We start from the raw sequence: 82,703 nt of genomic DNA, 5'->3' as shown, positions 1-82,703 counted from the left end.
GTCTTGCCGTGGTCAACGTGGCCAATCGTGCCGATGTTGACGTGCGGTTTTGTACGCTCAAACTTTTCCTTTGCCATTCCTCAGGCGCCCTTTTGCGATTTGGGGGACCCTTGGTCCCGTGGTTACATCTGCGCGCGCGAGATATTTGGTTCAAAGGGGAAAATCAAGCACATCCTGAGGGAAATGCGCCGATCACGTTGGATTTTGCGTGACCTCGACAGATTCCAGAGGCTGGATCAGGTCCGGTCGCCGGTCGAACCAGCCATTTTCCTTGTGCTCTTCAGCCAGCCATTCCTCGACCCGGTCGGCAATTTTGAGGGCCAGACCGCTCATCTGTTCTTCTTTTGTGCGCTCATGCCCCGATCCTTTGAGGGCACTTCCGCCGGTGGTGTCTTCCAGCACTTGGAATTGCTTACCCTTGGCCAGAAACTCTTTTTTCTTCACGTCATATACGTTGACCAACACAATCGCAGTGCTTTTGGGGTTGTAGATCACAGGGATCCCCGGCGGGGCCAGCATGTAACCCTCAAGGCTGATGCCAAGGTCATATTCCTGTGTGCCTTCGTAACGCCCTAAACGAATATCAACCGCGTTCTGGATCGCCTTCGTCCATTCGTCAGGTGTGGCGTCCCGCGATACAGGTCCCTGAACGGCCTTGTCCGCAAAGGCATAATTCACACGAAGCTTGAATTCTCCTAGGGATTCAGGCGGCTCATACACCTGTGTCTGTGTGCAAGCGGCCATCAGGGCCAGTCCGGTGATCAGCGTCAGAATGCGCAACATGTCTCGTCTCGATAGGCCTGTTTTTTGTTGATCTAGCGCACCGATACGGGTTGTGCAAAGCCGTATCGGCGGAAATTCACCCGCTAAGCAGCGCGATCACGAAAACTTATAGTCGCGCGGGAAGCCATAGGGCGGTTTTTTCCCGACACTGGCTCGTTTTGCCAGCCATTGCGTCATATCCGCCTCATGTCGGGTCTTGTCGCCGCCCATGGACCATTTCAGGCCCTCTTCCCAGTTGAAAGTCGTCACATCCGACAATCCGCCATCCAGCTCGAGCGTTCCCTGCCGGCCGCGTGCCATATTGTACTTTTGCAAACGCACGCCTTTTCCGCGCGTCATCTCAGGCAGCTCTTGGGTTGGGAAAACCAGGAACTTGCCGTTTTGTGACACCACGGCGACGTGGTCTCCGTCAACCGGCTTGCAGATCATCGCGGTCTCGTCACCCTTGACGTTCAGCACCTGTTTGCCGTTGCGCGTCTGCGCCAGCACGTCATCCTCGGGCACCATAAAGCCGTTGCCCGCATCCGAGGCCACCAGCAGCTTGCGCCCCGGCTTGTGGATCAGAATGTCGATGATCTGCGCCTCGTTCGGCAGATCCACCATCAGGCGCAAAGGCTCGCCCATGCCGCGCCCGCCGGGCAGGTTGGCTGCGCTGACGGTATAGAATCGGCCATTCGAGGCAAAGACCAGCAACCGGTCGGTCGTTTCCGCGTGGAAGATGAAACGCGGGCCGTCGCCGTCCTTGAACTTCAACTCGCGCTTCAGGTCGATATGGCCGGTCATGGCGCGAATCCAGCCCATCTGCGAGCAGACGACCGTAATCGGTTCCTTGTCGATCATCGCCTCAAGCGGCACTTCCTCGACCTGCCCCGCCTCGGCAAATCTGGTGCGGCGTGCACCGCCTTCGTAGTCTTTGCCAAAGGTCTTCTTGGTTTCTTTCAATTGCTCGGCAATCTTGGCCCATTGCAGGGCGGGATCGGCCAGCAGATCTTCGAGATTGGCGCGCTCTTCCATCAGCGCGTCACGTTCGCGAACCAGCTCCATCTCTTCCAGACGACGCAAGGAGCGCAGGCGCATATTGAGGATGGCGTCGACCTGAACTTCTGACAGCTCGCCCTCGCCCGGCTTGGGTGTGACGTAGTCAGATTCATCGGTGGCGCGAACGTGGTCGATGCCCCAGTCCTCGCGCATCAGCGCGGCCTTGGGGTCGTCGTCATAACGGATGATGTCGATTACACGGTCGAGGTTCAGGAAGGCGACGATAAAGCCTTCGAGCACTTCCAACCGGTGGTCGATCTTGGCCATGCGGTGACGCGAGCGGCGCAGCAGCACCTCTTGCCGGTGATCGAGGAAGGCGCGCAACACTTCCTTCATCGAACAGACCTTGGGTGTCACCCCATCGATCAATACGTTCATGTTCAGGCTGAACCGCACCTCGAGGTCCGAGTTGCGGTATAACATGCCCATCAGCACCTCGGGGTCCACGTTCTTGGAGCGTGGCTCGAGGATCAGACGGATATCGTCGGCGGATTCATCGCGCACATCTGCGAGGATCGGGATTTTCTTGGTCTGGATCAGTTCCGCGATCTTTTCGATCAGTTTGGATTTCTGAACCTGATAGGGAATCTCGGTGACCACGATCTGCCACTGGCCGCGCCCCAGATCCTCGACCTCGAACTTGCAACGCAGTCGGAACGAGCCGCGCCCGGTGCGATAGGCTTGCGCGATGTTCTCGGGCGGTTCGACGATCACGCCACCGGTCGGAAAATCCGGGCCGGGGACATATTTCAGCAACGTGTCGTCCCGCGCGTCCGGTGTTTTGATCAGGTGCAGGCAGGCGTCACAAAGCTCCGAGATGTTGTGCGGCGGGATGTTCGTGGCCATGCCGACGGCGATACCGCTGGCGCCGTTGGCCAAAAGATTCGGAAACTGCGCAGGCAGCACCACCGGTTCAGTCAGCGTGCCATCATAGTTGTCGCGGAAATCGACGGCGTCTTCGTTCAGACCTTCCAGCAGCGCCTCGGCCACGATGGTCATCCGCGCCTCGGTATATCGCGAGGCCGCCGGATTGTCGCCGTCGATATTCCCGAAATTCCCCTGCCCGTCGACCAGCGGGTAACGCACGTTGAAGTCCTGCGCCAGGCGCGCCATTGCGTCGTAAATCGCGGCGTCGCCATGCGGGTGGTAATTGCCCATCACGTCGCCGGAAATCTTGGCGGACTTGCGAAAACCTCCGGTTGCACTGAGTCGCAGCTCTCTCATCGCATAGAGGATTCGCCGGTGCACCGGCTTCAATCCGTCCCGCGCGTCCGGCAGGGCGCGGTGCATGATGGTGGACAGCGCATAGGTCAGGTAACGCTCGCCTATCGCGCGGCGCAGCGGTTCTGCAACCTCACCCCCGTGGTTGGGGGCCTCCATGTTGGGGTCGTCGATCGTATCGTTCATATATGATGTGATACGACGCAAGAACGCCTTGGTAAAGCAAGCAACGCGTATTTTACTGGGGACAAGTCGGGCTTTTTGCAACAGGGGGAGGCAAGTCGGTGTTTTCCCCGAATTTTCGACTCTGCCCTTCTATTATGCTACCATTCCAACAATTGAATGATTGCTGCCTATTTTGTTGTTACGATTGAATTGGGGGATGCGCCATGACGCGCCTTGTACTTGTTACTTTCGCCGCACTCGGCTGGACTTTTTACGTGATGAGCGGAGGTCCTGACTTTGAGCCGCGAGGTGTCCGCACAGCGGAGCCCGAGCGTGTTGCCATTGCCCCGAAACCTTCAAGGCCGGCTATCGAATCCGCGCCCGCCGAAACTCTGGTCGCGCGTGCTGCGGTAAAGCCTCCGGCGCCAGTCGCTCCGGTCACTGAACCCGTCGCCGAACTGGACGAAGCAGAAACCAAGGCGCTGTTGTCGCAAGTCGCAGCTGGCCTGAAAGCAAACCCCTCACTGTTCGCTGACGAAAACGTCACTCTGACCCTTGCGTCGCTGGAACAGGGTCTGGCCTCTCTCGAACAGGTCACCACCGACGCCGAGCTGCCAACGGTTGAACTGCCCGCCCCTGTCGAGGCCGCCAAGGATATCCGTGAAATTTCGGGAACCCGCGTGAACCTGCGTGATGGGCCGGGGACGATCTATCCGATCATCGGCAAAGCCAGGATCGGCCAGCAGGTTGAGGTATTCGGGGATTCAGGTACCGGCTGGTTGCGCCTGCGCGTGTTGCCGGGGCAACAGGTTGGGTGGATTTCGGCATCACTCGTCCGGAAAACAACGAACTGACATCGAAGTGTCATTGCCCTGCCGCAAACCCCGCCATAGCTATGGGCGGGGATCAGGCTCGGAAGGCATATGCAGAAATCGATTCTTATCACGGGATGCTCGTCAGGCATCGGTCTGGACGCGGCACACGGTATGCGTGCAAGAGGCTGGCGCGTTTTTGCATCCTGCCGCCAGCAACGCGACTGTGATCGCCTACGCGCACAAGGCTTTGAAAGCCCCAGAATCGACTACACTGATGCAGACAGCATTACATCGGGTTTGTCCCACGTTCTCGAGGCTACAGGCGGCTCGCTGGATGCCCTTTTCAACAATGGCGCACATGGCTTGCCCGGCGCGGTTGAGGATGTTCCGACGGATGGCCTGCGCCATATATTTGAGACCAATGTCTTTGGTTGGCACGAGCTGACCCGACAGGTCATTCCCGTCATGCGGGAACAGGGTCATGGCCGGATTGTGCAGTGTTCCTCGGTTCTGGGGCTTGTCGCCTTCCCGTGGCGCGGCGCGTATGTCGCCACAAAATACGCGATCGAAGGGCTGACCGACACGCTGCGGCTGGAACTTCGGGATACCGACATCCACGTCGTCCTGATCGAGCCCGGCCCCATCACCTCTAAACTCCGGGAAAAGGCGATCCCATTGTTCGAGAAATATATCGACTGGGAAAACTCGGCCATTCGGGAGAAGTACGAAGACTCGTTGCTGAAGCGCCTTTATGAAAGCAGTGGGCCAGACCGATTTGAACTGCCCGCCTCTGCCGTCACGGACAAGCTGGCCCATGCGGTCGAGGCCCGACGCCCCAAACCACGTTACTATGTGACCACTCCGACATATATCGCCGGGATACTGCGCCGCATTCTGCCTACAAACGCCTCTGATCGAATCCTTTCGGATATCTGAGACGATATTTCCCGTTCGCTTTTCGACGCCCTGACGCTAGATGGGTGGTAATCGAAAAAAACCGGACGGTGACTTCAAATGGACCTTGTGATGGTCATTCTGCTTCTGGCTATGGCGGCAGTTGTCGTAGTGCTGGCCTTAGGCATCGCGAATTTTGGCAAAGGCGGCATGGAAGCGGCCAAGAAAAGCAACAAGATGATGCGCCTGCGCATTCTATTTCAGTTCATCGCCGTGTTGCTGATCGTGCTTTTCGTGTATCTGCGCGGACAGGGAGTTCAATAAATGGTCGTACTCAACAAAATCTACACACGCACTGGCGATGACGGGAAAACCGCCCTAGGCAACGGAGAGCGCGTGGCAAAATATTCGGGCCGCGTCGCAGCCTATGGCACCGTGGACGAACTGAACGCTTTTGTCGGCGTGGCACGGACCGAGGCCGAAGGTGATGTCGAAACCGCGCTGTCGCGCATTCAAAATGACCTGTTCGATCTGGGTGCCGACTTCTGTCGCCCCGACATGGAAAAAGACGCCGAGGCCGATTATCCCCCCCTACGCATCGTGCCTGCCCAGATCGACCGGCTGGAAGCCGAGATCGACGCAATGAACGAGACGCTGGAACCGCTGCGCAGCTTCATCCTGCCCGGTGGCTCGCGCCTTGCAGCACATCTGCACGTCTGCCGGACCGTCTCGCGTCGGGCGGAACGGCTTGCGGTCGAGCTGACGAATATGGAGCCCGTCAACGACGTGGCGGTCAAATACCTCAACCGTCTCAGCGATTGGTTCTTTGTTGCAGCACGCTGCGCAAACGCAAACGGCAAAGACGACGTGTTGTGGGTTCCGGGCGCGAACCGCTGATCGCGAAATACAGAGTCGCGGGTAATATTCTTTCGCCTCTTGGCAAAAAAATTGCAAAACGCGACGTCCCGACGCCATGACGTGACGATTTTGCTCTGTTGTGCCACTGCGGCAGGCGCTATCTAGTCGGTCGAGAGCATTGGTGGAGTCGCCTGCGCGGCTTACCGTTTTTTTGAGGAGAAAGCGCTACAATGAAGGTACTGGTGCCTGTCAAACGCGTGATTGACTACAATGTGAAGGTCCGCGTGAAAGCGGACGGTAGCGGTGTTGATCTCGCCAATGTCAAAATGTCGATGAACCCGTTCGACGAAATTGCAGTAGAGGAAGCGATCCGCCTGAAAGAAGCCGGCAAGGCCGACGAAGTCGTTGCTGTTTCGATCGGCGTAAAGCAGGCGCAGGAAACCTTGCGCACCGCGCTGGCCATGGGTGCCGACCGCGCAATCCTGGTTGTGGCGGCTGACGATGTACACACCGATATCGAGCCTCTGGCCGTTGCCAAGATCCTGGCCAAAGTGGTCGAGGAAGAGCAGCCTGGCATTGTTCTGGCAGGTAAGCAGGCGATCGACAACGACATGAACGCCACCGGCCAGATGCTGTCGGCCCTACTGGGTTGGTCCCAGGGCACCTTTGCGTCCGAGCTGGACATCGAAGGTGACACCGCCAAGGTCACCCGCGAGGTCGATGGCGGGTTGCAGACCATCAGCGTCAAGATGCCGGCCATCATTACCGTGGACCTGCGCCTGAACGAGCCGCGCTATGCCTCGCTGCCCAACATCATGAAGGCGAAGAAAAAGCCGCTGGATGAAAAATCCGCCGCCGATTATGGCGTCGACGTCACCCCGCGTCTGGAAATCGTCAAGACCGAAGAGCCGCCGGCACGCGCGGCAGGCATCATCGTGGGCTCGGTTGACGAGCTGGTCGAGAAACTCAAAGAAGCGGGGGCTGTGTAATGGCTGTACTTCTGCTTGCCGAAGTGAACAACGGCGAACTTGCGATGGATGCGACCGCAAAGGCCGTGACCGCCGCGAAAGTGCTGGGTGACGTAACCGTTCTGGCCGCAGGCGGGTCTGCCGCTGCTGCCGGTGAGGCCGCAGCCAAGATCAACGGTGTCTCCAAGGTGCTGGTCGCCGAAGACCCGTCGCTGGGCCACCGCCTGGCGGAATCGACCGCAGCCCTGATCGTGGGCCTGGCCGATGGCTACGAGCACATCGTGGCACCGGCCACCACCGACGCCAAGAACGTGATGCCCCGCGTTGCAGCCCTGCTGGACGTGATGGTGATCTCGGATGCTTCCGGCGTTGTTGACGGCTCGACCTTCGAGCGTCCTATCTATGCGGGCAACGCGATCCAGACCGTCAAGTCGAACGACGCCAAGAAGGTCGTCACCATCCGGACCGCCAGCTTTGACGCCGCCGGCGAAGGCGGCTCGGCCGCGGTTGAGACCGTGTCGGTCGGCGAAAACCCCGGCCTGTCCGAATGGGTCGAGGACAAGGTGGCGGAAAGCGACCGTCCAGAGCTGACCTCGGCTGGCGTCGTTGTTTCGGGCGGCCGTGGTGTCGGCTCAGAAGAGGACTTCAAACTGATCGAAACGCTGGCCGACAAGCTGGGTGCCGCGGTTGGTGCGTCGCGTGCGGCCGTTGACTCGGGCTATGCACCGAACGACTGGCAGGTGGGTCAGACCGGCAAGGTTGTTGCCCCGGATCTGTATGTCGCCGTCGGTATTTCGGGCGCGATCCAGCACCTGGCCGGCATGAAGGACTCGAAGGTCATCGTGGCGATAAACAAAGACGAAGAGGCGCCGATCTTTCAGGTCGCCGATTTCGGCCTGGTCGCAGACCTGTTCCAGGCCGTGCCGGAACTGACCGACAAGCTCGGCTGAACCGGATATCCGGATTGATCCGCATAGGCCCGCCAACAGGCGGGCCTTTTTCAGTTCAGGTTCCGCAAGGCGATCAGCAGGTGTTCGGCAATTTCTCGATGCGCGGACGGGCCGATCATATGTTCCGCAATCGGCTGCTGAAGCGTTCCGAACATAACATCTTCGAGAGAATCTGATCGAGCGGATACAGGCACCGAAACCTCGACGACATCATCGCATAGCGGGCGCAGTTGTTCGATCAAGTCGGCATCGGGCACGATATGGTCGACATGCGATCCGGTTTGCCGCTGCACATGCAGCCAAAGCAGTACCACGCCGGGTTCGATCCGTTCTATCAAGTCCCTGGTGGAGCGTATCCAGACCTCTCGCAGTTCCTGCGCTACGACTTCGAAACGGGCGTCTTCTGTTGCGCTCAGCTGCTCCAACAAATGGCGCACAAAATGGATTTCCGTGAAGTCAACATCCGGGTACAGCCCCAGCAAGTCCGCGGTGGGTTCAAGGAACCGATCGTTGCGGCGCGGGTGTACGCGGTAAAACCGGTTCGATTGGCGCAGAAGATCGGGCACCTGCAACACGCATAGGTCTGACTGATTGACCAGATTCAGCACCCCCGGATCAGTGGACAACGCTTCGACTCCGCAAAACAGGCTGCCGAAGTTGACGCATGGCTTTCCCAATCGCTTCTCAAGCACGGCAGGAAACGGGTTATCGACGAATCTGCCGAAAGTTTCCTCTCCTCCCAGACAGGCCACATAGGGCTGATCCAACGTGCCGGGTGGACCCCGGAACCAAAGTTTCGAATTGGCATATTGGCAGGCGGACTCCCTACCGCTGTTTGTCTGATGAAAGCTCATATCAAGCCCCCCGTTTTCTCACCCGGTGCCATCTTGTGGTCATAGATATTGAGATTTTCCTAATGCGCGCATTTGAAGCGAAATTGACCGCCTTGATCCTCTTGCCGCCTGCCCCGGTCTGCCGATACTGTCGCGGTATCCTACAGGGCAAAGGCAGCTGAACATGGAAGTTAAATCGGTCGGGGTGATTGGCGCGGGGCAAATGGGCAACGGCATTGCCCATGTTATGGCGTTGGCGGGATACGACGTCTTGCTGAACGATGTCAGCCAGGATGCTCTGGAAAACGCCATTGCCACGATCGAAGGTAACCTGGCGCGGCAGGCGTCGCGTGGCAAAATCACCGACGAGGCGATGAAGGCTGCGCTGAAACGGATTACGACCACTCTTGATCTGCCGAAACTGGGTCAAACCGATCTGGTTATCGAGGCAGCAACCGAGCGGGAAACGATCAAGCAGGCGATTTTCGAGGACCTGCAACCGCACCTGCTGCCGCATACGATTCTGACGTCAAATACATCCTCGATTTCCATCACCCGCCTGGCAAGCCGCACGGATCGGCCCGAACGGTTCATGGGTTTTCATTTCATGAACCCCGTCCCTGTTATGCAATTGGTGGAATTGATCCGCGGCATCGCCACGGATGAAGAAACTTTCAACGCCTGCAAAGCGGTGGTGGATCGGTTGGGCAAAACGGCGGCCAGCGCCGAGGACTTCCCGGCCTTTATCGTGAACCGGATCCTGATGCCCATGATCAACGAGGCGGTCTACACACTCTATGAAGGTGTGGGGAATGTTCAATCCATCGACCAGTCCATGAAACTTGGGGCGAATCATCCCATGGGCCCGCTGGAGCTGGCGGACTTCATCGGGTTGGATACCTGTCTGGCGATCATGAACGTGCTGCATGACGGGTTGGCCGATACCAAATATCGTCCCTGCCCTCTCCTGACGAAATATGTCGAGGCCGGGTGGCTGGGGCGCAAGACCGAGCGCGGTTTTTATGATTATCGTGGGGAAGTTCCGGTACCGACACGCTGAAGGGGGCCAGCCCCCCTCGCCCGGAATATTTTTGGCCAGATGAAGACGCGGATCAGGTCTGTTCCGACCTACCCAGAGACATGGTGTGATTTCTGAGCCAGGCCATGAAACCGCGCGGATCGCGCTCCAGCAACTCCATATCGTGGTCCGAAATCGGTTCGCCGATCACCGGCGACTGGGGTTTGTTGCAGGATCGGACGATCTCATGCAGCAACAATCCCTGCCGTAGAATTGCAGAGACACGGTTGGCGATCTGATACCAGCGTGAATTGCAGCCCGGAAAGAAAATCGGCACCACGCGCGCGCCCGAACGGCGGATCATCTTGGCGGTGAACACGTTCCATTCCCGCTCGATCGCAGGTCCGAACCAATCATCCGAGGACATCACAACACCGGATGGGAACAGCGCCACAACGCCGCCGTTTTTGAGATGCTCCATGGCTTTGCCGCGCATTTCCAGCATCTTGGCCTGCGCCTCGGGGTCATGTGGGAACGGAACCGGGATCATGAATGACGTGGCCGCTTCGTCCAGCCCTGTCAGGACCGAACGGGTCAGGATGCGGTAATCGCTGCGTACCCGGCCGATCAGTTCCGCCAGAATCATGCCATCGACCATACCGTGCGGGTGGTTGGCGACGACGACAACCGGGCCGGTCTTGGGAATGCGGTCAATCTGCTCCTGCGGTGTGGTCAGGTCGATTCCCATAGTCTTGAGGGCACCGCCCCAGAACCGCTGGCCGCGATAGTATTCGTTCTTTTTTTCGAACTTGTTGACCATGCGCAAAATGGTCAGCTTGCCTGTGCACCACTCGATGGCCCGAATGGCGGTCGCTGTCCAGGCATCGTCGAATGAATTCGCATAGGTCAGCGTTCTACGGTCGTAGATCTCACCCTGATCTGTGGTCCCATCCACCACCGGGTTTGTCTTGGTCTCGTGCGTCGTTTCCGCCAATTCCTGGTCTTCCCGTTCTTCCTGTCCCGGCGGGGTGGCTTAGAACCCCTCTCCGAACTTGTCGTTCACAAGCGTTTCCAGAGCTTCTGCCAATGCCTCAGCATCCGGCCCGGACGTCTCGACGTCAATAGTTGTTCCGCGCGATGCTGCCAACATCAAAAGGCCCATGATGCTGTCGCCTGATGCAGAAAGTCCGTCTTTTGACACCTCAGCATGTGCATCGAACCCCTCTACAACCTCAACCAGCTTTGCCGAGGCGCGTGCATGCAGGCCCTTTTCATTGATAATTTTCAGGCTTCGGCTCGTCATATTCAATAATCCGTTTTTAATCCAATGTCACATTCTGAGCATTGATGTACTTCCGTCCAGCCTCCATTGCCTGACGGACGGCATCACCAATGGGCAAGTGGCGACTTTTGGCCAATTTGATCAGCATCGGCAGGTTTGCCCCATACAGAATACGCCGGTCCTGAGGCGCGCAGGCACGCAGGCTGAGATTCGAGGGGCTTCCGCCAAAGAGGTCGGTGACAACAACGACACCATCGCCGGTGTCCACTTCGTCAGCGGCACGGCAGATTTCGGCCTGTTTTTCGTCCCGGTCATGGTCAGCCTCAATCGCGACCGCCACGAGGCTGGCCTGTGGTCCGACCACGTGTTGTGTGGCGGCCAGGTATTCCTGAGCCAACCCACCATGTGCAACGATCACAATTCCGATCAATCCGACCTCACATTCAACGACCGACGTTCCATCTCGCGATGCCTAATTGCCACCTGCTGCCCATCTTCCGCAAGGGCCTTTGCAACGGCCTCTGCCAGGGCAACTGATCTGTGCTGGCCCCCTGTGCACCCAAACGCCACGGAAAGATGCGCTTTGCCCTCGGCCCGAAAGGCCGGCAGCAACAGGGTCAGCAAGTCCAGCACACGTTCAAAAAACGGTAAGTAGTTAGCGTCTGATTGCACATAGTGCGCAACGTCAGGGTTTCGACCATCCGCTGCGCGAAATTCCGGGCGCCAGTATGGATTCGCTAGAAATCTGCAATCGAACACCATGTCCAATCCGCGCGGCAGACCGCGTTTGTAAGAAAAGGATTCGATGGAAACCGCCAGATGCCGCCCGCCTTGCGGGGCGAACCAGTGCTCGACCTCTTCCCGCAGCTGATGCACGTTCAGAAGGCTGGTGTCGATCAGCGTATCCGCAATCTCACGTATCGGCGCCAGCAGCTCTTTTTCGCGCTGAACGCCGGTTTCCGGGCTGGCATTCTTGGCGACGGGATGCCGCCTTCGGGTTTCTGAAAACCTGCGCACCAGAACATCATCACTGCAATCCAGATACAGAACCGTCAGATCGACCTGCGCCAAGCGGCCCAGCTTTTCAGCCAATTCTATGAAACCGATCGTCGAGAAATCCCGGTTGCGGGCATCTATACCCAATGCCATCGGACGGTCGCTGTCAGCGCTGTCGAGCAAGCGCGACAAAAGACCCATCGGCAGATTGTCGATGGCTTCAAAGCCTAGATCTTCCAGCACATGAATGGCCGTGGATCTTCCTGCCCCGGAGGGCCCCGTGACAAGTACGATCCGCCTTGGCGATGTCATGTAATCGGCCATTCCGGGTTTACGCGCTCATTTCCTAGAAGCTGCATCATCGCTACAGCCAAGTTGGGCACGCCCGCGCCCCGAAGCAAGGGAACAGTTTGCCTCAGCACGGAAACCGTCAAAGGGTCGGGCAGACGCTCGGGCTCTGGCTGATCCAGATCCACAACGTAACCCAGCGGAACCGGACCACTGGGTTCGGCTTTGACCAGGCCAATTTGGCGCGCCTCGATCAAGCCGCGTATCTGCGATACGGCCGAGGCGATCACCCGATTCTGCCGCATCTCTAGATTGACGCGGTCATCAGCGACCAATTTCGCGCCGAACGCCATCATTTGCAACGCCAGCCCGGACTTCCCTGTGCCGGACGCACCGATGATCAAAAGCCCGCGTCCGGCAACCGAAACGCAGGAGGCATGAACACAGGCGCTGTCCTGATCTTTCGCGAGTGACAACGAATCAATATGCATGGATTTAGACGGGCAACCCCACGACAAAGCGGGCACCCAGCGGATCCGATGTGATATCGGCCTCTGTCGGGCGGATGTTCTCAGCCCAGATCACCCCGCCATGGGCTTCGACAATCTGCTTGGAGATCGCCAAGCCGAGGCCAGAATTATTGCCGAAATGTTCCGCCGGACGCTGCGAGTAGAAACGCTTGAACACTTTGGTAAGCGCCTGTTCGGGAATCCCCGGGCCGGTGTCTTCGACAACAACCAGCACGCGGTTGTCCCGCTGCCGGACCCAGACGCGAATTGCGTCATTTTCCTCGCAGAACGAAATGGCGTTGGTGATCAGATTGACAAAGACCTGCGCAAGACGCGCTTCCAGCCCGTTGATCACAATTGGCTCAGAGGGCAGATCCGTAATGTAATCGATGCCCTTGGAGCGTGCATCTTCACCCAGATACTGGCCGAGATTGCCCAGCAGCTTGAGCAGGTCAAAGGGCTGCTCTTCTTCCTTGACCAGTTCCGCATCCAGACGCGACGCATTTGATATGTCGCTGACCAGCCGGTCCAGACGCCGTACGTCATGCTCGATCACGTCCAGCAGCTTGTCGCGCTGATCCTCGCGCTTGACCATCCGCAGCGTTCCCACGGCGGATTGCAGGCTGGCCAGCGGGTTTTTGATTTCATGGGCGACATCGGCGGCAAACTGTTCGTTTGCGTCGATCCGGTTGTAGAGCGCGGTCACCATACCCCGCAAAGCGCGGCTGAGGCGTCCGATTTCATCAGGACGGGCGCTGAGGTCGGGAATGCGAATGCGCCCGGGATTGACACCCGTGCCCCGGTCTTTGCCCATCTCTGCCGCGGATGCCAGATCGGCCAGCGGGTTGGCAATGGTCGAGGCCAGGACAAGGCTGAGGCCCACGGAAACCAGCAGCGCCACGACAAACATCTGAAGAATGCGCTCCTGCTCGCGGCGGGCAAGCGCGTCGATTTCACCAGCCGGGCCGGTAATCGCCACCGCGCCGGCGGGTACATCCTGATAAAGAATTGGTGCGGCAGCCACGATGACCGTCTCACCCGCGCCATCCTGTACCGCCTGCACCTGACTTTGACCGGCAATCGCTTGTGGAATAATGGTCTGAACACGCTGCGCCAACGTCGGTGCCTCGGTTTCAGTCGACCAGTTGAGCAGGTTTGACAAACCCGTCCAGACGGCATTCAGCGTGTCGCTGATCACCGTACTGCCGGTCTGCATCTCGGCCTCGGATTGCAGAAGAACCGGCATGTCAGAGGCTTGCGGGGCACCACGTGTCCAGCCGATCAGCGTGCCACTGGCGTCATAAACAAAAACCTCGCCCCCTTCGGGCAAGGTGAGGCCAGACAAGGTATCCTTGACGTCCAGGTTCCCGGCATTCTGCCCGGTTTGCTGTACGCCCTGACGCAACTGGGTTTCAAAAACGTTGCTGACAAGTTGCGCATCGCCCAGCAGATTGCGGGCGGTCTGCTGAACCTTCTCTTTTCGCGAGTCGTCCAGATACAGCAACCCAGTGACCAGAATCACCAGAGCGATCAAGTTGAACGTGATGATTTTGCGCGCCAGAGGTGAACCACGCAGAGAAAACAGGTTCCTCCGGGATCGCTTTTCCCTCAGCTCCGCTGACTCGGGGTCTTGGGGAATGACCCAGTCATCCCCAAGAACGACGTCACCGTCGCGCAATTCGCTGGCTTGTTCGGTGTCGCGCACGAGACCCCATTACCTCTTGCAGGCGGCCGCGCCTATTCTTCGTTGTACCGGTAACCGATACCATACAAGGTCTCAATCGCCGAGAACTCGGGATCAGCCGCGCGCATCTTTTTCCGCAGACGCTTTATGTGGCTGTCGATCGTCCGGTCATCCACATAGACCTGATCATCATAGGCGACATCCATCAACTGGTCGCGGCTTTTGACGAATCCCGGACGTTGGGCCAGGGCCTGAAGCAGCAGGAACTCGGTCACGGTCAGGGACACATCATTGCCTTTCCAGCTGACCGCATGGCGCAGCGGATCCATTCTCAGGTCGCCGCGTTCCATGACTTTGGTGTCATTGCTGTTGGATGCGACCGCATCGCCGCTTGTCGCCTCTTGGCGGCGCAGCAAGGCCCGAATGCGCTCGACCAGCAAACGCTGCGAAAAAGGCTTCTTTACATAGTCATCCGCGCCCATGCGCAGGCCCAGTACCTCGTCGATCTCATCGTCTTTCGAGGTCAGGAAGATCACCGGCATCTGCGTCTTCTGACGCAGCCGTTGCAACAGATCCATGCCGTCCATCCGCGGCATCTTAATATCCAGAACAGCCATGTCCGGCAGTTTCTTGTTGAACGCATCCAACGCGGCCTGGCCATCATTATATGTTTCAACCTCGAAACCTTCGGCTTCGAGGGTCATGGATACAGACGTAAGAATGTTTCTATCGTCATCCACAAGTGCAATCTTTGACATCGGGCTCACCCCTATTCCTGCTCACTCGCGCAATAATTCGCTTATTTGTAAGGCATTGTTGGCGGTTTTAAGACGCCGAATCAATCCGTAACTGCGAATCATGCCTTTGTTGCGGCAGGTCTGCGGCAAATTTGCCTTGATGCCCGCAAAAATCTGCCCGCTTTTCTGACATTGAATTTCTGATGGCGCTAAACCCGAACTTGGTTGCGCTAACTGTGTCAAACCCGCCTGTTCATGCCATGAACGACCGTGATAAGACGCGCTCAGCCGCCGGTTTTCCCGGCTCACTGCCCCAAAGGCGCAACGGCCAACGACCTTCGCGCCGCCACAGGAGAAGACACACATGACATCTGGACGGGTTAACCCGCAATTCCGCCTCGAAGATCAGGGCATCGAGGGTCTGGGCAATGTCTATTACAACTTCATGGAACCGGCGCTGATCGAAGAGGCGCTGAAGCGCGGCGAAGGCACACTTGGCAATGGTGGAGCGTTCCTGGTTACCACAGGAAAGTTCACCGGCCGGTCGCCCAAGGACAAACACGTGGTCAAGACCGACAGCGTTGCCGACACCATTTGGTGGGAAAACAATGCCGAAATGAGCCCCGAGGGCTTTGACGCACTGTACGAAGACATGCTGGCCCACATGAAGGGCCGCGATTATTTTGTGCAGGACCTCGTCGGTGGCGCGGACCCGGCTTACGCAATCAATGTACGAATGATTACCGAACTGGCATGGCACAACTTGTTCATCCGCCACCTGCTTCGTCGCCCGGACCGCGAAGACCTGGATGAGTTCACGGCCGATTTCACCGTCATCAACTGCCCCAGCTTTCAGGCCGACCCGGCAAAGCATGGCTGCCGCAGCGAGACTGTGATTGCAATGAATTTCGACCGCAAACTGATTCTGATCGGCGGCACTGAATATGCCGGTGAAAACAAAAAGTCCGTTTTCACCCTGCTGAACTACATGCTTCCTGAAAAAGGCGTGATGCCGATGCACTGTTCGGCAAACCATGCTGTTGGCAACCCGGTCGATACGGCCGTGTTCTTTGGCCTGTCCGGCACCGGAAAGACCACCTTGTCCGCAGATCCTTCGCGCATACTGATCGGGGATGACGAGCACGGCTGGTCCGATCGCGGTACCTTCAACTTCGAAGGCGGTTGCTATGCCAAGACCATTAACCTGAATGCCGAGGCAGAGCCGGAAATCTATGCCACCACTTCGAAGTTCGGAACCGTGATCGAAAACATGGTCTTTGATCCCGAAACCAAGGAACTGGATTTCGACGATGACTCGCTGACCGCCAACATGCGCTGCGCCTATCCGCTCGAGTATATCTCGAACGCATCCAAAAGCGCATTGGGTGGTCACCCGAAGAATATCATCATGCTGACCTGCGATGCATTTGGCGTTCTGCCACCGATCGCGCGGCTGACGCCGGCCCAGGCCATGTATCACTTCCTGTCGGGTTTCACGTCAAAAGTGGCCGGGACCGAACGCGGCATCACCGAGCCGCAGCCGACATTCTCGACCTGTTTCGGCGCGCCGTTCATGCCCCGTCGCCCTGAGGAATACGGCAACCTGTTGCGGGACAAGATCGCCCAGCACGGCGCGACCTGCTGGCTTGTGAACACCGGCTGGACCGGCGGCGCCTATGGCGTGGGCAGCCGGATGCCGATCCGTGCGACACGCGCCTTGCTGACCGCCGCTCTGGAAGGGTCTCTGCGCGACGCCGAGTTCCGCAAGGATGCCAATTTCGGCTTTGACGTTCCAGTCTCTGTCCCGGGGGTTGCCGAAGTTCTGCTGGACCCGCGCCGTACCTGGGACGATCAGGCAGCCTTCGACAAACAGGCCGAAAAACTGGTGCAGATGTTTGCCGAGAACTTTGAACAATATCTGCCCTTCATCGACGACGACATCAAAGCCGTCGCAATCGGATAAGACAGGAAGAGGGGCCACAGCGCCCCTTTTTTATTTCACCCACTGTACTTCTTGCTAAGGTTGTTTGTCGCAAAAAGCACATACAATTGCGTTGTTTCAAAATGCAATTTGCGCTAGCCCTGATAATCGCTAAGACGAAAAAAACCCGGCACTTTTGCGCCGGGTACTGACTGAAATTAGATTGGGAGTCGCTCATGTGCGCACACTCACAACGCTGGATTGAGCAATCCTAATCAGTCACCTAGTCTAAGCGAGAGGGGATGAGTGTCAATACGAGACTTGCTGACTTGCGCGTCATTCTGCATGGCTCAAACAGTCGCAATTAGGCGGCAAATGACACGGCAAACGATAGGTAACATTATGACTGAGATCTCGAAACTCACCGAACTGCGCAAGCTGATGCAAAGCATGGAGCGTACATTAGGCTTGGAGAAACTATCTCCGGTTGAACGCGACATCTACTATGCCGCCGAAGAGCTTTCCAAGTCCGATCAGGAAGTGCGCACATTCGGTTTGATCGAGCACACGTTGGTTCAAAGTGTTTCGCGCCCAACATTCTTTCGCGCGCTGAAATCGCTGGTCGAAAAAGGCTATCTTTCTCAAAGCGGCAGCGCCAACCGGGGACGGTACGTCGTTCATGCACCCAAATGATGCGATCCACCCGCGCAAGAGGCCGTGATTACTTTGCGCGGGTGGGCTACTGAAACGCTTTTGGCCTCTTTGGCCTATGTGCTGGCGTCGTTCCTTACATTCGCCGTCCTGATGCCGTTGCAGAACGTGTTTTTCCCGGAATACCCAAGCCGCGCGAGCCTGTTGTTTCTGCCGCATGGCGTGCGGGTTCTGACAGCCTGGCTGTTGGGGTGGCGCGCCGTTTTCGCATTATTGCCCGGCGTGTTCATCGTTTTTGCCTATTTGGGTGGAACGGATGTGTTCGAGCCCAGCCGCCTGATGGCCATGGCGATTGCGGTTCTGACGGTCCCGACCGTGTTTTTTCTTCTGAAGGCAATCGGGTGGGATCTGTTTCCCCGTCCGGATCGCAAACCCTGTTGGATATGTGTGATGGGCGTCGGAATCGTAACGTCCTTCCTTGTCTCCGGGTTGACCAACCTGGCTTTTGGCAGCGCGACGGTGGAATATATCGCATTCCTGATCGGCGATATCTCGGGTTTGTTCTTCCTGATGCTAGGCCTGTATTTTGCTTTTCGGCTCGCCGACAAGCGGCCGAGTTGACGCGTTACCCCACCAAACCGCGTCGAAGCAGGTTCAGGCCCGCAATCAGCAAAACGAACAAGGTCGCTTTGCGAAAACTTGCCTGATCAATACGGTCCTGCAGCTTCATGCCTATCCACATCCCGGCCAGGGCCGGAACGATCAGGGCTGCCGAAAACCCAAGTGTTTCTGCGTACAGAATGCCTGATCCAAGATGTGCGACCAGCAACAAAACCGCCCCCAAACCGTAGATTACGCCCTGAATTCGAATCTGTTCGGTCTTGGGGGTGTTCAGCGCCGTCAGATAGGCAACTGTCGGAGGCCCCCAAACTCCTGACATGCCGCCGACAAACCCCGCCACGCCACCTACCACAGCCTCGACTGCGGTCGAGGGTTGGTTCAGCGCCATTCTGAACCCCAGAACCTGTAACAGCGCAAAAACTGTCACAAAGCCGCCCATCAGAACCAGAAAGACAGACCCCGGGATCAATGCGACCAACTGCGCGCTGAGCAGCAGAAGAAGACAGCCAACAACAAGGAAAACCCGAAAGCGCCGAATCGAGGCGATCGCGGCGACACGGCCACCGCGTAGGGCCTGCAGCCCATTGGTCACCAGCGTCGGCAGAATAAGTCCCGCCAGGGTCAGATCCGGCGGCAGAAATGAATTCAACCCCGACACCAAAATCATGGGCATCGCGAAACCAACCATGCCTTTGACCCATCCAGAGGCAAACGCGATTGCCATAGCCAACAGCAGTTCCTGCGGGGAAAGAATGGAAAACAGGGTCATGTCCCCTAGATATCATCTGGATTTTCTTCTGCATTGCAAAAATGTTGGGGTAATATTTGAACTTTTTCGTAGCGTAATAAGTATTTTTGTTGCGCTGCACGTGCAGCATGATATGACCAGACGACCGAGGAAAGGACGCGATTTATGGCCCACGACGGACAGGATATGACCGAGATGACAACTGCTGCAGTTTTGCCCGATCTTCTGAACTTGACCCGGGCTGCCGTACCCGCGGTAGCAGCCGTTTTTGAAAAAGCCCGCGAATCCGTGCGCGGCATGGTCTCGGCGGATGGCCGTATCTCTGGTGCTTTGATCGAGGCAAACCAGACCGCCGCGCATGGACTGGCATGGCTGGCCACGTACAACCAGTCGCTGCAACAGATGCAGCGCTGGGCCGAAGCACTTCAGGCCGAAGGCAAGTTCGGCGAACTCGAGCAGTTGCTTCACCAGATAGCCTTTGGCGAGTACCTGCATCAGGTCGCTGGTGGCATCCCGATGAACCAGGGCGAAGTCGTGCGCCTTCAGGATATGGGCCTCGGCTGGGATGCACTGTCGGGCTTTCAGTCGTCCGAAGTACAGACCTTGATGGCGCAGGCGAATTCACAAGCCGCGCGCAGCCGTTTGGTCGAGCTGATGCAGGATCGGGCCGGCGCCACAATGTTCGGCGCGTCGGGCCTGGACGAAGAACTTGAAATGATCCGCGACCAGTTCCGCCGCTATGCGCAGGAAAAGGTCGAACCGTACGCCCATGAATGGCACCTCAAGGATGAGCTGATCCCGCTGGAAATCATCGAAGAACTGGCGGAAATGGGCGTTTTCGGGCTGACCATCCCGGAAGAGTTTGGCGGTTTCGGACTGTCCAAAGCATCCATGTGCGTCGTTTCCGAAGAACTGTCGCGTGGCTATATCGGCGTGGGCTCGCTGGGCACCCGTTCGGAAATCGCGGCCGAGTTGATCATCGCCGGCGGCACGGACGAGCAAAAGGCCAACTGGCTGCCAAAACTGGCCAGCGCCGAAATTCTGCCGACGGCTGTCTTCACTGAACCCAACACCGGCTCGGATCTTGGTAGCCTGCGGACCCGTGCCGTGAAGGACGAGAACGGTGATTACCGGATCACCGGCAACAAGACCTGGATCACCCACGCCGCGCGGACCCATGTCATGACTTTGCTGGCGCGGACCGATCCCGACAGCACCGATCACCGCGGCCTGTCCATGTTCCTGGCGGAAAAGACGCCCGGCACGGACGACAATCCCTTCCCCACCCCCGGCATGACCGGGGGTGAGATCGAGGTTCTGGGCTATCGCGGCATGAAGGAATACGAGCTGGGCTTTGACGGCTTCCACGTCAAGGGTGAAAACCTGCTGGGCGGTGAAGAAGGCAAGGGTTTCAAACAGCTGATGGAAACCTTTGAAAGTGCCCGCATCCAGACCGCCGCGCGCGCCATCGGCGTGGCGCAAAGCGCGCTGGATATCGCCATGCAATATGCCATCGACCGCAAGCAATTCGGCAAATCGCTGATCAACTTCCCGCGTGTCTCGGGCAAGCTGGCAATGATGGCGGTCGAGATCATGATCGCGCGCCAGCTGACCTATTTCAGCGCGTGGGAAAAAGACCACGGCCAACGCTGTGATCTTGAGGCGGGCATGGCCAAACTGCTGGGCGCCCGTGTGGCCTGGGCAGCCGCCGATAACGGGCTGCAAATCCACGGCGGGAACGGCTTTGCACTGGAATACAAGATCAGCCGCGTTCTGTGCGACGCGCGCATTCTCAACATTTTCGAAGGTGCGGCCGAGATTCAGGCACAGGTCATCGCACGACGTCTGCTCGGGTGACCGGAACCGGCGCCCGTTTCCCCAACTGACCCGGCCATTGCGCCGGGTCTTTTTCTTGGTTTTTGAGGTTTTGTACGCCTCCTACCCACGGACCTTCCGTTTTGTACGGAGCATTTTTGCATCTCTGACCGGCAGGGCAACGGCGAACCGTGTCCGCAGCAATCCAAACTTCCCCTTTGATCCCGGCCCATTCGCCGTTAGAGCGTCAGATTGACCCGACCGAAACCCGATCAGCACCTGGTACATCGCATGACCCGATCCTTCTTTGCACTTTGCGCCACTCTGGCGGTGCTCGTTCTTGCGGGCTGCACCACCCCTGCGCCAACGGCCGATCAGAGCGATGTCGAAGCGCTTGCCCAGTCGATCCGAATGCTCGGGCCGGATGTCGATCCGGCCGAGGCTCAGAGAGCGGCCACCATCGCCTATTCCTACTCGCAGCAGTTGGCGCGGGATTGGAATGTCACCGACCCCGCCATCATCCACAACGCCAAGGTCATCAACGGGTTCCGCGAAAAGGGGCTGTGCAACGATTGGGCAGAAGCCATGACCAAGCGGCTGCGGCAGGAAAACTTCCGAACATTGGATCTGCACTGGGCCACGTCGCCACCGACGTCTTTTCGCATCATCCACCATTCGGCATTGATCAGTGCCAAGGGGGATTCGATGTATGACGGCATCATCCTTGACCCCTGGCGCAACAGTGGCGCGTTGTTCTGGGCGCCGGTGCGTGAAGATACGCGCTATAACTGGAAACCCCGGCAGGAAGTGCGTGCACTACTGCTGAACGGGTCTCTTCCCTACTGATCCGGTTCCAACGACATCCCCTATGCGCTAAGACCCAGCCATGACACGCCTGATCCTGAGCCTGCCCTTGATGGCACTGTTCCAATGCGACAAGGACGAAACCGTCGCCGCCTATGGTGCGGCGGACCAGACCTGGGTTCTGAGGGAGATCGATGGTCAGCCCTATGAGGCGAGCGCTCTGCTGCGGTTTCCGGAAGAAGGCGGGATTGCCGGAAACGCTCCGTGTAACAGCTATGACGGAACACTCAACGCGCCCTACCCGTGGTTTGAGGTTCAGAACCTCAACGCGACGCGCGCCGCCTGCGCGGGGCTCGAAGCTGAAGGGTTCTACTTTGCCGCCCTCATGGCCATGACCCAATCCGAGGTGTCAGGCAATGTGCTGATCCTGCGCAATGAGGACGGGCACGAGATGGTGTTCACAGCCGCCGAGTGACCTGATCCACGAACCGGGCCCGCGCTTCGGGCAGCGGATTATGCCCCAAAGACGGAGCAACGCGGTGCTCCAGAAAATATCCGGTCGTGCGCAGGGCCTCTGCGACCTCGACATCGGGCGCAGCGCCTTCACCTCGCAGACAAGGCGGCAGGGGCAACAGCTTGTCCGCCCATTCCCCGGCGCCATTGGCGCTGACGGAACGGCCTGTTTTGGGGGATACATAGATCAATCCTTCGGTCACACCGGTCACGGCGCAGGCTGTCAGATCAAGGCCAAAGCCAAGTTCGTCAAGCAACGCGAGCTCCCATCGCAGATAGGCCAGAGGCCAGACTTCATCCTGCCCCAACAGATCCATCAACTGTTCCGTCCGGGAATAAAGCGCGGGGTGTGGTTCCCGTTCGGGAAGACAAAAGGACAACAGCGAAACGACCGCGTTCAGCCCGGACAGTGCCAGCCGCCCTGAAAACGCGGCTGCCGCGCGGGACCGCAGGGGTTCGACCTGAAAGGTGCCGATATGTTCTTCCAGCCGCGCGCGCCACAGCACGTCCAGTTGCGCCCCAGGTTGCAGGATCGGCGCGATCTTGCGGCTGGTCCCGCCACGCACCACACCGGCGTGGCGCCCGTGGCCTTCGGTAAAGACCTCGATGATCGCCGCTGTTTCACCATGGCGGCGTAATGTCAGGAGTATTCCGTGATCGCGCCAGTCCAAAACCTGACCCTGTTGCTGGTTTGGTTGGTTCGCAGAAAATCCCAAGCGACGTTGGCGCGCAAGAGCGGAAGTGCTTCAACCCCTTTTCAGCGCGTGTTCTTTTCCGAAGCCGCCATAGTTTTGTGACTTCGCGCCACCCGGCTTGTACGCGTTTTTACGACCCCCAACTGCGCTTCAACAGAAGGGGCCGCACCATGATCGATGACGAACCGAAACCCGCCACATACTACGACGAACGCGAAATCTGGACACCGGACCCAACGGCGGCCGACATGCAGGTCTATGAGACATTTGCGTCGACCGTCGTCGAACTTGTGCAGGTGCTGGATGACAACAAGCCGATGTTGTCGAGGGATGTCTACGCACGCTTTTCTGCGTCTCTGCTGCACCTGTCCAGGGTGTTGGGCGAGTACGAAGACGGGTGGAACGGCGGACATGGCGCGTGATCCCAAGACATGCAAAGACTGAAGGGCAGAGCATCGGCTTTTCATTGCAACGGTCCGGCACGATATAGCGACCAGACCTGACCACGGTGGATTCCGTTGTGCCTCAACATGAACCCGCCGCCATTCTTCAGATCACCAATGTGCCCCGCCAGAACGCGCCTGCTGCCCCTTGGCCGATGGAAACCCCGTCTGTCGTCCGGGGTATCGCCAACTGCGGGCAAAAGAATGCGTTGCTTTAATCCCGTTCAGGCCATAATGTTCTTCTTATGTTCTAAAGTGGGATTCCCAAAATGTCTCTTAATTACGTCATGATCGGTTCCAACGACGTTGCCAAGGCACGCAGCTATTACGACGCGGTTATGCCCCGGATCGGCGGAAAGGTCGTCGCCGAGTATATGCCGCATGCTGTATGCTATGAGCTGCGCGGTGGCGGATGCATATGGGTCGCGACACCGTTCGACAAAAAAGACGCGACAATCGGCAACGGAAACATGGTTGGCCTGTTGTGCCAAAGCACAGAGGAAGTGCGTGATGCGCACGCGGCCGCGCTTGCAAATGGCGGAACAAACGAAGGTGATCCGGGGGACCGCCCCCAATATGGCCCAAACTTTTTTGGTGCCTACGCACGCGACCCTGACGGGAACAAGATGAGCTTTGTCTATTTTGGCGACGCGGATTGATGGACCCGAGCATCGTCTGCGACCGCGAACAAGAAAGACCCAAGCCAGCGTGAAGTTCAGAACGTCACACCCGCATGAACCAGAATTCCTATGACCATCAGCAGGTTCAGCACCATCGAGATACCGTTGCCCACATAGATGGGCAACTTGCCCACCACCAGACCATACGCAAACCACAGGAAGGACAGCCCGGCATAAAGCGACCAGGACAGAAGCGACTGACCAGTAGCGTGTTCTGAATGGGTAAAGTAGAGCTTGACCAGTTGCGGAAGCGTGGCAAAAGGACCAACAACCCCGACAAAGACCATGAAGCTTTCGAACCGCTGCATCCAGTGGCCGAGTTCCGATTTTTCCAGTTTCTCAGCAAGCGTTTCAGCCACGAAAGCACCTCTTGGTTGCGCCTGTCCACAGGGCAAGCCAGCCCTGCCAGTGTAATTGCCGGGGTAAAATAGTCATTTTGGTCTCTGCGTCAAAGACCCTTCAGTACTGGTCACTCAAGCCCTTCTTCGCCCAGCAGGTGCCGCCCCTGACGGTCTTCTACCTCAATCACCCAGAGGTCGGGGTCAAAGCTGCGTTGGCGCTGGATGGCCTGGTCCACGTCACCTTCAAGGCCGGACGAGAGTTCGACCCATTTCCGTTCGCCACTCATCAGATCAAAGCTGCGTTGGAAGGCAACGGCCTGCCCGTCCAGTGTGTTCAGCTTGACCAGAACTGCGCCTGCGGTGTCATCGCCATGGGCCACCACATAGGCCGGGATATCCTGAAATCGCAGCCGCGCCAGATAGGCGTGAACCCAGAATTCCGCCGTCAGCCGCGTCATGCGTTTCCGTCTTTGAAATCCAGCCCCATTTCCGAATACCGCTCGGATTCTTCCAGCCAATTGGGCCGGACCTTCACTTGCAGGAACAGGTGGATCCTGCGGTCGAGGAACTCTTCCAGCTCGGCGCGCGCGGCCTGGCTGACGGCTTTGATCGTCTCACCCTTTTTGCCCAGAACGATGCCTTTGTGGCCGTCGCGCATGACATAGATGACCTGATCAATCTTGGCAGAGCCGTCTTTGCGCTCTTCCCAGTTTTCGGTCTCAACGGTCAGTTGATAGGGCAGTTCCTGATGCAGGCGCAGGGTCAGCTTCTCGCGCGTCATTTCGGCGGCGATCATGCGCAGGGGCAGATCGGCGATCTGGTCTTCGGGATACAACCACGGGCCTTCAGGCAGTTCAGAGGCCAGCCACTTGCGCAGGTCCTCGACGCCGTGTCCCTTTTCAGCAGAGATCATGAAGGTTTCGGCAAACGGATAGCGTGCGTTCAGGTCACTGGTCAGCGCCAGCAGCTTCTCGGACGGCACCTTGTCGATCTTGTTGATGGCCAACGCGATGGTGCGGCCCTGTCCGATTTCTTCCAGACCTTCGAGGATGCGCTCGACCCCTTCGGTGATACCGCGATGCGCCTCGACCATAAGCACAACGACGTCCGCATCTGCGGCCCCGCCCCATGCAGCAGCGACCATGGCGCGATCCAGGCGGCGGCGGGGTTTGAACAGCCCCGGCGTGTCGACGAAAACCAGCTGCGCGTCGCCTTCCATCGCCACGCCGCGGATACGCGCGCGGGTGGTCTGCACCTTATGCGTCACGATGGAAACCTTGGCCCCGACCATGCGGTTCAGCAGGGTTGACTTGCCCGCATTGGGCTCTCCGATCAGGGCGATAAATCCGGCGCGTGTGGTCATGAGTCTGGCGATCCTGTTTGCAAGTGCGCACCCCTATAGCAGAAAGCTTCGACGGGCCAGAGGGATTTGTCGCATTGCGGCCATGCGTTTGAGGTGTCAGATGGACGCGGACGCCCAGCCAATCCCAGCCCGGCATCAGATCCGTACAGTGAGGTTTTCATGAAACGTCGCGAGTTTCTTCTTGGAAGCAGCGCCGCTGCCGGTGCTCTGGGTTTGGGAGGGTTGTCTCTGGCGGCCAGCGATCCCGTGCCCGAACTGGTGGTGCAACCTGCCAGCTATCGGTTGCGCGGTCAGCGGACCACGGGGATGGTCAGCCTGTCACCGGATGCGCCGCCGCCGGTTCTTTACGGGCGCCAGGGCGAAACACTGCGTCTGACGGTGCGCAATACCTTGCCCGATTATACTGCGATGCATTGGCACGGGCTGCGTATCCGCAACGAAATGGACGGTGTGCCCTATCTGACCCAGATGCCCATCGGCGAGAACGAGAGCTTTACCTATGAACTCACGCCGCCGGATGCGGGCACGTATTGGTATCATCCCCATTGCATGACGATGGACCAGATGGCCCGTGGGCTGACCGGTGTGATGGTGATTGCCGAACCGGAAGACCCGGGATTCGACAGCGAACAGGTGATCAATCTGCGGGATTTCCGGCTGGACGAAGACGACGCGTTTCTGCCGGCCTATACCGCCCGCGGCGCGGCGCGGGCCGGCACGTTCGGCAACGTGCAGACCGCCAATTGGCAGAGCGAGGCAGTATATGACCACGCCGCGGGCAGCCTGGTGCGCGTACGGGTGGTCAACACGGACACGACCCGTATCTACAACTTGCATCCCGAAGGGGCCCAGACCCGTATCATCGCATGGGACGGACATCCGGTAGAAACAGACGTGACACGGCCCACAGCAGCCCAGCCGCTCTTGCTGGCCCCGGGTCAACGGGTGGATTTGGCCGTTCGGATGCCGGACGACGAAGGGCAATCAGCCCTGCTGATGGCAAAGTTTCCCGGGCAGAAACACCGCGCCATGGTCCGGTTGCGGGCCACGGGACACTCCATTGCGCGTGATCTGCGAGAGCTGCGCCCATTGCAGGCAAACCCTGTCGCGCGCCCTGATCTTGATCAGGCCGAGTTGCATGAGTTCGTGTTCGGCTGGACCCCGGAAGGCGGCGCCCCGAATGACGGGTTCTGCGGGTCTTTGGGCTATAGTTTCTGGTCGATCAACCGCACGCCCTGGCCGGGCGATGCGGCGCAGGGAACCGGGCCGCTGGCTGTACTGCAACGGGGCAAGAGCTATGTTCTGCGACTGCGCAATGAATCGCCCAATCTGCACCCGATCCACCTGCACGGGCTGGCCTTCGTTCCGCTGACGTCGAACCTGCGCAAACTGCCACCGTTGCTGTCCGATACCATGCTTTTGCTGAAAGACGAGACCGTCGACATCGCGCTGGTCGCGGACAATCCCGGCGACTGGGCGTTTCATTGCCACGTGATCGAACACCAGAAAACCGGGCTGACCGGGTTCATCCGGGTGATTTGACGCTAGCCCTGAGGTGGCAGGTTCAACGCGAGAACGTGGTTCGGATAGGCTTGGTTCGCGATACGGAAATCCGTGACGCCGACCTGACGGAAACCTTTGGACAGGTAGAAATCGATGGCCGGAGCGTTTTCGGAATTGGTCGTCAGCCAAATTTCGGTGCGGCCTTTGTTGCGGCAATGGTCGATGGCCACCCGCAACAAAGCTGACCCGATGCCCTTTCCGTGGTGATGCGGCTGCACGTAAAAGGTCACGATCTCAAGATCGGACAGCCCGTCTATCGGGGCGGGACGGCCCTCTGCCAACCGAATGTACCCATCTATGCCATCGCGGTTTTCCGAAACAATCAGAAGGTCCTTGCCTTCTTCAAGCAGCGCTTCGAACAGTGCAGTGGTGAACTCGGACAGTGCAAACTCGGCCAAGAAGGCGCTCACGCCATGGCGCAGGTAGGTGCTGATCCAGACTTCGATCGACAGCGCCGCCAGGCTGGCGGCGTCCGATTTCCGGGCTGGTCTGAGCCGCATGTACCTAGGAAGACCCGGTCGGGCTGAGCTGTTCCAGCAGAGCTTTCGCCGCCGCCTGTTCGGCCTGACGTTTGGATCCTGCGGTGGCCTGCGCCTCGGTGCCGTCCTGAAGACGGGCCGCGATGGTGAAGATCGGGGCGTGGTCTGGGCCACTGCGTTTAACTTCGACGTATGAGGGCGGCTTTTGCCCACGCGCCTGCGCCCATTCCTGCAAAGAGGTCTTGGCGTCACGCGCATCTGCCTCGACCTGGTGGATGCGGTCCCCCCAAAGCGCCAGGATGACATCGCGGGCAGCCTCGAACCCGGCATCCCGATAGATGGCGGCGATCACGGCCTCCATCGCGTCGCCCAGCAGCGCTTGCTTGCGACGGCCACCGGACAGCATCTCGGACCGGCCGAGTTTCAACACCGCGCCCAGATCAATCTGACGGGCCACATCTGCGCAGGCCTCTTTGCGGACCAGTGCATTGAACCGTGGGGCCAACTGACCCTCGGACGCCTTTTTGTCGGCCTCAAGCAGCGCAGTGGCCATGACCAGGCCCAGAACGCGGTCTCCCAGAAACTCCAGCCGCTGATTGTCGGGTCGGGTGGACGAAGACACCGAGCCATGGGTCAGCGCGCGCACCAGCAGTTCGGGTTTTTTGAACTCATACCCCAATCGCCGCTGGAACGCCTTTATTTCAGCCGAGAGCTTCAATTGACCGCCTTGAAGAACCGATCACTGCGCCATGTCCAGAAGAACAGCATCGAACGGCCCGCGGACGAGAACATGATCCGGTCGGCACGACCGATCAGGTTTTCGTAAGGCACGTATCCGACACCACCGGCAGATTGCGGCAGACGGCTGTCGCTGGAATTGTCACGGTTGTCACCCATGAAGAAATAATGGCCCTCGGGCACGGTATAGATGCCGGTATTGTCCGATGCCTGGTTGCCGATGTTGAGCACGTCATAGGACACACCGTTGGGCAGGGTTTCGATCAGGCGCGACTTTTCACAGGTGCCGCCTATTCCAACAGGGCCGTTTTCACAGCGGGGGCGCAGGCGCTGCGGGCCTTGCGGTTCGGCAATTTCGGTAAACACGCCGTCGGGCTGCTGAGGAACCGGAGTGCCATTGAGGATGATCTGGCCATTGCGGACTTGGATCCGGTCGCCCGGCAACCCAATCAAGCGCTTGATATAATCACGTCCGGTGACCGGATGGCGAAAGACGATGACATCGCCACGTTCGGGATCACCGCCCCAGATACGGGTATTGTCTTCGCCCTGCATCCAGCCACAGATATCTTCGGCATCCACGTTCAGGCCGACGCTTGGGATGATCAGGCTGGGGCAGGATGCGTAGGAATAGCCATAGGCCATCTTGTTGACGAAGAGGAAATCACCGATCAGCAGCGTCTGCTTCATCGAGCCCGAGGGGATCCAGAACGGTTGAAAGAAGAGGGTGCGGAACACGCCGGCAATCAGCAGCGCGTAGACGATGGTCTTGATCGTCTCCCAGACGGGATTTCCGGTTTTGGCGTCCTCGGCCATTCTGCTCGCTCCAGTTCTTTGCTTGGCTTCGCTGCTACATGCGGGGGGGATGGGGGCAAGTCAAGGCTGCGCGGCCTGATCTTGAACCGGACGCGCCTCGATCACCACAAAAGCCTGCGCCCAGGGGTGATCATCGGTCAGGGTGACGTGGATGATCGCCTCGTGCCCTTCGGGGGTCATTTCATTCAGGCGTTCGGCGGCCCAGCCTGTCACATGCATCACGGGCTGGCCGGTACGCAGATTGGTGACGGCCATGTCCTTCCACCCGATGCCCATGCGCAGACCGGTGCCCAGCGCCTTGGAACACGCCTCTTTCGCGGCCCAGCGCTTGGCATAGGTTCCGGCCGTATCGGCACGGCGTTCGGCCTTGCGCTGTTCGGTGTCGGTGAAGACACGATTGCGGAAGCGGTCGCCGAACCGGTCGAGCGTACCCTGGATGCGGTCGATGTTTGCGAGGTCTGTGCCGATGCCGAGGATCATGACAACCGCACCGTCAAAATCTTGTAACTCGCCACGCCAAAGAACCCGGCAAAGGCGAAATCGAACCAGCGGCGGGCGCGGCGGTAGGTTCGGACCATGCGCTCGGATGAAAACAGAAACGCATAGCCGATAAAGATCATCAACGATCCGGCATAGAGCATGGCGAAATAACCCAGCAGCGTCGACAGGCTGGCATCGCTGGGGGCGACGATGGCATAGATCGAGCCCCAGCTGAGGATCGCCTTGGGGTTTGTCAGGTGGATGGCGGCACCTTTGGCGAAGATCGTCGGCAGCGAACCTGTGGCCGGTTTGCCCAAAGCGACCTCATCCGCTGTCATCGCGCGGCGCAGGGCCTTGAGGGACAGCCAACCCAGATAGGCCACGCCGATATAGCGGATCACCTCGAAGACCCAGACATTGGCCAGCATGATCGCCGACAAGCCAAGCGCTGCGGCAATGCCCCAGGCGGCGGACCCGGCACAGATGCCCAGCGCAAAGACCAGACCGGCGCGGCGGCCTTCGTTCATGGCGGTTCCTGCAATGCCCATCGTGGCAGGCCCCGGAGAGCCGCCAGCCATCAGCCAGGCCAGCCAGATGGCGACAAAGCCGGGCGTGATCACGCGCGCGCCTCGTCGATCAGGCGACGCATTTCCTGAATGGCCGGCGTCAGGCCCAAAAAAATCGCCTCGCCAATCAGGAAATGACCGATATTCAGCTCTTTGACTTCTGGGAAGGCGGCAACCGGTTTTACGGTGTCATAGGTCAGGCCATGGCCCGCATGAACCTCGAGCCCAAGCGAATGGGCGAAGGCGGACATCTGGCGCAGCGATTCAAGCTCGCGTTCGGCATCTTCCATGCGACCTTCGGCATGGGCGTCGCAATAGGCGCCGGTGTGCAGCTCGATCACTTCGGCACCGATGCGGTGGGCGGCTTCGATCTGACGCTGATCGGCAGCAATGAAGATCGACACGCGGCAGCCGGCCTCACGCAGAGGCGCGATGAAATGCGCCAGCTTGTTTTCCTCGCGCGCGACTTCAAGCCCGCCTTCGGTGGTGCGCTCTTCGCGCTTTTCGGGCACGATGCAGACCGCGTGAGGCTTGTGGCGCAGGGCGATCTTCTGCATCTCGGGCGTTGCGGCCATCTCAAAATTCAGCGGCACCGAAAGAACCTCCATCAGCCCGTCGATATCGACGTCCGATATATGGCGCCGATCTTCGCGCAGGTGCGCGGTGATGCCATCCGCCCCCGCTTCTTCCGCCAGTTTGGCAGCGCGCAGCGGATCTGGATAATCCCCACCCCGCGCATTGCGCACGGTGGCCACGTGATCGATGTTCACACCCAGACGCAGATGGTTCTCAGACATCACTCGATTCCTTTTGCATGTTCTTGCCCGAGCCTAGAGGCTCTGCCGAAGAAACGGCAGCCGAATCTTCGGCCAAACGCTTGATTTCCTCGAACTTCGCCTTGATCTTGGCGCGGCGGCGCTGCTGATACGTCAAGATCAGCGGCAGGCTGAGGTAATAGCAGATCACCCCCGCAACGACGCCCGGAATGATCCCACCGATCATGTAGGGATAGAAGACGTCATCGTAGAACTGCGACAGCCCGTGCCAGTCGGCCACGCGATCCGTAAACAACGCCAGAAAATTGTTCTTGAGATCCCCTATGGCGCTGGCGAATTTGCCCATCAGCCCTTGTGTGTCGCCTTCTTCGTATTCGGTGCCCAGCAGGAAATGCCCGGTCTGAAGGCAGATCACCCCGATCGGAACATAAGTGAGCGGGTTGCCGAAAAACGTGCCGCTGAGCGCGGCCAGAATGTTTCCCTTGATCAGCCGGGCACCGATGGCGGCGACAAGAAAATGCAACCCGTAAAACGGCGTAAAGGCGGCAAACACCCCTGCCCCGATGCCGCGCGCGATCCGGTCAGGGGTATCCGGCAAGCGCCGGACGCGGTGTTTCACGTAATGGAAGGCGCGGGTCCATCCGCCACGCGGATAGACGAAATCCGATGCGATCTGGACTGGAGAGCGTCGGTCTCGGCGCTTGAATACCACCCGTGATCACCCCTTCTCAGCCAGCCGCAACCGAAGTTTTGACCTGATCCCGATACCGTTCGACCGCAGCAACATCGCTTTCCGCCTCCAGCATCAGCATGAGTGAATGAAGCTGTTCAAGGTCGCGCAGTTCGACATTGATCAGAAGGCGGTAAAAATCCGGTTTGCGGTCAACAAACTCGAGGTTCGAGATATTGGCCTTTTTCTCGCCGATCAATGTGCAAATACGCCCCAGAACCCCGGCATCGTTGCCAATGGTCAGATCCAGCGTCGCGCCATAGACGGCCGGGTGCGTGCCTGAATGCCAGTGCAGATCGACCCACCGGTCAGGTTCGCCTTCGAACTCGCTGAGCCGATCGCAATCGATGGCATGCACGACCACGCCCTTGCCCCGATAGGTGATACCGACGATACGTTCCCCCGGCAGCGGCTGACAGCAGGGGGCCCGGTCGAACTTCTGCCCCGGCTCCAGGCCAATCACCGCACGGCGCAGCGGAATGGCGTCGCCGTCGTCCTTGGCAAGTTCGGGATAGACGGCCTGAACCACCTCATGCGCAGTCAGTTCGGCACTGCCAAGGCGGGCCAGCAGCTCGTGCCGATCTTTCAGGCGTAGGTGTTTTGCCGCGGTATCCAGCGCCTTGTCGGTCGCCTTGCGGCCCACATGCTCGAACCCGGAACGGGCCAGTTCCTTGCCCAGCTTGATGAATCGTTCCCGATCCACTTCGCGCAGGGCGCGGCGAATGGCGGTACGGGCCTTGCCGGTGACTGCAATCTCCAGCCACGTGACCTGTGGCGTCTGACCATCGGCGGTGATGATGTCCACGGACTGGCCATTTTTGAGCCGCGTCCAGAGCGGAACGCGGATACCATCAACCTTGGCCCCGACACAGGCATGACCGATCCGGGTGTGAATGGCATAGGCAAAATCGATCGGCGTCGCGCCACGCGGCAGCTTCACCACGTCGCCCTTGGGGGTGAAACAGAACACCTGGTCCGAATACATCTCGAGCTTGACGGCCTCGAGGAAGTCTTCGTGATCTTCCTCGTTGTCGAACTGCTCGGTCAGATTGGAAATCCATTTGGCCGGGTCGACGGCGAACGGGTTCTCGGTGCGCACACCGTCGCGATAGGACCAATGCGCCGCAACCCCGGTTTCGGCCACGTCGTGCATCTGGCGGGTGCGGATCTGGACCTCGACCCGTTTACCGTCCCGGCCCGACACCGTGGTGTGGATCGAGCGGTAACCGTTCGATTTGGGCTGGCTGATATAGTCCTTGAAGCGCCCCGGCACCGCGCGCCAGCGCTGGTGGATGGCCCCCAGGGTTCGATAGCAGTCTTCTTCGGTCTGCGTGATGATGCGGAACCCATAGATGTCTGACAGGCGCGAGAAGCCCTGATCCTTTTCCTGCATCTTGCGCCAGATCGAATAGGGTTTCTTGGCGCGGCCGAACACCTCGGCCTCGATCCCGGCCTTTTCCAACTCGTGCCGCATGTCGCCGGTGATGCGATGGATCACGTCGCCGGTTTCGCGTTGCAGGGTGATAAAGCGACGGATGATCGACTGGCGGCCTTCAGGGTTGAGGACACGGAAAGCCAGGTCTTCAAGTTCCTCACGCATCCACTGCATACCCATCCGGCCCGCAAGCGGTGCGTAGATATCCATCGTCTCGCGGGCCTTGACGATCTGTTTTTCGGGACGCATCGCCTTGATCGTGCGCATGTTGTGCAAACGGTCGGCCAGCTTGACCAGAATCACGCGCAGGTCCTTGGACATGGCCATGAACAGCTTGCGGAAGTTCTCGGCCTGCTTGGTCTCGCGGCTGGACAGTTGCAGATTGGTCAGCTTGGTGACGCCGTCGACCAGTTTGGCGACTTCATCCCCAAAAAGTTCAGCCACCTTGCCATAGTTGGCCTTGGTGTCTTCGATCGTGTCGTGAAGCAGCGCCGTGATGATGGTCGCATCATCCAGACGCTGTTCGGTCAGGATGGCGGCAACGGCAACGGGATGGGTGAAATAGGGCTCGCCGGAATGGCGGAACTGCCCCTCGTGCATCTGCTGGCCAAATTCATAGGCCAGCGCAATGCGGTCAGCATTCGTCTTGGGATTGTAGTTGCGGACCAGCGCAATCAGATCGTCAGCAGAAATCATCCGGTCCGCACCTTCGTCTTCAGGGCTTACCCCTGCCCTTGAGCCTCCATCAGAGCGCGCAGGAGCTTCTCTTCCGACATGTCGTCCATGGCGGGTTTGTCCGTTTCGGCACCCATCAGCAGCGCCATCTGATCTTCTTCGGGCTCGTCAACTTCGATCTGGGTTTGGTTGGCCTCGATCAGGCGCTCGCGCAGTTCGTCCGCGCTTTGGGTTTCGTCGGCGATCTCACGCAGAGACACGACAGGGTTCTTGTCGTTGTCGCGGTCAACGGTAATCGCTGCACCGGCGGAAATCTCACGCGCCCGATGGGCGGCGAGCATCACCAGCTCGAACCGGTTTGGAACCTTGTCTACGCAATCTTCAACCGTCACGCGGGCCATTGGGCGCTCTCCGTTTCTGAATCCATGTCAGGAAGGGGTTTATCTAAGCGCGAATCCGCGCCTTGACAAGCAGGAAATGCTGCATTTGCACGGATCACAACGCCGTGACCGCCGCAACCTCTGCCGCGGGAAGGGTCTGGATCATCTCGCAGACCGTGCGACCCAGAACCGGATGGCGCCAGTCGGGCACGATATCGGCCATCGGCACGAGGACAAAGGCGCGATCCTGAAGGCGCGGATGCGGCAAGATCAACTGATCCGGTGCCTCTTGCCTTTGCGCGTCGGTCGGCAGGGTCAGCCAGCGATCAAACGTGGCGCGATCCGGCAGGACCTGATCTTCGAAACAGACCAGATCCAGATCCAGCGTCCGCATCCCCCAGCGCTGCACCCGTTCGCGCCCGAATTCCTGCTCCACCTCGTGCAGCACCTGCAACAGCTGCGAAGGAGACCTCTCGGTTGCAATCAGCGCCGCGGCATTCACATAGTCCGGGCCGGCCCCGGCGGGAAAGCACGGCGTTGCAAAAAAACGACTGACGGAGCGAATCACCACATCGTGACGCGATAACGCGTCAAGCGCGTTCTGAAGTGTTACAGCGGGACCATTTCCTCTCAAATCGAGATTTGCGCCCAGCGCAACAACGGCATTTGGCATTGATTTGCTCATGTGATACCCTACATTCGACCCATTGCATACTTGCGATAATCGACAGAAGTTCTAATTATGGCGTACCAGAGCGCGTCATTTTATCACTCACTCACTCACGTAACGCGGCACGCACTGGATTATACCGGAAGGGAACATTTATGTTTTATAAAGACGAACGGCTAGCGCTGTTCATCGACGGCTCGAATCTTTATGCCGCGGCAAAAGCACTCGGTTTCGACATTGACTACAAACTTCTGCGGCAGGAATTCATGCGCCGCGGCAAGCTTCTTCGGGCCTTCTACTATACAGCGCTGCTGGAAAACGACGAGTATTCGCCGATCCGTCCATTGGTTGACTGGCTGCATTACAACGGCTTCACCATGGTCACGAAACCGGCCAAGGAATACACCGACAGCATGGGGCGTCGGAAAGTCAAAGGAAATATGGATATCGAACTTACCGTCGATGCCATGGAACTGGCGCCGCGCGTCGATCATATCGTGCTGTTCTCGGGTGATGGGGATTTCCGCCCGTTGATCGCCAGCCTGCAACGGCAGGGCGTGCGCGTATCGGTGGTGTCGACCATTCGCAGCCAACCGCCGATGATCTCGGACGAACTGCGCCGCCAGGCCGACAATTTCATCGAGCTGGAGGATTTGCGCGATGTCATCGGTCGCCCGCCGCGTGAAATGCCGACGGAGCATCGCAGCGTCGCTGTTGCCAGCAACAGCTGACAAGACGATAGGCCTGTCATGATGGGGAAAAATCGCGCGGTCAGGACATCGGTCCTGGCCGCGCTTCTTTAACAAGGTACAGGTGCTTAAACATCACCCGATTAGCAACGATTCGTGTCAGATGAATGACGATGTCCTGTCTGGACCAAGGCCGGGAAAAGACTTACCTGTGCCACAAGGAGACAGCCTGATGAAAAAGCCGCCACTGACACTTTACCTTGCCGCCCCACGCGGGTTCTGCGCCGGTGTGGACCGTGCCATCAAAATCGTTGAGATGGCTTTGCAGAAATGGGGCCCACCGGTCTATGTGCGCCACGAGATCGTGCACAACAAATTCGTGGTCGACGGCCTTCGCGCCAAAGGGGCCGTTTTCGTCGAGGAATTGCAGGAATGCCCCGATGACCGCCCGGTGATCTTTTCCGCCCACGGGGTGCCAAAATCCGTTCCCGCCGAGGCTGCCCAGCGCGAGATGATCTATGTTGACGCCACCTGTCCTCTGGTTTCCAAGGTGCATGTCGAGGCGCAGCGCCACGCGGACGCGGGGTTGCAGATGATCATGATCGGCCACAAAGGCCATCCCGAAACCGTGGGCACCATGGGGCAGCTGCCCGAGGGCGATGTGCTGCTGGTCGAGACCGTGGACGACGTGGCCACGGTGCAGGTGCGTGACCCGGAAAAGCTGGCCTTTGTCACCCAAACCACCCTTTCGGTCGATGACACCAAGGATATCATCGCCGCCCTTCAGGCCCGATTCCCGGCCATTGTCGGACCGCACAAGGAAGATATCTGTTATGCCACCACTAACCGGCAGGAAGCGGTGAAAGCCGTGGCCCCCAAGGCGGATGCCTTGCTGGTTGTGGGCGCGCCGAACTCATCGAACTCGCGCCGCCTTGTCGAGGTTGCCTCGCGCGCGGGGTGTCAGTACGCGCAGCTGGTCCAGCGCGCCACCGAGATTGACTGGCGCGCGTTCGAGGGTATCTCGACCGTGGCTGTCACCGCAGGCGCGTCGGCCCCGGAGGTTCTGGTAAACGAGGTGATCGAAGCGTTCAGCGCGCATTATGATGTCACCGTCGAGCCGGTCGAAACCGCCGTTGAAAACGTCGAGTTCAAAGTCCCCCGCGTGTTGAGGCAACCGGCGTGAACGGAGTGCCGAAAGCGCCTCTCTATCTGGGGCTGGCGGGACTGATCCCGTTTGTCTGGGGCGCCCTGACCTATCTGAACAGCGACCTGAATGCCTGGGGCGCGCAAACCTTTGGCCCACGTTTCGTGGGGCCTTATGTGCAACTGTTCTATGGATCGGTCATCCTCAGCTTCATGTCCGGTGTTCTCTGGGGTTTTGCCACCAAGACATCGGGCAGCAAAGCGGCCCTGTGTTATCTGTTGTCGGTTCTGCCCGCGCTTTGGGCCTTTGCCATGACAGGCGGCGGGCCGGTCAATGCGGGCACCAATCTGATGTATGGGTTCGCTGGTTTGTTGTTGCTGGATGCCCTGTTTTCCTACTGGCGCCTGACACCGGTCTGGTGGATGCGGTTGCGCATCCTGCTGACCGCGGTCGTATTGGCCAGTCTTGCAGTCGGAGTGTACCTGTGACCGATGAACGCACGATCAACGCCTATACAAACAAGGTGGCCGAATATCTGAAAATCCCCCTGCCGCCCGAGCAGCTTGAGGCCCGTCAGGCTTTTGCCGATGCGGTCGGCGCAGGCGGCTATGTACTGGATTTGGGGTCCGGGCCGGGGTCAGACAGCGGGTTCCTGATGCGTCAAGGGCTGAAGGTTCGCGCGCTGGATGCCACGCCAGCCTTTGTCGAACATGCGCGGGAAAACGGTGTGGATGCTTATCTGGGTACGTTCGATGACGTCACCGAGACGGCCGAATATGACGGTGTTTACGCCAGCTTTTCCCTGCTGCACGCGCCGCGCGCTGATTTCCAGCGGCATCTGAATACGATCCACAGGGCTCTGAAACCCGGTGGACAGCTGTTTCTGGGGATGAAGCTAGGCACTGGTGAACACCGGGATGATCTGGATCGTTTTTATTCCTATTACACAGAGGCCGAGATCGAGAACGCCTTGAACAAGGCAGGGTTCACGATTGACCGCGCAGTCCATGGCATGGGCAAAGGCCTGGCCGGATCGTATGACGGATATATTCTGGTGTTCGCCCATGCCTGAATTGTTTGCCTATACGGATGGTGCCTGTTCCGGAAACCCCGGCCCCGGAGGCTGGGGTGTGCTGTTGCGCGCGATGGACGGGGACAGCGTTCTGAAAGAGCGTGAGCTGAATGGGGGCGAAGCCGAGACGACCAACAACCGGATGGAGTTGCTGGCCGCCATCAGCGCCCTTGAAGCGCTGGAGCGACCGTCGAAGATAACCGTCGTCACCGACAGCGCCTATGTGAAGAACGGCGTCACCGGCTGGATTTTCGGTTGGAAACGCAACGGATGGAAAACCTCGAACAAGAAACCGGTCAAAAATGTCGATCTTTGGCAGCGTCTGGATGAGGCGCAGGAACGGCATGATGTGACATGGGAATGGGTCAAGGGCCACGCAGGCCACCCCGAGAATGAAAAAGCTGATGAGCTGGCCCGGGCCGGAATGGCGCCGTTCAAACCGAAGAAGGCACAGGCGTGACCGCGCTGACGCTGCTGGACTATGCCTCGGTTCTGATCTTCGCGTTGACAGGGGCACTGGTGGCCAGCCGTGCCCAGCTGGATCTGGTGGGATTTGCTTTCATGGCCTGCCTGACGGCCGTAGGTGGCGGCACTGTACGAGACCTTTTGCTGGACCGTCACCCGATCTTTTGGGTCGGGCAGCCGGATTACATCCTGATCGCAGTCGCGGCATCGGTCCTGGTGTTCTTTACCGCACATCTGGTGGAAAGCCGCTATAACTGGCTGGTCTGGCTGGACAGTTTTGCACTGTCAGTGGCTGTCGCGGCCGGAACCGGCGCGGCGTTGTCGCTGGATCAATCCGGGGTCATTGTCGTTTTGATGGGTGTGACGACCGGATGCCTGGGCGGGTTGATGCGCGATGTGGTCTGCAACGAAGTGCCGCTGGTGCTGAAACAAGGCGAGCTTTATGTGTCCTGCGCCTTTACAGGTGCCCTAACGGCAGTTCTGGCTGCCAGATTGGGGGCAGAGCCTGCGTTTTCTCTGGCTCTCTGCGCCTTGGTGTGCTGGGCATTGCGCGCCGGGTCGTTGATGCTTGGCTGGCAATTGCCGGTCTACAAAAGCCGTCCGCCGCGCAACTGAGCCTGACAGTGGACGCCAAAGCGGCATGCTGTTACCCCTTTTGAAAGCACAGCCCGGAGGCCAACGTGACATTCAGACTTGCATCCATCACAGCCTGCCTGGCCCTGCTCGCCTCATGCGGCGCGTATTATACCCCTGTCAGTTTTGTTGCGCAGGGCGACCAGATCATCGCCTCGGGCACGATTGACGAGACAACGCTGTCTGCCTTTGAGGAAGTGACAGCCCAAAACCCCGAAGCCCGCACTCTGGTTCTGCAATACATTGAAGGATCGGTTGATGATGACGCCAATGTCATCTTCGCCCGCGAAGTGCACAGGGCCGGGTTCGATACCGTTGTTCCATCGAACGGGCTGGTGGCCAGCGGTGGCACCGACTTGTTCCTGGCCGGAAACCGCCGCGTGCTGCAACCGGGGGCCTGTGTCGGTGTCCACAGCTGGGCCGGGTCGGGTCTGGTGGCGACCGACTTGCCCGAGGACGATCCAGAACATGACCGATACCTGGACTATTTCAAGGATATAGGCGTGGACGAGGAGTTTTACTGGTACACCCTGTTCGCAGCCCCGGCCGACAGTATGCACTGGATGACCACTGCCGAGGCGAACCGGTTCGATTTGTCCACCAGGGGTGCTCCGGCACTTGGGTCTGCGACGGTGTGCGACGAACGGTAAGTCAGCCGTTCAGCAAGCGCGCGCCGATTTCCTTGACGAATTTCGCGGCCACCATCGCCGTCATGCCATAGGGGTCGCGATGCGGGTTGAGCTCGACGATATCCGCCCCAACCAGCTGACCTTTGAACCGGTGGATCAGGTCGATAACCTCGCGCGTGCTCAGCCCACCGGGTTCATGGTGCGAGACGCCCGGCGCAAAGGCCGGGTCCAGCGCATCCAGATCAAGGGACAGGTAGACCGGGCCATCGAATGAAATCTGCAAGTCGGGGCGCCAGTTGCGCATGTCGATCACCTCGACCCCGAACTTATCGGCCTGTTCGCGCTGATGGGCGTTCATGGTGCGGATGCCGACCTGCACCAGACGCTTGACCGGGCAGGTCTCCATCACCCGGGCAAAGGGGCAGCCATGGCCGAGCGGTCCGATATCCTGCGTGTCGTACAGATCAGGGTGGCTGTCGATATGCAGGATGTTCAGCCCTTCGTACCGATCCGCATGGGCCTTGATCAGCGGATAGGCCACCGAATGGTCGCCGCCCAGAGACAACAGGCGCGCGCCGGTTGCGATCCGTTTCGCCGCTTCGGCCTCGATCCGGTCAATCGGTTCCTGCCCGCGCATTTCGAACACATCCAGATCGCCGGTATCCCTGAATTTGGCGCTTGCACCCAGATCGGTGCCATCCTCGGCCGTCAGGTTGGCGGCACCGGAATGCAGCGCCTCGCGGATGCGTCCGGGGGCGAAGGCCGGCCCTTGCAGGAACGAGGAATGCAGATCCAAAGGAACGCCCATCAGAGCGACATCACCCGGCTTCAAATCATGCGGCATCATCATTCCCCTTTTTCGTTGAAGGCGATCTGGACGGAGGAAAGACGCCGGGTCAAGGGGTTAACGGCGCAGGTAGGTCTGCCAGATCCAAATCACCAGCAACGCACCCAGAACCGCCCCGACAAAACCAGACAGCCACCCCATAACGGTTACAAGAAACCGCAACAGCATCCCTCCGATCAGGGCGCCTGCGATACCGATCAGCATGGTCGTCGGGATATCCGCCTCGATCCGCATCAGGCGGGTGGCCAGAAACCCTGCCGCTGCACCGATGATGATCAGGGCGACGATTGGCATGTCACTTCCTCCAGTGGGTCGGCACGATGATCAAGGCACCAACAGAGGAAATCACCGCATCCAGCCCCGGAGGACCAAAGCTGATACCGAACATGATACGGACGAAATAGAACAGGAACGCCCCGCCCACACAGATGATGATGGATTGCAAATAGCCGTTATGGGTGAAACCGGTCTGTTCGGACAGATACCCGACGATCCCGGCAATCACGACAGTGCCCATCATCACCATGAACATATGGCTTTACTCCGAAGACATCCGGGTGCCGATCGGGATTGGCCAGCCCCGCAGGAACGTTTCCTTATCCTGCGCGCCTTTGCCCGCCCTTTGCAAGCGCAGCAGTTCTATGGCGCCCTGCCCGCAAGCCACATACAGATCGTCATTCAGAACTTCGCCCGGCGCGCCCTGCCCTTCGGCCAGACGCGAAGCGAGGAGTTTTACCCGGTTGCCGTCGATCTCGGTCCAGGCCCCGGGAAAGGGCGACAGGCCGCGGATCTGCCGATCGACCTCGACCGCGGGGCCCGACCAGTCCACGCGGGCCTCGGACTTGTCGATCTTGGCGGCATAGGTGACACCAATCTCGGGCTGCGGATCAGGGGTCAGGCCGGGCAGCTTTGCCAACGCCTCGACAATCAAAGCCGCGCCCATCGCCGAGAGCCGGTCATGCAGTTCCGCAGTGGTTTCCTCGGGCCCGATATCGGTGGCCTGTCGCAACAGAACGGGGCCGGTATCAAGGCCCGCCTCCATTTGCATGATACAGACGCCGGTTTGCGCATCGCCCGCCATGATCGCGCGGTGGATCGGAGCCGCCCCGCGCCAGCACGGCAAGAGGCTGGCATGAATGTTCAGGCAGCCATGAGCCGGCGCATCGAGGATGGGCTGGGGCAGGATCAGCCCATAAGCCACAACCACCGCCACATCCGCGTTCAGTGCCGCAAAACTGTCCTGCTCCTCGGCCGGTTTCAGCGAGGTTGGGTGACGCACGTCCAGACCCAGCGCCTGGGCACGCGCGTGAACCGGTGTCGGGCGATCCTTCTTGCCCCGCCCCGCCGGGCGCGGGGGCTGGCAATAGACGGCGGCAATCTCATGCCCGGCCTCGACCAGCGCATCCAGAACCGGCACCGAGAAGTCTGGGGTTCCCATGAAAACAACGCGCATCTTTACCCCTGTTTCTTGGCTTTGCGCAGCAGCATGTCGCGTTTGACCTTGCTGAGCCGGTCAAAATACATCCGGCCATTCAGATGGTCGATCTGGTGCTGGACACTGGTGGCCTCGATGCCGACAAAATCGCGACGGTCCACCACGCCCTGCTCGTTCAGGAATTTGACAGTCACCGCGCGTGGGCGTTTTACCTTGGCCGACACGCCCGGCAGGTTCGGACTGGCCTCTTCATGTTCACGCAGTTCGATCGAGCTGTGCAGGATTTCCGGGTTCGCCAGACGCACGGCCTTGCCCCGCTCGGCCGACCCATCGACCACGGCCAGACGCAACATCACTCCGATCTGCGGCGCGGCCAGACCGACACCGGGCATGGCCTCCATCGTGTCGATCATGTCCTGCCAAATCCGGCGAATGTCATCGGTGATTTCAGTCACCTCATCCGCCTTTGTGCGCAAGCGTTTGTCAGGCCAGGGCAGACAGGTGCGGACGGTCATGCGCGCGCCCGTTCACGTTTGAGCTTTTGCATCTTGCGGGTAATCATCTGCCGTTTCAGCGGTTTTAGGTAATCAATGAACAGCTTGCCGTTCAGATGGTCGATTTCATGCTGCACGCAAGTGGCCCAAAGCCCGTCGAAAGTGTCTTGTCGCAGGTTTCCCTTCTCGTCCATCCAGGTGACATCGACCACCTTGGGACGGGTCACTTCGGCATATTGATCCGGGATCGACAGGCATCCTTCCTCGTATACATTGGTTTCCTCGGAAGAGGCGATGACCTGAGGGTTGAACATGATCAGCGGGCGCGGGGTCTCGCCTTCTTCCTTGATGCAATCCAGCACGATCAACCGTTCCAGCACACCGATCTGCGGCGCGGCAAGGCCAATCCCGGGCGCGTCATACATGGTTTCCAGCATGTCGTCAGCCAGCGTGCGCAGCTCGTCCGTCAGGTCGGATACGGGCGCGCAGACCTTTTTCAGGCGGGGATCGGGATGGATCAGGATATTGCGTTTCATGAGGCTGATTTAGGCCATCCCGCCCCGCGCCGCAACGCCCCCCTTGCACCTGCCCGATTTGCGGTTAGCTTTCGGTCGAGAAAATGGAGCAGACATGACTTTCAACGACCTGATCGACCGCCGGGGCACCAACAGTTCAAAATGGGACAAGATGGAGATGCTGTATGGCGTCTCGCCCGAGGACGGTCTGGCCATGTGGACGGCCGATTCCGATTACCAGACGGCACCCTGCGTGATCGAGGCCGTGCGCAAAGCCGCAGATCACGGCGTGTTCGGCTATTCATGGATGCACCCGGACTATCTGGCCTCGGTTCAATGGTGGATGAAAACCCGCCATGATTGGGAAATCGACACGGATTGGATTCTGACGACCCAGGGCTTGGGCAATGCAATCGCCCTGTCGCTGGATGTCTGGACCGATCCCGGTGATGGCATCGTGATCTTCACCCCCGTTTACCATGAGTTTGCCCACAAGGTGAACAAATCGGGCCGCCGGGTCGTGGAATGCCCTTTGGTGCGGGACGGGGAAAGTTACGGCCTGGATCTGGACGACGCCCAGTCCCGGTTGGACGGGTCCGAGAAGATGCTGCTGTGGTGTTCGCCGCAAAACCCGTCGGGTCGTGTCTGGACGCCCGACGAGTTGCAGGCCGTTGCTGCGTTTGCCGAACGGAACGGTTTAATACTGGTGTCGGACGAGATTCACCACGATCTGGTCTATCCCGGCGCCAAATTTGTGCCGATGGACGTGGCAGCCCCGGATGCACGTCCGTGGACCGTGACGCTGACTGCGGCGTCGAAGACCTTCAACATCGCCGGGCAGCGGACCGGCAACATGATCATACCCGATCCCAAACTTCGCGCGGCCATGAAGCAACGGCTGCAAACATTAGACTACGATCCCGGCGCGTTGGGCGTGGCGATGATCACCGCCGCGTACAGCCCCGAAGGGGCCGAATGGGTAGATGCCCAGATCGCGCATCTGGAGGGAAACAGGCGTCTGTTCGATCAGACCATCACCGAGATTCCGGGGCTCTGGTCGATGCCCTTGCAGGCGACCTATTTGGCCTGGGTCGATTTCTCGGGCACCGGCATGGATCACGCTGAATTTGTCCGCCGGTTGCGCGAGGACGCGCGGATCGCGACATCGTCAGGTCCGGGTTTCGGCACTGGAGGAGAAACGTTTGAACGGTTCAACCTCGCCACGCAACGGGCGCGGGTCGAGGATGCTTGCCTGCGGCTGAAACGTGCTTTCGGGGATCTGCAATAAGTACGTGCCGGCCGGGGCTTGCAAACCCTGCCCTGTTTTCACAGGTGCCGGTTGCCTTGGTTGAGGCCGCTTAGGGCCGCGCGTGCCTGCCATTAGGCTGGCACCGCTGGCCTTTGGCATCGACCAAACCCTGACCGAAACCGGAACTCCGGTTGAAATTCGCCCTCAGTCGTCATGCCCCAGCAGGGCGATCGGCGCATCGGGCGCGCGGTAAAAGTCAAGCGGCGCGCTGTCATGGGCCGCCGTGCTGCGTTTGAATTCATACCGCATCTCACCGCCCTCATCCTCATCCGCGACGATGAGACACTGATAGAGGTGGTTGGCCCCGTCAAAGATATCGACAAGCCCGCGCAGGCGCGGCGTGGTTTCCGCCTCAACCGTAAAACCGTCTTTCCACAATTTGAGTATTTTGTAGGTATTGTCGCCCATCTCCACCCGTAAACGGCTGGCTTTTTTCAATGTCGCGATTCGGGCCGCGTCCAACTCGGCGCGTATTTCCTTTGAAACATAGGTACTCATAAATCCGTTCCCCCGTGAATGACTTCTATTGTGCGGGAAAAGTTGTAAAAATCCAGTGAACCACGTCACAGACTGCGATCTGGCGGAGCTTTGTTGCACAGAAATCCCGGCCTCGACTGTGCGCGAATGCAGGGCATTTGCGCGGGCACTCGCATAGGAAGACGCCGGGTCCGGGCCTATCTTTGGCGAAACGCGCATGCGGAGGAAAAGATATGGGCCTGCTGGTCGAAGGAAAATGGCACGACACCTGGTATGACACCAAATCCACGGGCGGTGCATTCAAGCGCAGCGCCGCGCAGTTTCGCAACTGGTTGACAGCTGACGGCGACGCGGGGCCATCAGGCAAAGGCGGGTTCAAGGCGGAACCCGGGCGCTATCACCTTTATGTCAGCTATGCCTGCCCCTGGGCGCATCGCACGCTGATTTTTCGCGAGTTGAAAGGGCTGAGCGATCTGATCTCAGTCTCGGTCGTGCATCCGGACATGCTGGACCAGGGTTGGACCTTTGAGACAGACGGCCATGGCGCGACGGGCGACGATCTCTATGGGCTGAGCTTTGCGCACCAGATCTATACGAAAGCCGATCCAGCCTATTCAGGCCGCGTGACCGTGCCGATCCTGTGGGACAAGCGGCAGGAAACCATCGTGTCGAACGAAAGCTCGGAAATCATCCGCATGTTCAATTCGGCCTTCGACGGGATCACCGGCAATACCGATGATTACTGGCCCGAAACGATGCGCGATGAAATCGAAGAGGTCAACGCGCGCATCTATTCAGATGTCAACAACGGCGTGTACAAGTCCGGCTTTGCCACCTCGCAAGCGGCCTACGACGCCGCCGTGGGCCCGTTGTTCGACACGCTGGACTGGCTGGAAGATCGTCTGACCCGGAACCGTTACCTGATGGGGGGTCGGATCACCGAGGCTGACTGGCGGCTGTTTACGACGCTGATCCGCTTTGATCCGGTCTATCACCTGCACTTCAAATGCAACAAGCGGCGACTGATCGATTACCCGAACCTATGGTCCTATACGCGTGAACTGTACCAGTGGCCCGGCGTGGCCCCCACCGTGAACATGACACATATCGTGCGCCACTATCACTACAGCCATGACAGCATCAATCCATACCGGATCATTCCGGTGAACCCGGTGCTGGATTATGCAGAACCGCACCGCCGCGATCAGCGCCCCGCTGCGTAATGCTCGACCATCGCCGCCAGATCCTCTGGCGGCGTTTCGCTTTGCACATAAGCACAGGCATTCGGACTGTGGGCAAATATCGATCCATCCGAAAAGAAGGTGGTGTTGGTGACAAAGATCACCCGCGCCTGGGGGCGGCGATAGCTGGCAAAATCGGCCACGGCCAGAGCACTTCCGGTTTCCAGAACCAGATCCAGCACGATGATTTCGAAATCCGTGCCGTACAGCGCCAGAATGGCGGCTTCCTGCGTCTCGACCAGCGTGACGTCGGCGCCCTGCCGTTCCAGATGCCTTTTCCATACCCGACCAAGGTCGGGATTACTCTCAACAATCAGAACTTTCATTTGCAACAACCTCGGCACTTGATATGGTGAGTGGTGCCGACCCCCGTGGTCCGTGATCTCGTTATTTCCTTAACAAAGTGTTAACAGCGGCCCTACAGGTCCGTGAACAGGCGGATTTGCTTGTATTAGAGGCGAAAATCCGCTTGAAGCAGGCCAAAAGCGGTATTTTCTCGCAGAGAGAGCAGATGAACACACCGGATCAAGACTTGGATCCACGCACGGTTCGCGACCACGGCGGTGGGCTGGACAGGGCGATTGCACAATATGGTGGACAACGCACCGACTGGATCGATCTGTCCACCGGCATCAATCCTCATGCCTACCCCGTGTCCGGGCTGACTGCGGGGGATTGGGCTGAATTGCCGGATCACGGGGCGTTTGAACGGCTCAGCGGTGCCGCGCGCGGGTTCTGGAACGTGCCGCAGCGTGCAGCGATCCTGCCCGCGCCCGGAGCGTCGGCGATCATCGCGCGCCTTCCCGCGCTAACCGCGGCGGGTACGGTACAGATCACGCCGCCCACCTATAACGAACACGCCGCCGCCTTTTCGGCGCAGGGATGGAAGGTACGGCAAGACGGTCCGTGTGACGCCCGCGTGATCGTCCATCCGAACAACCCGGACGGGCGTATCTGGCAGGAAGGCGACGTATCGGCACCACTTACCGTGATTGACGAAAGCTTTTGCGACGTCATGCCGGACAAGTCCTTGATCCACCTGGCAGACCGCCCCGGCGTGATCGTGCTGAAGAGTTTTGGCAAATTCTGGGGGCTGGCCGGGGTAAGACTGGGGTTCGCCATCGGACGACCGGATATGATCAGCCGGTTGAACGATCTGACCGGCCCTTGGTCTGTATCAGGCCCTGCCTTGCGGATCGGCACACGGGCCCTTGCAGATACGGATTGGGCAAGCGCCACGCGTAAGCGACTGGCAGACGAGGCCGCTCGGCTGGATGTTCTGTTGACGGCCAGGGGGGCCAAGGTCGCTGGCGGCACAAGCCTGTTCCGATTGTACAAGGTCGATGATGCCTCCCGCTGGCAGGAACAGCTGGCACAGAACCATATCTGGAGCCGCATCTTCCCCTATTCCGACACCTATCTGCGCCTTGGGTTGTCACCTGCGAACGAGTGGGACCGGCTGGAGGCCGCGCTGTGAGCCTTGGCCTGATGCTGGTCTGTGCCATGTGCCTGGACGCAGCGCTGGGAGAACCCGACTGGCTCTGGTCGCGTATCAAGCATCCGGCGGTAGTGATCGGAAACCTGATTGGCTGGCTGGATAAACGTCTGAATCACGGGGCCGCACGTCGGGCAAAAGGGGTGGGTGTGCTTGTCCTGCTGGTTTGCGGCGCATGGGGGCTTGGATGGGCTTTGTCCCTGCTGGGGCCAGTTGTCGAAATCCTGATCTGCGCGATCCTGCTGGCGCAAAAATCGCTGGTCGCGCATGTTCGCGCGGTGGGTGAAGGGCTGATGGCCTCGCTGGCAGAGGGACGGGCGCAAGTGGCCATGATCGTCTCGCGCGATACACGGGACATGACCGAGGCGCAGGTGGCACGCTCGGCCATCGAAAGCGCCGCAGAAAACCTCAGCGACGGTGTCATCGCGCCTGCGTTCTGGTTTCTGGTCGCGGGGTTGCCGGGGCTGCTGGCCTATAAGGCGGTAAATACCGCCGACAGCATGATCGGGTATCGCAATGAAAAGTACCGCGCGTTTGGCTGGGCCTCGGCCCGGTTCGACGACCTGCTGAACCTGATCCCGGCCCGCCTGACCTGCGTGATGATCGTGGCGCTGTCGGGCCAGCGGTCGCGCTGGCGCGAAATCTTGGCAGATGCGCACCGTCACATCTCGCCCAATGCGGGCTGGCCCGAGGCCGCCATGGCCCGCGCGCTGAACGTCGCCCTAGCCGGGCCGCGCAGCTATGACGGCAAGGTGCGGGATCTGGCATGGGTCAATGGCAACGCTCAGCGCGAGATCGGAGCTTTGGACATTTTCCGCGCATGTCGCATGTTGTGGCGTGTTTGGGGGCTTGCGCTTGGGCTCGTGTCGGTGTCGGTTGGGATCGACCTGATTTACTGACGGACATTTGTCATGCGTTTTCTTTCCGGCCTGATCGCCGCCACCTTGTTTGCCCAACCTGCCCTGGCCCAATGTGGTGGTGGCTTCAATTCCTTTGTCAAAGGGCTAAAGGCCGAGGCCGTGCAGCAAGGCTTTGACAAATCCACCGTGAACGCATTTTTCAAAGGCGTGCAGCAGGACAGCGCCGTGCTGAAGGCCGATCGGGCGCAGGGGGTGTTTCAGAAACCCTTTATCGAGTTTTCCCGGCGGCTGATCTCGGCCAATCGGATCGAACGCGGGCAGGCGATGTCGCGCAAATATGACGCGGTGTTTGACCGGATCGAAAAGCAATACGGCATCTCACGCGGGGTGTTGCTGGCCTTCTGGGCGTTCGAGACCGACTACGGATCCTTTCAGGGCGACTTCAACACCCGCAATGCACTGGTGACTTTGGCCCATGACTGCCGTCGCCCCGACCTGTTCCGCCCTCAAATCTTCGCGGCCATCGAACTTTATCAGAATGGTGATTTCGACCCGGCCCGCACAACGGGCGCGTGGGCCGGGGAAATCGGTATGGTCCAGATGCTGCCGCGGGACATTCTGGAAAACGGTGTCGATGGTGACGGCGACGGGCATGTCCGCCTGAAAACCTCGGCCCCCGATGCGCTGATGTCCGGGGCCAAGATGCTGTCGCATCTGGGCTGGCGCGCAGGCGAACCGTGGCTGCAAGAGGTCGCGGTGCCCGCGCAGATGGACTGGTCTCTGTCCGGCCCCGGCAAGCCCCGGTCGGTGGCCGATTGGCAGGCCATGGGCGTTCAGGCACGCAGCGGGTCGCTGGCAAACCTGCCTGCCTCGCTGATCCTGCCCCAGGGGCACAAGGGCCCGGCCTTTCTGGCCTATCCGAATTTCGACGTCTATTTCGAATGGAACCAGAGCTTTGTCTATGTATTGACTGCCGCCTATTTCGGGACACGTCTGGAAGGGGCACAAATTTATGATGCTGGCAACCCCACGCCGGGCCTGAGCGGCGCGCATATGAAGCAATTGCAAACCAAGCTGCAAGCCAAAGGATATGATGTGGGCAAGATCGACGGGATTCTGGGTGCCGGTACCCGCGCCGCAGTGCGGGCCGAACAGGTGAGATTGGGATTGCCTGCGGATGCATGGCCGACGGTGGAGTTGCTAGGACAATTATAGTGTCTTACTAAGTCTTGCATTTAGCAGAAGTCTTCAACTTGCGGTCATGATGCCAAAGCTCTCCAGCAATCGCTCAAAATTTCGACGCGCTACCGTGATTTCAATTGTATTGCTTCTTATTGTCCCTTTCATCTTGCCATTGCGCAAGATCGACAAACCAGAACAAGGCAACTCTGACAGGCCCTCAACTGAGACAGTTTGTGGAGAAGGCTATTTACCATTGATTTCAAGAGAGACAGCTGTGTGCTTTGTGGTCTCCCCCGCTTGGTCAGACGATAAGATTGCCTGGCTATCCGAGGATGCAACCTCAGTCTATTGGCGACACCAAGATCTAGAAGCACTAGAAATTCATGTGCCCGAAGGGACGCTTGGCATATCATTGCGAGCCATATTGAATCCAAACTACTCCCCACTCAAAAACCCGCAAACCGTGTCTCGTCTTTATTCACAAGTAGATTTTATCGGCCAAGAAGACGACGATAAAGCTTTGCTATGTCGTGAATCGCTGAACCCGCTGGCCGCTGAGTTAGGTGGAAAAGGCTGCGACTTACTTCTATACGTTTCTGACGATATATTCGCAGAGATCAGACTTGTAACCATCAATCATCATGGCTCAGTCTATGATTGGCCTGACGTTGATCCTAAGAATATTAAAGCTTGGCGGCGGAACATACTTATCGTTCAAAGTGCCGTTTCCGAACTTGTCCGTCCTCTCGCGGCGAAGAAAGAACACTAATCATGGTACGCACTACTCCGGCCGCACCGGATAGCGGTCGCCCTTCTCGTCTATCAGGATCAGTCGCCCCCCGCTACGCACGTACAGATCACAGCGGCTGAACCCATTGCGGTACGCGATGCACACGCTGCCATCATCGGCAATCGCGTAAGTTCCAAAGGCAGAATCTCCGCTTGCGTATGTGTAGGAATAGGCGCCCCCGGCCGAGAATTTGGCCTGTCCGTCGTCGTAAAAGGTCAGTGTCTGCCCCGCCAAAGCATCAAGCTCTGCGGCTGTAAGGGGCGTATCCCCGGTTTTGACGGGCCAGTCGGCTGCAAATACAGGGCCGGCGGCGATGAGGGCGGGGATCAGGAAGCGCGTCATGCGCTCACGTTAGCGCGATAGAGCCGCAACCGTCATAAACTTCCAGTGAGCGGTCAGGCGACCATCTGTTCGGCCTTCTTCAGATCGACCGAAACCAGTTGGCTGACTCCCTGTTCCTGCATTGTGACACCGAAAAGGCGATCCATGCGCGCCATCGTCACCGCATGGTGGGTGATGATCAGGAACCGCGTGTCAGTCTGGCGGCACATCTCGTCCAGCAGATCACAGAAACGCGTCACGTTTGCATCATCCAAAGGCGCATCAACCTCGTCCAGCACGCAGATCGGAGCTGGATTGGCAAGGAAGACGCCGAAAATCAGCGCGGTCGCCGTCAGGGTCTGTTCTCCGCCCGACAGCAGGCTGAGAGTCGACAGTTTCTTGCCAGGCGGCTGGCACATGATCTCAAGGCCCGCATCCAGCGGGTCGTCACTTTCGACCATCACAAGATTGGCCTCGCCGCCCCCAAAGAGATGCTTGAACAACATGGCAAAGTTCGAATTCACCTGTTCAAACGCGGTCAGCAACCGCTCGCGCCCTTCGCGGTTGAGGCTGGCGATCCCGCTGCGCAGCGCCTTGATTGCCTCTTCCAGATCGGCTTTTTCGCTGCTGAGCGTATCGAATTCTTCCTGAACTTCCTTGCTGTCTTCCTCGGCCCTCAGGTTCACGGCCCCCATCGCGTCGCGCTGACGTTTGTGACGGTTCACTTCGGATTCCAGAACGTCCGCAGCTGGCATCTGGTCGGGGTTCACGTCCAACTGGTTCAGCAATTGGTTCGGGGTCAGTTGCTGATCCTCGGCGATCCGTTCGGCCGCCGCGACAACACTTTCCTTGGCCGCGTCACAGCGCGCCTCGGCCGCGGCACGGCTTTCGCGCGCTTCTGATGCCAGACGCTCGGCCTCCCGTTCGGCCAGAACGATTTCACGGTGCATAGCCTCGGCTTCGGCCAATTTGTCGGCGGCTTCGGCGCGCCGTGCTTCGGCGGCTTCGATCTGTTCGTTCAGCTCCTCACGCGCCTCGGCGATTTCGCCGGGCACGGCCATGGCCTCCGTCAGCTCTTCTTCCGAGCTTTCCTTGCGCTCGGCAAGTTCGGAAATCCGCTTTTCAGCCGTTTCCAAACGGTGGCGCCACCCGCTGAGATCTTTCGCGACCTCCTGGGTACGACGCGTGCGAGCGTCCCCCTCACGGCGCAGCTCGTCATGAGTCGAACGGTGGGTCAGCATGGTGATCCGCGCCGCCTCGACCGTCTGCTTGATGTCTTCGACCTGTGCGCGGGCACTGTCGAGATCACCCAGACCGGCCAAAGCCGCTTCGGCGTCGCGCAGTTGCGCGCGGGCGGCCGTGGCGTCGTCCTTGTGGCGGTCAACGGCGAGGGTCAGAGTTTCCAGCTTGCCCTGGGCCAGATTGCGGTCGGCCTCGGCCCGCGACAGTGCGCGCGCGGTTTCGGCCATGCGCTGATCAGCAGCACGGCGGGCCTCACGCGCGCGCCGGTCTGCCTCGGTCACATCCGCCAATTGCTGAGACAGCGCCTCATGCGCGGCACGGGCACCGTCAGCCTGTGCTTCGGCACGGGCAAGGTCCTGTTTCAGTGCTTCCAGCTTGTTGAGCTGCTCCAACCGCAGAGCAGCAGCGCTTGGCGCGTCTTCGGCCCAGGCACGGAACCCGTCCCAGCGCCAAAGGTCGCCCGAGCGGGACACCAGACGCTGGCCGGGTTTCAGCGATGCCTGCAACCGTGCGCCCTGATCCGCATCCACCAACCCGATTTGCGCAATGCGTCGGCTGAGACGATCGGGGCCCGATACATGAAGCGCCAGAGGCTCGGCCCCTTCAGGCAATGGCTGGTCGCTGTCATATCCAGCCACCTGCACCCAGCCGGATGGCCCGTCACCCTCGACCAGCGGCGCGCGAAGATCGTCGGCCAGAGCAGCACCCAAAGCCTTTTCATAACCGGGTTCGACGCGCAGCAGGTCCAGCACCTGACCGCCTTCCGCCGTGTCGCGTTCCACCAGCTTGGCCAGCGCCGTGGTTTCGGCCCGGATCGCGCCCAGCTCGCCTTCTGCCTCGGACCGTCTCGCCCGAGCCTCGGCTTCGCGCGCTTGCGTTTCGTTGCGCAGTTCATCCGCCGCGGCAAGCGCCTCTTCGGCGGCTTCCACCGCTTCACGGGCTTCTTCTTCGCCCGATTGGGCGTCTTCAAACGCCTCGCTGGCGCGGATCAGGGCCGTCTTGGCCTCGTCCACGGCTTTCCGGGCTTCTTCCTCTTCACTTTCGGATCGGGCCAGTGTCTTGCGGCTGTCTTCGACCAGACGCTGGGCGGACTGGTGCCGGGCGACAAGACGGGCCATATCTTCGGTTTGCTGCGACAGGTAGTCTTCGCGTTCCTGTAGGATCGAGGCTGCCTCGCGGGCGATTTCCGCCGCTTCGGCCACTTTCTCATCGTGACCTTCTGCCGCTTTGGCCAGTTCGCGCGCTTCCCATTCCAGCCGCTCAATCATTTGTCCCGCATCGCGGTTCAATCCGGCTTCGCGTTCGATATCGTTGGCCAGCTGCTGGATTCGGTTGGTCAGCGTCTCGATCGCTTGACGGGCGCGGGTTTCCTGATCGGACAATTGATCGCGCTGCACCTGCTGGCGTTGCAGCACGGCGGCGGCAATGGCCTCCTCCTCGCGCAGCGGCGGCAGGGTTTCCTCGATCTCGGCACGTTTTGCGGCGGCAGCGCGGGCTTCAGCCTCGGCACGGGAGGCTTCGGTGATCCGCTCACGCAGTTTTTCTTCGGCCTGCTGGCGGGCCATGTCGGCCTCTTTCCAGCGTCGATACAGCAGCATCCCCTCGGCCTGACGCAGCTGTTCGCCAATTTCACGATAGCGGGCCGCCTGACGGGCCTGACGCGCAAGCTGGGCCAGTTGTCCGCCCAACTGCTCCAGCACGTCATCGACGCGGGTCAGGTTGGCTTCGGTGCCTTTCAGCTTGAGCTCGGCCTCATGGCGACGCTGATACAGGCCCGAGATCCCGGCGGCCTCTTCCAGAATGCGGCGCCGGGCGCGCGGCTTGGCGTTGATCAACTCGGCAATGCGGTTCTGTCCGACCAACGCGGGCGAATGCGCACCGGTCGAAGCATCGGCAAACAGCATCTGCACATCGCGCGCACGAACGTCTTTGCCATTGGTCTTGTAGGCACTGCCCACATCGCGGGTGATGCGGCGAACGATTTCCAGTTGATCGCTGTCGTTGAACCCCGACGGCGCCAGACGTTCCGAGTTGTCCATGGTCAGGACAACTTCGGCAAAGTTGCGCGCGGGTCGCGTGGCGGCCCCGGCAAAGATCACGTCTTCCATCGCGCCACCGCGCATGGATTTGGGGCGGTTTTCACCCATCACCCAACGCAAAGCTTCCAGAAGGTTGGATTTGCCGCAACCATTCGGGCCCACCACACCGGTCAACCCGTCCGCGATGATCAAATCGGTCGGATCAACAAAGCTTTTGAAGCCGGTCAGTTTGAGCTTGTTGAAACGCAATGGCTGCGTGTCCCATGATTCCTGTGCGTTGGAAGTTTGCGCAAGGGATGGGGTCTGAGTCAACGGAGTTGCGCAGGATATGGGATATCAGCCCGAGTTATCCACAACATCTTGCCGAAATACGCAAGAACGCGCGCATCTCAATACGGCGTGCATTCAAAGACCTGATACCCGTTTTCCCCACCGACGTTTTCATAAAGACCAAAGTCGATGCATTCGTAATTGGGGGTCGAGACGGCCGTCAGCAAAAGCCGCTCACCCGCATCGCGGTCACACCCCAAAACCCCAACGGTCACGGCTGCATCCCCAAGCACGTCCAGAATTGGACATCCCGAAACCTGTGCCATCGCTAAAGCGGCGCGATCCCGGACCGGGCCCAGCCGAGGGGCGTATTGCGCGTTGATCCGCACAGCCTCGGCCAGGTCGCCGCGCACACGCACATCAAAGACACTGCCATTCACAGCCACGCGCGTGGCTGGAACGTCGCGGAAATGCGGAGTGCCGGCGGCGCAGGCGGCCAGCAACAGAGGTGCGAGAAACCGGATCATGCCGCAGAGTTGCAGCATTTTGGTTAACAGAGCCTTACCGGACGTCAGGCCCGCAGCACCTCTCCCAGTCGGCGAATGCCTTCGCGTATTGTCGCCTCGTCAGAATTTGAAAAACTGAGACGAATGGTATTTGTCCCGCTGCCATCCGGGAAGAACGCCTGCCCCGGAACAAATGCTACTTTGACGGTGTCCAGCGCACGCGCCAGCAGGTCAGAGCCAACCATCCCCTCGGGCAACGTGACCCAGATGAACATTCCCCCCTCGGGACGTGTCCATTCCACCCCGTCAGGCATATGCTGGTCCATGGCGTTCAGCATCACATCACGACGGGCGCGATAGACATTTCGTACTTTCGGAATATGGGTGTCGAAACAGGCCTGCGCCACCTGATGCACAGCCATCTGGTTGATGGTCGCGGAATGAAGGTCAGCTGCCTGTTTCAACAGCACCATTTGGGAAATGACTGGCTTGGACGCAACGACCCATCCCATACGCAAACCCGGCGACAGCGTTTTCGAGAAACTGCCGCAATAGATCGTCCGACAGTCCTCGATTGACCCTTTGCGGGCCTGCTCCAATGACAGTATGGGGGGGATAGGATCCCCGTCATAGCGCAGAGCCTGATAGGCTCCGTCCTCTATCAACGCGCAATCCAGTTCCTCGGCCAGATCCAGCAGAGCCTCTCTGCCCTGCAAGTCCACGGTTTCTCCTGTCGGGTTCGCAAAATCCGCCGACAGATAGGCAAATTTCACTGCGCCTGCGCCCGCTGCGGCCTTGTATTCCTTGGCCCCCTGATTGCCATTGAGCCGGTCAAAGCGTGGCTCGTAGGCGTTGAATGCAGCCAGCGCGCCCAGATAAGTGGGCCACCCGACCAGGGCCGTGTCACCGGGGGACAGGAACAGCTTGCCCAGATAGTCCAGCGCCTGCTGTGACCCCGAGGTGATCAGGATGTTGTCGATGTCACAGGCCACCCCGATTTCGCGCATGTGCTGCGCCAGCCACTGCCGCAATGGGACATAGCCTTCGCTGACCGAATACTGCAGCGCCTGCGCTTGCAAATCCGGCCCCAGGGCCTGCTGAAACGCCTGTGCAAACGCATCGGCGGGAAACAGTGCGGGATCAGGAATCCCACCGGCAAAGGAAATGATGCCGGGTTGGTCAAGCAGCTTCAGCAATTCGCGAATCTCTGACGCTTTCATTCGCGAGGCCCGGGTGGCAAACAAAGGGTGTTGGGACATGAGGCTCCTCCGATCTCAATTCGGCGCAGCCTAAGCTCTCCACTATTAAAGTCAATATTACTGACCTAATTATTCAATGGATGCGACCGGGGATTCTTGAACAGCACCGACGTCCATGGTCAAATGAATTGACCAATTTCGGAAGAAGAGATGCCATTTCACAAAGTTCAGACGGAAAAGCTGTCGCTCGCAGTCGTTCGCCAGATCGAGCTTTTGATCCTGCGAGGCATCCTGCGCCCCGGCGAGCGCCTGCCATCCGAGCGGGAGTTGGCAGAGCGCATGGGCGTTTCGCGCCCGTCCCTGCGAGATGCGATTGCCGACCTTCAGGAACAGGGCCTTTTGACCGCGAAAGCCGGATCCGGGATCTATGTGGCCGAGGTTCTGGGCTCTGCCTTTTCACCGGCACTGATCCGCCTGTTTGGCAGCCATGAAGAAGCCGTATTCGATTACCTGTCCTTTCGCCGTGACATGGAAGGGCTGGCGGCGGAACGGGCGGCGCGCCTGGGGTCAGACAGCGACCTAAAGGTCGTTCAGGCGATCTTTGACAAGATGCAGGCGGCCCACAACCGAAACGCCGCGAATGACGAGGCGCAGCTGGACGCCGAGTTCCACATGGCCATCATCGAAGCCAGCCACAATGTGGTGATGCTGCACATGATGCGGTCGATGTATGACCTCCTGGTGCAGGGGGTGTTCTACAACCGTCAGACCATGTTCCGTCAGCGCGCCACCCGCGAGGCCATCCTGGATCAGCACCGCGCCATCAATGCGGCGCTGCAAGAGCGTGATCCTCTGGCCGCCCGAAATGCAATCGAACGCCATTTGGATTTTGTGGAACGCTGCATGGCGGACCAGCAAAAGGCCGATCGGAACGAAGCTATTGCGCAACAAAGGCTGCAACACGAAACCGGGCGGGGCTGAGCGCGGTCCGGATTTTGCAGACTTGGCAGGGCAAGGCCGGGACTAGGCAGCGCCTGACGCGGCTGGCAGCAGATGTCGGGGGAACGGCGCGCCGCTGCCTTCTCCCAGACGGTTCTCCGCGGCCAGTGTCGTCAGCGCCGGGTCGATGAACAGCCTTGCGCCGCGATCTCTCAGACGTTTGTGCAGCATTACATGTTCGCACACCTGTTGGCCTTTTTCGTCCCGGCAAGTATAGCGCAACCCTCGCAGCGCGCGGGATTTATACAACCCGGCACCGCCGAATGCGCTGTCGACCGGGATCAGGGGCGTATCGGCAGGAATGTGAAACTGGCGGTCAAAAACAGCGGACTTCATGACAGACCGGCGCCACTTGCGACGCCCGAACAGCGGCCGGCGCGTGCTTTGAATGCGTTGCCACACGTCTTCATCACACCAACCCGAACAACGCAAAGCGTAGATATCGTCATATGCTGGTTTTGGGTTGGCGAAAACACCCTCCCACAACGGGGCGACCCGCTGCGCTGCTGTCAGAACCGCCTGGGCATCCAGGCAGGTATTCGGACCATCCAGATCCAACACCAGCGTCAACTCCAGGTCCGTGTCCTGATCCTCGAGTTTTTTGAGAACTGCATTTCTGGCCGCCGTGATACGCTCGACCCGGTTTGGCAATTCTGACGCAAGACCATCCAGTCGCATGATATCGACATGCCTGCTTTGGTCCGCATAGTCGGACAACACTTGATCCGTGCCATCCGTGTTGTCGTTCGTGGCAATGGTGACGGTGAACCGATGCAACTGCGCAGACAGGTTTTCGATCCTGTTGATCGTGTCGATCAGCGCCGACCCGCCATTTCGGACGACACCGACAATATTCATCGAAACTGCGTTGCCTGACACCGCCTGTCTTTCCCTGTAAATGTCACGCCCCCATCAGGGCGCTCCTATCAACCTGATCCCCGGCAGGTCGTAGGATTCGGAGTGTTTGAAACAACAGAAACAGAAGCACGACAAAAACAAAAGACCCGACAGCCAAAAGCTCTCGGGTCGTCTGTATCACTTGTCTGTCGGGGTCACCCGTCAGTGCAGCTTGGCATCCACGTCTGCAATCGATGCATCGATCAGCTTGTTGGCCTGCGCTGCGGTCATTTGCTTTGCCAGAACCGAGCTGGCCGCCGAAACCGCAACCGAAACGGCCTGATCACGCACTTCCTTCAGTGCAGACGCTTCGGCCGAAGCGATCTGGTCCTGAGCTGCGGCAAGACGACGCTCGATCGACTTTTCCAAGTCAGCTTTCGCCTGTTCTGCCGCTAGGGCTGCGTCTTCCTTCGCTGCCGCGACAATCGCATCGGCCTGCCCCTGAACTTCACGCTGCTTGCGCTCGTACGAGGCCAGCAAACTGCGTGCTTCTTCATGCAGAGCACGGGCTTCGTCCAGTTCGGATTTGATGCCTTCGGCACGGTTGTCCAGCGCACCGCCGATCATACCGGGGACCTTGAAGTAGAACAGGACCGCGATGAAGACGATGAAGCCCAGCAGGACGACAAAGTCGGTATTGCCAAGCGAAAAGAACGGGCCGCTTGCCGCCAGCGCGGGGCTGGCTGCACCAACGGTCAGGATAAGGGCAAGAGTGTTCCGCATGTCACTTATCCTTTCGTCTGTGCGTCTACGGCACTGTTGATGGCTTTGGCATCTGCCTCGCCGCCCAGTGCGGTGACCAGTTCAGCCGCCGTATCCTTGGCAACCACTTGAATGCTTTCCAGCGCACCGGCACGGATTTCGGCGATTGCCTTTTCCGATTCAGCCGCCTTGGCAGCGATTTCCGCGTCCGCCTTGGCAATCGCGTCATCCAGTCCAGCCTGAATTTCAGCGCGTGCTTCGGCAGCGATCCGCTGCGCTTCGGCACGGGCATCGGCCAGCGCCTTGTTATAGGCCTCTTCGGCCTCGACCGCCTTGGCCTTCAGATCTTCGGCCGCAGCCAGGTCATTTGTAATGGTCCCCTGACGCTCAGCCAGGATTGCCGCGATGCGCGGCAGGGCCACGCGGGACAGGACCAGAAAGATGACGACCAGCGTAATGACCAGCCAGAAAATCTGGTTGGGGAACCAATCGAAGCAGAGCTGCGGCATCCCGATGGCAGAGCCATGCGAGTCGACGCACGAGCCAACCACTTCTTCGCTAATGGGTTCAGTCGCCATGATGTCCTCCGTCGGAACGTTGTCTTTACAACAGGTGGGCCGCTATGGCTTGGGCCCACCTGCGCGTAAGGATCAGGTTCCGTAGATCAGACGGCGAACATCAGCAGCAGCGAGACCAGGAATGCGAAGATGCCCAGCGCTTCTGCGAATGCGATACCGATGAACAGGGTCGCGGTCTGCGAAGCAGCCGCCGAAGGGTTGCGCAGGGCGCCGGCCAGGAAGTTGCCTGCTACGTTGCCCACCCCGATTGCGGCTGCGCCGGAACCGATTGCTGCCAGGCCTGCGCCGATGTGTGCGAGATCGCCTTCCATGATGTATCTCCTTACGAATTGGAAGTTTCGATGTTGGGGTATCGGACCTTAGTGCGAAGGATGCAGCGCATCTTTCAGATAAACACAGGTCAGAATGGTGAATACGTAGGCCTGAATGAAGGCCACCAGGACCTCAAGGCCGTACATTGCGGTGATCGCCAGAACCGACACGGGCGAGATCACGGCAATCGCGGCGAAGCCTGCGAAAACCTTGATAACCGCGTGGCCTGCCATGACGTTGCCGGCAAGACGAATGGAGTGGCTGACCGGCCGCACGAAGTACGAGATCAGCTCGATGATCGCCAGAATCGGACGCAGCGCCAGCGGCGCGCTGGACACCCAGAACAGACCCAGGAACGCGGCGCCGTTCTTGACGAAACCCAGAATGGTCACGGTCAGGAACACGGCCAGTGCCAGGGGGATGGTCACGGCGAAATGCGATGTGGTGGTGAACGAGGTCGGGATCAGACCCAGGAAGTTCGCCACGACAATGAACATGAACAGGGTCATGACATAAGGGAAGTACTTGACGCCTTCCTTGCCGCAGATGTCTTCCAGCATCTTGTAGATGAAGCCATAGGCCAGCTCGGCCACCGACTGCATACGCGTCGGCACAATGGCACGTTTGGATGTGGGCAGAACCAGCAGAGCTGTTACGGCCAGCACCGCAAAGAACAACCACAGAGTCACGTTGGTGACCGTGAACATGCCTACCGCACCGTCGCCGAACAGCGGCTTGACGATGAACTGATCCATCGGGTGGAATACCAGGCTGCTGCCTTCTGCTGCGGTGGTCTCAGTTGCCACGTTCAGTCCCTCTCGTCCTTCTCGGCAGCCGATGCCGCCGTTTGTTTATCTTGAGCCTCTTTCGCGCTGCGGAGCATAACCTTCACGCCCGCGACAAGGCCCAGCAGTGTGAACAGCACCAGAAAGATCGGGATCGTCCCGAGCAGGCTGTCCAGCCCGTATCCGATGCCAAATCCGATCCCAAGACCGGAAACCATTTCGATGACCATCCGCCAGGCAAGCTCGCCCCCGGACACGTCAGCGTCCGCACGAGGTTTTGGCGCCTTGGCCTTTTTCGCCGCCTCGATCTTGGCCTCCAGCTGCGCCATACGCTGCTTTTGGTCATCATCGGTCACGGGCGTTTCCCTCGTACAGTCTTGGGCATGGTGCTAAGGCGCGGCGCGCGCAGAGTCAACGACCTTGAATGCCCTCGTTGACGCAGTCTAAAATATTGAATTTGTTATGATTTTCACAAGACCCAAGACGCGCCATTCGTTTCGATGACCGCCGTTGCACCGCCAAAGCCCTGAATCCGCATATTCAACCAAATGGTTGACCAATCCCGACGGCTATGGTTGAGCGGTCACATGTCCAACGATCTCGACACAGTCTTTGCGGCCCTCGCCGACCCCACCCGCCGCGCCATTCTGGCGATGCTGCTGGAGGATGACATGGCGGTGACGGATGTGGCCGAACCGTTCGAGATGTCGCTGGCCGCGATCTCCAAACACCTGGTCATCCTGACCAAGGCCGGTCTGATCAGTCAGGAAAAACGCGGGCGGGTAAAATGGTGCAAGCTGGAACCTGACGCCTTGCGCGCCGCCTCGGTCTGGATGCAGGGGTTCGGACAATTCGAGCCCGTCAATCTGGACGCGTTCGAGCGGTTTCTGGAAGCTGAACTGCCAAAGTCGGGCGAGGCCTAGCGCACCACAAAAACCGACATGCTGGCGTGTTTCGCCAAATACCCGGCGTGGCTGGAAAAAATGTAGTCGGTGATCCGGGGTGCGTGGGTACCGACAATGACCAGATCTGCGCCAATCTCCTCGGCAGCGCGGGTCAGATCACTGTCCACTTCCGCAGCAACGTCGACCGAATGGATTTTGCGCATGGAAACGTCGGATCCACTTTCTGCGGCCAACTGTTCGGTGAACTCTGCCAGTTCCTTGTCAATCTCGGCTTCGGTTTCCGAGGATTCACCCATATGGGCCCCGGTGACGCTGACCAGAGTGATTTTGGCCCCCTGCCATTTTGCAACTTGCGCAGCGACATCGGCCGCTTTGCGAACCTCGGGCGGTAGATGCCGGTCAACCGGCAACATGATGTGTTTGAACATGATCTCCTCCTTTAGCCTGCTGACGAAGCTAATGGAGGTGCCGCAGGGGCGCCTTGATCTGGCTCAACAAATTCCACCTCTGGAATGCATCTTGGATCTGCCATGTATTTCCAGCGCAGATGTGGCTTATTCCATGGCGCGACGAACTGGAACTGAGGGCGGGACTTCCTCTTTCAACAACATCAGCAGGGCGATGATTGTCAGCGCCACACCACCCAGGATCAAACCGGTTGGCACGCCTTTGCCCAGCGCAATCTCCCACAGAATGACCCAGCTGGGTACCAGATAGGTATAGGCCATGACCTTGGCCGACGGCAGCCGGAGTGAGGAAAACTGCACCAGCACAAAACTGGCTGCCGTTGCAAAGAACGAAATATAGAACAGGCCGATCCAGACAATAGCCGGAAGCGCAGCCCAATCGGTGGCCATCAGGTCGGACCAGCCGAACACGACCAACAACAGGCACCCGGCGACCAGCGTTCCGAAGGTGAACACCACGGCGGGCTCTCCTCGGTTCAGTTTGCGGATCATGGGCGTGTAGATCGCATGGGCGACGCAGCCCCAGAAATAGATGATTTCTCCGCCACCGATTTCAAAGGCACGGAACATCTGCCAGTCGGCCCGAAAGATCACCCATAGCGCGCCCACAGCGCCAATGCTCAGGGCCAGCGCCATGCGCGGCGTGGTGATCTGACGCAACAAGACCCACCCCGCCATGGCAGAGACAACTGGTGTCAGGGTGAACACCGCCGCCGCACTGACAGGTGGGGCGGTTTGCAACCCATAGAACATCAGGACGAAATAGGTGGCGAACAAAGCCCCGAGCACCAGATAGCGCCAAGGGGCCTGCGCGGCGCTGCGCGGCAGGCCGGTTGTCGCCAGTGCGGCCAAACCAATCACGGCAGCCGCAATCGCAAAGCGAACCGCATTCAGGGCGGCTGGCGCGATTTCGTTGGCGATCATGGACCCCAACGAAAAGCTGCCTGCCACAAGGGCTGAAAAGGCAAGCATGGCCAGATGGCCACGCATCTGCGGGCTCATGGCTGCCAGCCTTTGGCTTCTTCTTTCAGAAAGCTCAGAAAGGCCTGTACCTTGGTGGTGCGGTGCAAGTCCACGTGGGTCACCAGCCACAGATTGCCGAACCATTCCGGCAGCGGATCAATCACCTCGACCAGATTGTCGTGGCGGGCAGCCTCCCAACGGGCCATGAAGCCAATGCCGGCACCGGCCAGAACGGCCTCGCGCATGCAGAAGTTGTTGGTACAGCGGAAGGTGATGCGATCGGCGGGTACCGTCGCGCGCAACCAGCGTGTGAACGGCGCGCGGCTGGTCTCATCATCGGAACTGACGAAGTGATGGCGTGCAAAATCTTCGATTCCGGATGGCTTGCCGAACCGTTCGATGTACGAGGCGCTGGCATAAAGACCAACTTCCTCTTGCCGGAAAGGCTGGACGACATTGTCGGGTTGATCAGGGGCCGATCCGGCGCGGATCGCCACATGCGCCTCACCGTATTCCAGCCGGAACAGCCGGTCGCCCGTCAGGTATCGCACGATCAGGTCCGGATGCATCTTTTGAAACGCGGTGAGCGTCGGCACCACCAACGGGGCAAGAGACCCCAGGGAAGTCACGACCAATTCACCCGAGACATCGTCTCCGCGTCCCTTCATCCGGCCGACAAGCTGGTTGAACTGATCTTCGGTCGCCTGGGCCACACGCAACAGATCGTCGCCTGCTTCGGTCGGCGTATACCCACGGGCATGGCGCTGGAACAGTTTGACACCCAATCGCGCCTCGATCGCATCAATGTGACGGATCACGGTGGCGTGGTGAACGCCCAGAACCTCTGCCGCGCCGCTGACCGTCCCCATGCGTGCCACCTGATAGGCGGTTCTCACCTCATCCCAATTATCCATGGCAATGTCGTCACTGTGCAATTTCCAACAATAACTGTTGATGTATCCGAGTTTTGTTCATCAACGCAACAATCATATTGGGCGCAGGACAAGATTCCCCTGACCAAAAGGACTAAGACAATGACCAAAACGATCCTTCACATCGACTCATCCGCCCGCCGCGTGAACTCGACCACGCGCGATCTGTCTGACCGTGTGGTCAAGCAACTGGGCGCAGACCGCATCATCCGCCGCGATCTGGCCACCCCCCTGCCCCTGCTGACAGAAGACTGGATCGCCGCCAATTTCACCCCCGCCGAGCAGCGCGACGATCTACAGCGCGACCGGCTGGCCCTGTCGGACGAACTGGTTACCGAACTGCAAGAGGCCGACACCATCGTCATCGGCCTGCCGATCTACAACTTTTCGGTGCCTGCCGCATTCAAGGCCTGGGTCGACCTCGTGGCGCGCGCGGGCCTGACCTTTTCCTACACGGAAAACGGACCCAAAGGCCTGCTGGAAGGGAAACGTGCCATTCTGGCCATCGCATCGGGCGGTGTTCCTGTCGGATCCGAAGCTGATTTCGCCACCAATTACGCGCGCCACGTTCTGGGCTTCATCGGCATTCATGACGTCGACGTCATCGCCGCGGATCAGATGGCCGTGAACCCGGATGCGGCGCTGGAAAGTGCCCACAAGGCGGTTGCGGAGCTTGCAGCCTGATCGCCTCTGGCCAACGAGCGTGGAAACGTCCAGTCTGCATGCGAGCAAACAGGCAGACTGGATGGGCCACATGAAGAAAATCGGCATTCTGGGCGGTGTGGGCTGGGCCTCGACCGTCGATTACTACCGGGCGATTGCCGAAGGGGCCGGGCGTTATCACGCGGAACGCGGCCATGGTTCGCCTTTGCCGATCCCACCGATGACCATCGAATCCGTTACGCAGGCCAGAACGCGCGCCCTGCGCGGAGTCGCCGGTGATGAGGCAAGCTGGGCGGATTTTGACGCGGTGTTCCGCGATGCCCTGCTGACTCTCGAACGCGCCGGGTGCGATTTTGGCATTATCGCGTCCAACACCCCCCATGCGCGGCTTCACGCGATACGGCAGGGTGTCTCGATGCCGATCCTCAGCATCTTTGACGCAACCGCCGAGGCGACGGCAGGTACCGGCGCATCACGGGCTCTGGTCCTGGGAACAACCGTGACGATGCAGGCCACCAACTATTCGGATCGACTGGCCGCCGAAGGCATTGCCGCGAATGAACGGTTGCCCGAACCCGAGATTTCCCAGATGCAGGCCATGATCGACAGTGATTTCTATGGTGGTGCGTCTGACATGGCCCGCGCCCGACTGCTGGCGTTTTGCGACAAGCACGCCAGCCCCGGAACCGCCATCCTGCTGGCCTGTACCGAGCTTCCACTGGCTTTTCCCAACCACCTGGACGATCCGGTGTTCGAAGCTGACGGGCATCTGTTCGTCAACCCGTCAGCCGCGCATGTTGCCGCCGCATTGAAAGAGGCGCTGATGTAATCAGGGCAACCACGTAACCGCGCAGCCGATGCGCTCGAAAAAGGCCAGCATGTCGGCCCGCGTCAGGACCACAGTACGGTCGTTGACAAGGGGGTGCATGTAAATCACCTCGGCCTGCTGCGCCGCCGCATCCATGAAGAACCTGACATCATTCTGAACACCGTTGATCATCGCCAGCGGACTGACCGCGCCGGGGCGTATGCCGAGATTCTGAAACAGCCGGTCCGCCGAGCCGAAGGACAGGTTGCCTACGCCCAACTCGGCCCCCAAAGCTTTGAGATCAATCTCGCGACTTTGTTCCAAGGTCACCAGATAGTTGCGCTTTTTCTTGTCGCGCAGATACAGGTTCTTGACCCTCAGCGCGTTCTCTCCGGGTGTCATGAACTGGTCTTCCACCGCCTTTGCATCCTCGACCGTACGCAATGGCACATGGGTATGCAGGCGATAGGTCAGCCCCCAATCTTCCATCTGCGCAAGCAATGCGTCCGAACTCAGCGGCAAAGTGTCCTGATAGGTGGATGAAGCGTCCATGAAGCCCTCGCTTTTTTGGGGATTGCTCATCGCGCAACAAAGCTTGGAATTCAAGCGCGAGAGATACAATTGCGTGGGTGATACCCGCCCGAATGAAAATCGCGCGCATCACAGGCGCAGTCAGCGTCTGGCTTGCCGAACCTCGCCTTGACCCCGCCAACCGCACTGCCTGAGATCAAGGACGGTGCTGCCCTGGCCCTGCGCGTTTCAGCCTGATTTCACGCAAGACGGTGATGAAACAAACTGGAACAGCGTGTTGGAACGGTGCTAGCGTACCGCCATGAAAGTGACCCGAGACACCCCGAACCAACTGATCATCGCCAATACGCCCTGGTTCATCGGTATCACGTTGGTCATTTTCATTCTGGCCTTTGTCGGACCCGGTATTTTTCTGATGAGCACGGGCGGCGAAGGCATCTGGTTCGGCCTGATCTTTGCCCTTGGCGGAGGCGGTCTTGGGTTTGGTGCGTTTTGCGCTTTCGTAAGACGGGTTCAGATCATTCTGGATCGGCACAAAGACAGTATCCTGATTCGCCGCCAATCGGTTTTTGGTTATGAAGCGGTTGAACACAAACTGTCCAACCTGTCCCACGCAGAAATCGAAAGCACGACATCCCGAGGCAAAAACGGCACCTCGACGCTGTATCGCCCGGTCCTTGTTCTTGAGAAAGGCATGAGCGCGGGTCGCCATCCAATTGTCGAAGCGTTTTCCGGCGGCTCCGGCTCTCACCGGTTGGCCGAGGCGGTGAATGACTGGCTTCCATCTAAGCCCGGCCAAGACCGTCGCGCAGTCGGGACGAATTAAGAGGCCAGGCCGCGTTCCAGCCACAAGCGTTCTTCGGCTGAGACCAGCCGGGAAATGCAGGCGTCATATTGCGCCATGTCCTGCTCGGTCAGTTTGCCTTCCCACTTGTTGCTTGTGCCCGAAAAGAAGAACTGCGCAAAGTCGTGAAACCCGCTGGTGAATCCGGGGGTTTGCTCCAGACGTATGGCATTGTTTTTCATCGATCCGAAACTGCCGGCCTCGGCTATGTGCTTGACCAGATCCGAGTTAATTTCGATGTCCATGATCCGTGCAAGCCGCGCGACCTGTCCCGGAAGATCCCGGCTGAGCTCGGCATAGTGCAGAAAATGAATGTTGGGCAGGTCGCGATACATCCAAAAGGAATGGAAGTGATGAATGATCGATCTGAGGGTCAGGTTATCTGTGCCCTTGGATGACGCGGGCCGGTTCAAAAACATGTCGAAAGCTTCCGACAGATCGTCGGGGAACAGGTAATCAAGCCAGTCATGTTTCATATTCTCGACATGGCGGCGCATTGAAAAATGAACGTCAACCGGATGGCGGTGAACAACCAGATATTGCGCATTTGGCGAGAACACGATGCCATCAAGCGGGGTATGTGTCTTGATACAGCGCCGATGTCTTTGCGCGCTCAGTTCATCCGCCTGCGCGACCCGATCGCGAAAACCGCAATCAAGCCACGGTGAGACCCTGTTGTCGTACACGCTGGGGTCGGCCGTTTCGGTGATGAGCATGCGCACCAGTGTTTGCGTCCAAGTGGTGCCGCATTTGGGCGGTGTGCACACAAAGACGTCGCTGGGCCGAATCTCGAATCCGGACCATATATCGGTGTTGGTAACTTCGCCGACATAGTCGGTCGTCTTTCGCGGCAGACCATTCTTCATCGCCCCCTCCCTCAGCTTCAATCACGCAGAATAGCCCGCAATGTGACACTCACATAGCTTATCTTGACTCGCACGGCCCAGAGGCGTAGATGACGCCCCAACATCCGGAAGCCTTTCGATCTTCCGGTCCCTTGAGTCATTCAGGGATCGCCCCCCACCAGCGAGTTTCGCCCGTGGGGGCGTTTGTGCATTGACCCGTCTGCCCTTATCTATGGGGCGCCAAATCAGAACCGGCTAAGGAGGCCGCAGGCATGTTTGAAAATCTATCCGAACGCCTCTCTGGCGTCTTCGACCGGTTGACCAAACAGGGCGCCCTGTCCGAAGAAGACGTCAAAACCGCCCTGCGCGAGGTCCGCGTTGCCTTGCTTGAGGCCGACGTCTCGCTGCCGGTTGCAAGGGAATTCGTCAAGAAAGTTCAAAGCCAGGCCACCGGTCAGGCAGTCACCAAGTCGATCACCCCCGGCCAGCAGGTCGTCAAGATCGTGCATGACGCTTTGGTTGACACCCTGCGTGGCGAGGAAGACCCCGGTGCGCTGAAGATCGACAACCCGCCCGCGCCGATCCTGATGGTCGGCTTGCAGGGTTCGGGTAAGACGACGACCACCGGCAAGCTGGCGAAACGTCTGAAAGAGAAAGAGGGCAAGAAGGTCCTGATGGCCTCGCTGGACGTCTATCGTCCGGCAGCGATGGATCAGCTGGCGGTGCTGGGCACTCAGGTCGGCGTCGATACGCTGCCGATCGTTCCCGGCCAGAAACCCGTCGATATTGCCAAGCGCGCCAAGCAGCAGGCGACGCTGGGTGGTTACGACGTGTACATGCTCGACACTGCGGGTCGTCTGCACATCGACGAAGTCCTGATGGATGAGGTCGAACAGGTGCGCAACGTGGTTGACCCGCGCGAGACGCTGCTGGTCGTCGACGGGCTGACCGGGCAGGTTGCCGTTGAGGTCGCTGAAGAGTTCGACGCCAAGGTCGGTATCTCGGGCGTGGTCCTGACACGGATGGACGGCGACGGGCGCGGCGGTGCTGCCCTGTCGATGCGCGCCGTGACCGGCAAGCCGATCCGCTTTGTCGGTCTGGGCGAGAAGATGGACGCGCTCGAAACATTCGAGCCGGACCGGATCGCCGGTCGAATTCTGGGCATGGGTGACATCGTTGCCCTGGTCGAAAAGGCCCAGGAAACGATGGAGATGGAACAGACCGAGCGCATGATGAAGCGCATGGTCAAGGGTCAGTTCAACATGAACGACCTGAAGATGCAGCTGGAACAGATGATCCAGATGGGCGGCATGCAGGGCATGATGGGCATGATGCCGGGCATGGGCAAGATGGCCAAGCAGATGGATCAGGCCGGTCTGGACGACAGGATCCTGCGCCAGCAGATCGCCATGATCCAGTCGATGACCAAGCGCGAACGCGCCAACCCGCAGATCCTTCAGGCCAGCCGCAAGAAACGCATCGCGGCGGGGTCCGGGATGGAGGTCAGCGACCTCAACAAGCTGCTCAAGATGCACCGGCAGATGTCGGACATGATGAAGAAGATGGGCAAGATGGGCAAAGGCAAGATGCTAAAACAGGCCATGAAAGGCATGTTCGGCAAAGGCGGCCCCAGCCCCGAGGAGATGGCCGCAGGCATGGATCCCAAGGCGCTGGAACAGGCGGCCAAGGCCATGGGCGGCAAGATGCCCGGTCTGGGCGGCGGCATGGGTCTGCCACCAGGCCTGAGCGGGTTCGGAAAGAAAAAGTGACCCCCGCACGCTGTACCCAGCCCCCGTCCGGAAAGGCGGCGATGGCAGCAGCGCAATATCGCGCAGCCCTGCCGGTCATTCAGACCCGGCGGCTGGTACTGCGCGTGCCCACACTGGAAGACCTGCCGGTGTGGACGTCGATCTGCAAGGACAGCTTTGGCGACGCCCCGCAAGCCGCGTGGACTGAGTTTTCCTATTATACCGCGGGCTGGCTTCTGCATGGTCACGGCCTGTTCACGGTCACGCTCAAGGGTGATGATCGGGCAATTGGCTTCGTCATTCTGGGCTTGGAATGGGACGATCACGAACCGGAACTTGGCTATATGTTCGGCGCTGAACACCGGATGCAGGGCTATGCCACCGAAGCTTGCGCCGCCGTGCGTGATTTCGGATTTGACCTGCTGGGATCGGGGCAGTTCGTAAGCTATGTTTCGCAATCCAACACCCGTTCGAACGCGCTTGCCCAACGACTGGGCGCAGCGCGCGATGCCGATGCAGAAAGCGCCTTTGGGCCAACCCAGCATGTCTGGCGCTACCGCGAGGTGCAGGCATGACATTCGCGATGCCGATCCCGACGCTGGAAACCGAACGCCTGATCCTGCGCGCACCGTCCGAGGCCGACGTCGATGCGGACACCGCCTTCTTTGCAAGCGATGCGGCCGAGTTCGTCGGCGGCCCTCTGCGCAGGGATGAGGTTTGGCGGGTGCTCGCCTCGCTGCTGGGGCACTGGGCCTTGCGCGGCTATGGGTATTGGAGCGTCGATGAAAAAGACACCGGCACCTATATCGGGCGGATCGGGCTTTGGTTTCCCGAAGGCTGGCCGGAACCCGAAGTTGGCTGGACCCTGTTGAACCACGCCACCGGCAAGGGCTATGCGACCGAGGCCGCGCTGACCGCACGTGCCTACGCCTATGATGTATTGGGCTGGGAAACCGCGATCTCACTGATCGACATGGACAATCACGCCAGCAAGGCCGTGGCCAAGCGTCTGGGCGCGCAGTTCGAGTATCACTATGACCACCCCAAGTTCGGAAAATCCGAAATCTGGCGGCACCCGGCGCCCTCGGATCTGGTGAATGGCGGAATGGAGGCATACGCATGACCTCTTTCACCATTCCCACAATTGAAACCGAACGCCTGAACCTGCGCGCGCCGCATCTGGATGACCTGCCCGCGATGACCGCATTCTTCGCGACCGAGCGCAGCCATATGGTGGGCGGTCCCAGGGATGCGCGCGAATGCTGGAGCTCATTGTCGAACCGGCTGGGTCATTGGGCGCTGCGGGGTTATGGCCTGTGGCACCTGACCGAAAAGGCCCGCGGCACATTCGTTGGCTGGGCCGGAATGATCTACGTGCCGGGCTGGGCCGAACCGGAACTGGGTTGGACCCTGATGGAAGAAGCCGAAGGCAAGGGGCTGGCCTTTGAAGCCGCATCGGCTGCGCGTGATCATGCCGCCCGGCATCAGGGCCTGAACGGCGTGATTTCGTACATCGCCCATGCAAATGATCGTTCGCGCGCTTTGGCTGAACGGCTTGGTGCAACGCTGGAGCTTGAGAATGCCGAACTTCTGGGCAAGCACGCTCAGATCTGGCGCCATCCGCAGATTGACTTGACCACCGAAAGGACCGGCCAATGACCAACCCCGTGACACAGGCTGCCACGCTGTTGAAAGAGCATCGCGAAAGCATCGACAGGCTGGACGCGATCCTCGTCTATACGCTTGGCGAGCGGTTCAAGCACACGCAGGCCGTTGGCAAGCTCAAGGCCGAACACGACCTTCCCCCGTCCGATCCCTCGCGCGAAGCTGCGCAGATCGCACGGTTAGAAGACCTGGCGAATGAGGCCGACCTGGACCCCGATTTCGCCAAGGCTTTCCTGAATTTCATTATTCAGGAAGTCATCCGACACCACCGGAAGCATCAAGAGTGAACCTCCGGTTCAACAAACACCAGAACTAACCGGCACCCACGCCGGACACGCCATTCAAAGGAGATACCACCATGGCAATGAAAATTCGTCTCGCCCGCGGCGGCTCGAAAAAACGTCCTTTCTATCGCATCGTTGCGGCTGACAGCCGTATGCCGCGCGATGGCCGTTTCATCGAGAAACTGGGCACCTACAACCCGCTGTTGCCGAAAGACAGCGAAGAGCGCGTGAAAATGAACATGGAGCGCATCCAGTACTGGCTGGATCAGGGCGCACAGCCCACCGACCGTATCGCACGTATGCTGGAAGCGGCCGGTGCCCGTGACAAGGCCGAGCGCAACAACCCCAACAAGGGAACTCCGGGCAAGAAAGCCCAGGAGCGCGCCGAAGAGAAAGCCGCCAAGGCCGCTGAAGCAGCCGAAGCCGCTGCTGCTCCGGCAGAAGAAGCCGCAGCAGAAGAATAAGCAGGCGCACGCGTGCGGGATCACCCCTTTACAGACGATTTTCGCACGCAGTTCGACCTGTTGTTGCGGCTCCGGCGGGATGTGCGCCGGTTCCGCACCGATGCGATTGACGAGGCAGTGCTGGCGCGCTGCCTCGACGCATTTCGACTGGCCCCTTCAGTGGGGCTCAGCGAACCCTGGCGCGTGATCCGCGTCGAAAGCGAAGCGGCAAGGGCCGCAGCGCTGAAGAATTTTCGCACCGCCAATGACCACGCTTTGACGGGCTACTCGGGGGACAAGGCGCAGCTATACAGCAGGCTGAAGCTTTCCGGGATGCAGGAAGCGCCTGTGCAACTGGCCGTCTTCTGCGACGACAGCACCGAAAAAGGGCTGGGGCTGGGCGCCGGCACGATGCCCGAGATGCGGCGCTACTCTGTCGTGTCCGCGATCACTTTGTTCTGGCTTGCACTTCGGGTGGAAGGGCTGGGGCTGGGCTGGGTTTCCATTCTGGACCCCGACCAGATGAAGCGCGATCTGAATGTTCCTGAAACCTGGCGCCTGATCGGCTATTTCTGTGTCGGCCGGCCGGAACAGATGTCGGATACACCTGAACTGGAACAGGTCGGCTGGGAAACCCGGGCGCAGGGCCTGACGATCGAAACACGGTAAGGCCTTATGTTCGGATTGATACGACTTCCCATTCTGCTGTTGATCGCCTTTATTGTGGGCGTGTTCTTCGAGCGCAACAACCAGCGCGAAGCCTGCAACGGGCTTGGCGAATGGAGAAACGGGATATGTTTGACGACTGGGGCAGCCAATGAGTGATCTGATCTGCGTCGGCAGCATCGCGGGGGCTTACGGTGTGCGAGGCGAGGTTAGGCTGAAAAGCTTTTGCGCCGTTCCCGAAGATATCGAGACCTATTCGCCGCTGACCGATGAAGCGGGCAAAGAGCGTTATCCGGTGGTATTGACGCGCACCATCAAGAACGGATTCGCGGCCCGCCTTGGTGGCGTTGAAACCAAGGAACAGGCGGATGCCCTGAATGGTTTGCGCCTTTATGCAAGGCGCGATCAGCTGCCTTCGCTGCCCGATGATGAGTTCTACCACAACGATCTGATCGGGCTGGATGTCTATGACACCGGAGGCACCCTGCTGGGCAAGGTCAAATCGGTGCAGAACCACGGGGCCGCGGACTTGTTGGAATTGCACGGGCCGGGCCTGAAGACCACGGTTTTTCTGCCTTTCACGATGCAAGTTGTACCCACGGTGGATCTGGAACAAGGCCGTATCGTGGCCGACCCGCCCGAAGGCCTGATCTGATGCGTCGGGTCCTGCTGCATCTGGGCCTGCACAAGACAGGCATGACCGCAGCACAGTCCTTCCTCCACGAAAACCGGAAACTGATCTGGCCACGCTTCGCATTGGTTCTGCCCTACAAGACGCGCAACAGCGGCTTGAGCGAGGCGGCCACGCGTCACTCGCTTTACCGGCTGGATTCCACATTGGCGGGTTTTGGAAGCCACCTGCACGCGTTTCTGGACGATCTGGATTTCGGCGCACGCCGGGGGTTGATCCTGAGCGAAGAGAATTTCGCAGGCTTGCGCCCCAGCAGAAACAAGCGTGAAGGTTACGGCGCCGCACCGGAACTGGCGGAAACTCTGGTCAGCGTCGTGCGGCGGCGGTTCCTGGGCAATCAGACCGATATCACGATCTACATATCCTTGCGCGCCCGCGATCAATGGCTGCGGAGCCTGTGGGCCCATGACTTACAGAAATCACGCATGGTGCAGGATTTGGACACCTTTTCTTCCGACCTTGCCCATCTGCCATCCCTTCAGGAAACCGCTGACGCCGTCCGAAACCGGCTGCCATCCGTTACCGTCAGAACGGAATGGATGGAGGCGTTGCAGAATCACCGCCTTGGTGCGGGTGCGCCGTTGGCCGAATTTCTGAACCTGCCGCCCGAGCTTTCGTCACAGCTTGTCGGGCCCGCTCAGGGCACGCATGCATTTTCAGACGATGTGCTACAGGAAATCCTGGCGCTGAACCGATCCTCGCTGGACGACGCCGCCATGATCGCCCAGAAGAAAGCACTGATTCACTCCGCACAGAACGAACTGGCCCGCCAGATATGACAGAGAAACCCAGCAGATCCCATGGCCGCAAGGCGATCCGTCCTGCCCTGAAACCACGCGAGCTGATGACGCCGAGCCCTGACCTGCACGGGGTCTGGAAAGCCAAGATCATCACTCTGTTCCCGTCCGCCTTTCCCGGTGTTCTTGGCGAAAGCCTGACAGGCAAGGCCTTGCAGGAAGGGCTCTGGCAACTGGAAACAGTGGATTTGCGACAGTTCGGTATAGGCAAACACCGCAACGTTGATGACACCCCGGCCGGGGGTGGCGCCGGCATGGTTCTGCGGGCCGATGTTCTGGGTGACGCGATCGAGCATGCGATGGCAGGCGTTCAAGGGAACTGGCCGCTGATCTACCTCAGCCCGCGCGGGCGCCGCATGGATCAGCGCATGATGCAGAATCTTGCCCGTTGTGACGGCATGACCCTTCTGTGCGGTCGTTTTGAAGGCGTGGACGAGCGCGTTTTGGAACATTATGGCGTGCAAGAGGTGTCGTTGGGTGATTTCGTCATGACCGGCGGCGAAATCGCGGCACAAGCCCTGATCGATGCCACAGTACGGCTAATTCCCGGAGTGCTTGGAAATCAGGCTTCGACCGAAGAGGAAAGCTTTGCCTCGGGTCTGCTGGAGCACCCCCAGTATACCCGCCCCGCAGATTGGAAAGGGCGTCCGATCCCCGAGGTTCTGATGTCGGGCCATCATGGCCGGATCGCGGAATGGCGGCATAAAACGGCACAAGACATCACGCGCGAACGGCGTCCTGATATCTGGGCGGAATATGTCAAAGCCACATCGGAAACCCAGGACTAGACCCACTTGTTGTGGCCGGGATGCCTCAGTTTCGATGTTTGTCAGAATGCCATTTGAAGTTGAACGTACCTGAACTTATTCACCTCCAGGTCCCATAGGTTTTTTGGGCAACAAGAAGTGAAACAGAAGGCATTATGAAAAAGCTATTTCTTGGCATGTTACTGGTTGCCTCCGCCTGCACCACCAAACCGCTCGGGATGTCCGTTCCGACGCAAGCCGGTCACAATCTGCACTCTGCGAAGGTTGCCGTTGATTCCTGTTCTCAGGAAGCTGACGAGGGCGGCAACAGCGCCGTAATCGGTGGATATGCAACCAATATCCTGCTTTGGGGCATCGTCATCGGGCCTGCGGTCACCGCACCGTTTCAGGACGAGTTGCGCGCGCAGGGTGAAATCGATCAGGTTGACCGCTGCCTGCGTGCACGCGGTTTCGAACGACGCGAACTGAGCGCGGGTGAGTCGTTCTGGGTGCGCAATGCTTTCGGTGACGAACGCGAACGGCGGCTGGACCACCTGGTCGGGGGCGGCACTATCAAAACCTACGGAACAGCCAAAAACTAGCGGCGCGCTTTCCAGCTGGCCCAAGTTTCTGGGGTGCCGTTGAACGTGTTGATATCCACCCTGCCTTGAACCCCCGGCACCAGCCCGGTGCCGGTGTATTGCCAAAACCGCCAGACCGTTCTGGGATAGACCTGACGCGGATGGCCTGCGACGGATCGCAACCAGAACTCGGTTTTGGGCAAACGCCCGATATCCGTATCCGCAAAGAAATCCACTGTCGTATAGACGATGGGACGCCGGCCATAATGCCGTTCGAGAATGTCCAGAAAGCGCTGCGCTTCGGCGCGGACGGTTCTGCCATCGGGCCGCAACGTGCAGGTCTTGGAATGCGGCGTCCACTCCATGTCAAGAACATGCGGCAGATCTGCCCCTTTCGGGACGTTCTGAATGAACCAACGCGCCTGTTCCCGGGCCGATCGGCAGAAATAATAGTAATGATAAGCCCCCCACGGCACGCCCGCCGCCTGAGCACCGCGCCTGTGGTCGTCGAATAATGGATCCGCCACATCGCCGCCTTCGGTTGCTTTCAGAAACGCAAAGCTTACGCCCGAAGCTTTGGCTGTGCGCCAGTCTATCGGTCCCTGCCAGCGCGAGACGTCAAGCCCGTGGATCGGATACAAGCCGGGGTGACGGCCCTCCCAGTCATGCGGATCGGCATCACCAAAATCAGGATAGATTACGGACGGTGCTGTCCTGTCCACACCCGGCGTGGGTTCCACGACCTGCGGTTTCGGGCCGCCGCGTCCGCACGACACAAGCAAAGCGGCTGCAATCGTCAGCATAAGTGCAATTCGCATCATGGGGTCCTGTCTGAAATTTCTGCTCTTTCAATTTCCTTCAGAATGCCTGATCTGACCGCTGTGGCAACGGTGGGATTTTCGAAAGGCGGATTCCTACTGCTTCGCCATACGATTTGTTCTTGATCCCGGCACTCAATACCCTTAAACGACCGCAATCCGGTGCCGCATTCTGCGACTCCGGTGTTTTGGTTTGATTATCGGCTTCAAGCCCGGCTTTCTTCGGCGGGGATGTGTCAGATCAAACCAGACCAAAGGAACATTCGATCTGACCTCTGGCGGGCTGCATGCAGGACCCGGTGAAGACCAAGAGCTCTCAGGCCGTGCCCAAACTTCGTGGGCCAACCACGAGCATATAGGAGTACCTGCGATGGATCTTATCGCACAGCTTGAGGCGGAACAGATTGCCGCCCTGGGGAAAGACATCCCCGACTTCAAGGCCGGTGACACCATTCGTGTCGGCTATAAGGTGACCGAAGGGTCGCGCACCCGTGTGCAGAACTACGAAGGCGTCTGCATCGCGCGCAACAACGGCAATGGCATTGCCGGTTCGTTCACCGTTCGCAAGATTTCGTTCGGCGAAGGCGTGGAGCGTGTGTTCCCGCTGTATTCGACCAACATCGACAGCATCACCGTTGTCCGCCGTGGCCGCGTTCGTCGCGCCAAACTGTACTATCTGCGCACCCGCCGCGGTAAATCCGCGCGTATCGCAGAGGTCACGAACTACAAGCCCAAGGCTGGCGCCGAAGCGTAAGGAACGGAAAGATGAAAAAAGACATCCATCCCGATTATCACGTCATCGACGTCAAAATGACCGATGGCACCGTGGTTCAGATGAAATCCACCTGGGGCGCCGAAGGCGACCAGCTGGCTCTGGAAATCGACCCCTCCGTGCACCCTGCATGGACTGGTGGTTCGTCGCGCCTGATGGACGCCGGCGGCCGCGTGTCGAAGTTCAAAAAGAAATACGAAGGTCTGGGCTTCTAAGTCTGACTTGTTTCGATTTCGAAAGGCCGTCCCTTGCGGGCGGCCTTTTTTCTGGAAGCTTCCATGTGTCTTATGGACGCGAAACCGGACAAGATGCGTTTTTGCAAAGACCCAGTGATGTTACACTCCGTGTGAACAACCCTCAGCTTCCACGGAGACCCGGACATGCCCCAGTACAACGACATGATCGAGCTTTCAGTCGATGATATGGATCTGATTGAAACGGCGTTGCGCGACTCGATCGCTTCGTTGTCACATGCTGCTTCGGATGAACCAGAGGACAGCAGGACCGACCGGGAAGACACGTTGCGGCGTATTCACGAACTTCTGGGCAAGCTACACGATCAGAAGGTCTTTTTTCGCCCTCAGAAAGGGGTCTACCTCGGCGGTTAGGAGCTTGGTTGTCGCGGATTGCGGGTCAATTCCGCCGCACTGTGTACAGGGGGAACCGGCCCGCGCAACAACAACAGCGCCAGCGTCATTCCGGCCAGCGCCGCAATCGCGGCAACCAACATGGCATTGTCAAAAGCGTTGTCCTGCACATCCCGCAGGGCCTTCGCCAATGCATCTCCCGCGGTCGGATCCATCCTCGAGATCAATTGCTGTATCTGGTTCGGCGTTCCATGTGCCAGCGCATGGGCCAGATCCTCGCGCTGGGTTGACCCGGCAGGCAACGCGTCGATCACCTCGGACAGACCTCGGCGTCTGGTGATCGCTTCAGCCAGACCGCCCACCACGGCACCAAGGGTTGCTCCGAAATAGAGACAGGCGTTGATGACCCCCGAACCCTGCCCCACATGCTGCTCGGGCAGCAGGCGCAGGCCCAGACGTGGCAACAGCGAAAAGCAGATGCCCAATCCGACACCGACGATCAGCAGCTTCCACCAGATTTCGGAAAACTGCGTTGTGTTCGTTGTTGTCATCAGCAGCAGGAACCCGCAGGCCATCGCCCCTAGGCCAATGGCGATCGGCCATTGAAAGCTGTAGGGGGCAAGAAAGCGGGGTGCAGTGACCGAGATCACAAACATGCTGAGGCTGAGCGGCATGATCGCCAGACCCGCATCGATGGACGAATACCCAAAGGCATCAGGCGATTGGACGAATGTATTGAAATAGACGAAGAAGCAGAACAGCGTGAAGCCAGTAAAGAACATCCCCGCCGCGGCCATCAGATAACGCGGATGGCGAAAGTACCGAAGCTCGATCAAAGGGTCGTCGCTGCGGCGGGATACGATGACAAGGGCAATTGTCGACACGGCCGCCACGACCAGCGGCACCAGTGTCAAAGGCGAAGTCCACCCGCCGCTTTCCCCGTTGCTGAGCGCAAAGGACAATGGCCCGAGGAAAAACAGAATGGCAACGGCCCCCGCATAATCGAACTTTGCCCCGGCAAGACGGGTATCGGGAACGTATTTCCGTTTGCTGACATGCAGCCCGATGGCAAAGGCCACAGCCAACAGAACCAGGTCGGCTGCAAAGACGGCGCGCCAGCTGACATAATGGCCGAAAGCGCCACCGACGATGGGCCCGACACCGATCGCCAGACCGACAATCGCCCCCCAGATGCCGGTAACGCTGGCGCGCTGCTCTTCGGGCGTGGCCGCCGTCAACAGTGACAGGGACGTGCCGAACAAAGCAGCCGCGCCCGCGCCTTGCGCGCCGCGCCCGATAAGCAGCATCGCCCCGTCCTGCGCCAACAGCGCAAAGGAAGACCCGATTGCAAAGACGATCATGCCGAAAAAGAACACGCCCATCTTGCCGGTAATGTCACCCAGCCGGCTGACGATGCAGACAAGCGTGGCGCTGGTCACGGAATACGTGGCCATCACCCATTGCAAACCTGACGGGGTCAAATCGAACTCGGCCCTGAGATTGGGCAATATGGTGGTCACAGCAGTTGTGTTGAACCCCACGACCATCATGCAGATGGCCGTCATGGCCAGCACCACACGGGCGCGGGACTGCGGAGATACACTGACCGAGCTCTCATCGCCCATAAAACACCCACTGACCAAGAAGTTTGAATACAAACATCATCAGTTTAACGATTTCTGGCCCTGCGCATAGGGTTGCATCAGATCCAGTATGACAGCGCAACGGGCAGCACCAGCAAAGTGCTGAGCGTCGAGACAAGAATGAACCCCGCCACATCCGGCCCGTATTCCGGAACATGCTGGTCGATAAACAGATAAGTCGCCACGGATGAAGGCATCAGGCAACACAGGATCAGCGCACCCCGCTCGGTTCCCGTGAAACCAAACAACCAGATCAGAACACTGACAATTGCAACCGCCATCGCCAGATGCAGGGCCGTCAGCAGAACCGCGCGACCCAGGCTTTTCACACGCAGCGTCGCGAGCGTATGCCCCAGGGTCAGCAGCATGAGCGGGATCGACAATCCACCCAAGATGTCAAAGGACTTTGCGACCGGTTGCGGCAGGCTTTGCCCCGTTGCCATCAGGATCAGGGCGAGGCCCACGGCATAGATAATCGGGGACGTCGCCAGTTTCCTTGGCGAGAATTCTCCGGCCGGGATCCACATGCCGACGGTAAAGATGCTGATCAGCACAACCACCACAAACGCCATGGTATAGGCCATACCTGCGTCGCCCAGCGCCAGCAAAGTGATTGGCAGGCCGATGTTGCCGACATTGCCGTGCATCAACGGCGTCAGAAATGCCCTCACCGGCAAGCGAAGAACCTTTAGCACGACATACCCCAACACCCCGAAACCGGCCACCGCAAGGGCAGCGGCCGTCATCATGTCAAGAAACGTGCCCACGGCCAGTTTGGTGTTCGACAGATGAGAAATGATCAATGTCGGATAGCCTACTTTTGAAACGATCCCACCAATGACCTTGTTGTCGAAAGGCGCCTGAATCACGGCAAGAACATATCCAATTCCAGCGCAGATCAGGACGGGCAGAACCACGTTCAAAACGTTCAGGAACAGGTGCTCCAAGCAAAAATCTCCTTGCCGAAACCGTTTGTCGACAGTGAATCAGTGCCATTGCAATGGCAAGCGCTCTGTGTAACCCGTGCGCGGCGTTGGGTTTTCCCGATTGGAGTCTGATATTGCCCGAAAGCGCCGCTTGAGGTTCTTTCCTTCGCCGCCGACACAACATATAGTGGCTGACAACAACGTGTAGTGAAGCACGGCGGGACTTGGGAATACAAGCATGGCACATATCATTGTGGTCGGGAACGAAAAGGGTGGCGCAGGCAAATCGACCGTGTCGATGCATGTGGCGACCGCGCTGGCCCGATTGGGACACAAGGTCAGCACGTTGGATCTGGACCTGCGTCAGCGCAGTCTGGGACGATACTTCGAGAACCGCAACAATTTCCTCAAAAGCTCGGACCTGACTCTGCCCAGCCCGCGCCATCACGACCTGCCCGAGATCGATGCCGCAACGTTGAAACCGGGCGAGAACATCTATGACCATCGCCTGTCTGCTGCCGTATCCCAGCTGGAAAGCGACAGCGACTTTATTCTGATCGACTGCCCGGGGTCTCACACCCGTCTGAGTCAGGTGGCGCATTCGCTGGCCGACACGCTGATCACCCCGTTGAACGACAGTTTCATTGACTTCGACCTTTTGGCGCGGATCGACTCGAAGGGAGAGAAGATCCTTGGCCCGTCCGTCTATTCCGAAATGGTCTGGAACGCTCGTCAACTGCGGGCACAGGCGGGGCTGAAGCCGATCGACTGGGTCGTTGTCCGCAACCGGGTCGGTACGCAGCGCATGGTCAACAAGGAAAAGATGCAGCGCGCGATCGAAATGCTGTCCCAGCGCATCGGCTTCCGCGTCGCCTCGGGCTTTTCCGAGCGGGTTATCTTCCGCGAGCTGTTCCCGCGTGGCCTGACACTGTTGGACCTCAAGGATATCGGGGTCAAACAGCTGAACATCTCGAACATCGCAGCCCGGCAGGAACTGCGCGACATGATGAAGGAATTGAACCTGCCAGGTGTGGAGATTGATTTCTGATCAGCTGTCCCGGCGTCCGCTGTGCTGACTTTTTTAGGCAGTATGAATGTTTTTTGGTTCTGGACTTGCATTCAGAAACAGCTGCAAAGACGTCCCGTATGGAAGCTTGAGATCAAAGAAAGAAGAGCCTGCAACGTTTCGGATCGTTTTGGCCGTGCCGCCCGTTTCAAGCACCGAGACCACCTGTAGTCGGATGTCCCGGTCGATGCAGCCATTGGACATATAGCCGACCATCCTCCCGCTTGAAGAGACAACGGCGAGCGAACCTACTTCGCGCGCCGTTCAGCCCTTGATACTGATCGATGTGATCAGAACAAACAGCTTACCAACGTTTAGCTGGTCAACTGCATGACCAAGGACATCAACCCGGTGTTCAGGACGTGTGGATCAAGAAACGGGTTCTTCCGACATGACGTCTGCAAAGGACTTGAAGAATTTGGCGGCGAGTTTCTTTGCTGTGCTCTGGATAAGACGGCTCCCAAGTTGCGCCAGCTTGCCGCCGATCACGGCCTTGGCTTCGTAGCGCAGAATGGTCTGAGACCCATTTTCGGTCAGTGTGACGTCGGCTCCGCCTTTTGCATGTCCAGCCGCGCCGCCATTACCTTGGCCATCCAGCGAAAACGTCTCTGGCGCGCCATCGGTTTTGAGCACCACATCTCCGCTGAATTTCGCTTTCACGGGGCCAACTTTGAGTACAACTTTGGCTTCAAGTTCGGTGTCGGATCTCTTGATCAGTTCTTCGCACCCGGGAATACAGCGTTTAAGTATCTCGGGGTCGTTCAAAGCTGCGTAAACCACATCCCTAGGGGCATCGATGATAATTTCGTCGGCCAGTTCCATGGCGGTTCCTTTCTTTGTTCAGCAACAGGGGTATTTAATCGTGGCAAGCACCTCAGCCTGCTCTGTAGATGGCTTCAAACCACAAGTTAGGATTTTGAAAAGTTTACGCATTTTGGTTCCTTTCTACGGAATTCCTGCGCACGGTGATCAGTTCCGCCAGGATGGAAAGCGCGATTTCTTCAGGTGTGACAGCACCAATGTCCAAACCAGCTGGGGCTGAAACCATCGCGAGTGTGACCTCTGGCACACCAGCTTCGGAGAGCTTTTCAGACAGGGCAGCGAATTTCTTCTTACTGCCCACAAAGGCGACATAGTTTGCTTCACAAGCAAGCGCGTCGCGCAAAGCGTCCAGATCACCCTGCCCTTGCGTCGCCACGACGATCGCACTCATCTTTCCAAGTGCATTCTCCTCATCCACGGCACGTGAGATTGACCAGTGAAAATGCGGTGCGATTTGTGCCAAAGCCTCTGCGACCGGCGAGTTTCCGAGTATTGTCAACTCTGGCATCGGAAGACAGGGCTCAATAAAAATGTCGATGGTGCCACGAGAGGGACAACCGTTGCGCGCATAGAATACGCCCTCCACCATTGCTCCGGCACTGACGCCGATATCGTTCAAAAAGTCTTCCGGCGCGACCGACACAAGCTTGGGTGCGCCGGTTTCGAGGGCTTCCAAGGTGGCTCGCCTCACAGCGCCACGGGTGCAGCCGCCACCAAGAAACCCGTGCAATATGGTGCCGTCCGCACCAATGATTGCCTTTGCGCCGGGTTTTGCCGCGGTGGTTCCGGCAGTGCGCACGATTGTTGCAAAGGCAAAAGGTTGTTCCTTTGCGCGCAGTGATTGGGCTGTTTCTGCCAAGTCAGATGAAAACAACTCAGCGGGGGTCATAGCGATACCAACTCCTTCTCCAGCGCGGCGAGGTCCGCCAGCGTGTTGGCGGCGGAAAAGAGGTCCAAATGAGGCAAGGCTGCCGTCATGCCCGCTGCGACGGGCGCATAGTCGCGCCAGCCTTTGAGCGGGTTCAGCCAAAGAATGCGGCAGCCGCGTTTGCGCAGCTTGGTCAGCGCCGCGTCAATGTGGTCAGGAGAAGAGGTGTCATAGCCGTCCGAGAGGATCATCACGACTGAACGCCCATCGACGAAACGGCGCGCGTAGGTAGATGCAAATCGATCCAGGCTTTCCCCGATTTTGGAACCTCCGCCGAACCCATCCGCCATCAAGGACATCCGTCCGATGGCGCGCATCGTGTCCTTATCGCGTAAAGCCTCGGTTATCCGCACGAGGCGTGTGTGAAACAGGTATGCGTCGGCGGTTGGATCACCGCGCATCAGGCCGGCCAAAAAGGCCAGGAATACTTGCGCATAGACGGTCATAGAGCCGGAAACATCGCATAGCGCTACGATTTTTCGGCTACGATCAG

105 protein-coding genes and 1 pseudogene (1 of these 106 only partly in view) are annotated in these 82,703 nt (G+C 59.1%); 50 read left to right on the top strand and 56 right to left on the bottom strand.

The window, feature by feature from the left end; all coding sequences use genetic code 11:
* The coding region (locus tag GOW56_RS22085) for a hypothetical protein (RefSeq protein WP_217358813.1) at window positions 1-212 on the top strand (212 nt) is incomplete at its 5' end.
* Here the strand turns inward: GOW56_RS22085 and GOW56_RS09995 are convergent.
* Together GOW56_RS09995 and parC are read right to left on the bottom strand one after the other, a co-directional pair.
* The gene (locus tag GOW56_RS09995; protein WP_171169133.1) at window positions 193-783 is read right to left on the bottom strand and encodes a hypothetical protein; all 591 of its coding nucleotides are present in this window, start codon (window positions 781-783) and stop codon (window positions 193-195) included. The genes GOW56_RS22085 and GOW56_RS09995 overlap by 20 nt on opposite strands.
* Window positions 784-879: 96 nt before the next feature.
* Entirely contained in the window at window positions 880-3,228 is a 2,349-nt protein-coding gene (gene parC, locus GOW56_RS09990; RefSeq protein ID WP_171205756.1) for a DNA topoisomerase IV subunit A, read from the bottom strand.
* A gap of 203 nt (window positions 3,229-3,431) precedes the next feature.
* On the opposite strand from parC, the gene GOW56_RS09985 reads away from it, so the two are divergent.
* The 6 genes from GOW56_RS09985 (at window position 3,432) to GOW56_RS09960 (ending at window position 7,692) form a co-directional block, all read left to right on the top strand.
* Window positions 3,432-4,061 (top strand): SH3 domain-containing protein, encoded by a 630-nt coding sequence (locus GOW56_RS09985; RefSeq protein WP_253282630.1) that lies wholly within the window; start codon window positions 3,432-3,434, stop codon window positions 4,059-4,061.
* 69 nt (window positions 4,062-4,130) lie between these two features.
* Complete coding sequence (locus GOW56_RS09980; RefSeq protein WP_171120229.1) at window positions 4,131-4,958, top strand: SDR family NAD(P)-dependent oxidoreductase; 828 nt, start codon at window positions 4,131-4,133, stop codon at window positions 4,956-4,958.
* Between the two features lie 78 nt (window positions 4,959-5,036).
* Window positions 5,037-5,240, top strand: coding sequence for a twin transmembrane helix small protein (locus tag GOW56_RS09975; RefSeq protein WP_152457110.1), 204 nt, complete (start codon window positions 5,037-5,039; stop codon window positions 5,238-5,240).
* Window positions 5,241-5,813, top strand: a complete 573-nt coding sequence (locus GOW56_RS09970; protein WP_152457109.1) for a cob(I)yrinic acid a,c-diamide adenosyltransferase — start codon at window positions 5,241-5,243, stop codon at window positions 5,811-5,813. It abuts the gene before it with no gap.
* A 191-nt stretch (window positions 5,814-6,004) separates the two neighbouring features.
* Window positions 6,005-6,763, top strand: coding sequence for an electron transfer flavoprotein subunit beta/FixA family protein (locus tag GOW56_RS09965; protein ID WP_171205755.1), 759 nt, complete (start codon window positions 6,005-6,007; stop codon window positions 6,761-6,763).
* Window positions 6,763-7,692, top strand: a complete 930-nt coding sequence (locus tag GOW56_RS09960; protein ID WP_171205754.1) for an electron transfer flavoprotein subunit alpha/FixB family protein — start codon at window positions 6,763-6,765, stop codon at window positions 7,690-7,692. The genes GOW56_RS09965 and GOW56_RS09960 overlap by 1 nt, the downstream gene beginning before the upstream one ends.
* A 50-nt stretch (window positions 7,693-7,742) precedes the next feature.
* Here GOW56_RS09960 and GOW56_RS09955 read toward each other — a convergent pair whose 3' ends face one another.
* Window positions 7,743-8,546 (bottom strand): DUF6473 family protein, encoded by an 804-nt coding sequence (locus GOW56_RS09955; RefSeq protein WP_254447188.1) that lies wholly within the window; start codon window positions 8,544-8,546, stop codon window positions 7,743-7,745.
* A 163-nt stretch (window positions 8,547-8,709) separates the two neighbouring features.
* On the opposite strand from GOW56_RS09955, the gene GOW56_RS09950 reads away from it, so the two are divergent.
* Window positions 8,710-9,585 (top strand): 3-hydroxybutyryl-CoA dehydrogenase, encoded by an 876-nt coding sequence (locus tag GOW56_RS09950; RefSeq protein WP_152457106.1) that lies wholly within the window; start codon window positions 8,710-8,712, stop codon window positions 9,583-9,585.
* A 52-nt stretch (window positions 9,586-9,637) separates the two neighbouring features.
* Here GOW56_RS09950 and GOW56_RS09945 read toward each other — a convergent pair whose 3' ends face one another.
* Genes GOW56_RS09945 through GOW56_RS09910 form a run of 8 tightly spaced genes read right to left on the bottom strand, consistent with a single transcriptional unit; the run spans window position 9,638 to window position 15,405 of the window.
* Complete coding sequence (locus GOW56_RS09945; protein ID WP_171169141.1) at window positions 9,638-10,537, bottom strand: lysophospholipid acyltransferase family protein; 900 nt, start codon at window positions 10,535-10,537, stop codon at window positions 9,638-9,640.
* A gap of 39 nt (window positions 10,538-10,576) precedes the next feature.
* Window positions 10,577-10,846, bottom strand: coding sequence for an HPr family phosphocarrier protein (locus GOW56_RS09940; protein WP_152457104.1), 270 nt, complete (start codon window positions 10,844-10,846; stop codon window positions 10,577-10,579).
* 16 nt (window positions 10,847-10,862) lie between these two features.
* On the bottom strand, window positions 10,863-11,255 hold the full coding sequence (locus GOW56_RS09935; protein WP_152457103.1) for a PTS sugar transporter subunit IIA: 393 nt from the start codon (window positions 11,253-11,255) through the stop codon (window positions 10,863-10,865).
* Window positions 11,252-12,145 (bottom strand): RNase adapter RapZ, encoded by an 894-nt coding sequence (gene rapZ / locus GOW56_RS09930; protein WP_254441660.1) that lies wholly within the window; start codon window positions 12,143-12,145, stop codon window positions 11,252-11,254. Before rapZ ends, GOW56_RS09935 begins: the two co-directional genes overlap by 4 nt.
* Complete coding sequence (locus tag GOW56_RS09925; RefSeq protein WP_171169143.1) at window positions 12,130-12,600, bottom strand: HPr kinase/phosphorylase; 471 nt, start codon at window positions 12,598-12,600, stop codon at window positions 12,130-12,132. Before GOW56_RS09925 ends, rapZ begins: the two co-directional genes overlap by 16 nt.
* A gap of 4 nt (window positions 12,601-12,604) precedes the next feature.
* Window positions 12,605-14,323: a sensor histidine kinase gene (locus GOW56_RS09920; protein ID WP_171205753.1), complete on the bottom strand. Its 1,719-nt coding sequence runs from the start codon at window positions 14,321-14,323 to the stop codon at window positions 12,605-12,607.
* A gap of 32 nt (window positions 14,324-14,355) precedes the next feature.
* Window positions 14,356-15,060 carry a response regulator transcription factor gene (locus tag GOW56_RS09915; RefSeq protein ID WP_171169148.1) on the bottom strand — a complete coding sequence of 235 codons (705 nt, stop codon included), beginning with the start codon at window positions 15,058-15,060 and terminating at the stop codon, window positions 14,356-14,358.
* A 21-nt stretch (window positions 15,061-15,081) separates the two neighbouring features.
* Window positions 15,082-15,405, bottom strand: coding sequence for a hypothetical protein (locus GOW56_RS09910; RefSeq protein WP_171205752.1), 324 nt, complete (start codon window positions 15,403-15,405; stop codon window positions 15,082-15,084).
* Between GOW56_RS09910 and GOW56_RS09905 the strand changes: the two genes are divergently transcribed.
* The 3 genes from GOW56_RS09905 (at window position 15,404) to GOW56_RS09895 (ending at window position 18,232) form a co-directional block, all read left to right on the top strand.
* The gene (locus tag GOW56_RS09905; protein WP_171205751.1) at window positions 15,404-17,002 is read left to right on the top strand and encodes a phosphoenolpyruvate carboxykinase; all 1,599 of its coding nucleotides are present in this window, start codon (window positions 15,404-15,406) and stop codon (window positions 17,000-17,002) included. The genes GOW56_RS09910 and GOW56_RS09905 overlap by 2 nt on opposite strands.
* Before the next feature lie 360 nt (window positions 17,003-17,362).
* The gene (locus GOW56_RS09900; RefSeq protein ID WP_171205750.1) at window positions 17,363-17,653 is read left to right on the top strand and encodes a hypothetical protein; all 291 of its coding nucleotides are present in this window, start codon (window positions 17,363-17,365) and stop codon (window positions 17,651-17,653) included.
* Between the two features lie 24 nt (window positions 17,654-17,677).
* Window positions 17,678-18,232 (top strand): hypothetical protein, encoded by a 555-nt coding sequence (locus GOW56_RS09895; protein ID WP_371807894.1) that lies wholly within the window; start codon window positions 17,678-17,680, stop codon window positions 18,230-18,232.
* Window positions 18,233-18,236: 4 nt separating this feature from the next.
* On the opposite strand, the gene GOW56_RS09890 is transcribed toward GOW56_RS09895, so the two are convergent.
* Window positions 18,237-19,001: a sulfite exporter TauE/SafE family protein gene (locus GOW56_RS09890; protein WP_171205749.1), complete on the bottom strand. Its 765-nt coding sequence runs from the start codon at window positions 18,999-19,001 to the stop codon at window positions 18,237-18,239.
* A 144-nt stretch (window positions 19,002-19,145) separates the two neighbouring features.
* Here GOW56_RS09890 and GOW56_RS09885 point away from each other — a divergent pair, with 144 nt between their 5' ends.
* The 3 genes from GOW56_RS09885 (at window position 19,146) to GOW56_RS09875 (ending at window position 22,074) form a co-directional block, all read left to right on the top strand.
* On the top strand, window positions 19,146-20,837 hold the full coding sequence (locus tag GOW56_RS09885; RefSeq protein ID WP_171205748.1) for an acyl-CoA dehydrogenase family protein: 1,692 nt from the start codon (window positions 19,146-19,148) through the stop codon (window positions 20,835-20,837).
* A gap of 249 nt (window positions 20,838-21,086) precedes the next feature.
* A complete protein-coding gene (locus GOW56_RS09880; RefSeq protein ID WP_171205771.1) occupies window positions 21,087-21,641 on the top strand; it encodes a hypothetical protein in 555 nt (184 codons plus the stop codon).
* Window positions 21,642-21,681: 40 nt separating this feature from the next.
* Complete coding sequence (locus GOW56_RS09875) at window positions 21,682-22,074, top strand: META domain-containing protein (protein WP_171205747.1); 393 nt, start codon at window positions 21,682-21,684, stop codon at window positions 22,072-22,074.
* Here GOW56_RS09875 and recO read toward each other — a convergent pair.
* The gene (gene recO / locus GOW56_RS09870; RefSeq protein WP_171205770.1) at window positions 22,058-22,783 is read right to left on the bottom strand and encodes a DNA repair protein RecO; all 726 of its coding nucleotides are present in this window, start codon (window positions 22,781-22,783) and stop codon (window positions 22,058-22,060) included. The two genes, GOW56_RS09875 and recO, sit on opposite strands and share 17 nt — an antisense overlap.
* 194 nt (window positions 22,784-22,977) lie before the next feature.
* On the opposite strand from recO, the gene GOW56_RS09865 reads away from it, so the two are divergent.
* Both GOW56_RS09865 and GOW56_RS09860 read left to right on the top strand, forming a co-directional pair.
* Complete coding sequence (locus tag GOW56_RS09865) at window positions 22,978-23,229, top strand: hypothetical protein (RefSeq protein ID WP_152457090.1); 252 nt, start codon at window positions 22,978-22,980, stop codon at window positions 23,227-23,229.
* A gap of 290 nt (window positions 23,230-23,519) precedes the next feature.
* Window positions 23,520-23,909 carry a VOC family protein gene (locus GOW56_RS09860; RefSeq protein WP_152457089.1) on the top strand — a complete coding sequence of 130 codons (390 nt, stop codon included), beginning with the start codon at window positions 23,520-23,522 and terminating at the stop codon, window positions 23,907-23,909.
* A 56-nt stretch (window positions 23,910-23,965) separates the two neighbouring features.
* On the opposite strand, the gene GOW56_RS09855 is transcribed toward GOW56_RS09860, so the two are convergent.
* The 3 genes from GOW56_RS09855 to era all read right to left on the bottom strand — a co-directional run bounded on the left by GOW56_RS09855 (window position 23,966) and on the right by era (window position 25,634).
* Complete coding sequence (locus tag GOW56_RS09855) at window positions 23,966-24,289, bottom strand: SemiSWEET transporter (protein WP_152457088.1); 324 nt, start codon at window positions 24,287-24,289, stop codon at window positions 23,966-23,968.
* Window positions 24,290-24,399: 110 nt separating this feature from the next.
* The gene (locus GOW56_RS09850) at window positions 24,400-24,729 is read right to left on the bottom strand and encodes a DUF1491 family protein (protein WP_152457087.1); all 330 of its coding nucleotides are present in this window, start codon (window positions 24,727-24,729) and stop codon (window positions 24,400-24,402) included.
* Window positions 24,726-25,634: a GTPase Era gene (gene era / locus GOW56_RS09845; protein ID WP_171120252.1), complete on the bottom strand. Its 909-nt coding sequence runs from the start codon at window positions 25,632-25,634 to the stop codon at window positions 24,726-24,728. Before era ends, GOW56_RS09850 begins: the two co-directional genes overlap by 4 nt.
* A gap of 159 nt (window positions 25,635-25,793) precedes the next feature.
* Between era and GOW56_RS09840 the strand changes: the two genes are divergently transcribed.
* The gene (locus GOW56_RS09840; RefSeq protein ID WP_171205746.1) at window positions 25,794-27,176 is read left to right on the top strand and encodes a multicopper oxidase family protein; all 1,383 of its coding nucleotides are present in this window, start codon (window positions 25,794-25,796) and stop codon (window positions 27,174-27,176) included.
* Between the two features lie 2 nt (window positions 27,177-27,178).
* Here GOW56_RS09840 and GOW56_RS09835 read toward each other — a convergent pair whose 3' ends face one another.
* The 10 genes from GOW56_RS09835 to folK all read right to left on the bottom strand — a co-directional run bounded on the left by GOW56_RS09835 (window position 27,179) and on the right by folK (window position 34,957).
* A complete protein-coding gene (locus GOW56_RS09835) occupies window positions 27,179-27,697 on the bottom strand; it encodes a GNAT family N-acetyltransferase (protein WP_171205745.1) in 519 nt (172 codons plus the stop codon).
* 4 nt (window positions 27,698-27,701) lie between these two features.
* A complete protein-coding gene (rnc, locus tag GOW56_RS09830) occupies window positions 27,702-28,394 on the bottom strand; it encodes a ribonuclease III (protein WP_171205744.1) in 693 nt (230 codons plus the stop codon).
* Complete coding sequence (gene lepB, locus GOW56_RS09825) at window positions 28,391-29,230, bottom strand: signal peptidase I (protein WP_152457082.1); 840 nt, start codon at window positions 29,228-29,230, stop codon at window positions 28,391-28,393. Before lepB ends, rnc begins: the two co-directional genes overlap by 4 nt.
* Window positions 29,231-29,290: 60 nt before the next feature.
* A complete protein-coding gene (gene acpS / locus GOW56_RS09820) occupies window positions 29,291-29,710 on the bottom strand; it encodes a holo-ACP synthase (RefSeq protein WP_171205743.1) in 420 nt (139 codons plus the stop codon).
* Window positions 29,707-30,330: a LysE family translocator gene (locus GOW56_RS09815; RefSeq protein ID WP_171205742.1), complete on the bottom strand. Its 624-nt coding sequence runs from the start codon at window positions 30,328-30,330 to the stop codon at window positions 29,707-29,709. Before GOW56_RS09815 ends, acpS begins: the two co-directional genes overlap by 4 nt.
* Window positions 30,327-31,073 carry a pyridoxine 5'-phosphate synthase gene (locus GOW56_RS09810; protein ID WP_171205741.1) on the bottom strand — a complete coding sequence of 249 codons (747 nt, stop codon included), beginning with the start codon at window positions 31,071-31,073 and terminating at the stop codon, window positions 30,327-30,329. Before GOW56_RS09810 ends, GOW56_RS09815 begins: the two co-directional genes overlap by 4 nt.
* On the bottom strand, window positions 31,066-31,764 hold the full coding sequence (locus tag GOW56_RS09805; protein WP_171205740.1) for a DUF2062 domain-containing protein: 699 nt from the start codon (window positions 31,762-31,764) through the stop codon (window positions 31,066-31,068). The genes GOW56_RS09810 and GOW56_RS09805 overlap by 8 nt, the downstream gene beginning before the upstream one ends.
* A 16-nt stretch (window positions 31,765-31,780) precedes the next feature.
* Window positions 31,781-33,913 carry a bifunctional (p)ppGpp synthetase/guanosine-3',5'-bis(diphosphate) 3'-pyrophosphohydrolase gene (locus GOW56_RS09800; protein ID WP_117869872.1) on the bottom strand — a complete coding sequence of 711 codons (2,133 nt, stop codon included), beginning with the start codon at window positions 33,911-33,913 and terminating at the stop codon, window positions 31,781-31,783.
* A gap of 26 nt (window positions 33,914-33,939) precedes the next feature.
* The gene (gene rpoZ, locus GOW56_RS09795; RefSeq protein WP_117869873.1) at window positions 33,940-34,293 is read right to left on the bottom strand and encodes a DNA-directed RNA polymerase subunit omega; all 354 of its coding nucleotides are present in this window, start codon (window positions 34,291-34,293) and stop codon (window positions 33,940-33,942) included.
* Window positions 34,294-34,387: 94 nt separating this feature from the next.
* Window positions 34,388-34,957 (bottom strand): 2-amino-4-hydroxy-6-hydroxymethyldihydropteridine diphosphokinase, encoded by a 570-nt coding sequence (folK, locus tag GOW56_RS09790; protein WP_171120268.1) that lies wholly within the window; start codon window positions 34,955-34,957, stop codon window positions 34,388-34,390.
* Between the two features lie 140 nt (window positions 34,958-35,097).
* Here folK and GOW56_RS09785 point away from each other — a divergent pair, with 140 nt between their 5' ends.
* The 7 genes from GOW56_RS09785 to GOW56_RS09755 all read left to right on the top strand — a co-directional run bounded on the left by GOW56_RS09785 (window position 35,098) and on the right by GOW56_RS09755 (window position 39,595).
* Complete coding sequence (locus GOW56_RS09785) at window positions 35,098-35,673, top strand: NYN domain-containing protein (protein WP_117869875.1); 576 nt, start codon at window positions 35,098-35,100, stop codon at window positions 35,671-35,673.
* A 190-nt stretch (window positions 35,674-35,863) separates the two neighbouring features.
* Complete coding sequence (gene ispH / locus GOW56_RS09780) at window positions 35,864-36,814, top strand: 4-hydroxy-3-methylbut-2-enyl diphosphate reductase (RefSeq protein WP_171205739.1); 951 nt, start codon at window positions 35,864-35,866, stop codon at window positions 36,812-36,814.
* Window positions 36,811-37,263 carry a DUF3429 domain-containing protein gene (locus GOW56_RS09775; protein WP_152457073.1) on the top strand — a complete coding sequence of 151 codons (453 nt, stop codon included), beginning with the start codon at window positions 36,811-36,813 and terminating at the stop codon, window positions 37,261-37,263. Before ispH ends, GOW56_RS09775 begins: the two co-directional genes overlap by 4 nt.
* Complete coding sequence (locus tag GOW56_RS09770; protein ID WP_171205738.1) at window positions 37,260-37,847, top strand: class I SAM-dependent methyltransferase; 588 nt, start codon at window positions 37,260-37,262, stop codon at window positions 37,845-37,847. Before GOW56_RS09775 ends, GOW56_RS09770 begins: the two co-directional genes overlap by 4 nt.
* Window positions 37,840-38,307 (top strand): ribonuclease HI, encoded by a 468-nt coding sequence (gene rnhA, locus GOW56_RS09765; RefSeq protein ID WP_152457071.1) that lies wholly within the window; start codon window positions 37,840-37,842, stop codon window positions 38,305-38,307. Before GOW56_RS09770 ends, rnhA begins: the two co-directional genes overlap by 8 nt.
* Window positions 38,304-38,927: a trimeric intracellular cation channel family protein gene (locus tag GOW56_RS09760; RefSeq protein WP_171120277.1), complete on the top strand. Its 624-nt coding sequence runs from the start codon at window positions 38,304-38,306 to the stop codon at window positions 38,925-38,927. The genes rnhA and GOW56_RS09760 overlap by 4 nt, the downstream gene beginning before the upstream one ends.
* Window positions 38,928-38,992: 65 nt before the next feature.
* Entirely contained in the window at window positions 38,993-39,595 is a 603-nt protein-coding gene (locus GOW56_RS09755; RefSeq protein ID WP_171205737.1) for an alpha/beta hydrolase, read from the top strand.
* 1 nt (window position 39,596) lies between these two features.
* On the opposite strand, the gene speB is transcribed toward GOW56_RS09755, so the two are convergent.
* From speB to def (GOW56_RS09725), 6 genes are read right to left on the bottom strand one after another with little or no spacing between them, the layout of a single operon-like run.
* A complete protein-coding gene (gene speB / locus GOW56_RS09750; protein ID WP_152457068.1) occupies window positions 39,597-40,418 on the bottom strand; it encodes an agmatinase in 822 nt (273 codons plus the stop codon).
* A 60-nt stretch (window positions 40,419-40,478) separates the two neighbouring features.
* Complete coding sequence (locus tag GOW56_RS09745; RefSeq protein ID WP_171120279.1) at window positions 40,479-40,715, bottom strand: GlsB/YeaQ/YmgE family stress response membrane protein; 237 nt, start codon at window positions 40,713-40,715, stop codon at window positions 40,479-40,481.
* Between the two features lies 1 nt (window position 40,716).
* Window positions 40,717-40,953, bottom strand: coding sequence for a hypothetical protein (locus tag GOW56_RS09740; RefSeq protein WP_170344822.1), 237 nt, complete (start codon window positions 40,951-40,953; stop codon window positions 40,717-40,719).
* A 6-nt stretch (window positions 40,954-40,959) separates the two neighbouring features.
* Window positions 40,960-41,874: a methionyl-tRNA formyltransferase gene (fmt, locus tag GOW56_RS09735; RefSeq protein WP_171205736.1), complete on the bottom strand. Its 915-nt coding sequence runs from the start codon at window positions 41,872-41,874 to the stop codon at window positions 40,960-40,962.
* Window positions 41,875-41,876: 2 nt separating this feature from the next.
* Entirely contained in the window at window positions 41,877-42,371 is a 495-nt protein-coding gene (gene def / locus GOW56_RS09730; RefSeq protein WP_171120283.1) for a peptide deformylase, read from the bottom strand.
* Window positions 42,368-42,886: a peptide deformylase gene (gene def, locus GOW56_RS09725; protein ID WP_171205735.1), complete on the bottom strand. Its 519-nt coding sequence runs from the start codon at window positions 42,884-42,886 to the stop codon at window positions 42,368-42,370. The genes def (GOW56_RS09730) and def (GOW56_RS09725) overlap by 4 nt, the downstream gene beginning before the upstream one ends.
* Before the next feature lie 94 nt (window positions 42,887-42,980).
* Here def (GOW56_RS09725) and GOW56_RS09720 point away from each other — a divergent pair, with 94 nt between their 5' ends.
* Window positions 42,981-44,153: a MalY/PatB family protein gene (locus tag GOW56_RS09720; RefSeq protein WP_171120287.1), complete on the top strand. Its 1,173-nt coding sequence runs from the start codon at window positions 42,981-42,983 to the stop codon at window positions 44,151-44,153.
* 165 nt (window positions 44,154-44,318) lie between these two features.
* On the opposite strand, the gene GOW56_RS09715 is transcribed toward GOW56_RS09720, so the two are convergent.
* Complete coding sequence (locus GOW56_RS09715; RefSeq protein WP_170344817.1) at window positions 44,319-44,672, bottom strand: hypothetical protein; 354 nt, start codon at window positions 44,670-44,672, stop codon at window positions 44,319-44,321.
* Window positions 44,673-44,884: 212 nt separating this feature from the next.
* Here GOW56_RS09715 and GOW56_RS09710 point away from each other — a divergent pair, with 212 nt between their 5' ends.
* The gene (locus GOW56_RS09710) at window positions 44,885-45,874 is read left to right on the top strand and encodes a glutathione S-transferase family protein (RefSeq protein WP_171205734.1); all 990 of its coding nucleotides are present in this window, start codon (window positions 44,885-44,887) and stop codon (window positions 45,872-45,874) included.
* Here the strand turns inward: GOW56_RS09710 and GOW56_RS09705 are convergent.
* Window positions 45,856-46,218 carry a response regulator transcription factor gene (locus GOW56_RS09705; protein WP_171205733.1) on the bottom strand — a complete coding sequence of 121 codons (363 nt, stop codon included), beginning with the start codon at window positions 46,216-46,218 and terminating at the stop codon, window positions 45,856-45,858. The genes GOW56_RS09710 and GOW56_RS09705 overlap by 19 nt on opposite strands.
* Before the next feature lie 185 nt (window positions 46,219-46,403).
* On the opposite strand from GOW56_RS09705, the gene cobD reads away from it, so the two are divergent.
* Genes cobD through GOW56_RS09685 form a run of 4 tightly spaced genes read left to right on the top strand, consistent with a single transcriptional unit; the run spans window position 46,404 to window position 50,198 of the window.
* A complete protein-coding gene (cobD, locus tag GOW56_RS09700; RefSeq protein WP_171205732.1) occupies window positions 46,404-47,369 on the top strand; it encodes a threonine-phosphate decarboxylase CobD in 966 nt (321 codons plus the stop codon).
* A complete protein-coding gene (cbiB, locus tag GOW56_RS09695; RefSeq protein ID WP_171205731.1) occupies window positions 47,366-48,286 on the top strand; it encodes an adenosylcobinamide-phosphate synthase CbiB in 921 nt (306 codons plus the stop codon). Before cobD ends, cbiB begins: the two co-directional genes overlap by 4 nt.
* A gap of 12 nt (window positions 48,287-48,298) precedes the next feature.
* On the top strand, window positions 48,299-49,462 hold the full coding sequence (locus GOW56_RS09690; RefSeq protein ID WP_171205730.1) for a lytic murein transglycosylase: 1,164 nt from the start codon (window positions 48,299-48,301) through the stop codon (window positions 49,460-49,462).
* A gap of 49 nt (window positions 49,463-49,511) precedes the next feature.
* Window positions 49,512-50,198, top strand: coding sequence for a hypothetical protein (locus tag GOW56_RS09685; RefSeq protein ID WP_171120294.1), 687 nt, complete (start codon window positions 49,512-49,514; stop codon window positions 50,196-50,198).
* 12 nt (window positions 50,199-50,210) lie between these two features.
* Here GOW56_RS09685 and GOW56_RS09680 read toward each other — a convergent pair whose 3' ends face one another.
* The 4 genes from GOW56_RS09680 to GOW56_RS09665 form a co-directional block, all read right to left on the bottom strand.
* Entirely contained in the window at window positions 50,211-50,561 is a 351-nt protein-coding gene (locus tag GOW56_RS09680; RefSeq protein ID WP_171120295.1) for a hypothetical protein, read from the bottom strand.
* A gap of 53 nt (window positions 50,562-50,614) precedes the next feature.
* Window positions 50,615-54,070: a chromosome segregation SMC family protein gene (locus GOW56_RS09675; protein WP_171205729.1), complete on the bottom strand. Its 3,456-nt coding sequence runs from the start codon at window positions 54,068-54,070 to the stop codon at window positions 50,615-50,617.
* 140 nt (window positions 54,071-54,210) lie between these two features.
* Entirely contained in the window at window positions 54,211-54,618 is a 408-nt protein-coding gene (locus GOW56_RS09670; protein ID WP_171120297.1) for a hypothetical protein, read from the bottom strand.
* A gap of 44 nt (window positions 54,619-54,662) precedes the next feature.
* Window positions 54,663-55,856 (bottom strand): PLP-dependent aminotransferase family protein, encoded by a 1,194-nt coding sequence (locus GOW56_RS09665; RefSeq protein WP_171205728.1) that lies wholly within the window; start codon window positions 55,854-55,856, stop codon window positions 54,663-54,665.
* Between the two features lie 150 nt (window positions 55,857-56,006).
* Between GOW56_RS09665 and GOW56_RS09660 the strand changes: the two genes are divergently transcribed.
* Window positions 56,007-56,777: a FadR/GntR family transcriptional regulator gene (locus tag GOW56_RS09660; RefSeq protein WP_171120299.1), complete on the top strand. Its 771-nt coding sequence runs from the start codon at window positions 56,007-56,009 to the stop codon at window positions 56,775-56,777.
* A 42-nt stretch (window positions 56,778-56,819) separates the two neighbouring features.
* Here the strand turns inward: GOW56_RS09660 and GOW56_RS09655 are convergent, their stop codons facing one another.
* From GOW56_RS09655 to GOW56_RS09630, 6 genes are all read right to left on the bottom strand, one after another.
* Window positions 56,820-57,653 (bottom strand): hypothetical protein, encoded by an 834-nt coding sequence (locus GOW56_RS09655; RefSeq protein ID WP_171205727.1) that lies wholly within the window; start codon window positions 57,651-57,653, stop codon window positions 56,820-56,822.
* Window positions 57,654-57,854: 201 nt separating this feature from the next.
* Window positions 57,855-58,415 (bottom strand): F0F1 ATP synthase subunit B, encoded by a 561-nt coding sequence (locus GOW56_RS09650; protein WP_170344804.1) that lies wholly within the window; start codon window positions 58,413-58,415, stop codon window positions 57,855-57,857.
* Between the two features lie 5 nt (window positions 58,416-58,420).
* A complete protein-coding gene (locus GOW56_RS09645) occupies window positions 58,421-58,972 on the bottom strand; it encodes a F0F1 ATP synthase subunit B' (protein WP_171205726.1) in 552 nt (183 codons plus the stop codon).
* An 86-nt stretch (window positions 58,973-59,058) separates the two neighbouring features.
* Entirely contained in the window at window positions 59,059-59,283 is a 225-nt protein-coding gene (locus GOW56_RS09640; RefSeq protein ID WP_005981269.1) for a F0F1 ATP synthase subunit C, read from the bottom strand.
* Between the two features lie 48 nt (window positions 59,284-59,331).
* Window positions 59,332-60,090 carry a F0F1 ATP synthase subunit A gene (locus tag GOW56_RS09635; RefSeq protein WP_171205725.1) on the bottom strand — a complete coding sequence of 253 codons (759 nt, stop codon included), beginning with the start codon at window positions 60,088-60,090 and terminating at the stop codon, window positions 59,332-59,334.
* A gap of 2 nt (window positions 60,091-60,092) precedes the next feature.
* Window positions 60,093-60,425: an AtpZ/AtpI family protein gene (locus GOW56_RS09630; protein WP_170344799.1), complete on the bottom strand. Its 333-nt coding sequence runs from the start codon at window positions 60,423-60,425 to the stop codon at window positions 60,093-60,095.
* A 231-nt stretch (window positions 60,426-60,656) separates the two neighbouring features.
* Between GOW56_RS09630 and GOW56_RS09625 the strand changes: the two genes are divergently transcribed.
* On the top strand, window positions 60,657-60,992 hold the full coding sequence (locus tag GOW56_RS09625) for a metalloregulator ArsR/SmtB family transcription factor (RefSeq protein ID WP_170344797.1): 336 nt from the start codon (window positions 60,657-60,659) through the stop codon (window positions 60,990-60,992).
* Here GOW56_RS09625 and GOW56_RS09620 read toward each other — a convergent pair.
* The 3 genes from GOW56_RS09620 to GOW56_RS09610 form a co-directional block, all read right to left on the bottom strand.
* On the bottom strand, window positions 60,989-61,402 hold the full coding sequence (locus tag GOW56_RS09620; protein WP_170344796.1) for a universal stress protein: 414 nt from the start codon (window positions 61,400-61,402) through the stop codon (window positions 60,989-60,991). The genes GOW56_RS09625 and GOW56_RS09620 overlap by 4 nt on opposite strands.
* 126 nt (window positions 61,403-61,528) lie before the next feature.
* A complete protein-coding gene (locus GOW56_RS09615) occupies window positions 61,529-62,443 on the bottom strand; it encodes a DMT family transporter (RefSeq protein WP_171205724.1) in 915 nt (304 codons plus the stop codon).
* Window positions 62,440-63,318: a LysR family transcriptional regulator gene (locus GOW56_RS09610; RefSeq protein WP_152457042.1), complete on the bottom strand. Its 879-nt coding sequence runs from the start codon at window positions 63,316-63,318 to the stop codon at window positions 62,440-62,442. The genes GOW56_RS09615 and GOW56_RS09610 overlap by 4 nt, the downstream gene beginning before the upstream one ends.
* 120 nt (window positions 63,319-63,438) lie before the next feature.
* Between GOW56_RS09610 and GOW56_RS09605 the strand changes: the two genes are divergently transcribed.
* Both GOW56_RS09605 and GOW56_RS09600 read left to right on the top strand, forming a co-directional pair.
* Complete coding sequence (locus GOW56_RS09605; protein ID WP_171205723.1) at window positions 63,439-64,020, top strand: FMN-dependent NADH-azoreductase; 582 nt, start codon at window positions 63,439-63,441, stop codon at window positions 64,018-64,020.
* A 70-nt stretch (window positions 64,021-64,090) separates the two neighbouring features.
* Window positions 64,091-64,828 (top strand): aspartate/glutamate racemase family protein, encoded by a 738-nt coding sequence (locus tag GOW56_RS09600; RefSeq protein ID WP_171205722.1) that lies wholly within the window; start codon window positions 64,091-64,093, stop codon window positions 64,826-64,828.
* Here the strand turns inward: GOW56_RS09600 and GOW56_RS09595 are convergent, their stop codons facing one another.
* Entirely contained in the window at window positions 64,829-65,359 is a 531-nt protein-coding gene (locus tag GOW56_RS09595) for a prolyl-tRNA synthetase associated domain-containing protein (protein WP_171205769.1), read from the bottom strand.
* A 280-nt stretch (window positions 65,360-65,639) separates the two neighbouring features.
* Between GOW56_RS09595 and GOW56_RS09590 the strand changes: the two genes are divergently transcribed.
* Window positions 65,640-66,164 carry a hypothetical protein gene (locus GOW56_RS09590; RefSeq protein WP_171205721.1) on the top strand — a complete coding sequence of 175 codons (525 nt, stop codon included), beginning with the start codon at window positions 65,640-65,642 and terminating at the stop codon, window positions 66,162-66,164.
* Here the strand turns inward: GOW56_RS09590 and GOW56_RS09585 are convergent.
* Window positions 66,161-67,048, bottom strand: coding sequence for a sulfotransferase domain-containing protein (locus GOW56_RS09585; RefSeq protein ID WP_171205720.1), 888 nt, complete (start codon window positions 67,046-67,048; stop codon window positions 66,161-66,163). The genes GOW56_RS09590 and GOW56_RS09585 overlap by 4 nt on opposite strands.
* A 251-nt stretch (window positions 67,049-67,299) precedes the next feature.
* On the opposite strand from GOW56_RS09585, the gene ffh reads away from it, so the two are divergent.
* From ffh to GOW56_RS09530, 11 genes are all read left to right on the top strand, one after another.
* A complete protein-coding gene (gene ffh, locus GOW56_RS09580) occupies window positions 67,300-68,796 on the top strand; it encodes a signal recognition particle protein (RefSeq protein WP_171205719.1) in 1,497 nt (498 codons plus the stop codon).
* Between the two features lie 41 nt (window positions 68,797-68,837).
* The gene (locus GOW56_RS09575) at window positions 68,838-69,350 is read left to right on the top strand and encodes a GNAT family N-acetyltransferase (RefSeq protein WP_171205718.1); all 513 of its coding nucleotides are present in this window, start codon (window positions 68,838-68,840) and stop codon (window positions 69,348-69,350) included.
* Complete coding sequence (locus GOW56_RS09570; RefSeq protein WP_171205717.1) at window positions 69,347-69,898, top strand: GNAT family N-acetyltransferase; 552 nt, start codon at window positions 69,347-69,349, stop codon at window positions 69,896-69,898. Before GOW56_RS09575 ends, GOW56_RS09570 begins: the two co-directional genes overlap by 4 nt.
* Complete coding sequence (locus tag GOW56_RS09565) at window positions 69,895-70,434, top strand: GNAT family N-acetyltransferase (protein ID WP_171205716.1); 540 nt, start codon at window positions 69,895-69,897, stop codon at window positions 70,432-70,434. The genes GOW56_RS09570 and GOW56_RS09565 overlap by 4 nt, the downstream gene beginning before the upstream one ends.
* A complete protein-coding gene (locus GOW56_RS09560; RefSeq protein ID WP_170344783.1) occupies window positions 70,431-70,727 on the top strand; it encodes a chorismate mutase in 297 nt (98 codons plus the stop codon). The genes GOW56_RS09565 and GOW56_RS09560 overlap by 4 nt, the downstream gene beginning before the upstream one ends.
* 71 nt (window positions 70,728-70,798) lie before the next feature.
* Window positions 70,799-71,188, top strand: a complete 390-nt coding sequence (rpsP, locus tag GOW56_RS09555; protein WP_010437590.1) for a 30S ribosomal protein S16 — start codon at window positions 70,799-70,801, stop codon at window positions 71,186-71,188.
* Window positions 71,189-71,200: 12 nt separating this feature from the next.
* Window positions 71,201-71,836: a 5,6-dimethylbenzimidazole synthase gene (gene bluB / locus GOW56_RS09550; RefSeq protein ID WP_171120327.1), complete on the top strand. Its 636-nt coding sequence runs from the start codon at window positions 71,201-71,203 to the stop codon at window positions 71,834-71,836.
* A gap of 148 nt (window positions 71,837-71,984) precedes the next feature.
* A complete protein-coding gene (gene rimM / locus GOW56_RS09545) occupies window positions 71,985-72,488 on the top strand; it encodes a ribosome maturation factor RimM (RefSeq protein ID WP_171205715.1) in 504 nt (167 codons plus the stop codon).
* Entirely contained in the window at window positions 72,488-73,303 is an 816-nt protein-coding gene (locus tag GOW56_RS09540) for a hypothetical protein (protein ID WP_171205714.1), read from the top strand. Before rimM ends, GOW56_RS09540 begins: the two co-directional genes overlap by 1 nt.
* Entirely contained in the window at window positions 73,300-74,109 is an 810-nt protein-coding gene (gene trmD, locus GOW56_RS09535; protein WP_171205713.1) for a tRNA (guanosine(37)-N1)-methyltransferase TrmD, read from the top strand. The genes GOW56_RS09540 and trmD overlap by 4 nt, the downstream gene beginning before the upstream one ends.
* A gap of 134 nt (window positions 74,110-74,243) precedes the next feature.
* Window positions 74,244-74,669, top strand: coding sequence for a hypothetical protein (locus GOW56_RS09530; protein WP_171169239.1), 426 nt, complete (start codon window positions 74,244-74,246; stop codon window positions 74,667-74,669).
* Here GOW56_RS09530 and GOW56_RS09525 read toward each other — a convergent pair.
* Window positions 74,666-75,466, bottom strand: coding sequence for a GH25 family lysozyme (locus tag GOW56_RS09525; protein ID WP_171169241.1), 801 nt, complete (start codon window positions 75,464-75,466; stop codon window positions 74,666-74,668). The two genes, GOW56_RS09530 and GOW56_RS09525, sit on opposite strands and share 4 nt — an antisense overlap.
* Before the next feature lie 370 nt (window positions 75,467-75,836).
* On the opposite strand from GOW56_RS09525, the gene rplS reads away from it, so the two are divergent.
* The 3 genes from rplS to GOW56_RS09510 all read left to right on the top strand — a co-directional run bounded on the left by rplS (window position 75,837) and on the right by GOW56_RS09510 (window position 76,846).
* Window positions 75,837-76,220, top strand: coding sequence for a 50S ribosomal protein L19 (gene rplS / locus GOW56_RS09520; protein ID WP_152457026.1), 384 nt, complete (start codon window positions 75,837-75,839; stop codon window positions 76,218-76,220).
* 11 nt (window positions 76,221-76,231) lie between these two features.
* Complete coding sequence (gene rpmE / locus GOW56_RS09515) at window positions 76,232-76,453, top strand: 50S ribosomal protein L31 (RefSeq protein ID WP_050605278.1); 222 nt, start codon at window positions 76,232-76,234, stop codon at window positions 76,451-76,453.
* Window positions 76,454-76,618: 165 nt separating this feature from the next.
* Window positions 76,619-76,846, top strand: coding sequence for a hypothetical protein (locus GOW56_RS09510; protein WP_152457025.1), 228 nt, complete (start codon window positions 76,619-76,621; stop codon window positions 76,844-76,846).
* On the opposite strand, the gene GOW56_RS09505 is transcribed toward GOW56_RS09510, so the two are convergent.
* Window positions 76,843-78,450 carry an MFS transporter gene (locus tag GOW56_RS09505; protein ID WP_171205712.1) on the bottom strand — a complete coding sequence of 536 codons (1,608 nt, stop codon included), beginning with the start codon at window positions 78,448-78,450 and terminating at the stop codon, window positions 76,843-76,845. The two genes, GOW56_RS09510 and GOW56_RS09505, sit on opposite strands and share 4 nt — an antisense overlap.
* Window positions 78,451-78,527: 77 nt before the next feature.
* Window positions 78,528-79,415, bottom strand: a complete 888-nt coding sequence (locus tag GOW56_RS09500; protein WP_171205711.1) for an AEC family transporter — start codon at window positions 79,413-79,415, stop codon at window positions 78,528-78,530.
* Between the two features lie 217 nt (window positions 79,416-79,632).
* Here GOW56_RS09500 and GOW56_RS09495 point away from each other — a divergent pair, with 217 nt between their 5' ends.
* Window positions 79,633-80,442 carry a division plane positioning ATPase MipZ gene (locus GOW56_RS09495; RefSeq protein ID WP_152457022.1) on the top strand — a complete coding sequence of 270 codons (810 nt, stop codon included), beginning with the start codon at window positions 79,633-79,635 and terminating at the stop codon, window positions 80,440-80,442.
* A 33-nt stretch (window positions 80,443-80,475) separates the two neighbouring features.
* Here the strand turns inward: GOW56_RS09495 and GOW56_RS22080 are convergent.
* From GOW56_RS22080 to GOW56_RS09475, 4 genes and pseudogenes are all read right to left on the bottom strand, one after another.
* Window positions 80,476-80,712, bottom strand: a pseudogene (locus GOW56_RS22080) (XdhC family protein); the annotation flags it as partial.
* Window positions 80,713-80,829: 117 nt separating this feature from the next.
* Entirely contained in the window at window positions 80,830-81,282 is a 453-nt protein-coding gene (locus tag GOW56_RS09485; protein WP_171205710.1) for a carbon monoxide dehydrogenase subunit G, read from the bottom strand.
* Between the two features lie 103 nt (window positions 81,283-81,385).
* Window positions 81,386-82,171, bottom strand: a complete 786-nt coding sequence (locus tag GOW56_RS09480; RefSeq protein ID WP_171169246.1) for an XdhC family protein — start codon at window positions 82,169-82,171, stop codon at window positions 81,386-81,388.
* Window positions 82,168-82,703: the end of a VWA domain-containing protein gene (locus tag GOW56_RS09475; RefSeq protein WP_171205709.1), read on the bottom strand. 652 nt of this gene lie beyond the right edge of the window; the window shows 536 of its 1,188 coding nt (coding positions 653-1,188); its start codon lies off the right edge, out of view; the stop codon is at window positions 82,168-82,170. Before GOW56_RS09475 ends, GOW56_RS09480 begins: the two co-directional genes overlap by 4 nt.

It is taken from the genome of Ruegeria sp. HKCCA0235A, assembly GCF_013033235.1.
Taxonomy (GTDB): Bacteria; Pseudomonadota; Alphaproteobacteria; order Rhodobacterales; family Rhodobacteraceae; genus Ruegeria.
Note: the sequence above shows the minus strand (reverse complement) of the source record. Positions and strands in the feature narration are given on the sequence as shown.

Coding starts and splice junctions, on each gene's coding strand:
- GOW56_RS09650 (WP_170344804.1), bottom strand. CDS start 58,415: ATGCGGAACACTCTTGCCCTTATCCTGACCGTTGGTGCAGCCAGCCCC.
- GOW56_RS09710 (WP_171205734.1), top strand. CDS start 44,885: ATGGGCCTGCTGGTCGAAGGAAAATGGCACGACACCTGGTATGACACC.
- GOW56_RS09910 (WP_171205752.1), bottom strand. CDS start 15,405: ATGTGTGTCTTCTCCTGTGGCGGCGCGAAGGTCGTTGGCCGTTGCGCC.
- GOW56_RS09970 (WP_152457109.1), top strand. CDS start 5,241: ATGGTCGTACTCAACAAAATCTACACACGCACTGGCGATGACGGGAAA.
- GOW56_RS09985 (WP_253282630.1), top strand. CDS start 3,432: ATGACGCGCCTTGTACTTGTTACTTTCGCCGCACTCGGCTGGACTTTT.
- GOW56_RS09885 (WP_171205748.1), top strand. CDS start 19,146: ATGGCCCACGACGGACAGGATATGACCGAGATGACAACTGCTGCAGTT.
- GOW56_RS09925 (WP_171169143.1), bottom strand. CDS start 12,600: ATGCATATTGATTCGTTGTCACTCGCGAAAGATCAGGACAGCGCCTGT.
- rapZ (WP_254441660.1), bottom strand. CDS start 12,145: ATGGCCGATTACATGACATCGCCAAGGCGGATCGTACTTGTCACGGGG.
- GOW56_RS09610 (WP_152457042.1), bottom strand. CDS start 63,318: ATGGATAATTGGGATGAGGTGAGAACCGCCTATCAGGTGGCACGCATG.
- GOW56_RS09620 (WP_170344796.1), bottom strand. CDS start 61,402: ATGTTCAAACACATCATGTTGCCGGTTGACCGGCATCTACCGCCCGAG.
- GOW56_RS09560 (WP_170344783.1), top strand. CDS start 70,431: ATGACCAACCCCGTGACACAGGCTGCCACGCTGTTGAAAGAGCATCGC.
- GOW56_RS09660 (WP_171120299.1), top strand. CDS start 56,007: ATGCCATTTCACAAAGTTCAGACGGAAAAGCTGTCGCTCGCAGTCGTT.
- GOW56_RS09995 (WP_171169133.1), bottom strand. CDS start 783: ATGTTGCGCATTCTGACGCTGATCACCGGACTGGCCCTGATGGCCGCT.
- lepB (WP_152457082.1), bottom strand. CDS start 29,230: ATGGCCGAGGACGCCAAAACCGGAAATCCCGTCTGGGAGACGATCAAG.
- GOW56_RS09655 (WP_171205727.1), bottom strand. CDS start 57,653: ATGAATATTGTCGGTGTCGTCCGAAATGGCGGGTCGGCGCTGATCGAC.
- GOW56_RS09510 (WP_152457025.1), top strand. CDS start 76,619: ATGCCCCAGTACAACGACATGATCGAGCTTTCAGTCGATGATATGGAT.
- GOW56_RS09645 (WP_171205726.1), bottom strand. CDS start 58,972: ATGGCGACTGAACCCATTAGCGAAGAAGTGGTTGGCTCGTGCGTCGAC.
- GOW56_RS09975 (WP_152457110.1), top strand. CDS start 5,037: ATGGACCTTGTGATGGTCATTCTGCTTCTGGCTATGGCGGCAGTTGTC.
- GOW56_RS09875 (WP_171205747.1), top strand. CDS start 21,682: ATGACACGCCTGATCCTGAGCCTGCCCTTGATGGCACTGTTCCAATGC.
- GOW56_RS09965 (WP_171205755.1), top strand. CDS start 6,005: ATGAAGGTACTGGTGCCTGTCAAACGCGTGATTGACTACAATGTGAAG.
- trmD (WP_171205713.1), top strand. CDS start 73,300: ATGACAGAGAAACCCAGCAGATCCCATGGCCGCAAGGCGATCCGTCCT.
- cobD (WP_171205732.1), top strand. CDS start 46,404: ATGAACACACCGGATCAAGACTTGGATCCACGCACGGTTCGCGACCAC.
- GOW56_RS09865 (WP_152457090.1), top strand. CDS start 22,978: ATGATCGATGACGAACCGAAACCCGCCACATACTACGACGAACGCGAA.
- era (WP_171120252.1), bottom strand. CDS start 25,634: ATGACCACACGCGCCGGATTTATCGCCCTGATCGGAGAGCCCAATGCG.
- GOW56_RS09570 (WP_171205717.1), top strand. CDS start 69,347: ATGACATTCGCGATGCCGATCCCGACGCTGGAAACCGAACGCCTGATC.
- GOW56_RS09565 (WP_171205716.1), top strand. CDS start 69,895: ATGACCTCTTTCACCATTCCCACAATTGAAACCGAACGCCTGAACCTG.
- GOW56_RS09955 (WP_254447188.1), bottom strand. CDS start 8,546: ATGAGCTTTCATCAGACAAACAGCGGTAGGGAGTCCGCCTGCCAATAT.
- GOW56_RS09530 (WP_171169239.1), top strand. CDS start 74,244: ATGAAAAAGCTATTTCTTGGCATGTTACTGGTTGCCTCCGCCTGCACC.
- rpsP (WP_010437590.1), top strand. CDS start 70,799: ATGGCAATGAAAATTCGTCTCGCCCGCGGCGGCTCGAAAAAACGTCCT.
- GOW56_RS09880 (WP_171205771.1), top strand. CDS start 21,087: ATGACCCGATCCTTCTTTGCACTTTGCGCCACTCTGGCGGTGCTCGTT.
- GOW56_RS09495 (WP_152457022.1), top strand. CDS start 79,633: ATGGCACATATCATTGTGGTCGGGAACGAAAAGGGTGGCGCAGGCAAA.
- speB (WP_152457068.1), bottom strand. CDS start 40,418: ATGCCGCATGATTTGAAGCCGGGTGATGTCGCTCTGATGGGCGTTCCT.
- GOW56_RS09900 (WP_171205750.1), top strand. CDS start 17,363: ATGACTGAGATCTCGAAACTCACCGAACTGCGCAAGCTGATGCAAAGC.
- rimM (WP_171205715.1), top strand. CDS start 71,985: ATGAGTGATCTGATCTGCGTCGGCAGCATCGCGGGGGCTTACGGTGTG.
- GOW56_RS09905 (WP_171205751.1), top strand. CDS start 15,404: ATGACATCTGGACGGGTTAACCCGCAATTCCGCCTCGAAGATCAGGGC.
- def (WP_171205735.1), bottom strand. CDS start 42,886: ATGAAACGCAATATCCTGATCCATCCCGATCCCCGCCTGAAAAAGGTC.
- GOW56_RS09485 (WP_171205710.1), bottom strand. CDS start 81,282: ATGGAACTGGCCGACGAAATTATCATCGATGCCCCTAGGGATGTGGTT.
- fmt (WP_171205736.1), bottom strand. CDS start 41,874: ATGCGCGTTGTTTTCATGGGAACCCCAGACTTCTCGGTGCCGGTTCTG.
- GOW56_RS09840 (WP_171205746.1), top strand. CDS start 25,794: ATGAAACGTCGCGAGTTTCTTCTTGGAAGCAGCGCCGCTGCCGGTGCT.
- GOW56_RS09590 (WP_171205721.1), top strand. CDS start 65,640: ATGAAAGTGACCCGAGACACCCCGAACCAACTGATCATCGCCAATACG.
- GOW56_RS09600 (WP_171205722.1), top strand. CDS start 64,091: ATGAAGAAAATCGGCATTCTGGGCGGTGTGGGCTGGGCCTCGACCGTC.
- GOW56_RS09800 (WP_117869872.1), bottom strand. CDS start 33,913: ATGATTTCTGCTGACGATCTGATTGCGCTGGTCCGCAACTACAATCCC.
- rpmE (WP_050605278.1), top strand. CDS start 76,232: ATGAAAAAAGACATCCATCCCGATTATCACGTCATCGACGTCAAAATG.
- GOW56_RS09595 (WP_171205769.1), bottom strand. CDS start 65,359: ATGGACGCTTCATCCACCTATCAGGACACTTTGCCGCTGAGTTCGGAC.
- def (WP_171120283.1), bottom strand. CDS start 42,371: ATGACCGTCCGCACCTGTCTGCCCTGGCCTGACAAACGCTTGCGCACA.
- GOW56_RS09640 (WP_005981269.1), bottom strand. CDS start 59,283: ATGGAAGGCGATCTCGCACACATCGGCGCAGGCCTGGCAGCAATCGGT.
- GOW56_RS09850 (WP_152457087.1), bottom strand. CDS start 24,729: ATGACGCGGCTGACGGCGGAATTCTGGGTTCACGCCTATCTGGCGCGG.
- GOW56_RS09690 (WP_171205730.1), top strand. CDS start 48,299: ATGCGTTTTCTTTCCGGCCTGATCGCCGCCACCTTGTTTGCCCAACCT.
- GOW56_RS09860 (WP_152457089.1), top strand. CDS start 23,520: ATGTCTCTTAATTACGTCATGATCGGTTCCAACGACGTTGCCAAGGCA.
- GOW56_RS09670 (WP_171120297.1), bottom strand. CDS start 54,618: ATGATCCGGTTTCTCGCACCTCTGTTGCTGGCCGCCTGCGCCGCCGGC.
- rpoZ (WP_117869873.1), bottom strand. CDS start 34,293: ATGGCCCGCGTGACGGTTGAAGATTGCGTAGACAAGGTTCCAAACCGG.
- ispH (WP_171205739.1), top strand. CDS start 35,864: ATGAAAAAGCCGCCACTGACACTTTACCTTGCCGCCCCACGCGGGTTC.
- GOW56_RS09950 (WP_152457106.1), top strand. CDS start 8,710: ATGGAAGTTAAATCGGTCGGGGTGATTGGCGCGGGGCAAATGGGCAAC.
- GOW56_RS09960 (WP_171205754.1), top strand. CDS start 6,763: ATGGCTGTACTTCTGCTTGCCGAAGTGAACAACGGCGAACTTGCGATG.
- GOW56_RS09540 (WP_171205714.1), top strand. CDS start 72,488: ATGCGTCGGGTCCTGCTGCATCTGGGCCTGCACAAGACAGGCATGACC.
- GOW56_RS09915 (WP_171169148.1), bottom strand. CDS start 15,060: ATGTCAAAGATTGCACTTGTGGATGACGATAGAAACATTCTTACGTCT.
- GOW56_RS09720 (WP_171120287.1), top strand. CDS start 42,981: ATGACTTTCAACGACCTGATCGACCGCCGGGGCACCAACAGTTCAAAA.
- GOW56_RS09575 (WP_171205718.1), top strand. CDS start 68,838: ATGGCAGCAGCGCAATATCGCGCAGCCCTGCCGGTCATTCAGACCCGG.
- GOW56_RS09835 (WP_171205745.1), bottom strand. CDS start 27,697: ATGCGGCTCAGACCAGCCCGGAAATCGGACGCCGCCAGCCTGGCGGCG.
- GOW56_RS09980 (WP_171120229.1), top strand. CDS start 4,131: ATGCAGAAATCGATTCTTATCACGGGATGCTCGTCAGGCATCGGTCTG.
- rplS (WP_152457026.1), top strand. CDS start 75,837: ATGGATCTTATCGCACAGCTTGAGGCGGAACAGATTGCCGCCCTGGGG.
- GOW56_RS09505 (WP_171205712.1), bottom strand. CDS start 78,450: ATGGGCGATGAGAGCTCGGTCAGTGTATCTCCGCAGTCCCGCGCCCGT.
- GOW56_RS09685 (WP_171120294.1), top strand. CDS start 49,512: ATGCCAAAGCTCTCCAGCAATCGCTCAAAATTTCGACGCGCTACCGTG.
- GOW56_RS09480 (WP_171169246.1), bottom strand. CDS start 82,171: ATGACCCCCGCTGAGTTGTTTTCATCTGACTTGGCAGAAACAGCCCAA.
- ffh (WP_171205719.1), top strand. CDS start 67,300: ATGTTTGAAAATCTATCCGAACGCCTCTCTGGCGTCTTCGACCGGTTG.
- GOW56_RS09940 (WP_152457104.1), bottom strand. CDS start 10,846: ATGACGAGCCGAAGCCTGAAAATTATCAATGAAAAGGGCCTGCATGCA.
- GOW56_RS09890 (WP_171205749.1), bottom strand. CDS start 19,001: ATGACCCTGTTTTCCATTCTTTCCCCGCAGGAACTGCTGTTGGCTATG.
- GOW56_RS09785 (WP_117869875.1), top strand. CDS start 35,098: ATGTTTTATAAAGACGAACGGCTAGCGCTGTTCATCGACGGCTCGAAT.
- acpS (WP_171205743.1), bottom strand. CDS start 29,710: ATGATCCTCGGCATCGGCACAGACCTCGCAAACATCGACCGCATCCAG.
- GOW56_RS09715 (WP_170344817.1), bottom strand. CDS start 44,672: ATGAGTACCTATGTTTCAAAGGAAATACGCGCCGAGTTGGACGCGGCC.
- GOW56_RS09605 (WP_171205723.1), top strand. CDS start 63,439: ATGACCAAAACGATCCTTCACATCGACTCATCCGCCCGCCGCGTGAAC.
- GOW56_RS09680 (WP_171120295.1), bottom strand. CDS start 50,561: ATGACGCGCTTCCTGATCCCCGCCCTCATCGCCGCCGGCCCTGTATTT.
- GOW56_RS09810 (WP_171205741.1), bottom strand. CDS start 31,073: ATGTCTGAGAACCATCTGCGTCTGGGTGTGAACATCGATCACGTGGCC.
- GOW56_RS09625 (WP_170344797.1), top strand. CDS start 60,657: ATGTCCAACGATCTCGACACAGTCTTTGCGGCCCTCGCCGACCCCACC.
- GOW56_RS09585 (WP_171205720.1), bottom strand. CDS start 67,048: ATGAAGAATGGTCTGCCGCGAAAGACGACCGACTATGTCGGCGAAGTT.
- GOW56_RS09525 (WP_171169241.1), bottom strand. CDS start 75,466: ATGCGAATTGCACTTATGCTGACGATTGCAGCCGCTTTGCTTGTGTCG.
- parC (WP_171205756.1), bottom strand. CDS start 3,228: ATGAACGATACGATCGACGACCCCAACATGGAGGCCCCCAACCACGGG.
- GOW56_RS09740 (WP_170344822.1), bottom strand. CDS start 40,953: ATGTTCATGGTGATGATGGGCACTGTCGTGATTGCCGGGATCGTCGGG.
- GOW56_RS09665 (WP_171205728.1), bottom strand. CDS start 55,856: ATGTCCCAACACCCTTTGTTTGCCACCCGGGCCTCGCGAATGAAAGCG.
- GOW56_RS09705 (WP_171205733.1), bottom strand. CDS start 46,218: ATGAAAGTTCTGATTGTTGAGAGTAATCCCGACCTTGGTCGGGTATGG.
- folK (WP_171120268.1), bottom strand. CDS start 34,957: ATGAGCAAATCAATGCCAAATGCCGTTGTTGCGCTGGGCGCAAATCTC.
- rnhA (WP_152457071.1), top strand. CDS start 37,840: ATGCCTGAATTGTTTGCCTATACGGATGGTGCCTGTTCCGGAAACCCC.
- GOW56_RS09745 (WP_171120279.1), bottom strand. CDS start 40,715: ATGCCAATCGTCGCCCTGATCATCATCGGTGCAGCGGCAGGGTTTCTG.
- GOW56_RS09615 (WP_171205724.1), bottom strand. CDS start 62,443: ATGAGCCCGCAGATGCGTGGCCATCTGGCCATGCTTGCCTTTTCAGCC.